This is a genomic window from Tropicimonas sp. S265A, from assembly GCF_049800835.1.
GTDB lineage: Bacteria > Pseudomonadota > Alphaproteobacteria > Rhodobacterales > Rhodobacteraceae > Dinoroseobacter.
Map to the genome: position 1 here is coordinate 675,105 of NZ_JBNAFU010000001.1, position 112,472 is coordinate 787,576.

The window sequence follows — 112,472 nt, forward strand, 5'->3', positions numbered from 1 at the left end:
CCCTGACTGCCCCAACTGAAATACTCTCCACGGACCTTGAACCCGATCACATGCACGGTCAGCCCGGGGGCATCCGCCGCAAGTTCCGCCGCCAGTTGGCAGGGCGCACCCCCGCAGGTTTCCTTGCCATCTGTCACCAGGACAACGGTTCCGGGCTCGGATGGGGCCCCGAGGGCCGCCGCCGCACGCCCGACCGCAGCAGTCAAAGGTGTATCGCCCGATGGGCGCAACGCCTCCACTTCCGCCAGAAGGCGGGGGGCAGCGTTGGCTTGCGGCGCGAAGCGCAGATCGATGTTGTGACACGCTTCTTCCGGGCCGGGTCCGTAGATCACAAGGCCAAGCCTGCGAAACGGAGCAATATCGGGGATCGCGCGACGCAACGCGCGGCGGGCCTCGAATATGCGCGGCTCGTCCAGATCGTTGAAGCCCATTTCCGACATCGAACCGGACCCGTCAAACACGATGATCGCGTCCTCGATGCAGCTTTCGCCGGCGTTGAGCGGGAATGTCAGGCACGTTGCGCAAAGCGCGGCGCAGAGAAACCGGGGATAGGCCATGGTGCAGCCTGACACAGGCGGGGCGCTTCTGTCTATCGTGCAGGCGTCACGGGTCCGGCAACACCCTCCCAAGCGCCGGGACGCAGGTCGTGGATGAGCACCCGGTCAGGGTTGGTGGGAGGCGGCATGATGAGCCCGTCGGACTTGCGGAACCCGAACCGCGCATAATAGGGCGCGTCTCCGATCAGCAGAACGCGATCCCACCCCAGCGCGGCTGCGTGCTGTACCCCCTCTTGGATCAGGAACGCGCCCAGCCCCTCGCCCTGCCGGGTCGGGTGAACGGCAACGGGCCCGAGCAACAGGCACGCCGCATTGCCGACACGGACCGGCCAGAACCGGATCGCGCCACCCAGCACCCCGTCATCATCACGTGCGACCATACAGAGTTCCGCAACCGGATCGTTCCCCTCTCGCAGGCGGTAGGACGACAGCATTTCGCGCCCCGGCGCAAAGCACAGGTCGTAAAGCGCTTCGACCTCCCAAAGGTCGTCGGGCTGCTCTTGCCTCAGATTCACGGCCACTGCTCTCGTGTCTTGCGCGTTTTTCGCTGGCCCAAGCGCCTAACACAGGGCAAATGAGGTGCGCAAACGCGAGGAGGCAAAATGTTCTATCGACCCGAGGATGGCCACGGCCTGCCGCACAACCCGTTCAACGCCATCGTGACCCCGCGCCCCATTGGCTGGATTTCATCGCGCGGGTCAAACGGACAGGACAACCTGGCGCCCTACTCCTTCTTCAACGCGGTGGCTTATGTGCCGCCGCAGGTCATGTTCGCCTCCACCGCCGTGAAGGACGACCGCGGGGACACGAAAGACAGCGTCGCCAACATTCGCGAAACCGGTGTCTTTTGCGTCAACATCGTTTCCTACGCATTGCGGGATGTGATGAACAAAAGCTCCGGCGCCTATCCTGCCGATGTGGACGAATTTGCCGCCGCGGGCATCGAAAAGGCCCCGTGCGAGACGATCGCGTGTTCACGCGTGGCGGAAGCACCCGCCAATCTGGAATGCAAACTGACCCAGATCGTGAAACTTCCGGGGGCGGCTAACTTTGTGGTGTTTGGCGAGGTGACGGGCATCCACATGCGCGACGAGCACCTTGTGGAAGGCCGGTTCGATGTGACCACGTTCGAGCCGCTCTCGCGTCTGGGCTACCGCGACTATGCCAAGGTCGACAACCTGTTCAGCCTAGCGCGGCCAGACGACTGACGACCCCGCTTGACCAAGCGCAAGGCCCTTATCACCCCGGCATGAGATACTTCGCGAAGACGAACATGCACGGAGGAAGATATGACCACGCTGGTTCTTTACTATTCCCTCAGCGGGACCACCCAGAGCGTTGCGCGCAACATCGCGCAAGCCCTGGACACGGATCTGGCCACGATCCGCTGCGCGCGCTACCGGCCCGGCGTTCTCGGCTACGCGCTGGCGGGGTTCGACAGCCTGCGCGGACACCTGCCTGAAATTACGCTCGAACCAGAGGTCTCGCTCGAAGATTACGATCGCGTGGTTCTGGGCAGCCCGATCTGGACGAGCTATCTGGCGACCCCTGTCCGCGCGGCGCTGAGCAACCTGGCGGGTTGGCCGCGGCATGTCGCGCTCTTTGTCACTGCCGGAGGTCAGGGCGAACCCGACAAAGCACTGAATCAGGCCGAAAGCGCGCTCTCTCATCCGCTGGACGCACAATGCAGGCTGACCCAGAGCGATCTGGACAGCGCCTCTGACGGCGGAGTGCTGGACCGCTTTGTCGCCGGTCTAGATCAGGCTGCCACCGCGCAGGGCTGATCAGTGACCACCGCCAAGTATCCCGGTCTTGACCGAGTAGTCGGCGGCAATGGCGTAATCCGGGTCATCGTCGCTGTCGATCATGAGCTGACCCGCCTTTGACAGAAGCTTGTGACAATCACGGCTCAGGTGACGCAATTGCAGGCTCTTTCCCGCGGCGGCGTATTTCGCGGCCACAGCCTCGATCGCGGTCAGGGCGGATTGGTCGACCACACGGCTGTCGGCGAACTCCACGATCACTGCGGCAGGGTCGTCTTCGGGGGTAAAGAGCTCGGTGAACCCGGTGGCGGAGCCGAAGAACAGGGGCCCCTGCACCTGATAGACTTTTGCGCCTTCGGGCGTGGTGTACGTCTTGGCGTAGATGCGGGAGGCGTTGTTCCACGCGTAGGCCAGCGCAGAGACGATCACGCCGACCACAACGGCGATGGCAAGGTCGGTCAGAACGGTGACGACCGTGACGAGAATGATGACCATCGCATCGGTCATCGGTACGCGGCGCAGGATGGTCAGCGATTGCCACGCGAACGTGCCGATCACGACCATGAACATGACACCCACAAGCGCGGCGAGCGGGATCTGCTCGATCAGCGGAGACGCCGCGACAATGAAGATGAGCAGGAAGAGTGCCGCAGCCACCCCCGCAATCCGGGTGCGTCCTCCGGATTTCACATTGATCATGGATTGCCCGATCATCGCGCAGCCGCCCATGCCCCCGAAGAAACCGGTGACGGTGTTGGCCACACCTTGCGCGATGCATTCCTGGCTGGCTCCACCGCGCTTGCCGGTGATCTCGCCGACGAGGTTGAGGGTCAGCAGGCTCTCGATCAGGCCAATCGCCGCCAGGATAAACGCGTAGGGCGCGATGATTTGCAGCGTTTCCATGTTGATGGGCACCATGGGGATATGGATGCTCGGCAATCCCCCCTCGATCGAGGCCATGTCGCCCACGCGCGGCACGTCGATGCCAAAGGCGATCACGAGACCGGCGACGATGCCGATCCCGGCCAATGGTGCAGGGATGATGTTGGTGATCTTCGGCATCCCCCAGATGATCACCATCGTCAGCACCACAAGGGCCAGCATCATCATCAACGGCCATCCAGTCATCCAGACCATGTTGCCCGCCGCATCGGGCACTTTGAATTGCGTCAGCTGCGCGAGGAAGATCACGATCGCCAGCCCGTTCACGAAGCCCAGCATGACCGGATGCGGCACGAGCCGGATGAATTTGCCCAGTTTGAACACGCCTGCGAGAATTTGCAGGATGCCCATCAGCACCACGGTCGCGAACAGGTATTCGACCCCGTGCTCGGCCACGAGAGACACCATCACAACCGCCAGCGCCCCTGTCGCGCCCGAGATCATGCCGGGCCGCCCCCCGATCAGCGCGGTGATCAGACCGACCAGAAATGCTGCATAAAGTCCGACCAGCGGGTGCACGCCGGCGACAAAGGCAAAGGCCACCGCCTCAGGCACAAGGGCCAGCGCGACCGTCAATCCTGACAGAAGTTCAATGCGTACCCTGTTGAAACTCAAGGTTTCTCCGGGCGTTGCGGGACCGGAAAAATCAAGTCGATTGGCATAAGATGCCAGCAAAGCACGGGGCATGGGCAGTCCTGTGGGATGTGGGGACGTTGGGGCAGTCTGGGACTTACAGCATCAAGGCGCTTTGAGCCAGAGCCGAAAGGCAAGTCAGGGTTGCGGCATATTCATACCGCCGCGCGGGGTATTCGCGCCCGGTTGATCCTTGCGCCCTTTACTTCGGGTTCTGCACAGGCTGTTCTGCCGGTGCACACCAGCAGCGGAGAGGCAAGTCATGGACACTTATATCGGCGTGATCGGCGGATCGGGATTGTATGAGATCGACGGGCTGGAAGACGCCGCGTGGACCAGCGTGGACGGCCCGTGGGGTGCGCCGTCCGACCAGATCCTGACCGGCACGCTTGACGGGGTGAAGATGGCTTTCCTTCCACGGCATGGACGGGGGCACGTGCACTCGCCCTCGACGGTGCCCTACCGCGCCAATATCGACGCGCTGAAGCGGCTCGGGGTGACGGATGTGATCTCGGTCAGCGCGTGCGGATCGTTCCGCGAGGAAATGGCGCCAGGCGATTTTGTCATTGTAGATCAATTCATTGACCGGACTTTTGCACGTGAGAAATCGTTCTTCGGCACGGGGCTTGTGGCCCATGTCAGCGTGGCGCACCCGACCTGCCCGCGCCTTGGTGCCGCCTGCCTCGAAGCGGGCACGGATGCAGGCATTACTGTCCATGAATCAGGGACTTACCTTGCGATGGAGGGGCCGCAGTTTTCGTCGCTGGCCGAGTCAAAAATGTATCGTGAAAGCTGGGGGTGCGACGTGATCGGGATGACCAACATGCCCGAAGCCAAACTCGCCCGCGAGGCAGAGCTTTGCTACGCCAGCGTCGCGATGATCACCGATTATGACAGCTGGCACCCGGACCATGGCGAGGTCGATGTCACGGAAATCATCAAGACATTGATGGGCAACTCGGAGAAAGCCAAAGGGCTGATCGCGCGCTTGCCAAAGCTCTTGGGGGACGAGCGCGCGCCCTGCCCGCACGGTTGCGACCGCGCGCTGGAATACGCGCTTCTGACCGCGCCCGAGAAGCGTGACCCGGTCCTGATGGCGAAACTCGACGCGGTGGCCGGGCGCGTGCTCTGAGGTCGGTTTTGTACGTTTTGTAGCACTTCAAAACGGCCCGTTTTACATTTTGCAGCATTTCAAAGGGGCCCCTAAACCCCTGCTGCGGTTGCATAATGGACAGCTCAAATGCTGCGCGCTAGATTTCCCTTAGGGAAAGCGAATAGGTGTCCAGCGATGTGCCAGATCTTCTCTCACCAGGATCCCGACAGGTATGCCTGTACGACCCGGCGTTTGCGGCTGAACGGGCAAAGTACGTCGATCCGGTTGGAGAACAGTTTCTGGGCCATTCTCGACGCGATTGCAGAAGGCGAAGGGGTCAGCACGCCCGCGTTCATCTCGACCCTGCATTCCGAAGTGCTGGAAGCGCGGGGGGAACCTGCGAACTTCACCTCGCTTCTTCGGTGCACCGCGCTTCTCTATATCGAGACCCAGCAGGCCAAGGGCGCGCAGTTCGCCGCCGAGTAAGGGCATTTGCACAAATTTCGGGCAGTAGTAAAACGCTACTACCCGGCGCGTCAGAGACGGGCGCTAGGCTGAACCTCCGACAAAACCAATAACGGGAGGTTGGATTGGCCAAGGCAATCCACAGCATGATCCGCGTTCTGGATGAGGCGCGATCACTTGATTTCTACAAACGTGCCTTTGGGCTCGAAGTGGCCGACAGGTTGGATTTTTCCGATTTCACCCTGATTTATCTGAGCAATTCGGAACAAAGCTTCGAGCTGGAGCTGACAGTGAACAAGGGGCAGTCCGAGCCCTATGACCTCGGCAATGGGTATGGCCACTTCGCGGTATCGGTCGATGATCTCGACGCAGAGCACGCGCGCTTTGAGGCCGAAGGGCTAAGCCCAAGAACACTTGTCGAGTTCGCGCCGGACGGAAAACTCGTCGGGCGCTTTTTCTTCGTGGCCGATCCGGATGGATACCAGATCGAGGTTCTCGAAAGAAGCGGACGTTTTCAATGAGCCGCGCGGGAGGGGAGCCCGCGCACTTTTCATGTTTCGGGAGGAAACACATGATTGAGACACAAGGGCCAAAGGGCCTGACACGGCGGCAGCTTCTGTCGCGGGCAACGGCGGCGGGGGCAAGCTTCGTCGTCGGGGCCGGGTTCGTCGCAGGGAAAGATGCGGCGTGGGCCACCGAGTTGACGGCGCTGAAGCCGGAGACCTTTGCCACGCTGGTGCAGATGGCGCGCGATATCTATCCGCATGACCACGTGGGCGACAAGTTCTACGCGGCCGCCGTCAAAGGCTACGACACCGATGATGATGCGGGCACGATCGAACTGGGCATCAATGATCTGAACGCCGCAGCGCGCAATGCAGGCTATGACAGCTATCTGGCAATGGGCTGGGAGCGGGACCGCGTGGATATCCTGCGCGGGATGGAAAACAGCATGTTCTTTCAGCAGATCCGGGGCGGTCTTGTGACCGGGCTTTATAACCAGAAAGAGGTCTGGCCCCTGTTCGGGTATGAGGGCGAGAGCTTCTCGCAGGGCGGTTACATCGACCGCGGTTTCAACGACGTCGACTGGGTCTGAGGAAGGAGACGGACATGGCAACAACGTTCGATCTGAACGACGACAGCGTCGTTGTGGTCATTGGCACCGGCGCAGGCGGGGGCACATTGGCCAATGAACTGGCCCAGAAGGGTGTAAAGGTCGTCTCGCTTGAGGCAGGCGCGTTCCACGAGCCGCAGGATTTCCTGCAGGATGAGTGGGCCAGCTTTGGTCAGCTCGCGTGGCTCGATGCGCGCACGACGTCTGGCGACTGGCGGGTGAGCCGCGATTTTTCGGGCCTGCCGGCCTGGATCGTGAAGTCCGTGGGCGGGTCCACCGTGCACTGGGCGGGCGCATCCTTGCGGTTTCAGGAGCATGAATGGAAGGCGCGCACGACCTATGGCAACGTGCCGGGCGCGTCCCTGCTGGACTGGCCCATCGATGCCGAGGAGATGGCACCGTGGTACGCAGCGGCCGAGGACAAGATGCATGTGACCCGCACCGGGGATCGGCCCGGGCTGCCCGGCAACAACAACTTCAAGGTGTTCGAGGCGGGCGCGAAGGCGCTTGGCTATCAGGACGTGCACACGGGGCGCATGGCGATCAAGAGCCAGGACGGCCCGGACGGCACGCCGTGCCAGCAGATGGGGTTCTGTTTCCAGGGCTGCAAGGTCGCGGCCAAGTGGTCGCCCAGCTATGACGAGATCCCCAAAGCACTGGACACCGACAATTACGAGCTGCGCACGCAGGCGCATGTTCTGAAGATCGAGCATGACGACACGGGCAAGGTTGCCGGCGTGCTCTATGCCGATGCCGAGGGCAACCAGCACCTGCAGAAAGCGCGGGTTGTGGCGGTGGCGGGCAACTCCATCGAAAGCCCGCGTCTGCTGCTGAACTCGGCCTCGTCGATGTTCCCCGATGGTCTGGCGAACTCCTCGGGTCAGGTCGGGCGCAACTACATGCGGCATATGACGGCTTCCGTCTATGCGGTGTTCGACAAGCCGGTACGCATGTGGCGCGGCACGACCATGGCAGGCATCATCACCGACGAGGCGCGGCATGATCCGTCACGCGGTTTCGTCGGCGGCTACGAGATGGAGACGCTGAGCCTCGGCCTGCCCTTCATGGCGGCCTTCCTCGATCCCGGCGCGTGGGGGCGTGAGTTCACCGCGGCCCTTGATGGCTATGAGAACATGGCCGGGATGTGGCTGGTGGGTGAGGACATGCCGCAGGAAACCAACCGCGTCACGCTCAATACGGACGTGCTGGACCAGTACGGGCTGCCGGCGCCGAACGTGCATTTCGATGATCACCCCAATGACATTGCGATGCGCAATCACGCGTGGCAGCAGGGTCAGGCGGTTTACGAGGCTGTGGGCGCGACCCGTACCTTCCCCACGCCGCCCTACCCCAGCACGCACAACCTCGGCACCAACCGGATGTCCGAGAGCGCGCGCGACGGTGTGGTGAACAAGTGGGGGCAGACCCACGACATCGCGAACCTGTTCATCTCGGACGGCTCGCAATTCACCACCGGGGCGGCTGAGAACCCGACGCTGACTATCGTGGCGCTGGCGATGCGGCAGGCCGACCACATTGCCCGCGAAATGGCGGCGCAGAACATCTGATCCGCGATACGCGAATTGGGGGGCTGCGCGGAGACGCGTGGCCCTTTTCTCGTGAGGTTCGTTGCGCAGAACTAAAGGTCGGCGCTGCAGTCATCCTATTCGTTGGTCAGCTTTGAGAACAGAAGCTGACTTGCAGATTGGCAACTGCATTGTCATTTGTGCTAGAGGATTGGCAACATTAACCAAGTGAACGCACAAGTTATGATGGAGCCCGGAAAGAACATCGCGATCAAGGTTCCATTGCATAAGTGGGATGAGACAGTGGCATTCTATCGCGACCGTGTAGGTCTTGAGGTCGCTAGAGAGCTTTCGAACAGCACTGGGTTTGTATTCGGAAACATGACCTTGTGGATCGACAAGGTTGAGAAGCAAAGCCAGGTCGATGTCTGGCTGGAGCTGTTCTCGGATGATCCAGATGGCGCTCTTGAGGCACTTGGCAGCCCAAAGAGAGACGAACTTGAAGCACTCGACGACGTAAACGGTCATTGGACATCTGACCCTGCAGGCGTGGTTCTGTTGGTTCGGAACGAGTAATTCTGACCAGGTAGGTTTGGGCTCACATCCGACATCCGCTGCGGCAGTGCCTGCAAGAGACTCAGAGACCACGAGCGCGCCTTTTTCTGCCCCGTCGACTGTGCTCGCTTGACCGCCGCTCAGGCATTGCCAAGGATGCGCGCGACCCGAGCCCAAGAAAGAGCACCCATGACCCCTCGCAAGACCGTTCAGGACTACATCCGCACGATCCCCGACTTTCCCCATGAGGGCATCATGTTTCGCGATGTGACCACCTTGTTCCTTGATCCACGCGGGTTTCGGATTGCGATCGACAGTCTGCTCGATCCGTTCGTCGGCGTGCAGATCGACAAGGTCGCCGGGCTGGAGGCGCGGGGGTTCATCCTCGGCGGGGCGGTGGCGCACCAGTTGAGCGTCGGCTTCGTGCCGATCCGCAAGAAGGGCAAGCTGCCGGGCAAGACCATCGAACAGGACTACGCGCTGGAATATGGCGAGGCCACGGTGGAGGTGCATGACGACTGCCTGCAGCCCGGGGAGCGGGTGCTGTTGGTTGACGATCTGCTGGCCACGGGCGGCACGGCACGCGCTGGCATCCAGTTGATCGAACGGCTTGGCGCGCAGGTCATTGGCTGCGCCTTTGTCGTGGATCTGCCGGAGCTTGGCGGGCGCAAATTGCTGGCGGATATGGACATGAACATTCATACCCTGACCGATTTCGCCGGGGCGTGAGGGCGACATGCCCCGGTTTTTTCATAAATCCTAACGATTTGATAACGAGTCCTCCGCTAGGGTGAGTCTTGTCGATGCAGCGATCGACAGGTTTCCCTAAGGTGGACTGACCCGGCAGGCCATGCGCCATGTCGGGTCTTTTTTTCCGAAACGATATCAAATAGATAAACCCGAAAGCGCACGCGCCGGTTCAGGCGATGTCCGGTTCGGGCTGAAGGACAGATACGGGATCTGGCTGCGTCCGGTCCTCCGGAATGTCAAAAAGATGCCGGTCGATGGACCACTGGCTGACACCGGGCAAGGTCGTGACCACGGCGAGTGGGATTGCGAAGCTGAGTGCAAAGAGCATCGGGCCACCAAAGACCAAAGCCCAGGGCGCCAGCGCTGCCAACCACGCGGTAAGGGCAAGGCCCGCGAGCGTCTGGGGCCAGAGCACGCGTGCCGCCTCCGCCCATTCCAGCCGGGCGCGGCTGCGTTGCTGGGCATCCCACCCGACCCGCTTGTTGAACGCGAGGCCAACGAGGAACTGCGTCAGACCGAACGCCACGATGGGCGCCATTACCATCGAAACGGCGATCTCGGAAAGCCCGCTGATCACCACCTGCCTGCGCCCGCCATAGGAGGCCGCCCGGTCGTCATCGGCGAGCACCTGCGCGAGCCCCATGAGTTTGGGCATCAGGTTCAGCGTCATGATCACCGCAAAAAGGCCGATACCGAACCACACCGGCGCGCCGACGAACTGGGCAGGCATCGCCGCAAGGCTGGCCCCGAGCAGTGCAAACAGCATCCAGGCCGGGGCCGCGACATACATCTGGATCGCCAGATAAAGCTGGATCCGGCTGAGCGGCGCGAGGTCGGGCAGGTTCAGCATCCGCAGATACTGCATGTTGCCATTGCACCAGCGCAGTTCCCGACGGATGAAGTCGGCGAGGCTTGGCGGGTTTTCTTCGTGGCTTTCGCTTTCTTCGGCCAGCACGCGCGCCTCGAACCCGGCTCGGCGCATCAAGGCGGCCTCGAGCTGGTCATGGCTCAGGATATGGCCTGACAGCGGACCCTTGCCCGGCAGTTCGGGCAACATGCAATGGGCGTGGAACGGGGCCGTGCGGATCAGGATGTTGTGGCCCCAGTTCGGCCCGCAATCGGCAAGCCACCATGCGGACCCAAGGGTGTAGGACCGCATTCCGTGGCGCATGCCGAACTGGAACGCGCGGGTGAAAAAGGTGCGCGACGGCAAACCGGTCACGAGGCTCTGAAGCATGCCGACCTCGGGCGATGCCTCCATCACGCGCACAAGGCGCAAAACCGTGTCGGCCCCCATGACGCTGTCGGCGTCCAACGGCAGGAAGAAGTCATACTCCGCCCCGCATCGGTCGAGGAATTCCGCGATGTTCCCGGCCTTGTAGCCTGCATTGTCCGTGCGGCGGCGGTAGTGGATGGCCACGCCCGGGGATGTCAGGCGCCACTGGGCAACGCCCGCCTCCTCGCGCAGCGCAACCGCATCCTGATCCGTGTCGCTGAGCAGATGATAGTCGAAATGCGCGGCCCACGGGGTGCGGGACAGCTCCTTTTGCAAGCCGCGCAGACGCGCGATCGAGGCCATCGGGTCTTCGTTGCGCAGCGGCATGACAATGGCGATGCGCGTGGTGATCGGCTCCCGCCCGGTGATGCGGGCCAGTGCGGGGGTCACGGCCATCGCCGCCCCTGCCCCGTGCCGCCGGTCCAGGATGAGCCCGATGACGCTGTTCCACAGCCCGATGGACAGCCACGGCAAGGTCAGCGCATAGGCCGCAAGCATCGCCCACTCGATCCAGATCAGGCCGCCATAGGACAGAAAAGTCGCCATCGCCGCGAACAGGGCGCCGACCGTCAGCAGGTTCAGCCCCAATACCAGGCGCCGCCGCCGCCGGATTGTCTGAGGGCCGGGTTCAGGGGGAATGACAGGTGTCGATGGGTGGTCCACCGCCGCTGGGTCTTGGTCGTTCCGGTCGTCCACGACCACTCCGGTCGGCACCTTCAATACTTCGTTCACCGATCCACTCCGTCAATCGTGCTATGCCCAGACATGGCGGGTCGCCTGCCGAGGTCCATTAACAAATGTGTGTAAAACCAATGGAGAAGCAGGTTCCTGCCGCCATTCGCACATATTTGCCTAAAATTTGGGCAGAGATATAATTTTGTGCCCCCAGTCCCACCGCGCCAGATAACATCGACACCCGACCTCTCCCAGTCCAAAAGTCACGGCTGGCCCGTCACCCGCGGGAAGTCACCCATGGGCCCGCGCAGCACGCGCGGTTTCTTGCCGCTTCTTGTGATGGTGATACGCTTTGCCGCCCGCATTTATTCCCACCCGCGACATTGCGACCCTGCCTTTGTCGTGATTGCCCCGTTGATCTGCGCGGAGGCTTGGTTTAGGCGGTGCAGGAGAGTTCGTATACCACGGTGTACGAAGATGCCTCACTCAGATTCGCCCAAGCTCCCTCACCGCATTCGAGGGGGCGTCGCATGACCACCGGCAGAAGGTACAACACGCATGGCTGACCAATCCAACCCGGACATCATCTACACTATCGTCGACGAAGCCCCTGAACTGGCGAGCGGGTCACTGCTGCCGATCATCCGGTCCTTTGCGGGTGCTGCGGGTGTGAGCGTGGGCACGAAGGACATCTCGCTTGCCGGGCGTATCCTCGCGACCTTCCCCGAATACCTGACCGAGGCGCAGCGGCAATCGGATGATCTGGCCGAACTGGGCGAGCTGGTGAAGACCTCGGGCGCGAACGTGATCAAGCTGCCCAACATCTCGGCTTCGGTGCCGCAGCTGGTGGCGGCGGTCAAGGAATTGCAGGGCCAGGGCTACGCGCTGCCCGACTATCCGGAGGCCCCTGCCACGGACGAGGAAAAAGCCGTGCGCGCCAAGTATGACGGGATCAAGGGATCGGCCGTGAACCCGGTCCTGCGCGAAGGCAACTCGGACCGGCGTGCGGCTGCGGCGGTCAAGAACTTCGCCCAGAAGAACCCGCACCGCATGGGCAAGTGGATGGCTGACAGCAAGACCAAGGTGTCGTCGATGCAGGGCAATGACTTCTATGCCAACGAGGTGTCGGCCACGCTCAGCGCGGCGCAGGCAGGGGCCGCGAAGATCGAGTTTGTCGGCAAGGACGGGACGACCACGGTTCTGAAGGACAGCTGGCCGCTGGACGAAGGCACGGTTGTTGATGCGACCTTCATGTCGGCCAAGGCGCTGTCGGCGTTTCTGGCCGAGCAGATCGACGCGACGAAGGCCGAAGGAACGCTTTTCTCGCTGCACCTGAAGGCGACGATGATGAAGGTCTCGGACCCGATCATCTTCGGCCAAGGGGTCAAGGCCTGGCTCGCACCGGTCTTTGAAAAGCACGGCGATGCGCTGGCCGCGGCAGGGGTGAACCCGAACTCCGGACTGGGCGATGTCCTGGCGCGGATCGCGGAGATGCCGAACGCGGCAGAGATCCAGGCCGAGATCGACGAGCTGACCGCCGCGCGCCCGCCGATGTACATGGTGAATTCCGACAAGGGCATCACCAACCTGCACGTCCCGTCGGACGTGATCATCGATGCCTCCATGCCCGCGCTGATCCGGGCCGGTGGCAAGGGCTGGGGCCCGGATGGCAACGAGGGCGACACGAACTGCGTGATCCCCGATAATTGCTATGCCGGTGTCTATGACGAGGCTGTCGAGTTTTTCAAGGCGAATGGCGCGCTCGACCCGACAACGGCCGGCACGGTGCAGAACCTCGGCCTGATGGCGCAGAAAGCCGAAGAGTACGGCTCGCACCCGACAACCTTCGAGGCCCCCGCCGATGGCACGATCCGGCTGGTGCTCGCCAATGGCGAGACGCTGCATTCCCACGAGGTGGAGGCCGGCGACATCTGGCGTGCCTGCACCGTCAAGAAAGCCCCGATCGAGAACTGGATCCAGTTGGCGCTGGACCGGCAGCGCCTGACCGGTCTGCGCGCGATCTTCTGGCTCGATGCCAACCGGGCGCACGATGCCGAGCTGATCAAGTACGTCCAGCCCGCGCTGGAGGCCGCCGGTGTGGCCGACAAGTTCGAGATCATGGCCCCGCGTGAAGCGACCCGCGCCTCGCTGGAGACGATCACGGCGGGCGACAGCACCATCGCGATCACCGGCAACGTGCTGCGCGATTACCTGACCGACCTGTTCCCGATCCTCGAACTGGGCACCTCCGCAAAGATGCTTTCTATCGTCAAGCTGATGAACGGTGGCGGTCTGTTCGAAACCGGCGCGGGCGGATCCGCGCCCAAGCACGTGGAGCAACTGGTCGAGGAAAACCACCTGCGCTGGGACTCCATGGGGGAATTCTGTGCCCTGGGCGAAAGCCTGAAGTTCCTGGCCGATGCGAAGGGCAATGCAAAGGCAGGCGTTCTGGGCTCTGCCGCCGAAGTCGCAACACAAGGCATTCTCGACTACAATCGGTCGCCTTCGCGTCGCGTCGGCGAACCGGACAACCGCGACAGCCACTATTGGTTCGCGCTTTACTGGGCCAAGGCGCTGGCCGAGCAGACCGACGATGCCGAGCTGGCCGCACATTTCGCACCGATTGCCGAGCAGCTTGAGGTCAAGCAACCCGAGATTCTCGCGGAACTGTCGAGCGCCCAGGGACACCCGGCCGATCTGGGCGGGTACTTTCACCCGGAGCGGTCGAAAGTGGCGCACACCATGCGCCCCAGCGAGACGCTAAACAGTATTATCGGCTAGCGCCTTACTGTTTTCAAAGAAGAACCAATCGCCGCCTTTTCGGGCGGCGATTGCGCGTCACAGGCTTGTGAATGTGGCTGAATCCGGATACGGATCCGGCTAGAATGTGTTTGTAACAAGTGAGATCGTGATGACACCGATTACCCGGGTATTATCCGTTGCTGCGCTGAGCACCGCGTTTGCGGGCAGCGCATTCGCGGCAACCGTCGACGTTGAAAAGCAGTACAAGAGCGCCTTCGGCACGCCGAACTGGAGCGTTGCCACCTCGTTCGTCGCCAACGGCACAACGGTCAAGAATGTCGGCGCGGGCGTGTTCCGCCTGAAAGGCACCTACGACGACGGCAGCATGTCGACCTTCCTCGCGTTCTGCCTGCAACCGCTGGAGACGTTGACACTGCCCAAGACCCACACCATCGCAACCTCGCTGGATGCAGGTGTTCTGAACAACCTTTATGCGCTTGCTTCCAACGCATGGACCCTCGTCAAGGACGCCAAGAGTGCGGCGGCCTTCCAGATGGCCGCTTGGGAACTGACCACGGATGATGGCGATTTCGACATCGATGCGGGCAACTTCAAGATCATCGCCGATACCACGGCGTCCAACAACGCCGAAGCGAAGGCCCAGATGTGGCTGGACAACATCCAGTCCGACTTCTGGAAGGCGGGCGGCGATACGTTCGAGATTTACAGCGCCAAAGGCACGCAGGACCTGTTGACCAACCTCACACCCGTGCCGGTTCCGGCGTCAGGACTGATGCTGCTGGGCGGCCTGGCCTTGGCCGGTGGCGTGGCCCGCCGCAAGACGGCGCGCAAAGACGCCTGAGCCCCAGCCGCCTGATCTGACCACGGGTGGGCGCGACACCCCTGAAAAACAGCAAAAGCCGCCGGAGCACCCGGCGGCTTTTTCATCTGGATCACGCGCTGCAAGACTGCGCCTGTGCTAGCCGGATATGGCAGCGACCGCTTCGACCTCGACCGTGGCGCCAAGGGGTAATTGGGCCACCGCAACGCAGGACCGTGCCGGTTTGTGCTCCCCGAAGAACTCCGCATAGACAACATTCACAGCGGCGAAGTCAGCCATGTCGGTCAGGAACACCACCGTTTTCAGCACGTCGGTTTTTCCGGCCCCTGCCGCTGCAAGCACCTTTTCGAGGTTCGAGAGCGCCTTGCGCGCTTGTGCAGCCGCATCCCCGCCCAGAAACACGCCGCTTTCGTCGAGCGCCAGACAGCCCGAGCAATAGACAACGCCACCGTGACGGCTGGCATGGCTATAGGGTCCGACGGCGGGCGGGGCCTCGGCGGCGGTGATCAGTTCAACGCTCATTTGGGTTCCTTCGATTGACAGCGGGCAGGCCGCACAAGGGCTGGGTCAGGCTGCGCCGGGCAAGGACAGGTCCTGCGCGCAGTGCACAAGGATGTCGGCGATATGCGCGCAATCCTCAAGGCTGAATGTCAGCGGCAGACGCATATCCATCAGGTTTGCCAGAACGCGATCGGTGTGCGGTAAACTCTGGGCAGGCACATAGCGCCACGAATGGTGGGTCGAGGTGAACGCGACCGGCTCCGCCCGGCCGAACCACTTCAGGTCCACCCCAAGCGCCGCGGCTTTGGTCACATATGCCTCCAGCATGTCCGCCGACGCGCCGGGCACCCGGAACTGGATGGAACTGCCCACATACCGCTCGGGTGCGGGACGGTGCGGCACGCGCAGCAGCGGGCACTCTGCAAGCCGGGCTGCAATCAGATCGTAGCGCGCGTTCCAGCGGTCGACATTGGCATCCAGCGTGGAAATTTGCGGCAACAGGATCGCTGCGCGCAGATTGTCCATGCGGGACGACATGTTGGGCATGTCGAACCGCAGCGACGCGAAGGCTTCGGGCCCGGGTGCGGCGCCATGGCGATCGTAGAGCATGTAAGACCCCGACAGCAGGATAGCGCGCGCGATGAAGTCGGGATCATCCGAGGTCAGCAGCCCGCCTTCACCCGAATTTACATGTTTGTAGGTCTGCGCGGAGAAACACCCCGCAAGGCCGAAATTGCCGCTTTTGCGCCCGTTCCAGCTGGCCCCCATCGTGTGTGCGCAATCCTCGATCAGGGTGACGCCGCGGGCGGTCAGCAGATCGCACAACGCCTCCATGTCGCACAGGTGCCCGCGCATGTGCGACAGCAGCAGCGTCCTTGCGCCCGAGGCGCCAATCTTGGCATCGAGATCGGACAGGTCGAGCACGAGGTCCTCGGTGATCTCGACCAGCACGGCCTCTGCCCCGACAGCGGCAATCGCCCCCGGCACGGGGGCCAGCGTGAACGCATTGGTCAGCACCTTGTCGCCCGCCCCCACGCCGTGTGCGCGCAACGCCAGTGCCATCGCCGCCCCGCCGGAGGCGCAGGCAAGGCAGAACCGCGCGCCCTGATAGTCGGCATAGGCTGCCTCCAACGCCGCGACGGGGCTCTGCTGTTCTGCCGCAGCGTTGTAGCGGTGCAGGCGTCCGGATCGCATGACCTCCACCGCGGCATCGATCGCCGCCTCGGGGATGGGTTCCTGAAGGGTGAAGTTTCCTTGAAACGGTTTCATTGCGCCTCGTCAGTTCTCGGCAGAACAGTGACACGGGTTTGAGCGTCTCTCAAACCAAATCTGCATCTGCCGCGAGCGCTGGCGCCGTTGGCCAAGCTCGCAGGTCGAGCGCCCCCGCCCTAAGCAGGTTACGTGTCCGGAGGGGGCTTTACCCGAAACAGCCGGGCCGCCAAGGGCGCACCGGTGATGACCAGCAGGACACGGGTCAGGTGATGAACGATCACATACCCCAGATCCGCCCCGACCACGATGGCCAGAACCGTCATCTCCGCCTGCCCGCCCGGCGCGAAAGCGAGGAAGGCGTTGACCGGGCTCGCCACCCCCATCAGCACGGCAACTTCGGTGAACGCAGCGGCGAGAATGGCCAGGATCAGCACGAACGCCACCCCGGCCAGCACATCGCGCCTCAGCTCATGCAGCGTAACCCCGACATACCCCACACCAATGCCCAGACCGATGAAATACTGCGCTGCAACGATGGCTTCTGCCGGGGGGCGAAAATGGATCAGATCGGTAAGCGACAGGATCGCCGTGACGATCATCGGACCGATGATGGATGCGCCGAACAGCCCGATCTGCTCCCCCCCTTTCCACCCGATCAGGGCCGCTGCGACCATCAATGCGAGCTCATGCAAGGGCAGGTCGGTCGCAGGCTGGCCAATGGGATTGGTCAGGGCCGCCCCGAACCCGAAGGTCAGGATCACAGGCGCCACGGTGATGATGATCAGCACCCGCGTCGCGTGGATCAGCGACAGGGCGCGCGCGTCGGCTCCGGCCTCCTGCCCGAAGATGATCATATCCTGCAAGCCGCCGGGCATGGAGGCGTACCACGCGGTCACCCGGTCAAACCCGCAGACCTTGTGAAAGAACGGCACCCCGATCAGCCCGATGATCACGATATAGACCGGGATCAACGCGACGGAGGCCGCCATTTGCGGCAGCTGCGTGACGACCTGCGGCGTGATCGAGGCGCCGACCGCAACCCCGAGGATCGTGCGAGCCGCGACGGAAATCGTGCCCAGTCCCTTGAGCGGCGCCCCGAGCAGCGCCGCGATGAGGCAAGCGCACATTGGCCCGAACAGGAACGGAAGCGGCAGCCCCATCGCCCAGAACGCGGCCGCCCCGGCGCTGGCCAGCGCAACGGTGATCGCCCGCCGCTGAAGGACGGGCATTTGTGACTTCGAACCTGGCGCCAAATCGGGGCCTCCCTTGCATCCGATTGTATCCGTGCGTATGCAATATGCAAGCAGAACACCGGAGGCGACATGCCGGACGCGCCGCAAGAACGAACCACGAGCCAGGGGCAGGATGCCTACGCGCGGTTGCTCGACGACATCCGGCAGCGCAAGCTGGTCCCGGGGGCACGGATGCTGGAGTCGGAGATCGCCGCGCGCCTCGGGATCTCGCGCACTCCCGTGCGCGAGGCGATCCGCCAGATGGAGGCCGACGGGCTGGTCGTGCATATTCCACGCTCCGGCGCACGCATCCGGACGCTGGAATATTCCGAGGTCAACGAGCTCTATGAGATGCGCGCCGTGCTGGAGGGCACCGCCGCACGGCTGTCGGCACGGGCCGCATCGGAAGTGGAACTGGCCGAACTGGACGCGATCAATACCGAGATGAAAGACGCGCTCGACGATATGGAGCGGCTCTATCGTCTGAACCGGCAATTCCATGACGCTTTGCTGAACGCCGCGCGCAACCGCTATCTGTCAAAGTCGCTGGAGGGGCTGAAAAAGACGTTGCTGATCCTTGGACCATCGACAATGGAAGAAGGCGAGCGCGCCAGCCTGGCGGTGGCGGAGCATGCGGACATGATCGACGCGTTGCGCGCACGGGACGGGGCCGGTGCGGAAGCCGCGATGCGTCGGCACATCGATGCGGCGCACCAGGTGCGGTTGCGCCAGTTGCGGGCGCGACCGTCCTAGCCTGTCAGCTGGCCTGCGCGCGAAACACATCCGCAAAGTCATCGCGCAGCAGGTTCTTCTGGACCTTGCCCATGGTGTTTCTGGGCAAGGCGTCCAGCAGCGCGAAATGCCGGGGCAGCTTGAACCCGGCCAGATCCTGTCGCGCCGCCGCTTCGATGGCGGCCAGATCGGGCGTCGTCCCCGGTTCGGGGACCAGAATCGCAACCACGCTTTCGCCGAAATCGGGATGCGGTGCGCCGATCACGGCAGACTCCAGCACACCGGGCTGGTCATCGAGAAAGATTTCGATCTCCTTGGGGTAGATGTTGTACCCGCCCGAGATGATCAGGTCCTTGCCGCGCCCGACGATGTGCACGTATCCGTCTGCATCGATCCGGGCCATGTCCCCGGTGATGAAAAAACCGTCCTCGCGCAGCTCGGCGGCAGTTTTCTCGGGCATCTGCCAATACCCCTTGAACACGTTGGGCCCGCGCACCTCGAGCACGCCGATCTCCCCCTGCGGGAGCGTTGCGCCGGTTTCGGGGTCGCAAACCTTCGCCTCTACCCCCGGCAGAGGGAACCCGACCGTACCCGCGCGCCGCTCGCCCTCGTACGGGTTGGACGTGTTCATCGACGTTTCGGTCATCCCGTAGCGTTCCAGAATACGGTGGCCTGTTCGTGCCTCGAACCGCTCATGGGTTTCGGCAAGAAGTGGCGCAGAGCCCGAGATGAAGAGACGCATATGGCCGACGAGATCGCGGGTGAACTCCGGCGTATCCAGCAACCGCGTGTAAAAGGTCGGCACCCCCATCATCGCGGTCGCCTCGGGCAGACGCTGAATTACGGTGTCGGTTTCGAATTTCGGCAAGAAGATCAATGCGCCGCCTGCCAGCGCCAATGTGTTCGTCGCCACGAACAGCCCGTGCGCGTGAAACACGGGAAGCGCATGGAGCAGGACGTCGTCAGAGGTGAAGCGCCATGCCTCGACCAGGGCCTGCGCGTTAGACAGCAGGTTCTGCTGGGTCAGCATTGCGCCCTTGGACCGCCCCGTCGTGCCAGACGTGTAGAGCAGTGCCGCCAGATCATCCAGACCGCGGGCAGGCGTGACAAATTCGGTCTCCTGGGCCGCCGCGCGGTCGGCCAGCGTACCGGACCCGTCCGCGCCAAGGGTTTCCAGCGCACAGCCCGCCGAAGCTGCGATGGGCGTCAAGGCTGCGACATCGTCCGGGTCGCAAACGAAGAGCGCAGCCCCGCTATCGGCGATAAAGTAGTCCAGTTCCGCAGGCGTGTAGGCGGTATTCAGCGGCAGAAACACGACGCCCGCGCGCAGACAGGCCACGTACAGCGCAAGGGCTTCCGGCGATTTGGCAACGTGCACGGCAAGCCGGTCGCCCGGCTTCAGGCCCTGCGCAGTCAGCACATTCGCGTAGCGCGCGGCCTCTGCCAGAAACGCGCGGTAACTTTGCGTGCGGCCCTTCGGCAGGCGCAGGAACACGGCGTCATTTTCCGCGTGCTGTCCAAAGAGCGTGTCGCACAGGGGGTTCGCCATGGGGTCGTCCTTTGTCAGCCTGCGCTTTGCGTCAGCACCGGCGTGTCTTCGAGAAGTTGCATGTACCGGGTAAAGCCCGCCTCGATATGGTCGAGTGCGGCCCGGCGCGCCGCCTCGGCATCAGCGAGCCTGACCGCTGCGACGATGGCGTCATGCTCTGCGATGGATTGGGCGATATTGGTGGATACCGACAAACCGCGCCGACGGAACAGGTGCATTTCCTTCACCAGATTGTCGTAGATGGTTTTGGCCTTGGGGTTGCCCGCCCCCTTCAGCAGCATGTCATGGAACGCGATGTTCAGATCGTAATAGGCTGCACGGTCATCCTGTTTGTGGGACGCCTGCATAGCGCTAAGGTTGTCGGACAGTTGCGCAACTAGGTCAGGCTCCTCTCCCTGCCCGACCCGACGCGCCGTGGCCGCGCACGCCATCGCGAAGATCGACCCGCGTAAATCGTACAGGTTGCGCACCTCTTCCAGCGTGGTTTCATGTACAAAGGCGCCCCGGTTCGCGATCAGATCGATCAGCCCGCTGTCGGCCAGGGAGCGGATCGCCTCGCGCACCGTACCGCGGCTGACCCCCATCGCGGTGGCCAGCGACAGCTCATTGAGCTTCTCCCCCGCCTTGAGGTCGCCAGCGACCATCATGCGCTCGATCTCGCCGCGCACCTCTCCGGCCAGCGTTTCACGGCGGCCCCCTATGGGTCTTGCATTCATGCTCATGGTTTCACCGCCAAGCTATCTATTTTTTGTCAACAATCAACATTTATATTGTCATTGTCCGAGTGTTGTCATACATCAGACTGCAACGGTCATTCCAGCGGAGAAGCGAATTGGCACAGTCTGCGGCCCGAGGGGCAAGTGACGTCACCCCACTCAGATCAACGCCTTCCATCCCTGCGGCAAGTGCGGCCCTGAACGGTATCCGCGTGCTTGACCTGACACGGGTCAGGTCTGGCCCGACATGCGTCAGGCAGTTCGCGGATTGGGGGGCGGATGTGATCAAGATCGAGGCACCCGTCGACACCGCCCAGTTCGGCGGGCCGCGCTCTGGCCCCGACTTCCAGAACCTGCATCGCAACAAGCGATCTTTGACACTGGATCTGAAATCGAAGGCCGGGATCGAAGCGTTTCGGAAGCTGGCCGATACCGCCGATGTGGTTGTCGAGAATTTCCGCCCGGATGTGAAAACCCGGTTGGGCATCGACTACGAAACGCTGAGCCAGACCAACCCCGGGCTGGTTTATGCGTCCATCTCCGGCTTCGGGCAGGATGGGCCCTATGCCAAGCGCCCGGGGTTCGACCAGATTGCGCAGGGAATGGGCGGGCTCATGTCGATCACCGGCAAACCCGGCGAAGGGCCGATGCGCGTGGGCATCCCGCTGGCCGATCTGACCGCCGGACTGTTCGCAGCACAAGGCATCCTCATCGCGCTGATGGAGCGGCAACGCTCCGGCAAGGGTCAGTGGATCCAGACCTCACTGCTGCAAGCGCAGGTGTTCATGCTGGATTTTCAGGCGGCACGGTACCTGATGGACGGCGATATTCCGAAGCAGGCCGGCAACAATCACCCGACCTCCATCCCCACAGGCGTGTTCCGCACGGCGGACGGGTACATGAACCTTGCGGTCACCGGAAACAACATCTGGACCCGGTTTGCCGAAACGATGGGCCGGGCGGACTGGTTGGAAGATGACCGGTTCGCGACCGCCCCTGCCCGGTCTGAAAACCGCGATGCGCTCGGCGCGGAGATCGAAGAGATCACGCTGACCAGGACGACCGCGGAGTGGGTGGACCTTTTCAATCAGGCCGGTGTGCCCGCAGGTGAGATCAACAATATCGAGCAGGTTTTCCAGAACCCGCAGGTACAGCATCTGGGCCTTGCCCAACCTGTCACCAGCCAGGAGCGCGGCGACACGCATCTGGTGGGCCAGCCCATCGTGATGAGCCGCACGCCAAGCACCATCGCCGCCCCGCCCCCCACCGCGGGCCAGCACGCCGAAGAGGTGTTGGGCGAATTGGGGTACAGCGCGGCGGAGATCGCCGACATGAAGCGCGATGGCGCAATCTGAGACAGTGGATCAAGAACGATGACAGACAAAATCCTGACCGAACAAGACGGCGAGATTGCCCGTATCATCTTCAACCAGCCTGAAAAGCGGAACGCAGTGTCGCTGGAGATGTGGGAAGCCGTGGAACGCGCTGTGGCCCGGTTCGCCGAAGACCCCGAAGTGCGCATCCTGATCCTGTCCGGTGCGGGCGGCAAAGCGTTTGTCTCGGGTGCAGATATATCAAAGTTCGAAAGCGAACGCGCAACGGCCGAAGGCGTGGCGCATTACAACTCCACCACCAAGCGCGTCTACGATATGATTGAGGCGTTTCCGAAACCCACCATCGCCCAGATCGATGGCTTCTGCGTAGGTGGCGGCGTCGCGCTGTCGCTGTGCTGTGATCTGCGGATTTGCGGCGCAGGATCGAACTTCGCTGTCCCGGCTGCCAAGCTCGGGCTTGGATATGCGTTCCCGGGGATCAAGCGTCTTGTCGATGTGGTCGGCCCTGCTTTTGCCAAGGAGATCTTCTTCACAGCGCGCCGGTTCACCGCCGAAGAGGCACGGATCATGGGGCTGGTGAACCGCGTTGTGCCAAACGATCAGGTGGCGGACACCGCGTTGGAGACCGCCAAGATGATCTCGGCAAACGCGCCGATGACGGTGGCGTCGGTGAAATTCATCGTGGGCCAGACGGTCAAACCGGAAAGCGAGCGTGATCTGGCTGAATGCGACGCACGGGTGAAAGCCTGTTTCGACAGCGCCGACTATATCGAAGGGCGCCGCGCATTCCTTGAAAAACGCAAACCCCAGTTCGTGGGCGCGTAATGGCAGACGGCTCTCCGCGCCGGGTGGATGAAACGGCGGCCCGTGCGCATTTCGACAAGGCACTGGCAGATCATGAGCAGGCGTTCGAGAGCTTCTTTTTGGCCCGGCTTCTGGGATTGGAGTTCGAATACCTGCCCACAGATGCCGATGACGCGCATAAAGAGATGTGCCGTCTGACCTTTCCCGTTACCGAGATGCTCAAAAACCCGCAGGGGTCACTCCATGGCGGGGCGATGGCCTCGGCCATGGATATCTCCATGGGGCATCTGGTGAACAAGGTGGCGGGCCCCGGTGCGACGATTGAGATGAAAATCCAGTACATGCGCCCCGTGATGGACGGGACCGTGACCTGCGAGGGGTCTTTCACCAAGCGCGGGCGGTCCATGTCCTTTATGGAGAGCAAGCTTTACACCCACGACGGCAAGCTGGCGGCCCAAGCGACCGCCACATGGAAAATGCCTGGATAACAATATTCTGCGAGAGGTTTCTCATGTTTGACACCAAGCCGGGCCTGATGGAGGAAATCCGCAACCGCTTCGCCCATGTGGACGAGTGTCCGTTCGCCGGGCCGCGTATTTTCTTTGAGAACGCAGGTGGCGCTCTGACCCTGAAATCGGCAGTGGACACCTCCGCCAAGTTCGCGGCAATCCCCGACAACCAGGGCCGCGATAACGAGGCTGCGCACGCGCTCGTGGCGATCATCGACAAGGCCAAGGCTGACATGCGGGTGCTGTTCAACGCCTCACAGGGCCAGTTCTTTGTGGGCGAAAGCGGCACGGAGCTGCTGTTCCGCCTGATCCGGACGGCGGTGGTCGCAACGCCGGAAGGTCAGGTCCTGTCGAGCAGCCTGGAACACCCTGCCACACGCAGTGCGGCGGCGCATTGGTCCGAGGTCACCGGCAAGCCGCATGTGGTCGTGGCCCATGACGACACCACGGGGTCAGTGGGCCGGGACGCCTATCTGGCCAAAGTCACGCCGGAGACGCGCGTTGTCACGATCCTGCACACCTCCCCGGTGACCGGGATGGCGGTGGATGTAGGGGCGATTGCCAAGGCCGTGCGTGAGATCGCGCCCGAGTGTTACATCATCGTCGATGGCATTCAGCACGCCGCACACGGGCGGCTCGACATCGACAGCTACGGGATCGATGGCTATGTCGTCTCGCCCTACAAGGTGTTCTCGCGCCATGGCTACGGGGTCGCGTGGGTCTCGGACCGGCTGAACGCCCTGCCCCACGAGCATCTGATCGACGCGCCGGGGAACCCTTGGGAGTTCGGCACGCGCGACACAGGCGCTTATGCGACGTTTTCGGACGTAGTGGCGTATTTCGAATGGCTCGGGAGCCAGTTCACCGACAGCAGCGACCGGCGCACCCAGATCGAGGCGGCTGGTAAAGCGATCCACGCCCATGAGCAGCAACTGACAGATGCGATGATCCACGGCACGGGGAACCAGATGGGGCTCGCGGAAATGCCGGGCATCACGATCCTCGGCGGGGTGGATAACCCGCTCCGCGAAGGGCTGGTATCGATCACTGTCGATGGAATGGACGCGCCGGACGTCGTCACGGCGCTACGCGGCCGCGGAATTCGGACGCATACGCGGAAGGCGGACCACTACTCTGGCAACATCCTCGACCCGCTCGGGCTGCCTGCGTGCATCCGCGTGTCCATGTGCCACTACAATACCGAAGCTGAGGTTGCGCAGTTCCTGCAAGCCATTCGTGAGATTGCCGAGAAAGTCGAAGTCGCCGCCTAACCGGTCGCGAGTGCGGTGAGTTTTGCGAGAGTTTCGGGGTCTGGCTGAAACCCTTCTGCACGCGCCGTGCGGAGGGCAGCCAACGCTCGCGCACCGGGAAGCCGTGGTGCGCTTTCAGGATCGACCGCTCGGGCGTTGGCCAGCTTGTCTTGCGCGGTCTGCATACGCGCGGCAAGCGCCGCCTTGCCCAGCAGCCTATCGGCGTCGATCAGTAAGATGGCATAACCCACACCCGGCGCTTTTTCGGGCGTCCGGTGGGTGTCTGGGATGTCATCCATAAACCGCGCGCCTGACAGGAGACCGGAGAAGAGATCGAGGCTGAGTGCGAGGCGCGCGCCCTTCTCCCCTCCGATCGGGGCGATCAGGCCCTTCAGACCGGCAACGGGGTCAGTTGTGGGCGTGCCGTCCGGCCCCATGGCCCAGCCTTCGGGGATGTCGTGACCAGCCTCAGCCGCCGCCCGTATGCGCGAGCGGGACACGACCGTCATCGCCATATCGAGGATCAGTGGACCACCTCCACCTCCCGGCAGCCCGATCCCAAGGGGCATATTGCCGACCATTGCCGTGCGCGCTCCCGCAGGCGCGATCATGGGCGCGGTGTTGCACGTGAAAACGCAGGCAAAGCCCTGCCCTGCCGCATCCAGCAGGTACGGGGCCAACGCGCCAACATGGGTCCCACGGCGCACGAAGACCGCCGCCACCCCTGCCGCGCGCGCAGCGATTACGCCGGCTTGCAAGGCCCGCGTCGCCGTCAGCGGCCCGAGTGCGTCTTGCCCATCAACGCGCACCAAGGCGGGTGCCAGAGCCTCCACCTGCGGGACGGCTTTAGCGTCGATCCCGCCAGCGGCGATCCGTGTCGTGTAATCGACCACGCGGCTCAAGCCATGGGTGGCAATCCCCATCATCTCGGCCGTCACGAGGGGGGCCGCGGCCTCCCACGCAGCGGTTTCAGGCACCCCAAAACGCATGAAGGCTCGGGAACACAGCCCCCGCGCCTTCGCCTCAGACAGGCGAGATTTCTCGCCGATCTGTCGCGCTGTGCTCAACTGCCGGCCCGCTCAGCCTCTCCGGCGCTGGCGGATTTCCCGAGGCGCTGGATCAGCGGCACAATCGCCAGAAGAACGACCGTAACTGCAATGATCCAGAGCGATGCGGGACGCTCGACAAAGATCATGAAGGACCCGCGCGAGATCGTCAGGGTCTGGCGCAACGCCTCCTCGGCCAGCGGGCCGAGGACAAGTGCCAGCACGAGGGCCGCGGGAGAGAACCCGTAAAGCCGCATGAAGAACCCGACAATCCCGGCAGCAAACATCAGGTACGTCTCCACGAATGAAGCATTCACGCTAAAGCACCCGAGCGTACAGATGACAACGACCGTGGGTGCGAGGATGCGGTAGGGGATCTTGATGATCTTGACGAAGAGCGGGATGGCAAAGATCGAGATGGCGAGCAGCGCCATGTTGCCAAGGTACATCGACGCGATCAGGCCCCAGGCCAGTTCCGGGTTCTGCTGCATGAAGAGCGGCCCCGGGCGCAGCCCCCATAGAAGGAACGCCGCCAGCAACACGGCGGTGGAGGCCGAGCCGGGAATGCCAAGGGTCAGGAGCGGGATCATGGCCCCGGACGATGCCGCGTTGTTTGCAGTCTCTGGCGCGACGAGGCCTGCCATCTCCCCCTTGCCGAAGTTTTCTGGCTTCTTGGAGACAGAGCGTTCCAGCGAATAGGCCATAAGCGAGGCAATCGTGGCCCCCGCACCCGGGATGACGCCCACGAAGAACCCGAGGATCGACCCGCGCACCATGGTCATGCGGGTGGAGATCCAGTCACGCGCCTCAGGCCAGAAGCGGGCCTCCTTGTCATATTGGACAATCGCGCCGGTGCCGGTTTTGTGCAGGCCCTTGTAAAAGGCGTAGTAAAGCTCGCCGAGACCGAAAAGGCCAATAGCAATCGGGATGAAGTAGATGCCGCCGATAAGTTCCGCCGAGCCGAACGTGTAGCGGCCCTGCCCCGTCTCGAGGTCAACGCCGACGGTGCCGAGGGCGAAGCCAATCAGCGCCGAGATCAAGCCGAGTTTCCAGTTGGCCCCGATCATCACGATCAGGGTCAGCATGCCCATGGTTGCAAGCAGGAAATACTCCGGCGGACCAAAACTGCGCGAAACCTGGCTGAACATCGGCGCAAGGATGGTGATCAGGATGACGCCAACCGTGCCGCCGACAAAGGACGCGGCTGCCTGCATCACCAGCGCTGGCCCGGCGCGGCCTTTCTTGGCCAGAGGAAATCCATCAAATGTGGAGGCGACCGTGGCGCTTTCGCCAGGTGTATTGAGCAAGATCGAGGTGATCGTGCCCCCGTACATCGCGCCGTAATAGATCGCGGCAAGCATCATCACCGCGCCGATCGGGTCCATGCCGAACGTGATCGGCAACAGGATGGCCAACCCGGCCGATGGGCCAAACCCGGGGATCACGCCGACGATCATGCCCACCATCGCTCCGAACAACAGGAAAACGATGTTGATCGGCGTGATCGCCACGGACAGCCCCATGGCCAGATCGGCGAAAATTTCCATGTACGACGTCTCCGGGTGGGGGCGCGGAGCCCGCGAAAATCAGATCGGCAGTTGGATCATGCTCGGCGGCATGTTGGCGTTCAGTACGCGATCAAAGAGCGCGTAGACGCCGGTTGGGATCAAAAAGGCCAGCAAGAGGTTCTGTCGCATACGGCCCTTGTTCAACACGGTTAGCGCCAAGAGCAGGAAAGCGACGGTAGCGATGTAGCCACCAAACACCTTGAGGAACACCGCGTAGATCAGCGCCATACCGACCATCGTAAGCGCATCGCGCCAGTATCCAATGGTATCCTCGACCGTACCACGGGCGCGCAGTTCATCTAGGATAGCCCAGATCGACAGCACGATGATGCCGACCCCGATCAGACGCGGGAAGAAGCCCGGCCCAAGACGTCCGGTGCGGGTCATGAACCCCAAATCGGCAAAGGCGATGTAGCTGTAGAACACACCAGCCGCCATGACGGCGACGAGGAACGGGATACGCATACGGGACCTCCGGACCGGGTCTGACCACGAGCTGAGGTCAGACCCGAAAGCAATGCGCGTTACTCGATCGCGCCGACAGACCGCAGAACTTCGCCAAAACCGTTCTTGGTGTTGGCAAGGAACGTACGGAAGTCTTCGCCGTAGATCACGTTCTCGGTCAGCTGGTTTTTCTCGATATAGGCATCCCACTCAGGGGTCTCGACGACCTGCTGCATGGTTTCGATCCACCACTGCTGGGCTTCGGCAGGTGCGTCGGGCGCAAGGATCAGACCGCGCGGCATGGACACGCCGATGTCGTAGCCAAGGTCCCCCATCGTTGGCACACCTTCGAGCGCAGACGGGGTGGCGACGCCGGAGTACACCAGCGCACGCAGATCGCCGCTGTCGACAAGGCCGATGATCTCACCGGGGTTGCCAACCATGGCATCAACAGAGTTGGACAAGAGCGCCGTTGTCTGGTCTGCCATAGAGTTGAAGGACACGTACTCGAACTCAAAGCCGGCCTTTTCCGCAAAAAGCGTCGGCACGATGAAGTCGACATTTACGGTACCCGTGCCTGCGATCGTGATCGGACCCGCCTTGGCCTTGGCGATCAAGTCCTGAATGGTCTGCACGTCGGACCCACCATTGACCACGAGCGCCAGATCATCCGTTGCCAGAAGGGCAACAGGCGTGAAATCCTCGGGCTGCCACGGGGTGTCTGCCTGCAGCGGCGTGGTCACGAAGCTGCCGGACGTGGTGGAGATGTCGTAGGCGCTGCCGGATTTCGAATAAAGGTAGCCCCACCCGACTGCTCCGGACCCGCCAGCGCGATTTTCCGCAGAGATATCCTCGGGGTAGAGGTCATACTTGTTGAGGATATCGATGATCGTGCGCGCCATGATATCGTTGCCGCCTCCGGGGCCGAACGCGATAGTCCAATCCAGATCCTCTGCGGGGTAGTCATCTGCGAGGGCTTGCGTCGCCCCAAAGGCCAGCGTCATGCTGGCAGCCACGACTCCGGCACGCAGCCATGGTGTCTTGGGTGTGATGGTTGTCATGTCTTCCTCCCTATTGTGAAGTCTTGCACGGCCCGCAGGTCTTTGCCTGATCGCGCCTCGGATGGCCTTCAACTTCGTGCCCGTTACCTAGAGCGTTTCAAGCCAGCGTCTCTTTCCGTTTCGATGGTGCGTGTCCCCCTCACGCCGCGCCGCATCCGGATCACGGGCCGCGATGGCCGCTAGGATCCGGTGGTGTTCCGCGTTCGACACCTCAAGCGCCTTGCGGCCCCGCAAGACGTGCCAGCGGATCAGTCGCACCTCCTTGCCCAATGAGAGGTACAGATCTCGCGTCCGCGTGGCTCCTGATGCCTCCGCGATCAGATCATGAAAATCGAGGTTGCGCGCAAAGTAGCTGTCTTCGTCTGCATCTGCTATCGCCGCATCCATTTCAGCGACCAGCCGGGTCAGGTCTGAGATGGCTTCGGGGTGAGGGTCGCGGGCTGCCTGTGCGCACAGCTCACCTGCCAGCAAAGCGCGCAGGTCGTAAAGCTCGCAAGCTTCCCGGGTCGAGAGTTCGCGCACGAAGCTTCCACGGTTTGCAATTGTTCTGACCAGACCGTCGCGTTCAAGCGCGCGGGCTGCCTCCCGGATTGGGCCGCGACTGACGCCCATGCGCGCGGCAAGCGCGTTCTCGTTCAACCGCGCGCCGCCCTTGATTTCCCCCCACAGGATCATCCGCTCCAATTCCTCCCGCACCTGAACGGTCAGCGTTCGTTGCCGCCGCTTCGCCCAGGCCTGTCGCACTTCTTCCCGGATTTCCATGGATGCCATGTCGTCCCGAAAAATGTAGATTGTCAACAGTTGTCTGTTGAATGATAACTTAAATCAGGCGAAAAGCGGGCGGAAACATTGAAACTCAGGCAAGGCGGCGCGACGCGAAATTGCCCGGCCATGCCAAAAAACACCCCAAAAGGGAAAAGGCCTGACATGACAGACACACCGCTTGCAGGAAAAACAGCCTTCGTTTCAGGCTCGGGGCGCAACATCGGGCGCGCCGTCGCGGTCCAGCTTGCGGGTCTGGGGTGCAATGTCATCGTCAACGGCTCGTCAGATAGTGAGGCCGCCGAGGAAACCGCGCAACTGGTGACAGATGCCGGAGTATCAGCACTGGTCGCGATGGGGGATGTCGGCTCACCCGACGATATCTCACGAATTTCCAGAATTGCGCTGGACGCCTTTGGACGCGTCGACATCGTCGTCAACAATGCTGCCCGCAGGCCCCACAAACCATTTCTTGAGACCACGGACGCAGATTGGAAAACTGTCCTCGCCCCTGCCCTGATGGGAAGCGTCTATGCAAGCCGGGCGTTCTTGCCGGGCATGGTAGAGGCGGGATGGGGACGCGTGATTTCCTTTGCGGGTATGAAGGCCATCAAGGGCTATTTCGAAGGCGCGCCGATTTCCGCAGCCAAACATGGCGTCTGGGGTCTCACGAAGGCGCTGTCGCGCGAATTCGGGCCCATGGGAATTACGGCAAACGCAGTTTCACCCGGCCAAATCCGCAGCGATACTGTCACGCAAGACGATCCCGAGCGGGTCGCGAGCATTCCGGCGGGCTTCATGGGCCGCCCTGACGACGTGGCGGCCGTGGTCGCGTTTCTGGCGAGCCCTGCCGCACGGTTCGTCAACGGACAGATGATCGCCGTCAACGGGGGCGAGACGACGTAAGCCCGCACCGGTTGCCAAACGCTCCCGAAGACCGCAGCATTGCCCTTGGCGGAGGGCGACGGCATGAGCATCAATCCGAACTATCTCGGACGAAACCTGCGGCGCGCGGAATGCGTGCTGACCACGGCTTCTGGCGACCTCTTCTGTTCCGGGTTTGACCGGGGTGTCACGCACATCTGCCCGGATGGGCGGCAGTTCCACCTTGCGGATCCGACGATGCGCGAGGGTGTTCCGACGCTCGCCAACGGGATCGCGCTGCTGCCGGATGGCAGGTTTCTGGTCGCAAACATCGCCGATGGCGGCGGCCTGATGGTCCTTGATCCGTCCGGCCTGCGCCTGTTTCACGACTGCGCATTGAACGGCACCTCACCACCGGTGAACTTTGTCCTGCATGACCACCTTGGCAAAACCTGGATCACCGTTTCATCCACGTTCTCGCCGCGCAGCCTTGCGTATAACACGCATACCGCCAACGGCTATGTCGCCGTGATTGAGAACGGCAGGATGCGCGTTGTTGCCGAAGGCCTTGCCTATACCAACGAGGTGCGGGCGGATTACGAGGCAGGCTGGCTCTACATTGCGGAAACGATGGGGCAGCGGATTTCGCGGATCAGGTTGGACGAACGGGGTCTGCACGGCGCGCCACAGGTATTTGCGCAGATGCCGCGCGGCGCATTCGTCGACGGCATCGAGATCGACAGCGAAGGACACGTTCTGGCAGCCTGTATCGTGTCGAGCGAGATCATTCGTATCGACCCTGAAGGCGGGCAGACCGTCATCGCGTCAGAACGCATCGCGGACTGGGTGGACAGTGTCGAGGCGGCTTTTGCCGCTGGCGAAATGGGGCGGGCGCAACTTGATCACTCTCCGACGAAGACCCTGCGAAATCTTTCAAGTATCGCGTTCCGTGGCGCCGATTTGACCGAAATTGTCTGCGGCAATCTGCTGGACGACAAACTGCCCGTTCTGCCGCTGCCGGTGGCGGGACGCGCACCTCCGCATTGGCGGGTTGATGTGCCGATCTGGGGCACGCCGTTCTGACAAAACCCCGCCGCACTGCGCGCTACGCTCCGCACGCTGCCTTAAGGCTCCGCACATTTTTCTCCGGCATTTAATGGACCATGCGACATTTCGCCCCATTTTGTGTCGTGAGGAGAGTGAAGGAGTGAACATGACCCTGATGAAAACTATTCTGTTCTCGTTGCAAAACATGTCTCGGTACAGCCTGAATTACGCGGGCGCAGAGCTTTGTGGTGGCGACACGCGCCGGGCCCGTTCAGACGCATATCGTCACCTCAAGAACATGAGTGCCGTCGCCGTCCAGGCGCAGGTGTTTCAGATGTCAGCGCGCATGCGCGATGGCATCACCGAGCAAGTACAAGATCGACCCTGAGCCCGCCGAGCTTCGGCGCATCGTCTAGGCGCAGCGTCCCCCCGTGACTGCGCGCGATATCGGCCGCAATGGCCAAGCCAAGTCCGACCCCGCCTCCTGCATTCTGGTTGCGTGACCTGTCAAGCCGCGCAAACGGTTTGAGCGCCTGGTCGCGCTGATCCTCCGGAATACCGGGGCCGTCATCTTCGACGCGCAGCCGAACGGCACCTTCGAACGCCGCGACAGACACCTCGGCCTTCGTGCCGTAGCGCAGGGCATTCCCGATCAGGTTGTCCAGCGTCCGTTCAATTGCCAGGGGCCTGAGCTGCATTTGCACGGGCGCACCCCGTCTCGGACGCAACGTCACGTCCCCTCCTCCGCGTTTCGCCTTTTCAACCGCGACCTCCGCAAGTTCGTAGGGATCGATCAATTCTGTTTCCTCGGTCGCATCCGATCGGGCAAAATCGAGGAACGTGTTCAAAAGCCGCTCCATCTCGCGCACGTCCTTGGTAAGCGCGTCGACCTCCGGAGACGGATCCAGCATCGACAGTTCCAGTTGCATGCGCGTTAGCGGTGTCCTCAGATCGTGGCTGACACCGGACAACATCAGGGTGCGCTGCTCGATCTGGCGCTCGATCCGGGCGCGCATGGCCAGAAACGCGTGCCCCGCGGCCCGCACTTCGACCGCGCCGCGGGGCCTGAATTCTTCAACCCGGCCCTTGCCGAAAGCCTCCGCGACCGTCGCAAGCTTCGCAATCGGGCGCAGCTGGTTGCGCAGGAAAATGTACGCCACCAAGGTCATCAGGGCGCCGACAAAGATCATCAGAACCAGCAATTGGTGCGGGTTCGATGCCGACATCCGCTCGCGCGGGACGGTCACGACCAGGGGACCGGCAGCACTTTCCAGGGTGAAGATCACCGCGTTTTCGTCTGACATCAGATCGATTTGCCCGACCCCGTTCAGTTGCGTGCGCAGGGTCGGGATCACCGTTCGGCCGGAGATGTCGTAGTAGAACCGCGCTTCCCCCGAGCCGAGGGCCTCTGCGGGTTCAAGCGCAATACGCAGCGCCCGGCCTTGCGCATAGGCCATCGCAAGGCCCGCGTCCGGACCCGTGGCCTCCTCGATCGTGGACAGCAGAAAGGCCACCTCCTGCGCGACCCCGGATGTCATCTGGTTCGTGACATCCTCGAAATGGCGCTGCAGAAACATGATCGACACGGCAAGTTGCACCGTCACAATGGGAACGATCAGGATCAGCGCGGCGCGGGCATAAAGCCTGCGTGGCATGTAGCGTTTCATGACAGCGAACATGGACGGCAACTTAGACCGTCGACGACAAGGACGAAAGACATGAGCAACGCTATACCGCCCCGTCCGGCCCGGATTACGCGGCTTGCGCCCGGCGTGCGTCGGGTCCTTGCCGACAATTCCTCGCCCATGACGTTCTGGGGCACCAACAGTTATATCATCGGCGAAGGGGACGTTGCCGTCATCGACCCCGGCCCCGCGGACCCGCACCATCTCAGCCAGATCAAGGCAGCCCTGTCCCCCGGTGAGCGCATCAGCCACATCCTGGTCACGCACGCCCATCTCGATCACAGCCCCGGCGCAACGATGCTGGCGCAGTCCTGCGATGCTGCGATCTATGCCTTTGGGGATGCACGCAGCGGACGCAGCGCTCGCATGGCAGATCTCGCGCAGAACGGGCACCTCGCCGGCGGCGAAGGCGTGGATGACAGGTTTTCTCCGGATGAGGTACTCACCGATGGCGCAACAGTTGCGCACGGCGACTGGGCCTTGCGCGCCCTCTGGACGCCGGGGCATTTCGGCAATCACCTGTGCTTTGCCTGGGAGGACGCGGGTTACCTGTTCTCGGGCGATCTCGTGATGGGCTGGGCAAGCTCGCTGGTGTCCCCTCCTGACGGAGATCTCGGGGCGTTCATGCGCTCCCTCGACCTCTTGTCCGGGCGGGATGAAGACCGGGTGTATTTTCCGGGGCATGGCGACGCGATAGAGAGCCCGCACACGCGCGTAACCGAGTTGCGCACGCACAGACAAATGCGAGACGCCCAGATTCTTGCGGCATTGCAGAACGCCCAGGGCAGTGCAAGGACGCTTGCGGAACGCATTTATACGGACACTCCGGCCGCCCTGCTACCCGCAGCGACCCGAAACGTCCTTGCGCATCTCGTTGAAATGGAAGCAAATTCTCTCGCCACCTGCGAAGGTCCGATCAGCGCCGACGCGGTGTTTCACATAGTTTGACAGACAGCGGCATATTTTCGGGCAGCACCACTGGACACACCCGTAAGGAGTTGCTATTTCGCGCCTCAGTTCCGGCGTAGCTCAGCGGTAGAGCAGTTGACTGTTAATCAATTGGTCGTAGGTTCGATCCCTACCGCCGGAGCCAATTTTTCCATTTATAAACAACTCCGTAGAGCGCGCGTCGCTGCGAAAGAAAATTGTGGATAACTCAGATGTTCACGATATGTCCGCGAATTTCTGCCCTTTTGGCACATGTAGAGGCACATAAGAGGCACATGAAAAACCCGCTCTACCATTCCAACAGGATGGAAACCCTGAACGCCTGATTCCCGGTCCCGAAGCACGCCAACCGGCGGCTTCGTCCTTGGATCAAGAGTCCCCTTGAAAATCGAACAGGTTGATTGGGAGAGAACTTACACATAGCCTTTGATAGAACGAAAAATGAACATTGAGGCCGAGCTTGTCTTTCGAAATCGAACTCACAAGGGAAGAAAAGGCGCTCCTGTCAGGGATTGAGCTTGATCAGCCAAAAATCGATCACGGGGCATACCTGAGGCAGGGTCCGCTAATCTTGCAACTTTTGCATTCGCTGAGGCAAAGGAACGCTATACCTTCGGTCAGGCTGCTCTACTGGACTGACCCTGACTACAACACAGGACGTCTGCGTACATCCAATTTGGGCCTGTTCGAAAGGAACGGCTGTGAAGGCGAACAAGTCTACACACACCCGAATTTCCTAGATTACCTTCGATACTTCCTTTTCGGGGCGAACCTACCCGACCCTGCCGTATGTGAATTCAAAGAGGTTGTTGGCGACCCCAAGTGGGTCACATCCGGAGACATACCGGAAATCACGAAGGGCACTCGTTCTATAGTGCGCAAATACGGCTTGCGTGGCGAAGACGAAGAGTTCTACCGGTTGGCGCTTGATATTGGGCTTAGTCAGACATTCGCTAAGGCCGTACGGGACGCAGCCAAGCAGGTAAGATAACTCAAAACGAAATCGGCTGCCTCTTTACATGCAGCGATTTTCACCATTTGTTCTTGAAACGATGTGACCCGATGCTTACCTATATATTGAGGTTCAGCGAAGCAAAGGGGGCATATATGCCGGGCAAGAACTACAGGAGCGCCAAGACAGGCAAGTTTGTCACGAAGAAGTACGCAAAATCGCATCCTGCGACTACCGTGGGAGAGAGGCGCGGCGGCGGCAAGACTGGAAGTGCGCGGAGCGCAAAAAGCGGGAAGTTCGTTACAGGTCGGTTTGCGCGCTTGCACCCGAGTACCACCGTCAAGGAAGACTGACTTAGGGGCGTGTGATGACCTTGGACGGCGATAGCTTAGTAGGTTACCTACGCGCGGAGTATGCTGCATCTGGCAAATGGCGAGTGGCATCGTTCTTCGTAGGTTTGATTGTGGCGCTTCCAGCCGTGGCTTCGGTTGTTACGAATGACGCCCAAACCCTGTACTTCCTTGCGGTCGCAAACTTGGTACTGTTGGCCATTTGGACATGGATAAACGTAAAATACGGTCAGAAGCAGAACGCTGCCCACTCCGCGAGGCGAGCCGCCCTGATCGTGAATGGCCTAGGTGAAGAGCTTTCGGCTGGCGAAAAACGAAGGCTGATGGAAAAATTTACTGTCGGCGTCGAAGCAGCAGAAAATGCAAAGAAGTCGGACTACTATGCATCTGCCTCCGAGCCGGGGCCGTTGAAGCTTCTTGAATGCCTTGAAGAATCTGCTTTTTACAGTTCAAAACTCCACCGCGTCAGCGCCAATGCATGGATTGGGATCGTTGTTGCGTATGCTGTGGCCTTCGCCATCGTCGCAGTTTTTCTGATACCGAGCGCAACCAATGACGTCTTGATGATGGCCGTGCGCATATTCTTCGCTGCGACTGTCTTCATACTTTCTGCCGACGTGCTCGGATCGTTGTTAGCACATTGGAGGTGCTCTGCCGAAACAAGCGCCGTGTTGAGCCGAATCGAGATAGCAAAGCAAGGAGAGGTAAACTCAGCAGATGCGCTTCTAATAATGGAAGACTACACGAGCGCAATTCAGAGCGCGCCAGAAATTGTTCCATTCGTTTATCGAACCCAAGAGGCGAGCCTAAACTCGCTGTGGGCGGGCTACCTCAAGGGCTAATTTGCAAGAAGGCATTTAGGTGAAGAACCTCCGGATATTCAAAGAGTTCTTGGACGACACGGTTAACCTTAACCAGAGCCGATTTCAAAGTCTTGAAAGCACGTCAAGTGCTCTCCATCGATTTGTCAGAGATTCCGACTGGGAGCCCGGAGGCTTGGAGTGGTATCCTCAAGGTTCATTTGCTCACAAAACGATAATTAGGCCGTTGCCCAAGAAGGAATTCGACGCGGACATCTTAGCGATTGTTGACCCCGTCGAAAACTGGTCTGCAAGTGATTATGTCAATAAGCTTTACAGCGTGTTCCGAGAAAGCTCGACTTACAGCGACAAGGCCCATCGATATACCTACTGCGTTACTTTGGACTACGCCGAAGATAAGCGAGTGGATATAGCGCCATGCATTAGAAACCGTTGGGGTTTCGACCTCTTGGAAGTATGCAACAGAGACGATGATAACTTCGAGGAAAGCCAACCAAAGCTCTTTACTGATTGGCTCAACGCCGCGAACACCCTCACTGGTAACAATAGCTTTCGCAAAGTCACGCGACTTGTGAAGTACCTACGAGACATCAAGACGACCTTCACTTGTTCATCGGTCTGTCTCACAACCTTGTTGGCTCATCAGGTTTATCAATCAGACCAAGGGAGTGCGAATTTCGCTGATACGCCCAGTGCGCTTAGGACCATATTTGAAAGGTTGGATACTTGGCTACAAATCCGGCCAGTGAAGCCGCAAGTCACAAGCCCTTTCAGCAACGAAGACTTCTCGGTTTGCTGGACAGATGATCAGTATTCGAATTTTCGAGATAAGGTACACCAATATCGGGGTTGGATCGATGATGCGTTCATCGAGGCGGATAAAAATAAAAGCATCGCCAAATGGCGACGCGTCTTCGGCAGCGAATTTGGCAAGAACGAAGAGGCTCAACAGGCGAAATCCGTAACAGCAAGGGCCGTAGATCACCTTCGAGAAAATGTCAGAGTTACTCCTACAACGGCGCTTGGTTTCGTCGGCGACTTCGTCGATTTGGTAAAGCAATATGGTCGCAGGGCAATTCCCGCTACAATTTCTGATCTTCCGTACCTTGAACAACCCACTTGGCCAGCGGTTGGGAACCATCATTTTTCGGTTCAAGTTACGTCAACGCTTCATCGTACGCGTGGAAGCGCCGTAGTTCGGTCTGTTGCAAGCGGCGACATAGTACCCAAAAAGATGGAACTCCAATTTGAGGTCAGGCTCTTGACAGGCATGCCCTTGAATGGTCGAGACTTCAAAGTCAATTGGAGGGTGACGAATACCGGTGAAGAGGCCCTACAAGATGGCGGTCTGCGCGGTTCATTTGTTGACTCTGCCGCCGATGGAAAGCGTTGGGAAAGCCTAAAATATCGGGGTGTTCACTTTGTAGAAGCGTTTGTAATTCGAAAACGCGACGGGTTACAGGTAAGTCGTAGTGAACCGTTCTACGTCGTAATCGAGTAGATAGGACTTACTGAACGATCCATCCGACAATTGAGTCAGCGTAGACGAATTCCACGGCCTCGCGGTCTGCGCTCAAATTGTAGTTCACTGAGGCGGCGTGGAAGTTGTCCCCGGCAGTCACGAAATCGACGGTGATGTTGTTGGTCGCAGCGTTGGCGCGGCTGTCGGATACGCCAAAGCGGTCACCGGGTGCAGGGCTGGAAGGTGGTGTTACTGTCACCGGTCCGGCGGTGGTATCGACCAAGTTCAGGACATTGGGTGTTGCGGTGAAGTTGGTGGCTTGTTCGCCTGAGGGCGTTAGCCCTTGCGTGACCCACGACGTCGTGCCTGCACCGTTGGTGCTCAAGACTTGGCCCTTCTGGCCGTCTGCGTCCGGGAGGGTCCACACGACGTCTGTGGCGACGGTGTCAGGGGCTTTCAGACCTACGTAGTTCGATCCGTTGGACGAGAGTTCTTGAAAGCGCAGTTCGGTCGTCTCGCCTGCGGCGCTTGCGCCGTTCTGGATCGTTACAGACCGGACGTCGCCACCTTGGTCGTTCAAAGACATGACCGGCACGTCATTCACAGAAGCGATCATTGCGTGAACCGTGTTGGGCAACAGCCAACGCGTTTGCGACCCCGTGGTGTCCTCATAGAGGACCAGCACCCCGGCTGCGTTGTTGGCGATGACGCCATACTGTTCACCAGTCGCGGTGTCGTTGATCAGGTTCGCGGACGCGATAGCTCCGCCGAAATCGACGGCCCCGTTGATGGCGCGAACGGTTCCGAGTTCGGCAAAGACGCCCGCGCCGGGCAACCCGAACCCGCCGAGGTTTGTGTCGGATACGCCCATGAGGAAGCCTCCGCCGACGGTGACGATAGAGGATTCCGTGTCGGTCAGAGTGGAGACGTCCGTTCCGTTCGCCGTGAGGCGGATCGTGTCATCGTCTGTGCCGCGTTCGACTTCAACGGACGTGTCACCGTCCGCGTCGTTCAGAGCATCGCCCGACGATCCGCCCTCTACGGCGGTCTCAAGGGCCTGTAGAGCGCCTTTGACAGTTTGGTTGTTGGGTATGGTGGAACCGGGGAAGGTCCCCATGTGGGTGACGCCTACGGCGTTACCAAGGAAGGTGGAAATGTCTGGCAAGATTGGACCCTCTTACGTTGTGAAGGTGACGACGTTGCCGGGGTCGCCATCAAAGAAGACTTCGTCAGCGGGATTGCCGTCGAAGAAAACGGGGGTCGGGATGGACGGAGTGTCGGGGTCGAGACCGAATAGGTTCACATGCGCCAAGAAGACCCCGTCATTAGGGATGATGGGCGGAAAGACCTTGGCGGGCGTGCGTACCGCATCGAAGACAGGGGAACGGGAGTAAGCCATCAGCCGAATGTTCCTGAGTTGAACATGCGACTGTTGAAGCCGTTGAACGGGCGTGGTGGTGCTGGCGTTGGCGGCGGAGGTGGGGTTTCGTAGTCAACGCCGAAGACGTTCACATGCGCCAAGAACACACCATCGTTCGGGACGACGGGCGAGAAGACCTTGGCGGGGGTGCGCACGGTCTGGAACACCGGTGAACGCGTGTAGGCCATGGATCAATTGAAGCGGTGGAATTCGCTGGAAAGCTCACCGACTGCGACTTGCACATCGGTGTTGGGTCCTGCGCCGGTCACACGCACAAATGCGGTGCAGCGGGGCAACCACAAAATGTCGCTGTCCGGTGTCGTGTAGCTGATGCCAATTGGCACCTCTTCGGCGAGGCCGTAGTTTACGAAGAACTCGACGGTCGCTCCGTCAAAATCTCCGGACATTCCGAGTAGATACTGCCCTTTGGGCAGTTGGTTCGAAAATGGGCTATCACCGTTGCCGGTGACGGATGCGACGGCTGTGGATGCCATTTGATCTTCCTCTTTGACGTATCGATTTAACCTCTTTGCATCAGGAATGTCGGGGCGTTGGGAACCGGGAGGGTGGTGACGGCCAAGAGGGAAAACCGCCACCATGCCCATTCCCGAAAGTGTCCGGCGCTTGGAGGAAATCGGACACGAGAAGCATACCACAAAACGGTATGGCAACCTAATCGCAACGGGTCATTTTGAAGGACGGCAAAAGCAATTTCGCTTGACCTAACATTTCAGAATTGGCGGCTAAGGCTTCGGGAACTCCCCAGCTAAGTTTTGGCACGTTGGCTAAGTCAAATTCCGAAACGGCTAAGTTGGATTTTCAGGCAGGCTTGGGCTTGGAAATTCGAACTTCTGAACCGATCACAGCTACTGCGCGCCTTGGTGGGGGCACCGGGTATTCCCCATTGGAGCCCCCATGACACAAGATGTAGGTACCATCGTCACAGATCATTGCGCGCTGACGCGCGCTTCTCATTCCAATCGCATTAGCGCGTTGCGCACTCCGGACGCGTACCACGCCCTTCCACCCCCCGGTGTCTGGACGTTCGCAGCGTTCAGTGCATCAGCGATGGCCTGATAGCTCTTGCCCGCTTCACGTAGGGGTACGGCGATATCTGCGATCCTGTGGGCCTTAATATCTGCGATGGTGCGAGCGGCTTGGTTGCGCTTGTTGGTCTTGTCTCTCAGACCACCAAGTGCCTGCCCACGCGTACGTGCTGCCTGTAGTGCGGCCTTCGTTCTGAGACTGATGAACTCGCGCTCCTGTTCTGCGAGGCTGGCGTGTATATGTAGCTGGAATCGATCAGCGAATGGCATTGACGCGACTTTGAAGGTGACGTGCTTGTCGTCCATCAGTGCAGCGATGTGAGCAACCTTCCGGCTCAGTCTGTCGAGCTTGGACACGAGCAAGGTGGCCCCTGTCTTCCGACACATTTCCAAGGCCTCTGACAGGCCCGGACGGCGTTGTGGATCGTCGTACTTTCCGGATTCTGTGTCTTGAAACTCGCCGATGACTTCGCCGTCTGCGTAGTTGTCTAGGAACAAATCAATGTCCCGGCGCTGAGCGTCGAGACCAAGGCCTGATTGCTTCTGTTGTCGCGTCGAGACGCGGAAATACAGAACGAATGGCCCCTTGATCTTGGCTAAATCGGTCATCCCGCGTCCCTCCTACAAGATATCAACGTTCGGTGTGCCCAGTATATCGAATTCGAGGCATGATTCGCAGGGAAATCAACGGTCTACAGAGAAACAGTGTGGTTCCGCTTCGCGAGTTGGGGGAGTTGGTATGCTCGCGTTAGCGAGCCTCAACCTACCATATCTTGTAGTCGTCTGTTCTGGCTCCTGACGTGAGCGACGGCGCGAGTTGTCCCACACTTGAGGCGAATTGGGTGGTCTGGCGTAAGCGATTGCCCTGAAACGGCGTGATTTGCGTAGGCAAATTTTCGGATAGGAAAAATTCTTCTTGACGGTTTCGTTTCGCGCGGCAGCCGTGAGGCGATTTAGCCCGTGTTGTGCTGCTCGCGTGCGGCGTGCCGATTGGTGCCGATTTGGTGCCGATTTGGGGAAATATCGGCACGGGAAAAAACGATTGCGAACCAATGGGTTACGAGAGAAAATCATAAATCGGTGCCGATTGTGCCGATTTTTGGCGGTTTCAGCACCCCTCCGGAAAAACTTTTCTTTTGATGACAGGCGGCGTTGCGTTGAGGGGATTCTCGCAAAAAAAAAATTCTACGCGTGAAGATTAGAAAAAAATCGGCACAATCGGCACAGAGGTACCAAACGGGGTCTACGCGCTTGTTTTACAACGAAAAAAATCCGTGCCGATTTGGGAAAAATCGGCACCAAATCGGCACCAATCGGCACGCGACCGCATCACCGCGCTGACGCGCGCACTCTATTACTTCAAAAACACCTTGTAAGCCTTGGTTCTTTCGTCGCGCTCGAAAGACATGTTCATCAAAGTTCCCCCGATCACGACCTCATAGACGCGTGTGGCAGCGGCCTTGAAGCGCCGCCCCGCCTTGTTTGTGTTTTCGTAGACAGGCGTTCCATTTTCCACGCTGTAACCCCAGCCATCCAAAGCGGGCACGTCCTCCATCGCGTGTAGTATGTCGAAGAGGCCGAACTTGCCTGCCTGCTTATCATCGTCAGACTTCGTGCTCACGTAGACAAAGGCGTCTTCGCCATCCAATACGCGCTTTGAAACGGCATCAGCAACAGCCTGCATCGCACGCCCAAGATCGTCATCGTCGCCGTCAGAAAGGCCAGTAAGCTGGTGCTGATTGCCCAATAGTCCGGGCACGCCACACGCGTCCAGAATACCACCCATGACGCCTGCCCAGTTTTCGAAGCTTGCAAGGTCATAGTCGCCGTATTTCATCTTCTTTTCGACGACCCAAAATTGGATCATCGTCAGGCAGGCGTGCACAAGCGCGGCTCGGTTCTCTTCGGTCCAAGCGCGGATGTTTTTGTGCCGCCAGCCCTGTTCCGGTTTGAACTTCGCAGGCTCGGCAACCTTGCGATCAAGGTCAATCAGTACGCACCGACGCAGGAGTTCGTCACTCATGGTCAGCGTGTTTCCTGCGAACGTGAACACTGACCGGACAGGAGTTTTGACCATCTGCGATTTGCCCAAGACACGTGCCTGATATCCGGACTTCGGGGGCGTCATCGCTGCCGCCAACTCAGCGCTGTCGATCTCATGGTTGATATTCTCAAAGAAGATGATCGTCGGATCGTTCAAAAGAAGCGAACTGACCGTCTTTGCCATTTCATTGGGTTCTTTGGGCATCGGCGTCGCTTCGACCTCTTCACCGGTCGAAATTATCGACGAAACAGCGACAAGGTACGAAGCGCCAGTTCCCGGAACGGGCTTGTTCGTCACATGGCCGGGAACATTGCCATCAATCATTGGTCGGCACATTGGCGACAGGGTCTGCGATAGCAATGTCGCGACGGCTGGGACACCGTCACCAGAAAAGGCCCGTTCCATGATTTCATCACGGCTCAATCCGCCAAGCGGGAAGTCAGCAAAGGCCTCTTCGACAACGTAACGAGCGGCCCCATGGGCTTCCTCATAGGTCGGATGCGCGCTAACGCGCGGTAGCTCCAAGTCACAGTCCAAGTAAATCTGAGAACCTTCGTGGTAGCCGTTCTCCGTCACCAACTCGCCATCCTTTGTGAAGAACGGGGTTTGCACCACTCCGTTCAGGGGCAACAGAACACCTGAAAGGTCGGACTCATAGGTGTCACTGACCAAATCCTTCGGCGGGAAGACTTCGCGGGTGACCTTTGCGCCTATAGGGCCTTCTGTGGACGTGAAGCTACAAATCTTGCGTAGCTCATGCCGCATGGCGTTTTCGCTCAAAGACTTCAAACGTCCGCCACGCACAACAGCGGGTGTTTCCATGTATTCGAACAGAGTAGGTTCGGATGCGTTCGTCGCCGCGATGCGCGCACGGGTGTATTCGGCTTGGACAGTCGCATCCGCCTTTATGTCCATCGATTCAGCGGCTTCGGACGGTGTTGCGCGCTGACGCGCGTCCGCTGCCATCTCCGTCCGAACTTCTTTCACCAAACGGTTCAGGCCGCTTTTCCCAAGTGGGTGCTTCACCACGTCTGCGATCCGCACGACTTCCCGCGCAACCGCGCTCTGATCACCAATCTTGATCAAGGCTTTGAAGTGAGCTTTCAGGTCATCGTCGTTGCTTTCGGTGGTGATATCCGCACCCGCCTGAGCCGCTTCATCCGCGAGAGCTTCTTTTTCATCCGGCGTCAGCCGGAAGAACTTTTCCTCTTCCTGATCGTCTGCAAAGTCGAGCATGTAGGACGGGTCTTCCAAGAGCGCCGGGTCCAAATCACCGGACTCGATCCAAGCTCCCAGATAATCCACCAGATGCCGCCCTTGGCATGAACCGTGAAGGCATTTCACAACCGCGAATTCAGTCTCCGAGTCTTCCGCATTCATAGCGAAAGTTGCCGTGTCATCAGCGCTGTCTGTGTGCCCGTCTGCATAGGGACAAACGACGTGGAACTTGCCCCCGCTGTTGTTCGCCGCGACAGACGTCGCCAAGTCGCAGTGTTCTGTGATGGTCGCCAGTTCCCAACGCTTCGCATATCTGTCGTAAAGCGCACTCACATCCACCGTGACGCCGTCAGGCGTTTCGACCACCACATCGGGGCGGCGATTACGACCCTCTGTGCTCTTCTTTGGTTTCTTCGCCGTAGGGATATCGTCGTAGTCAATCGGCGGCGCACGGTGGATTGCTACGTGGTGCTTAGTGCCTTCCCGATGACGGGCCGCGTAGAAGAAGCGAGAGACGTCCAAGGTCGCGGGGTCGGTTGGCACGCCAACCATTTCGGCAAGACCCATCACCTTCTGACTGTGCACTTCGTGTGCCTCTGCCAAGGTGTTCCCAAGGTCCGCAATCGTCACTGTCGATCTCAGAAGGAAGATCAGACGATACTTGTCGATTGGAAGGTGACGCACGCGAATGAACAAGCCCTCCGCGCTGTGGTGGCGCATCTCTTCGACTTCGATGGACTCGATGATGTGGGGCGCGAGGTTCTTCTTGTCTTTTGCGTAGTTCTTGATTTGTTCCAGCGTCGGTTCGCCGTCACAGTGTGCGTGTTTGACCACTGCGTCGTAGTTGAATTCAGACTCGGTCGTGAGATGGTTGAAGCTCGTGTGCGAGGCGAAGGCAAAGTCAATTTCCCGCGCACGGCTGACAGCCTCTTCGTACGTCAGATGACCGGTGTCACAGTCGAGCCCAATCGCGTCAATTGTGGTGACCGCTTTTGCCCTGCGATGGCCTTGGCAAGCGCCAAGAACATAGCCAGAACCGCCCTTGTGGTCGTCTTCAACATGCCGGGACAAACCCCATTCGGCGCGCACAACTTTTCCGCCGGGGCGGCGCTTCGCGGTGTTTCCTTCAATGGCTTTGAAGACGGGCATGGACTTGGGTGCCCAAGCGTCGTCGCGGGTGTCGTTTCGCTTGTCTTTGCTCTTTACGTTGCCGTACGTGAACGCGGCCTCGCGGTGCATCAGCGCGCGCCATTCCTCACAAGGTGTGCCGCTCAGTTCGCCACTGTTCCACTGGGTCGCGTCGGGGTCAAAAGCCGCGTGCAGGTCTTCGGCAAGCTGGCGTTCGTATTCGGCGTGCCAATCAAACGGATCGTCGGCACCGTCCTCTTCGGCCTGCCAGATCGAAAGAAGTTCCAGCGCTTTTGGAGACGGCATGACGTCCGGGGAGTGCACGCGATCTGTCGCGATCAGTTTGGCGACCGAGTCCTCGGGTGTCAGGTGGAATGAGGATTCATCAACCTCACGGTAGTCAGAGTCCGCCTTTGCGTCTTCTACTTCGGTACTCAATTTTCACCCTCTTTGGCCCAGTAAGGCCGATCCTCTTTTGATGATGTCCAAGCGCGCCCGATACGTGATCTGTTCGCACGGCAGGCATCTCATTTTCGGGAAGCTACATAGCCCACCCGAAAGCATGAGTCAAGTTTAGTGCGTTGTAAACGTTGAGAAAAATGTTAGGTCGAGCGAAATTTCTCTTTCAGAAACCCGCGAAGTCGTAGCCCTTCCAATGGCATATCTGCGCCCCCCGCGCGGCATTGGCGGAGTCACCTCGTGTGAAGGTGGCGATGGAAGCTCGCCCGTTGTCGATCAACCAGAGATGCCAGATTGGCACGTCGCGTTTTGGTATCGTCCCCGCGCGGGCCTGCGCCTCCAAGAACGCCTTCAAATTCGCCGCGAAGTTCGGGGCTTCGCGGTCAAAGATCAGGGTTTCGCCGGTCGCTTCTGATCGAAGAATGTTGCCGTCTTCGATGACGCGGGCCGTGTTGGCGACGATGACCTTTTCAAAGGTGAAGATTTGGCCTGTGGACTGTTCCTTACTCATCGTCTTTCCAGTCTTCGAATGTGAGAAGCACGGGGTGTCCGACGCCATCGTCTCGCCACTGGTCACCATCGATCCACGCGCCGCAGAGTTTGCAGGCCAGTAATGCGAGGCCGTAGCTTCCGATGTGCTGTGCGAGCGCGTGGACGTCGTAGATCGCAGGTTCGCCGCCGTCGCAGATCGTATCGCGGTAGGCCAACAGTCGATCAGAGAGGCTGAAAACCTCTCCAAGTGAATGCGACGCGCCGTGGACGAATGACAGGGCCTCGCAGAGGCCGTGCTTAGCCGCTGTTTCGCTGTCGCGCGGGTGTTCGTTCTTTGGGAGTTCAAAGGCCTCGTGGAGCGCCATGAAGCGTACCGCCTCTTGGTGGCGGGTCGTGGGAATGGGAAGCATGTGTCCGTCTCATTGATTGATCCTTCGTCGGGTAAAGGAAGGTGATGGCCAGAAGGCCGGGCGGTCGGGACCTCAGTCAGATGCGCGGCTGACGCCGCCACATCTCTCACAAGGGCCGTGTTCGATCAGGCTATTCAGCCGGGCCGCAATCTCCAAACCGCGTGGGTCTTTGGTCGGCAAGGGTGGTTCAGTTTCAGCTATGGCAATCGTGTCGGTGTTCCGCGCCAATTTGACCAACCCGGCTGAAAGGCTGTCGCATGTCTCTCCGATGCTGCGAACGACGCCTGCCACCTCGGGACCCCGCGCTTCTTGCAAGCGGGCCTCAAGCTCGTTCAATCGCCTCAAATCAGCTTCAATGACTTGGCGCAGGGCCGCGATGAAATGGCTCATGTCGCACACTTGCAGAGACGCAAGCGCGCCAAGACCGCATCCAAATCCAAGTCGTGCTTGGTCTCTGCTTCGGGCAGGAACCGGTGCAAGCGTTCGGCTCTGCCAGTGTGCACCACCGTCGCCCGGCGAAGTTTCGCGGCCAACTCAGAAAGGCCAAGGGTCTCCGCCAACTCGCCAATCGCGAGGAAGCGGCTTGTGACACGCTCCATCAATTCGCTGACGCTGTCGGCGTCAATTGCAATGTCCGCCAGTACCGCAGCGCGTTCCGCTTGAAGGAAAGCGACACGGTCTTTGACGTCCTGTCGGTTTGCGTTCCGGCTGGCGGTCACCCCGCGACCGGGCGTGGCTTCTGGTTTCACTGGGTTCGGATCAGACAGGCACCACGCTTCAATGGCACTGCGGCGTTCCGGCGACGCCAAAAGCTGCGCGTAGCGTTCCAAACGCGCACGAAGCGGTTTCGATCCGGCTTGATCCGTCACGCTTCGACACCCAGTTTTACGTCCCGCCAAGACCGGCGCGCGCGGGAACGAAGGTAGGTTTCCTGTGCCTCTGAGAAATTCGTAATCGCGCGTTGGAACAACTCCACTACTGCGTCGATTTCCCAACCTTTTTCGGTCGCGCCGTCGCAGGCGTCATTCGGAATTCGGTCCGCCGGGATGTGGGCTACGCCGCAGCACTTCAAAAACTTTGCAACGTCGCCGCGATAGACGCCCAATGTCGCTGCCATGGCATCCAATGAAACGTACAAGCTCATGACGTTTGGCCCCCGTTCTGTTTGCGGAAATGTGCGATCTTCGCCGCCGGAGACATGAAGCGTTCGTCGCGCTGAATCTCTTCATTCAGGATTTCGTGCTTCTTGCGATACGCCGCGATGCGCCGCCCCGGATCGCGGATGGCCGCGATCTGGGCATCGTTAAGCTTGGCGTCGATTTCCGCGCGACCCGTGAGCCCGTTTTCACGCGCGAAGACCAATTTCTCGCGTGGTGTTCCGCCGATCTCTTCCGCTGCGTCCGGGTCACCGGCTTCAAGGCGCTCAACAAGGCGCTGAACGGCTTTCCATTCGACGACGGCAGGTACCTTTTCGAGGTCGCCAATCACCTCATCAAAGTCGAGGTCGTGGTTGCCGTAAACACAGGTCCGGAAAGATACGCTGCCAATGACGTCGTCATCGGACAAATGAACGCCAAGCGACAGGGCGCGCGACTTCACCTCTTCCAACAAGGCCTCGTGGCGCTTGGTCAGATGCGCAGACGACCCGACCATCTTTGTGAACTGGTCCTGCATCTCAGAGCACCGTCACCCAAGCCACGCCATCAGCGCTGACGCGCACAAAGTGCAGCACATCATTCGGTCCAACGTTGTAGATTTCGACCCGGTCGGCAGGCACGCGGGCGTCCGACGTGGTCGCAGGCCGGTTCCACGCGACGTGGAAATCAACGTCAGACACAACGCGAACGCGGATTGGGTTTTCGTCTGTCTGTGCACCGGTCACGGGCCGAACGAATTGTGTGTCAGTTGCAAGGATGGGAACAGTAGTGGAGTCGCCGTAGCGAACAGCGGGATTTGCCATCAGGTCACCTATGTTGAGGGAAGATGTTTGTGGGCAAAGATTGCCCCCAATCAGCCTGAACAGTAGCAGAAACGAATCGAAAGATCAAGGGAACCCCTTCAAAACGGGTCATCTGTCAAGAGTAAATTTCAGAGCGGGGTGCGCCTTAATTTTGTCAGGTGTCGGAGCTAACCTGCGACCAATTGATTCGACGGTGACGACTTGGCAAAGATAGAACCCCTACCCCCCGCAACAAATGGCGAACCGCGTTGGCGCGTAAAGTGGATCGTCGGCTATCACGACAACGGCAAGCCAAAATACAAGTCCCGATCTACGCGGTCTCACCGTGAGGCAGTACAGCTACGCGCGGAAAAGGAACTGGCAGAAGCCCCCAAGCGCCACAACTTCAAGCCACGCTACAAGCAAAGCCCGATGCTGGAAGCAGTAGCGGAAGCCTATCTGGACACTCTCGAAAATCCGCCCATTGGTGAAGACAAACCAGCGCTCTCAACGCGAAAGCAGGCGCATTCGATAATTGCCAACCACGTCGTGATCCCAGAACTGAAACGTGAACGCCTCAAGGATATCGGCCCGGAAGCATTCCGGAAAATCTACCAAAGATGCGAAGCGCTTGGCGTTGGCGCATCCACGCGCAACCATGCGCTTCGGCTGTTGAAGTGCATTCTGAACTTTGGTGTCGTGTCCGGATACATTCCTTTCGCCCCGGACAACCCGATCAAGAACAAGACCACGAAGAAAGAACGCCGCCTCGCAAAGGAAGCGAGCGAGAACAAGTTCTACACACCGAACGAAATCTTCACCATGCTGGCGGCTGCCGATGCTCTGGCAAAGGATGAAAACAAACAAGTCCGCCGGACATGGGCGCGCTATCGTCCGATGGTCTACTTTTTGACCTACACGGGCGCACGCCTCTCGGAGGCACGCGCATTCCGTCGTCAGGATTACCGCCCGACTGAGGGTCGCGTGTACATCATTGAAAGCGCGCCAGAGGGCGACGACGACGATACGTCCACCAAGACGGCAAGCGGACGCCGATGGGTGCCGTTGAACCCCGAATTGGCAGACGTCTTGGAGCCATGGCTTGAAGCTCACGACCGCGAGTTGGTATTCGGAACCAAGACTGACAACTACATTAGCCGGACGACTCTCTATCCGCGACTGTTAGAACCTCTCAAGGACAAGGCCGACGCCTTGGCTGAAGAAGGCAGTCATCCGCGATATGTACACGTCTCGCGAGACCGTACCTTCCATGGGTTCCGCCATCACTTCGCAGCATGGCTGATCAAAGAGGGCGCGAACCTCAAACAGCTTTCGTCCTACATGGGTCACGCCAAAGTGTCGTTCACAATCGAAGTCTACGGCCACCTTTTCGAAGACGACGGACATGAACTTGCGACCAGAATGACGATGCGAAGAAGTGCCTAAACAGCGCTGCAACCGCGCGAAAACGGTGATTGTCAAGGAAAGTAGAGGCACATAAGAGGCACATGAAATCCAGTCAATTTCAGAAATTGTCTGATGCCGATCAGTATCTTAGATGCATGTGACATAACTGCCTGTTAATCAATTGGTCGTAGGTTCGATCCCTACCGCCGGAGCCAAAAATCCCACAACGGCATTAAGATAATCGCGTACCGCGTGTGGGAGTGTGCATGCGCCGCGTTGCAACGCTGTGATGAATTCCCCGGTCGCATCGACGCTGCTTGATGTGCTTGGAACTCCGTCAGTCGCGATCATCCTTCCTTGAACGGACCTCGGATCCGCGACCGGCTTACAGCCTGCCCCTCAGCCGGGTTGCCAGATGGCGCACACGGCGCCGCACCCGGCATGCGCCAACGGGCCTTGTCAGAAGAAGTTCTGTTCCTTTGCCAAGACAGCCGCCTGGGTTCTGTTCGCGACGCTGAGCTTGGACAGCACGTTCTTGACATGGAGCTTCACGGTGACTTCCTGGATGCCAAGCTTCCTTGCAATTTCCTTGTTCGACAATCCGACGCAAAGCTGTTCCAGGGTCTGCCTTTCACGGTGAGACAGCGTGCCGAACACGCCTGTCTGTTCAGCGGCGATGTCCGCCGCACCGAAGTCGAAGGGGAAAAACCGCTCGCCGGAAAGTACGAACCTGATCGCGTTGACGAGCGACACGGCGGTCACGGATTTCGGGATGAACCCGTGCGCGCCGTTCTCCATCGCCGCACTGGCGATCTGTCGGGTCGCAACGCCGGACATCAACACCAGCTTGGTTGCCGGATAGGCCTCTCTGGCGCGCGCCAGCCCGTTCAGCCCGTCCATTCCGGGCATGTTGTAATCCAGGATAAGCAGGTCAAACGCGTCCAGCCCCCGCATGAGGTCGAGCGCAGTGTCCAGATCTGCCGCTGTTTTCACTTTGAAATCATCAACAGTTTCGAGGTAGGCGGCGATGGTGTCGCGCACCAGATCATGGTCGTCGGCAATAAGAATGTTTGGCATGGTGGCAGCTTTCCCGATCTGCGCGCACATACAACCGGAAATTCGGGCCAAAGAGAGGCGAAACTATACCTTCGTATAGGTTCCTATGCGAATGCTCTGCTGATCGCGCGGTTCGGGCACGTTAGACTGCCGTTGTCGGATCAGGAGGACCACACATGGCACGAATTCATCACCTGCGCGCCTTGGCCTGCGCAGTGGCCTTGCTGGTTGGCGCGCAGACCGCCGCTCAGGCTCAGTCCCCGCTCGACTTGCAGGTCACAACGACCGAGACCGGATCCGACACGCTCGCCCTCAGCCTCGCAGATCTGGATGCGATGGACCAGGTGACATTCACGACCACGACCATCTGGACCGATGGCGCGGTGACCTTTTCGGGTGTGCCCCTGAAGGCGGTGCTCGACCGGGCGGGCGCACAAGGCACGCAGGTCGAGATGATTGCCCTGAACGATTACAAGGTGGTGATGCCACTTGCACAGATCGACGACACGGCGCCCATCATCGCCACCCGCATGGACGGTGCGCCGATGTCGGTCCGAGACAAGGGACCCTACTGGGTTGTCTTCCCCTATGACAGGGACCCGATCTATCAGACCGAAACGATTTATTCATTCAGTATCTGGCAACTCAACCAGTTGAAGGTCGTGGATTGACAGCACTGACATGCGTAGTCTCGGCCAAAGCTGGAGGTTGCGCGTGAGGACCGGTTTGAACCGTTACCGACTGTCGGTGCTGGCAGGTCTTTGCCTGCTCATCCTTCTGTTGGCAATCATGGCGACGAACCTGTTGGTGCAACTGCGGGATCTGTCGCGGTCGGCAGAAGACAACATGCAGTGGAGCATCTCGCAGATCGATACCGAGTTTGCCAATCTCGATGCTCTCCTGACCGATCAGCGCGCAAGCGGGCGCTACACCGACGAAGACATACAGCTGCGCGTGGACATCGCGCTGAGCAGGTTGAACATCATCAACTCCGGGCGGGCGGCAGAGATCTTTGCCGAAAGCGCGCAAGCAGCGGACCTGATTGCCCCGCTCAAGACCTTCGCCGATGGCGCGGTCGCCTTGTCTGATGCACCCGGTCCTTTGTCAGGCGCTGCGTTGGAACAGATGCATGACCTCGTCCGCGCTGCACGTCCGCATGTGCGCGAGATTGCCCTGTTGGGTGTAAGCCTGGGCGCGGCGCAATCCGAAGCGCGGCGTGCGGAGTTTGCAAGCCAGTTGGCGCGGACAGGCGGAATCGCGATTGCGCTCTTGATCCTTATGGCGATCCTGATGCTGTTTCTCGACCGGCTCTTGCAGCGCGCGGCCCGTCGCGATGCCGAGTTGTCGGCGTCGTCTCGGCAACTCAGCGCCACCGTGGCCGCATCGCTGGACGCCATTGTCACCGCGGATGATGCAGGCCGGATCGTCGAATTCAATGCCTCCGCCGAACAGGTCTTTGGATGGACACGGGACGAAATTGTCGGTCAGACGATGGAAGAGACGTTCATCCCTCACCGCATGCGGGACGCACACCACAGCGGAATGAGGCGATACTTGGAGACCGGCAAGCCTCGTGTTGCCGATGCCGGCCGGGTCGAACTTGCCGCGCTGCGCAAAAGCGGAGAAGAATTTCCGGTCGAGTTGAACATCACGACCACGCGGGACGGCGATGCCACGCTTTTCATTGCCTATATCCGCGACATCAGTGCCCGCAAGATCAACGAGCAGAAGCTGATCAACGCCCGCGACAGGGCCGAACGGACCGACAGGGCCAAATCGCGATTCCTGGCGGTTATGAGCCACGAGATGCGAACACCGCTGAACGGCGTGCTGGGCGTTCTGGACCTGCTCAAGACCACCGCCCTCGACGACCAGCAGGCGCGCTATACCCGGATCGCGACAGCGTCGAGCGAGGTTCTGTTGCAGCATGTGAACGAGGCCCTCGACATCACGCGGATCGAGACGGGCGAGTTTCAACTGAACCCGCAGGACTTCGGTCTGACAGATCTGATGCAGGGCCTTGTCGACGTGTTCGACCCCCTCGCGCGGGAGAAGAACCTGACCATCCGGCTGGATATCGAACCGGCGATGCGCGGACCTTACTACGGCGATGCCGGGCGCATTCGGCAGGTGTTGACCAATCTGATCGGCAATGCGGTCAAGTTCACCGAGTACGGCGGCATTACCCTGCGCGTGACAGGGATCCACGGGCCGGAAACCTCGTCGCTGCGTTTCGAAGTGGAAGACACCGGCATCGGCATTCCCGCTGATCAGCACGAGCAGGTGTTCGAGGATTTCTTCGCGCTGGCCGCTGGCGCCGGACGCCAGGCCAGAGGTGACGGGCTGGGTCTGTCCATCTCACGACGGATCGCCCGGGCCATGGACGGAGACGTGTCGGTCAAAAGCGCCGAAGGTCGCGGGTCGGTATTTATCCTGACCTTGCCATTGCGGCGCAGGGAGGATGGAGAGACCAAGGGTGCGGAACCTGCCGATGCGCCTGTCGAGGCCTTCAGACCGTGCCGCATTCTGATTGTCGAGGACAACAGCATCAACCGCAGCGTTCTGAGCGACATGCTCAAGGCCATGGGCCACACTGTCCGGGAAGCCGTGCACGGTGCCGATAGCCTCGCCAAGGCCGCGACAGAGCCGTTTGACGTCATCTTCATGGATATCAGCATGCCCGTCATGGACGGGATCGAAGCAACCCGCCGTCTGCGCCGGATGAAAGGGCCGAACGCAGATACGCATATCGTCGGGTTGACGGCGCACGGGCGCGAGGAATACCGGGACAGCGCCATGGCCTCTGGCATGAACCGCTTCCACACCAAGCCCATTCGCCTGAACGCGTTGCGCACCATCATTGCCGAGGTGACATCGGGTCCGGTGTCCAAGCCGGACAGGGCCCATTTTCCAGAAGCCCTCGTAGAAATGATGACCGTGCTTGACCCGGACAAGGTCCGCGACATTGCCGACGCGTTCTTGGCAGAGCTTGCGGCATTCACTGGGGATTTGCGCACAATCCGCGACATGCAGGCTTTGGCCGACGCCGCGCACAAGGCGAAGGGGGCAGCCTCCATGCTCGGGCAGGAAGAGCTGCAAACCGCCCTTGCGACCGTGGAACAACAGGCCCGCGCAGGCACACTAAGGGACCCGGTCAGTTGGGCAGATGCCCTCGATGCCAAAGCCACGTCCGCAAGAGCTGAAATCAACACGGCCCTCGGGCAGGCCGCAGACGGACAAAAGGGACGCGCATACTATCCAATGGTATAGCCTGCCCATTCCAATGCGCCAGATCCTATCCGATCGCACCGGGCCGCGATGGCCGAGGGGCCGTTAAAGCTTTGTTCATCTTGAAAAGGGCCGCGTGGAGGGGCCCACCAGAAGGAACAAAGACATGACCCAAGAAAAGAACATCATTGTTGTCGGTGGCGACGGTTTCTGCGGCTGGCCCACGGCGCTGTACCTGTCGCGGCAAGGGCACAACGTAACCATCGTCGACAACCTGTCGCGTCGGGAGATCGATGCCAAGCTCGGCGCAGACAGCCTCACGCCCATCGCCTCTGTCGATGACCGTCTGGCGGCATGGCACGCGCATACCGGGCGCACCATCGCATTCAAAAACATCGACGTGGCCCGCGATTTCGAAGCCATCTCGGGGCTTCTGGGAACGTTTAAGCCCGACACAATCATCCATTTCGGCGAACAGCGCGCGGCCCCCTACTCGATGAAGGGGATCGGTGAGAAGCGCTACACCGTGGATAACAACATTTCGGGCACCCACAATCTTTTGGCTGCCGTGGTCGAACTGGGCCTTGATCCGCATTTCGTCCATCTCGGCACCATGGGTGTCTATGGCTACGACGATGACGGGCTGGAGATTCCCGAAGGCTATCTGCCCGTCTACGTGCCGGGCGACGACAAGCAGATCATGAAGCGCGACATCCTGTATCCGACAAACCCGGGCAGCGTGTATCACATGACGAAGTCGATGGACCAACTGCTGTTCCAGTTCTACGCAAAGAATGACCAGCTGCGCATTACCGACCTCCACCAGGGCATTGTCTGGGGCACCCAGACAGAGGAAACACGTCTGAACGAACGCCTGATCAATCGCTTCGATTACGATGGCGACTACGGCACCGTGCTCAATCGTTTCCTGATGCAGGCCGTCGTGGGACACCCGCTCACCGTGCATGGCACCGGTGGACAGACCCGCGCCTTCATTCACATTCAGGACACGGTCAAATGCCTCGCGCTTGCGGTCGAGAACCCGCCCGCCAAAGGCGCGAAAGTCGCGATCCTGAACCAGATGACGGAAACGCATACCGTGCGTGAGCTGGCTCAACTGGTTGCGGAAGTGTCCGGCGCGACCGTGGCCAATGTGGACAACCCACGCAACGAAGCCGCCGAAAACGACCTGCGGGTGTCGAACAGGACGTTCCTGTCGCTGGGGCTGAAACCAATCACACTCGCCGAGGGGCTGATCGAGGAAACACAACAGATTGCCGCGAAATACGCAGACCGTTGTATCCGCAGCATGATCCCCTGTGTTTCCACCTGGACGGACAAGCAACGCCCCGGCGTCATCACACCAAAGGGCCGCAGGGCGGCCTGACCCGACCAAAGCCACCCGCGTCGGACCCGCTTGGAGGTAGGTCCGGCGCGACAGGCTTTTCCGCATCAGAACACGGTGAACAGTATGCGCATGATTGGCATTGGGCTCATGGGATTTCTTTTGGCAGGCGTGGCCCTCCTGCTGTCCAACCTCAACATTCTGGAACAGGGCAAGGCATATGTCCGCACGTTGGCGAGCGGGCCACACATGGTGTTCGAACACCGGCTGCCCGCCCGCTCGGACGATGCAGATCGCGCGATCATCCTGCGCACCAATCCCGATCAGCCTGTCATTCTATCCGGTTTGCCCGCTTATCAGAGGGTCGCGTTTACCTTTCCGGTGGATGCACGCCCGACGTCTGGATACCTCCAAATCGATGCAACGTTTCAGGTGCTCGACGGGGTGGAAGGGGTGCTGCGCATCTCGATCCACAATACCCGCCGGGGCGAAATGCTGCTGCGTTCAGGCGAAGCGGGCCGTTCCCTGCAAATTCCCCTTTCACCGACGGATTTTGTAGGGAACAGGCTGGTCGTCTCTTTCTCGCTGCAAGGCACCGGTCCCAAGGCCCGGTGCGGACCGCAGGACGGTGTCGAAACCGTCGTGGAGATCGAGACGACCAGTGCTGTTCACGTGACCCTCGACCGTCCACTGCAAAGCCCGCGTGACCGGGTGCACATATGGGGCAACGTCGTTCGCGTTGCCTGGCCGCACTGGTTGCAACGTGACGAACAGCTCCGCCGACTGGTCCTGGCAACACAGGCCGTGCACCGAGGTCTGAACGCGGAATTCGTCCCCAACACTCCCGAAAGCGCGTTGAGCACGGATGCGCTGCGCAAGGTGCTCGCCACCACTCCGGCGCCGCCCCCCGCAAAGTTTGACGGAGCCGTGGCGCAAGCAGGTGCGAATGCGGGTGTGCGCCGGTTTCACCGGCAAGCAATCTGGCGCATGCGCTACGACATGGAGGCCGGAACCCTTGTTCTGCCGAACCGCTTGGAACTGGACATGCAGTTCGGGCGCCTGCTGGGGCATCAGAACTGGGCGCTGACCGTTTCGCTGAACTCCCGTCTGGTGTTTCAGGCCCATATCCCGGGCGCACAGACCGAATACGAGGCCGTGATCGCCCTGCCCGCCCACATGCAGGCGAAGGCCAACACACTGGAGGTCGTCGCCACGACGACCGCGCCCCGGTCCGGCATCTGCGACGAGGGGCCGGAACTGGTGGCAGAGGTCCTGCCCACGTCGCGCCTTGTTGCGGGGACGACGCACCTGTCGGAGCCCTTGGCGCAGGTCCATGCGGTCCTGCGCGATGTGGGCCCGGTGAACGTTGCCTTGGGCGGTGCGCTGTCGAGCCTAGAGGCACGGCTTGCGCTTGACATGCTGAGGGATGTGGTCCCGAACGCTGCCGCGCTCAAACCGGCTGGCCAGAAAGCCCATGTCACGCTTCTTGCCCCGGGGCAGTCCGCGACGGCCATGCCCGCCGGAACTCCGGTCTTCGTTGTCAGCCATGACGGCGTAACCGGCGAACTGGCGGTAGTCGAGACCACGGCAGACCTCGCACCGCCACCCACGGGCCTCACCCTGTGGGTCACGCCAACCCCCATCGCCCTGCCGGAGGCAAAGGGATGACCGAGGCAGCGGACAAACGTGAGCAGATCAATTACATCTCCGTTGACAGCGCGCCCAAGCGCTTTGCCGGGGCCGTTTCAACCTGGCAGGCCCCGAAGATGCTGCTCGTCTTTACCCTGCTGGCGGCTGGGCAACTGTGGCTGGTCAACACCGATACGGTATCGCAGGTGTTCCCGAACCGGGACTACGTGTTCTCCGCCCATACCGGGCGGCATGCCATCGCGATCCGCATCTTTCTGATCTCGTTTTTCATCGCCTTCGCCGCTTTCAGTTCCGGCGGCATGCGAGAACGGACGCTCTTCGCACTCGACATGGTCCTGGCCTTCATCGCGGGCTGCGCGGCGTTCGATCTGGCCAACGCGTGGGCGCAACACGGGCTCGGCTTCTCCTTTTCCCTCCATTTCAGTGCGATCGCGTCCGGTTTGTTCGGCTTTGCCGTCTATTCTTTCAAACTTCTGGAACGCGGGTTCATGCCAGCGCGCATCCGGATCGAACATGTCGCCGTTAGCCAAGTGCGCGCCATCGTGCGCCTTGGCACGACCATCGCCATTGCCGCCTTCATTGCTGTCTGGGTCGGCGGGATGGACCTGCGCGTTGTCGAGGTCATGCGCAGCTGGACCCTGTTGGGAGGCATCGGACCCGGTGTTTTCCTGTTCCTGCCGGTGCTCTTTGCACAGCTGTACATGCTGGCGATCTATGACGTGATGACGGCCAGGACACCGAAATTCACGCCACCGGTCTCGATAATCGTGCCGGCGCATAACGAAAGCTACATCATCCGCGATACGATCACCGCGATGGACGTGGCGGCGCGGCATTATGGCGGCGACGTGCATATCCTGATCATGAACAACAACTCCACCGACGACACCGAACAGGTCGCGCGGGAAACGCTTGCGGCGTGCACGTCGGCCAAAGGGCGTGTGATCAACGTTCCCAAACCCGGCAAGTCCAACGCGCTGAACGCCGGACTGGATGCGTGCGACACCGAATTCCTGGTGCGGGTCGATGCCGACACGCTTCTGGGGCCAGACAATCTGAGCCGTGCGATGCCCTATTTCACCGACCCCGCAGTCGGTGTGGTCGGCGGGGTGCCGGTTCCACCCGGTGGGGCGCTTTTCGACCGGGCGCGGCTGCTCGAAGTGCTGGTGAAGCATGGATTCTACTCCGTCGCTATGGGGGCCGTGAACGGGGTTGTGGGCATTCCGGGCATGTTCGTTGTCTACCGTACACATCACCCCAGATACCTCGGAGGCTTCGTGGAAGGGATGAACGGCGAAGACACCGACATCTCGCTGCGCATCGGCGAGTTGGGCTACCACTCGGTCGTCGACCCCAAGATCCGTTACATCTCCGAAGTGCCATCTTCCTACAGCCACATGCGCGAGCAACGGATGCGCTGGTTCCGGTCGATCTATCATATCTCGTCGCGCTGCCGCGATCTGATCTACGGACGAAACCTGACACTTCGGGGCAAGGTCATCCTGCCCTACATGCTGATCAACTCGGCGCGGCGGGCGATGCTGGTGCCGCTGATCATCTTTGGCGGGCTCGAATGGGGTCTGGCGTTCAACGAACACACTCCGATTGTCTGGCAATCGATCGTGGCCGTCACGACGGGAGCCCCCGCCATCATGGCGGTTCTTGCTTCCCTTCTGAACGGGGTGCCCAAAGGCGTATTGGCCCTGCCCGAGTACCTGATCTTTCGAATGCTACGGGCGTATTTCACCCTCGAGTCGATGCTGAGTATTCTGATCGATGTCCGGGCTGAGACGCTTGATCGCGTGATCCGCCTCGATCTGGTCCCGGACAAGCCGGTGCGTGTGGCCTGAGAGCGCAAACCCCGACAAATTTCACGATGGAGACACGGCATGAAGATACGATCTTTGCACGGCACATGTCTGTTGCATTCCAAGACCTCCAAGAGGCGTGCGTGACATGAGCCATCTCCTCCTGGCAGCCGCGCTTGTCCTGGGCATCGCAGGTCCGGGTTTTGCGCAGAACCATCGTGCGGAGTTCCAGCACATCCGCATGCAGGAACAAACCGACCCCCGCGGCGCGTTTGACGCGATGCAAGCCTTGGCCCGGGCCGGGTACCCCGCCGCGCTTGCGCGGGTCGGGTACTACTTTCGCCACGGGATCGGGACCAACGCAAACCTGGAGCAGGCCCGGACATGGTACACGCGCTCCGTGGCCGCCGGGCATCCATGGTCGGCAGCAGCCCTTGCGCGGGTTGAGATGGCACTCGACCGGGGTGACAGGGCCTTCCGCCTGCTGCAAACCGCCGTGCGCCAGAACCGACCCGGCGCGGAACGGCTTCTGGCGACTGCTCATGTCGATCGCAAGCTGGGTGCGGCGTCTGACCCGGCGACCGGGCAACTCATGCTGGAACGCCTTGCCGCGAGCGGAGATATCCGTGCCGCTTACGATCTGGCCGCGCGCAGCAACTGGGGCCGATTGAACGGGCCGGTCCCGGACACCGCTCTGGCGCAGGTCGTTCGGGCGGGTCTTGAAGGCGATGCGCGTTTTGCCGAGGTTGCGCTGGTCTATCTGTCTCGTCACGGTGACAAGAGCGCGGCAACCCTTGCCACGCGCGCCCGCCTCGCCAATATCCCCGGAATGCGGCCAACCGTGAGATCAGTGGAACGCATTCGACTGGCCGCGGAGGCGGAACCTGCAAAGTTCTGGACACGGGTGGAGGAAATCATGGCCGAAACGGAGGTGGACGGTTACGCGCGCGCCGCGCGCACGGCCTTCTGGATCAACAAGAACGCGTGGGTACGCGTGCTGCAAAAGGATCTGCGCCGCCTTGGCTACTATGATGGCACAGTCAACGGCCTGATGACGGCCCGGACGATCAGAGCTCAGAACCGCTTTTGCCGAGATACCGGCATAGGAGACATCTGTTCCGCCGGGCCGTTGCGCGGACCGACCGTCCGCGCCGTGGCCGAGGCCATCGCACAAAGAGGTCGGTCCCGGTAAGCGCTGGACAACAAGTGCTTCCTTCTTTGAACGTCGATGTTCAAGGCCCCTTCTCGCTTGTCCAGATTTGGACGACAGGGCACAGCTTTGTGTGTCATGGTGGAGAGGTATCCTTGCGGGTTCGGGGCCGCGCGGCAGGATGGAGGTGGACAAGCCAGCCATGACGCCGTTCCAGCCCCGCGGGGGTAGCGAGTTGGGTCACGCAGCTTTTCAACCTTCTGGAGCTCCCATGAAGTCTTTTTATATTCCTGTTATAGCAGGATTTTTTCTGTCTCCAGCCGCAATCGCACAGGATATCCCGCCGGATGCGACAGACCGGGTGCTGGCCGGACAACCGCATTCCCCTTACGCGAATCGCTCGTTTCCAACGCGGATATTTTTCGGGGATACGCATGTCCACACCGCGCTCTCTGCAGACGCCGGAGGCGGTGGAACCGTGCTCCTCCCGCGTGACAGTTACCGTCTGGCGCGCGGCGAACAGATCACATCCAATACCGGCCAATCTGTGCAACTCTCGCGTTCGCTCGATTTCTACATGATCACTGACCACTCGGATGGAATGGGCGCAATCACGGATATTCTCTCGGGGGCACCGAATATTCTCGCCGACGAACAGGGGCGACAGTTTCACGAAGCCTTCGCCCAAGGCGGGCAAGAGGCGCGCTTGGCCGCGCAGGAACTCACCAAGCAGTTTGCGCAGGGCACAATCTCGCCGGTGCTGAATTACCAACCCGGCAACCCCGCCTACAAACGGGTCTGGGACGACATCGTCGCCGCTGCCGAAGAGTTCAACGATCCGGGTGTGTTTACGACCTTCATCGCGTTTGAATGGACGTCGCTGGTGACCGGCAACAACCTGCACCGCAATGTCATCTTCCGCGACGGGCCGGAACGGGCAAGCCAGGTCGTACCCTACACGACCACACCGCCTTTCGGCTCGCCGAACCCGCGTGACCTGTGGGCATGGATGGAAAACTATGAGGCCATCACGGGTGGCGATGTTACGGCCATTCCCCATAACGGAAACCTGTCCAACGGTATGATGTTCCCGCTGGTGGATGACTTCGCCGACGGCGCGCCACTCGACGCCGCCTATGCCGAGGCGCGACAGAAATGGGAACGGCTTTACGAATGGACGCAAGTCAAGGGAGATGGGGAAGCGCACCCGCTTTTGTCGCCGGAGGACGAGTTCGCCGATTTCGAAACGTGGGACTACGGCAATCTCGACGCGACCGTTCGCAAGACGCCCGAGATGCTGCCGGGGGAATACGCGCGCTCCGGCCTCTTGCGCGGGCTTCAACTGGGTGCCGAACTGGGCGTGAACCCCTACAAGTTCGGCGCGGACGGGGCCACGGACACGCATACGGGCATGACAACCGTTCAGGAGGACAACTTCTTTGGCAAATTTGCAGCCTACGAACCCAACCCCGAACGCGCGAGCCACGTCGGGCGCACTTTTCCGGATGGCGAGGTCGCTTTCGGGTCCTCGATCTATTCAGCAGCCGGGTTGACGGCCGTCTGGGCCACCGGGAACACGCGAGGCGCTATTTTCGACGCGATGGAGCGGCGCGAAACCTATGCCACCACCGGACCGCGCATGACCGTGCGCTTCTTTGGCGGAGACTACGCCTCCGACGCGGTCAATCGTCGTGATCTTGCAAGGGTTGGGTATTCCGGCGGCGTGCCGATGGGCGGAGATCTATCGGCACCGGCAGACGGCGAAGCACCGGATTTTCTCGTCTACGCGTTACGAGATGCAATGGGGGCCAACCTTGATCGCATCCAAATCGTCAAGGGATGGATCGATTCACAAACCGGAACCGCGCAGGAGCGCATTTACAACGTGGCATGGGGAGGGGACCGAACACTGGACGCAACCGGCAAACTGCCGCCCGTCGGCAACACGGTCAATCTCTCGATTCCGCTCTGGACGAACACCATCGGTGCACCGGAACTCGGCGCCGTTTGGTCGGACCCTGACTTCGACCCGGCCGAGCCAGCATTCTACTACGCCCGCGTCGTCGAGATCCCAACCCCGCGATGGACGGCCTATGATGCGGTAAAGTTCGATGTGGAGATGGACGCAGATGTCGACATGATCACGACGGATCGCGCCTACACCTCACCGATCTGGTACACACCGGAGTAAGAAATCAGATGAGCGCGCAAAACCCGAAAAAAGGACGTCAAGACGTGATGCAAGCAACACAGACGTCCTCTCACAATGACAGAAGACCCAGTTCAGGCGAACCAACGGGCCTGTTGGCAATGCTCTTTGTGCTGGTGCTTTCTTGCGCTTCGGTCCCGGCACAGGCCCAAAACGAAGATTTCTCAGAACGCGAAGCAGCGGTGGCAGAAAACCCGCTTAAGAACGCGTATTTCGGCGAAACCCATGTGCACACGTCGTTCTCTCTCGATGCGTTTATCGGCGGAGCGCGGTTGACCCCGTTTGACGCGTACCGATTTGCCAAGGGCGAGCTTGTGTCGATCAACAATGTGCAGCGCCGGATCGGACGCCCCCTCGATTTTGCTGCGGTTTCCGACCATGCAGAGTTTCTGGGCGAAATGCTGTCGGCCCAGGTTCCGGATGCACCCGGCCACTATCAGCAAGCGCTCAGCGATCTGCGCGGCCTGTCGGATATCGACCAGCAACGGGAGTGGTTCGTCAAATACGTCATCAGCAACATGCGATCCGGCGCTCCGGAACATCCTCCGTTTTTCGCAGGCCCCGAGACGACGAGGACAGCATGGAAGGACTTCATCGTGGGGGCGGCGGAAGCGCATTACGACCCCGGTGTTTTCACCACTTTCATCGCTTTCGAATGGACCTCCGCCCCGAATGCCGGGAACATGCACCGCAACGTCATCTTTCGCGACGCCGTTGTGCCGGACATGCCGATCAGCGCGCTGGACACCATCGACGAAGAAGAACTTTGGGCCTGGATGGCCGAACAGGACGCGGCAGGGTCCACATTGCTTGCGATCCCGCACAATTCGAATGGCAGCAAGGGTCTGATGTTCGAACCGGTCGACAATTCGGGAAACCCGCTGACCCGCACGTATGCCGATACCCGCGCGAAATGGGAGCCGCTGATCGAGATGATGCAGATCAAGGGCAATTCCGAGGTGGTGGCGTCGCTTTGGCCCGCTGACGAGTTTGCAGACTTCGAGAATGCGGAAAGCCTCGCCACCTACAGTGACCGGGTTTACCAGCCGCAGAACTTTGTGCGGTGGGCCGTCACGAAGGGGCTCGATTACGAGGCGGAACTGGGCGCGAATCCCTGGAAGCTTGGGTTTGTCGGCGGCACGGATAATCACAACGGCGCCCCCAGCGATGTGGACGAGGCGACTTATAATGGCAGCCACGGTCCCGCGGACAGCACTGTCGAACAGCGACGCGGCGGTGAAATCGACGGGTGGGTGAGAGGCCCAGAGGCCAACCCCGGATCGCTGACCGGGGTCTGGGCACCCAGGAACACCCGCGGCGCAATCTTCGATGCGATGCGGGCACGGGAAACCTTCGTGACCTCGGGGCCGCGGATCAAACCACGCTTTTTCGCGGGCCCGGCGCTCGCGCTGCTTGAGGATCCCGTTCAGGTCGTGATGGACGGGTATGCGAACGGCGTGCCAATGGGCGGAACGCTTTCTGCGCTGGATGCTGCGCCACGGTTCACCGTGCACGCCATGAAAGATCCCCAGGGCGCCAATCTCGACCGGATCCAGATCATCAAGGGATGGGTCGATGCGGACGGAAACCCGCAGGAGCGGATCGTGGATGTGGCTTGGTCGGGTAACCGTGAGCGGGACGCCAATGGCAGGCTCACGCCTGTCGGGACAACGGTAGATACGCAATCAGCGACCTATACCAACGACATCGGTGCCGTCGAGCTGCTTGGGCACTGGACGGATGACGAGTTCGAGCCGACCCGGCACGCGGTCTACTATGCACGCGTGATCGAGATCCCCACACCGCGCTGGACGACCTATGATGCTGTCCGAAACGGCCTGCCGTTGCTCGACGACGTCGCTGCGACCATCCAGGAACGCGCGTGGACATCGCCCATCTGGTACACGCCAGGCCCATGAAGGCGGGACGCCATTGCGCCGATCCAGTTGCAGGCTTTGTTAGAACAGGCCCGTCATGTCGCGCGGGCAGCAGCTGCGCGCACATCTCGGAGCAGAGCGCGCGGTAGGGCAAACGATATCAGCTTTCCGGAGACGTCACCGCCCGCTGATAGAGGTGCCACGTGGTATGACCAAGGATCGGCAGTGTGAAAATCAGACCCAGAAACGCGGGAACCAGAGACAAGATCATGGTGACCGAGATTATCGCAGCCCAGGCAAGCATGACGACCGGGTTTTCGCGCACGACACGGACCGAGGTGAGCATGGCCGAGACAAAGTCGATCTCCCGATCGAGGAGCAAGGGCATGGCGACGACGGTGACTGTAAACAGGACAGCCGACAAGAGCGCACCGACGCATGTCCCGATGGCCAGGAACAGCCAGCCTTCCGACGTGAACAGAACCGTCTGGAAAAACCCTTCGAGGTCCGAGAAGGACGAGTCCTGCAACACGATCACCAGCACGGTGCGGAACTGATAAAACCAGACCCAGAAAACGAACAGGGTGACGAAGGCCATCCAGCCCATCTCGCGCTTGCGCTGATTGGCCATGACGGTAAGGATTTCGGACCAGCCAAAGCTTTCGTTTCGTTGCAACCGGCGGGACATCTCGTAAAGACCCGCTGCGGCAAACGGCGCAACCAGCGGGAAGCCGATCACCGCAGGGATAATCATCCAGATCTTGCCGAGCCACACCAGGGTCCACACCAGCAGGATACCGAAAACCGCGTAGAACAGCCCGAAGAAGCCGCTCATGAACGGGCGCGCCAGAAAGTCGGAGAACCCGGCTTTCAGCGACGCGGTTATATCCTCGGTCGTTACCTTGTTGACCGTCGGAAGAGCCGGATGTTCAGAGCTTGCGGTTTCGGATGTCATCACACACTTCCCCCAAAGCATGGCTGTGCGGGTCCGGTCGGCGAAATGCACCTGAGCTCCACACGTGCCCGCAAGTGTGTCTCAGGTCAAAGGCAAGAGCAAGAGGTCAGCCAGACACATAGGCGCGCCTGCGCGTCGCTTGAGGCCGTGCGACGCCGGCGGTCTTGTCGGTTGCAAAAATTGAAGCCGGCACTTCGGCGTTCAGCCGGACAGCACCGCGAGCCGCTCAAGAAACCGGGCTGACAGGCTATGGCAGCGCCATGATCTTGAACATGGCGTTCAACCTTGGGGGCAATTCCCGCAAGGTAAAGTGCTGGTTCACGAGCTGAGAGATGTCGCCGCTCCGGTACAACTCCGCCAGAACCCCGTTGACCGCACGTTGCAGGCGCGGCTCGTTCAGTGGAAGGGCCAGAGCATACGGTTCGTAGGACAGGTAGCGATCCGCAATATCAAACGTGCCTTCAAGGCCGTTCTTCGGGTCCTCCAGAATACGCTGGAGGATCAGGCGATCGCCAAGCAGCACGTCGATCTCTCCGGCCTCCAACGCGATCAATGCCTCGGGGTAGTCGGCGAAATCGCGGCGGGCGTTTCCTTCGATATATTTGCGTTCCTCCGCATCGCGCAAACCTTCCGACGCGGTCGTCCCCGCGACAGCGCCGATCTTCCCGGCGTCCAGGTCGTCGAAGTTGGGCGGCCCATTGCGATTGAACAAGTAAGAGCCGCCGGCGATGAAGGTCAGAAGACTGAAGTCGACCTTTTCTGTGATCGGGCGATCAAGTGTGACGGTCGTCGCTTCGCACAGGAGGGTCGCCTGCCCCTGACGCAGGACTTCGAACCGGTCCTGCGCCGAAACCGGCAGGTAGCGGATCGCAACATCGCGCCCGGCATCACGGGCGATGGCGTCAACCACCCTGCGGCACAGGTCCACGGAATAGCCATCGAAAGCGCCGGGCGTCGTTTCAAGCTCGGCAGAAAACGGTGCGGCGTCGGCCCGCACAGCCATCACCAACTCGCCACTGTCCAGAACACGCCCCAGGGCATCGTCCAGCGGTTCTGCGTTGGGCGCTAGGCCGGTCACCGTGGGCTCTGCTACAGCAGGGGGGGCTAGCAATGTCACCGCAAGCACAAGCAAGGCGCCAACCCGCGCCAGTGATCCAACGCGGTGCCGTAGCCCTTCGACAGAGCGCGCCCCGCTCAACGGTCCATCACCCATACTCAGAAATCCTCCACCGTGCGCGCCGCCGTCACGTCACTCACAAAGACCGCCGCCATCAACGTCTGGACATAGTGATCCAGACGCCTTGCATCCGCAATGTCCGTGTCATCATCCCGCAACAGGAAACCCTGATGAACGTTCGGGATGAGCCTGAGCGCCTTGCGCAGCGCGTTGCGCCACAAAAGGTACTCGTTGTGGTCCTTGATTTCCCAGAAAACGCCTTCTTCCAGAAACGTGCGCAGGTCGCTTTGCGAGGGTTCCCCGTAAAGCTCGTCGATGTTGGGTATGCCGCTGACCTGCGTTTCGTTCTTGTACGCATCCCGCAGCTCTTTGCTTGGCAGGCGAAAAATACCGTCGATCGCGCCGGGGTGGCCCACCCGGATTTCTGTCAGTTTCTGATATTCGACCTTTGTTTCGGGATCGACGTAGCAGACCCCCTCCATCGTGACATCGGTGATGGTGATCTGACTGGAAACCTCAGCGCTTTCCTGCTCCAGCTCCGGCTCAACGATCAGGATGGCAGTCCGGTTGAACAGGGTGTTGAGCCCGTTCTCTTCGGTCAGCTTTCGCAGGTCTTCCATCCCGAATTCGACCTTGGCAGACACGCCGAGTTCGACCCCTGCCCCAATAGAGCCCTCTATCTTCTTGAGCGTGCTTTCCTCCAGCTTCGCATCGCAGGTCTTACGCCGGACACCACCCAAGGCCTGAACAACGTCCTGCGAAGGCTGGCCCTTGAGCACCGCAAGCGACAGAACGCTGGCGCGCGGGAAGACAAGCGTTTGAAAGCGCACCTCACGCTCGCGCAACAGGTTCAGCGTTTCCATGGCTTCGCGCGCCCCTTCGAGGGTCACGATCCGCACCCGGCGCGGAGCAAGTTCCCAAGTCTCAGGCGGCAGCAGATCTTCGGCGGGACGCGCGGCATCCCCACTGGTTCTTGCACACAGACTGAAGCTGATGGCCCGATAGGCGACCGTCTCGCCGGGGCGATTTCCGTTTTCATAGAGTTGCGCCTGATCCAGCACCTTGCAGAAGGAGCGGCGCGACCTGTGCTCCGAGAACTCTTCGAACGCGGCCCCTCGTTGATAGGTGCGTTCGAGTTTGTCCTTCGACAGCCAAATTTCCAGCCATTTGCGACGCCGTTCCAGATCATGCTGCGCAACGTTGAGGTGCAGGTAGCCGCCATTCCCCTCCATACGCGGTTGATTGGGTCTTTGCGCCCGGAACGGGTCGCAGCGATTTTCCGGATCTGCGCGGGTGACGCTCCCACCGATGCACAAGGCCATGTTTCCGAAGTCGTCATGTACGATGAATGCGTCGTCCGGCCCGATGACGGTCAGATCATCAGCAAGGAAGATCAGGCTCAGGCCGTTCTCCGTCTCACCAAGAACATGTTTTTCGTCGTTGTACGTGAACTGCGATACGGCCCGCAGGACAAGTCCGACCGGATGGTAGACCAGCTTCACGAGGTCGTCTTTGTTGCCCGACCGATCGCATCGGACGAAAAGGGCATTTCCGGCCCGAACCGTCATCCGGTATTCCTCGGTTTCTTCGACACTCTCGAAGACAGGATCGTCGTCCTCTTCTTCCTTGAAGAGCCGCCCCCAAAGGGACTCCGCCATCGAGCTACCTGCGGCATCGGTCGGGTCCTGCCCCCGATTGGTGGCCGCATTGAAAAGGTCGGTGCAGGTGGGCAGACGGTCCTGCTCGGCAGCAGCAGGCAGCGGCGCCAAGAGCCCAATCGCCACAATCACACCCGCTGAGAAGGCCCAGCGCAGTGTCTGGCAAAGTTTGAACGTTTCGAAGGTCATCGATCTTCTCCCATTCCGGTCCGCAGGCAGGTCCCGCCTCATTCGAACACCACCTCGGGTACAGGCCGGGTCCAGGGTTCCAGTTGCGCATGGTAGTCCGCGACACTCTCAAGAAGCAGCGCGGCAACCTGCATGGCGAGCCGTTCGCGTGTCTGTGCGTTCATCCTGTCGGGGAAGGCGTGAAACTGCAGTGTGTAGTCGGTCAGCAGCGCGTGCCAGAACCGAACCTCCGCCGCGGTCTTCAGATCAAAACCATACCCCGCAAAAAGGCTTACGGTCTGCACATGTTCCGCCGAATACGTGTAGTGCGTTCCGATATCCTCGCCATAGGCCTCACCGACGCGCCGTGCCTCGAACGAAAATGTCATATCCAGCGTGGGGTGATGGACCTGCGTGCGCAACGCCACGACAGGGCGGCGCTCGCGATCACAGGCGACATCCATTTCAAGGTGGCGTACCGCGCGCTGCCCGCCCGGGGTCCAAGCCACAATCGGGGTCAAGTGTTGCATGCTTGACGCGCCGCGGCCCGCGGCGACCATCGAGGCGGTTTCGTCCTCGACCGCCTCCGCGGTCGGCGGGCTCGCATCAGTCTGCTGCGCTGCAATGGTCGCCGCCGCCGCCATGGTCGCCTGCGTCGGCATCCCCTCTTGCAAACGCGCAAGTGACCGGGTTCGGGTTTCGACCCTTGGAGCTGGCGCGCCGAGAAAAGGGTCGAGCACCGCCAAAAGCTCGGGATCCGCTGACGGTCGCTGTGCGCATCTTCCGTCATACGCCAGCAGCGCCGTGCCCAACTTCCGCAAGGGTTCGGTTTCGGGCCTGATCGAGCCAAGAAGTGCGCGCGAAAAGTCGCGACTCGCCACATGCGGGTCTGATTTTGCCCGCTCTTCCGCTTCCACACGTGCCACCAACCGCCGCGCGGATCGAACTGCCATCGCGCGGGTGCCATGCATCGGCGCGGCATCCGGCAAGTGCAGACGGACCGCACTGCCGTCAAGGATCGCTGCGTAGCGATCGGTTGCCGGCTCCAGGCAAATCTGGCTGCTGTCCGCAGTTCCGGAGCCATCGCGTGCGACGGACAGGCAAAGCGACGACGCCCCCTCCTCCACGCGCCGCAGAATGGTGTCGTCCGAAAACCCGCGCAACCCTCCCAAGTCAGAGGTGACCTGCCGTGTTGACGGACACTCCGGGCCGATGCACAGCGCTTGCGCCTGCAAGTCGGCAGCCTGCAGGAATACGCCTTCGCCCACTGGCTTCAGCCGGTCCGCAGGCAATGCAATCACTGTTCCCGAACCTGTGAGAACGATGGAGAAATTCTGACCATCCTCGCGCGTCCACCACAGCGGCCAGACCCGCGTGCCCTCCGGTTGAAAGCTGGCCAACGACAAGCCGTTGCCACAATCCATGCGATACGCGAGAGAGTCCCGCACGACCATGTGGGCGGGCCCGATCTGTGCCTCGGCAACATCGCGGATCAATCCCGCGCACCCGTTGGCGAACACCGGTGATGCGAAACACAACTTTGCAGCCACGGCCACGAAAAAGAGTTTGAACAAGCCCAATTCCACCTCCAGAACCAAGGGCCAAAATGCTTTGAATAAAAAAATACCATTTAAAATCAGAGCTCAGTGTGCAGGACTGAACCTTATTTGGCAATATTTTTAGAACCTGCCCATCGGTCACAAAATCGTTTGCACGCGCACGCTGACCATTTGGTGCAAACCTTGCGCTGAGCGGATTGCTCAGTTCAGGATCATATCAGCCGGTAGAAGTCTGGCCCGCAAGCCGCACCACACGGTATGCGCGCAACAGCATGCGGCCCGGCCGTCCCGTTTGACAATCGTCTATGGGACAGCAAGGCGAGACAGTCGCTCGGGCACCATTTCCGCAAGCGCCTCGCCAACAAGGCGCGCTGCGCGGGACAGAGGACGGCGGGCATCCACCGCGATGCTGATGGTCTGAGGCTGCAAGCCCTTGTCGGTGAGGGGAACAAACCAGAGCGTGCCGTCCTCCAGTTCACGCAGCACGTCGAGTTGCGACGTAATCGCGACATACGCCCCGCCAATCAAGGTCTGCTTGAGGAACTGAAGCGAATTGGTCACCAGAGCCGGTTCAGCGGGCTCGAACAACCAGCCGTGTCGTTTGTCCAGGTATTCACGTACTGGAAGCGCCCGGCTTTGCGCCGCAAGCGGGTGGCGGGCAACCTTGTTCAGCGTGATAGTCTGCCGTCCCCATAGCGGATGACCAGTGCCGACCACGCATCCGAACGGAAGCGGCGCCGTCCAGAGCACGTGACGTTTGCGGTCAGCCGGCAGGTTGAAGGCAAGCGCCAGATCTATGCTGCCGAGTTCCAGTTCGTGGGCTGCATCTTTCGGCGTCGTGATATCAATCGCGAACTTGATCCGAGGATACCGGAGCGAAAAGGCATTGACGAAATCCGGCAGTATCGAATTTGCGAGACTGTCCATTGCCCCCAGTCTGACCGTGCCAAACTGTTCTCCGCGCATGGCGCGCAGCTCTTCCTCCAGCCGTTCTGAGTCCACCCGCCAACGCCGCGCCAGAAGCACCACCGCTTCGCCTGCAGACGTAAGCCGCATTCCTCGCGAATGGCGCTCAAAAAGTGGTGTCTGGCACGACTCTTCAAGTGCAATGATCTGTCGATCAATCGCGGATGCAGCAATCCCCAGAGCTCTTGATGCCGCCTGTATAGACCCCAGACGGGAGACCGCTTCGAGGTAGATCAAGGTCCTGGGCAAGATGTTCAGCGCCATATCACTCCCATTGGTGTTGCCTTTTTGCGAACGCAGCATGAGTTTTTTTGAAATTGTTGGCAATAGCCATGCAGCGCTGCGCTCTGCGCATTGTCCGGGGGACCATATGCCAGAGCCTGCACCGCTTGCCTTTTCCATCGCCGCGCTCAACAAGGCGACCGCCAGTCAGGCCGCGGCGATGATTGACCGGATCGTCGAGCGGTCGGCTTGGCTTGCGCACCGCGCCGCCGCTGCAAGGCCCTTCGGCGGCGGAGATGACCTGGCTGCCTGGCTCGAGGCAGAAATCCACAGCCTCTCGCGCGACAAGGCAGTTGAGTTCCTCTGCGCCCATCCCGAACTGTCCCCACCGGACCCGGCAACGATCACGGCGGCCTCCCGACGCGAACAGCAACGGCTACGCCTGCTGGACCCGGATCCGGACCTTGCCGACAGGCTGTCGGACCTGAACAGGCGATACGTCCGGCGGCACGGATACCCGTTCGTCATTGCGCTGCACGCGCACAAGGACATCGAGGACGTGCTTACGCAGTTCGAACAACGGCTGGGCACCGACCACGATGAAGAACTGACGCGGTCGCTCAAAGAAGTTGTATCGGTCATGCGCGCGCGCCTGGCGCGGCTCATCGACCTCTCGACGGATGCGCGCGACCCGGCCGCGCCCCTGACCGAGCGAGGTGGCGTACAATGAGAGCTTTCCTGAGACGGCTCCATAGGAACGAGGAGTCTGCGCGCCCCCCCAATGCCTATCTCGGCGCGCTCGGAGGTGTCAGCCTTTTCTGTCTGAGCATCGTGTTCATCGTCGGCGGATATGATTTGGGCGTGGGATCGCCCCGACGGCTGGGAACCGGCGCGTTTCCGGTGATCACCGGCTTCATTCTGGCTGTGCTGTCCCTGGCGGTCATCGCCGCTGACCTGCGTGATACTTCGGATGCAGAGCGTCCTGACTGGATCTCGTTCGTGGCCATCGGGACAGCCCTCGCCGTTTTTGCGCTGACCGTGGGGCGGATCGGACTGGTCCCGGGAGTGTTCCTGACCACCATCACCGCAAGCCTTCCCGACCCGGCGTTGCCGTTTCTTGGCAAGCTGGTGCTGGCCACACTCGTGGCCCTGAGTTGCTGGGCCCTCTTCATCGGCCTGATCGGCCTGCCCTTTGACGCATTCGGAGGGTTCTGATGGACATCCTCGCCGGGTTCGGAAACGGGTTGCTTGTCGCATTGGAGCCATCGAACCTGCTTTATTGCTTCATCGGTGTTTTCCTCGGCACCTTCATCGGCGTTCTGCCCGGCATCGGGTCTATGGCGGCGATATCGATGATCCTGCCGCTGACGTTCTACCTTGAGCCGACCTCCGCGCTGGTGATGATCGCGGGCGTTTACTATGGAGCGGAGTACGGCGGATCGATCGCGTCGATCCTGATGAACATCCCCGGTACGCCCTCGTCGTCGATCACCTGTATCGATGGCTACCCGATGGCACGTGACGGGCGTGCGGGCATCGCCCTTTTCGCCAGCGCCATCGCCTCTTTCGGCGGCGGCATCATCGGCATGATCGTCATGGCGATACTGGCCCCGGGGCTTGCCGAACTCGCCCTGAACTTCGGACCGACCGAGTACTTCGCCGTAATCCTTTTGGGGTTGGTTGCCGCCTCGGCCGTATCGAACGGCAATCCGATCAAGGGCATCACGATGGTCGTCGCCGGTCTCATGCTGGGAACCGTGGGGGTCGATATAACGACGGGCGCGGAACGCTTCACAATGGGCATCCCCGAAATGCGGGACGGTGTGCACCTGGTGATTGTGGCAATGGGTTTGTTCGGGGTTGGGGAACTGATCCTGTCGATCCGGGCAAACGCCACCGGCGCCTTCCAGAACAAGATCGATTACGCTCGGTTCTATCCGTCGCGCGCGCAATGGAAGGCGATGTTTGCCCCGATTCTCAGGGGCGCGGGCATCGGAAGCTTCTTCGGCGCGCTGCCCGGCACCGGTCAGACCGTCGCGTCCGCCGTCGCATATGCGGTTGAAAAAAAGGTCTCCCCGAACCGCGCTACCTTTGGAACCGGCGCGATAGAAGGCGTCGCCGTCCCCGAGGCGGCCAACAACTCGGCCACGCAGACCGCCTTCATCCCCACCCTGACGCTCGGTGTACCCGGCAGCGCGTCCATGGCGCTCGTGATCGGGGCGCTGATGATGTACGGAATCGTGCCGGGCCCGCGCTTGCTGGTGGAGCATTCGGACCTTTTCTGGGGGCTGGTGGCCAGCTTCCTGATCGGTAACATCCTGCTGCTCATCCTCAACATCCCGTTGATCGGGCTGTGGGTCCGGCTGCTGAAAATTCCCTACAAGTACATGTATCCCACGATCATCGTGTTGATCTGCGTCGGGGTCTATTCGCTCAACAACAACGTCTTCGACGTATGGCTGACGCTTGTTTTCGGCTGGGCGGGTTACCTGATGCGGCTGTTTCGGTTCGAACCTGCACCGTTTCTGATCGGCTTCGTCCTCGGCCCGATGATGGAAGAACAACTCCGGCGCGCCATGCTTCTGTCGCGCGGCGACCCGACCGTTTTCATAACCCGTCCGATCAGCGGGGTGCTGATCCTGATTACAGTCCTGCTGCTTGCCTACGCCACCTATGCCGCGCTGCGAACCCGGCGCGCCAACCGGACGGCAGCAACTCCATCCGAAGACTAACACCTCCGACCTTCAACAAGGGATATCCCAAACAATGAAACACATCTTCACCGTTGGCACTGCTGCCCTTCTCCTTGCTGCTCCGGTCCACGCTGGTGCGGGAAAATGGACCGATGAACCGGTGCGCATCGTCGTCACCTTTCCGCCCGGCGGCACAAGCGACCTGATCGCGCGCGTTCTGGCGCAGTATTTCGAAAGCGAGTACGGGCAAAAGGCCGTTGTAGACAACCGGCCCGGCGCGGGGGGAACGGTTGCCGCCGACTACGTGGCCCAGCAGGCGCCAGATGGCACGACCCTGATCCTTGGCAACAACGCCCCCTTCACGATCGCACCCACGCAATTCGATGACCTGCCCTATGACCCAATGGGCGACTTTACCCACATCGCGTATCTGGGCGCGTCGACACCCGCCCTGTTCGTCCAGCCCGCCTCCGGGATCACATCGCTGGAGGCCTATATCGACAAGGCGAAAGGGGACGGCATCACCTATGGATCCTCCGGGGTTGGATCGATCACCCACATCCTTGGGAAAGCGGTCGACATCGAGCTGGGCATCGAGCAGATTCACGTGCCGTATCAGGGCAGCGCGCCCGCCATTCAGGATTTCCGGGCCGGTGTTCTTGAGGCCTACTACGACATGGTTGCGCTTAATCGCGACCTGATCACCGAGGGCGAAACCCAGCCAATCGCCCTCGCAGCGCCCGAACGCTCCGATGTCTTCCCCGAGATCCCGACCTTTCGGGAACTTGGCCATGACATCGTGATCGAAAACTGGACCGGGCTGTCGGGACCGGCAGGCATGGACCCCGCGATGGTTGCGACCATCAACGACACGGTCGCGGAAATCATGCAACTGGAGGCCGTTGTCGCGCAGCTTGCACAGTTCGGCATCGCGCACACCCCAATGGAAAGCGACGCGTTCACCACGTTTGTCGGGGGCACGATTTCGACATGGGAGCCGCTGATCAAGGCGGCGAAGGTCAACGGCTGATGGACACCGGGCGGTGGGCTATCCGGTGCCTGCCGCCACCCCAAGGAGCGGCAACTTGAAGATTGCAACCATTTTTGTCGGCGCCGTTGAGGACCACGGCTTCAATCACTGTGCGCTTGACGGTGTCAGGCGGATGCAGACGCTGGATGGTGCGGAGATCGAGATCGTCAGCGGACTGCCCTACCAAACGGATGCGATGGTGGCCGCGCTCGACATGGCTGCGGCCCGGTCCGATGGGGTGGTTTTCATTGGTGGACAGGGCAACAGGGTCATGCCGCAGGCTGCAGCGGCTTTCGCCGAGTGCGCATTTGCCGTCGTCCAGGGGAATGTTACCGGCCCGAACCTCGCCAGCTATGACGTTCTGCAAGAGCAATCCGCGTTTCTGGCCGGGGTGCTCGCCGCACGCGCGACCCGTACGGGCATCGTTGGGCACCTGTCCGGGCACCGCGTCGTGCCGGGATTGAAAGGACGTGCCGCATTTGCCGCCGGCGTCGCCCATGCCGACCCGGACGTGCGTCTGATCACTGGCTTTTGCGGCACGCAGGATGACAGCGGCGTCACGGAGCTGTGGTCCCGCGCCATCGCGGATCAGGGGGCAGACATTCTGTTCACGATGCTGAACGCCGCGCGCGAAGGCGCAATCTCCGCCTGCCGCGCGACCGGCATGCGCCAGATCGGAAACGCGCGAGACTGGTGTGCACATGACCCCGAAATCTTCATTGGCTCTGCTGTCGCCCGCATTGACCTTGGCGTAGAGCGTGCGGTAGGCGACATGCGCGCGGGACCGAGCCCGGCCGACGTATTCACCCTTGGCCTTGCGGAAGACGCGGTCGATCTGACCTTCGCGCCGGATGTCGATGCATCGGTCAGGCAGGATATACAGGCTCTTGCCACTGACATTGCCGCCGGAAAGCTGTGTATTGAGACGACCTACGGTGGCCCGGAATTCGAGTTGGGCTCATGACCAGCAAACCGCACGGAGCCGGGGGCATCTCCATTCACGCGGTCGATGTCGCGCGGGGCGTTCCGGCCGCGGGACTTGGCATTGTCTTACGCCGGATAGACCCCGATGACGGTATCATCGCGCAAGGCCACTGTGCGGAGAATGGTCATTTCGTGCATTCCGTGTCAGACGGGTTTGGCGTGACCTCAGGTGTTTACGAAGTAACGTTCAAGGTGGCCGCGTTCTATCAAGCCTCCGACCTGCCGCTCCCCGACCCGCCATTCCTTACCGAACCGGTCTTCCGGTTCGGTATCGACCGCGTGTCGGAACACTTCCACCTGCCTTTCAAGTTCACGCCTTGGGGATTCTCTCTGTTTCGGGGCGGCGCTTAGTGGGGGGCTGGTTCGACAACAGCAGTTCTGTGGTCGCGATGGCTCCTGAACCGCCCCCGCCGTCCTGATCGGCTGGCACGGCGCGGATCTCACCCGCGGTACGTTACGCGGTTCTTGCGGCCGTTTGACCCGAGCGCCTCGGCCCTAGCCCCAACGGATCTCTTCGGCGGTCCGCATAGCGTGCACAGCCGTGCGCCGAGCACGTGTTTGCGCATCGCCCAGAAGGGTAACTTCAGGTCGCAGAAGCGACCGCGCTTGCGCGTCCACAGGGCACCATCCCGTCACGTCGGTGAGCCCGGATACCCGCGCAATCCTTCCCGCACCTTGCTGCGGTACGAAGTTGACCACATCGGCGCGCAGCTGCCCGGCATCGGTCGTGATCGCTCCGGTCGATGCATCCACGGCAAGGACACGGCCACCACGGCCTTCGACATGCCAATCGACCGCACGTCCGGCAGTGTTTCTGAGAACGGCATGTTTCAGGGCTGTATGACAGCCGCCGTCCAGAACCGTCAGCCGCGCACCGAACCGGGCCAGCCAGACCGCTCGGTCAAAGGCGACATCCGGGTGGCTGACCTCTCCCGGAAGACGCAACACCACGTGACCGTCGCGAGCCATTCGGGCCAGTTGCGCGCTCAACCTGTGCGCCTCGCGCGCATGTCCCCATGCGGCAGGCCACAAATGTCTGGCGCGGGCATCAAGACCGGTGATGTCTTCGGCGACGGCTTCCCCGCCCGGGGCAAGACAGATCCTGTCAAACGCGAGGGTCCGACCCGAAAGCAGGTCCAGCCTTTTCGCACGCCAGTCGATCCCGGTCGCCTCGTCCAGCAGGACGGAAACACCCGCACCTTTCAAGTCATCAAGCTGTATGTTCGTATCCACGCGGCGCAACTGCCCCGCTCGCGGCATGGCAGGATTGAGCCGTGTGGGATCGCGTTCGATCAGCACAACACTCACATCCGGGCGTGAGCGCGCCATCGACAGCGCGGCTGCCGCACCGGCAGGACCCGCGCCAAGGACGAGCGCTTGCGAGGTTCTGGGGGTCAGGATGAGCGCAGCGGCACTGGCCGAGGCCCCCAACAGGAAGTTTCGACGCGCGTACATCATGTTCGTTTCTCCAGAAGCTCCGCATCCGGGTGGATCGGGCGGTAGATCTCGACCCGATCCCCGTCTTTCACGGGTTTGTCCAGTTTTGCGATCGTGCCGAAAATGCCGACCTTGTTCGCACCGACGTCGATCTCGGGGAAATCGTTCAGGAGGCCTGAGGCCTCGATCACGTCCATGACCGTTGCGCCATCCGGAATTTCGATGTTCTTCCAGACCTGTGCGTTCGGGCGCGCGTAGGCGATACCGACATTCATGACACCTCTCCCTGCTTTTCGGACGGGCTCAGTACGCCGGCGGCCGTGAATGCACGGGGGCGTGCGCCGGTTTCGGTTGGCTGCTGGTCGTCGCGCATATGCTGGTCAATCCGGGCCTTGGCAGCCAACAGAAAGCCCAGCACGATGAAACCGCCGGGCGGCAGGATCAAAAGCAGGAAACCGGGGTAGTTCGGAAAGACCGTCATTTCCAGGAAAGCGAAGCGCGGGCCAAGCAGGATATCTGCATCCGCAAAAAGCGTCCCGGCCCCCAAAATTTCGCGGATCCCCCCAAGGAGCACCAGCGCAATGGTAAATCCAGCGCCCATCATCAACCCGTCAAAGGCAGCCGGGATCGGCCCCTGACGCGAGGCAAATGCCTCGGCCCGGCCAAGAATGGCGCAGTTGGTGACGATCAGCGGAATGAAAAGCCCCAGCACCTTGTGCAACTCGTGCGCCCATGCGTTGAGGGCCAGGTCCACGATGGTGACAAGGGTCGCAATGATCAGCACAAACGCGGGAATGCGGATTTCGGGCGTGATCAACGGGCGGGCGAGCGAAACGGCCGCCCCCGAGGCAACCATTACGCCGGTGGAGGCCAGCCCCATACCCAGCCCGTTGGTGGCGGTGCCGGTGACAGCCAACAGCGGACAAAGGGCAAGGAACTGCCCGAAAACGACGTTGTTGTCCCATATGCCGTCCCGCGCGATTTTTCGGTAGCTGGTCATGTGCGACCCTCCGGAGAGAAAGCGTTCAGGATGTCGGTGCGGTTGCGTTCGAACAGGTGAAGCCCGCGCTCAACGGCCTGCACGACCGCGCGCGGCGTGATGCTCGCACCCGAGAACTGGTCGAACACACCACCGTCCTTCTTCACCCCCCAGCCCTCCGGCGCCGGATTGCGGAGCGAAGTTCCGGCGAAACTGTCAATCCAGTCGCTCTTGCGTCGCTCGATCTTGTCCCCGAGGCCGGGCGTTTCGGCGTGTGACAGCACGCGTGCGCCAAGAACGGTGCCGTCTGCGGACACGCCGATCAAGACGTTGATCCCGCCCGCATATCCAAACGACGTCACCTCCACCGCAATGGCGCTCACCTCTTCTTCAAGCGTTGCCACGTGGAAAACGACAAGCCCTTCATGGAGGTCGTCGACCTCCAGCACCGTGGCCGAGACGTCATTGTCGTGCAGTGCCTCCGGGATGACCTGCCGCAGAGATGCCATGCGGTCTTCGGACAGGCGCAGGGCTATGGTTGCCGCCGTCATGGAGTGACTGGCTGACAAAATGACGGCTGCGGAGAGCGCAAAGAGGCCAAGCAACAGCCCATGGCGGAGCGGCGACGTTTCAAACCACAGTCTCGCGCCGGAGAGGGTCATGGCCGGTCCTCCAGCGGAAGCGGATCGCCCGCGCGTGTGCGCCCGAAGACACGCGGACGCGTGTACTTGTCGATCAACGGTACGCAGGCATTCATCAGCAGCACCGCAAAAGCAACGCCTTCTGGGAATGCACCCCAAGTCCGAATAACGAAGATCAGCGCACCAATCCCCATGCCGTAAAGCGTTTTGCCAAGCGCCGTCATGGGCGCGGTCACATAGTCCGTCGCGATAAAGAACGCGCAAAAGACGACCGATCCGGTGGCGATGTGAAAGAGCGGCGGCGGGTAATGGGCAGGATCCAAGACATGCGCGATTGCCGACAGGACCGCGACAGTGCCCATGACAGCCAAAGGTACCGACACCGTGATGATCCGCAACAGGATCAGCCCAAGCCCCCCCAGACCAAGAAGAACAGCGCTGGTTTCACCAAGGCTGCCTGACACGCGCCCGAAAAACTGTGTGCGCAACACCTCCGCGCTCAAAACGCTTGGGTCCATCCCGTTTTCGGAATGCAGTATGCTTTGCACCTCGCTCAGGATGGTGGCGCCACTGATCGCATCCGGCGGGATGTACCCTCCGAAGGTGATGTCGAGTGCCTCGACAAAACCCGGTGTCTCGCTCACCCCGACGGGGGCTACCCAGGTGGTCATCTGCACCGGCAAGGCCACAAGCAGAACCGCACGTGCAACCATTGCCGGGTTGAACAGGTTCTGACCCAGACCGCCAAAAACATGCTTGCCCAGAATGATGGCAATTGCCGCACCCAAGGCCCCGACCCACCACGGTGCCCAGGGCGGCAGCGTCATGGCCACGAGCCATCCGGTCAGGAACGCTGACCCATCGGTCGCAAAATGCAGAACCGCCCTGCCGGTCAGATAGAGGCACAGAGCCTCGACCAGAACCGCCGTGACGACCGTGACGGCGAACAGGAACAAGGCGGGCCAGCCAAACAGAACGATGCCGAAGGCCGTCGCGGGGAAAAGACACGTCATCACCGCGATCATCGTGCGCGAGACCGTGAACATCGAATGGGTGTAGGGGGCGGCTCTGACGGTGTGATGGGTCATTGGTCTGCCGCCTCCGCTGGCTGTGCGGCTGCGTCCTCGGCGGCTTTCGCCTCGGCTTCCTTGCGTTTTTTCTCTGCCATCATCGCTTTGCGCTTGGCCATTGCGGCGCGTTTGGCCTCGGCAATCGCTTCTTCCCGCGCTGTGCGTGCCGCGGCGAGGCGCTTTGTTTCCTCCCGCTGGTGCGCCTGGCTTTGCTTTTCGGCAAGCTTGCCTTTTGCGAAACTGAACCCTTGCACAAGGGGGATGTTCGAGGGGCAGGCAAAGGTGCAGCACCCACAGGAAATACAGTCGAGCAATCCGATCTCCGAGGCCCCTTCGAGGTCGTCGGACTGGATGCGCGCGTTCATCTCGAACGGTGCCAGACCGCTCGGGCACGCCCGTACACAGGACCCGCAGCGGATGCAGGGCTTGGCCTCGGCACGGCGCAGTTCGGATTTGGTCAGGGCCAGAACACCGCTGGTGCTCTTGATCACCGGAACGCGCAGAGACCGGATCGGCTGGCCCATCATCGGGCCGCCCAGAAGCAGCTGTTCTTCGGCCCCGGTCAGCCCTCCGCAGTGGTCGAGCACTTCGTTCAAGGGCGTGCCGATCAACACACGCAGGTTCGCCGGCGCCTTCACACCCCGGCCCGAGATGGTCACGATCCGCGACAGCGACGGCTCGCCGTACCGCATGGCCAGGTGGACGGCATGGGCCGTGGCGGCGTTATGGACGATCACGCCCAGCTCTGCCGACAAGGCGCGCGCGGGTGTCTCGCGCCCGGTGATCGCCTTGACCAGATGATTGCCAGACCCCATCGGGTACTGGGTCGGCAACACCTGCACCTCAATCTGGAAACCCAATCGGTGCGTAAACTGTGAAATCGCCGAAATCGCTTCGGGCTTGTTCGCCTCGATCCCGACCACGATCCGCGAAACACCCAGCGCCTTGGCCATGATCGCAGCGCCATCGGCAACCTCTTCGGCGTGCTCGCGGATCAGGCGGTCGTCGCAGGTCAGATAGGGTTCGCATTCCGCGCAATTGATGATCAGCAGGTCCAGGTCGTACTTCTTTCCGAGGTTCAGCTTGACGGCAGCCGGAAATCCGGCACCGCCCATGCCGACTATCCCCGCATCCGCCGCCCGACGCGCGATGTCTTCGGGGGTGGCATCCTCGGGATGCAGGGCGGGCAAACGCGGGCCCCACCGATCCTCTCCATCCGGGCGGATGGTTATTGTCGGCACCGGAAGTCCCGACGGATGCGGCGCGGTGAAATGACCAACGGCAAGCACCCGTCCAGACGTCGGGGCATGCACATTGGCGGAAATGGGTCCGCGCGCCTTGGCAACCAACTGGCCCTTGAGAACATCATCGCCGCGGTTCACCAGAGGTTCGGCCTGCGCGCCGATATGCTGGCGCAAGGGCAACCGGATCAGGCTTGGCAGCGGCATGGTCTGCACAGGCGCATCCGCGGTCAGGAACTTGCGTCCTTGCGGATGCACCCCGCCCTTCAGGGCAAACAGACCGCGCGGTTTCAGCAGATGGGCCAGGGAAATGCTCATGTCGCGCGCCTCATCAACTCGGACGCATGACTGAGGTCGGGCTTTTCCCAGTACCAGTTTGCCAGGCTGCGCGGCTTCTCGCGCAGCAGGATCGCTTCGGTCGGACAAACCGCGACGCAGGCATCGCAGCCGATACAGGCGTCTGTCACGACAGTGTGGATCTGCTTGGCCGCTCCGACGATCGCGTCCGTGGGACAGCGCTTGAAACACTTGGTGCAGCCGGTGCAGTGATCCTCGAAGATAAAGGCCACAAGCGGCGCGGTATCTTCCATCCCCGACAACGCTCCTGTCGGGACCTCGCCCGCGCCGACGACTTCGGCAAGTTCGATGGCAAGGTCGCGCCCCCCCGGCGGACACAAGGTGACAGGCGCACTGCCCTCGGCCAAAGCCTCTGCCGCGCCACGACATCCGGGAAAACTGCATTGCCCACAGTTGGTTCCCGGCAGCATTTGTTCGATCTCGTCCACGATTGGGGGCGTTTCGACGTAAAATCGCTTGGCCGCCACGCCAAGCAGCGCACCAAGCCCCACACCGAGGGCAGACATGGACAAAGCAGCGGTCAGCATCTGATCAAGTGCTCCGGTTCAGTTGGGGACCAGACCGGCAAAGCCCATGAACCCCATGGACAAGAGACCGGCGACGATGAAAGCGATGGGTGCGCCCGCAAACGCGGACGGCACGGCGAGTTGCGCCATCTGCTCGCGCAGACCCGCAAAGATGACGAGGACAACCGAAAACCCGAGCGCAGAGCCAAACCCGTACAGAACGCTCTGCGCAAAGTTGTGGCCCTCCTGAATGTTCAGAAGCGCAACGCCGAGCACGGCGCAGTTGGTGGTAATGAGCGGAAGGAAGATTCCGAGCGCCCGGTACAGCTGTGGTGAGATCTTCCGCATCACGGTTTCGGTGAATTGCACGATTGCGGCGATCACCAGAATGAAGCTCAGGATACGCAGGAATTCGAGGCCGAAAGGCGCGAGGATAAACCACTCCACCGCCCAGCCGGACGCCGCTGCAAGTGTCAGCACGAAGGTGGTGGCAAGACCCATACCAACGGCAGCGTCCACTTTGCGCGACACGCCCATGAACGGGCAAAGGCCGAGAAACTTCACCAGTACCACGTTGTTGACCAAGGCGGTCCCCAACAGGATGGCAAAGAAATCTTGCATGTCAGACCCTTTCCGAAAGTGCCGCAGGAAGCGGCTCTCGGGAGGGTTCAGCAAGCATCGTGCCAAGCCCGAACGGGTCTTCTGCCCCAACGCCTTGCCCCTGGTCGGGCGGCGGCTTCGCGCAGGGACCCCGGTCAATGTTACGAAACCTACAATTTGTCCGTCACACGGCGCGCCTGCCCTTCGAAGCCTGCGAGTTACTCGAATTCGCAGCTTGGCACGCTCCTTGCTGGATCATGCCAAGAAGTGAGCCTGAGACGGAGAGCCGCCGCGTGCCTGACGCCAATGACATCCCGGGTGCTGCCCCCTTGGCCCCATGCATCGACGGCACGGGGCCCGTGTCGGTCACGGACAGGATCACGTGGATCGGCGCACTTGACCCAACGCTGCGCAGCTTTGACATCATCCTCAAGACCGCCAACGGGACGAGCTATAACTCCTACGTCGTGCGCGGATCGAAGGGCGTTGCCGTTATCGACACGGTGAAGGAACCGTTCATCGCCGACTTTCTGGAAAAACTCGAACAGGTCGCGCGCTACGAAGAGATCACGACACTCGTGCTCAACCACCTGGAGCCGGACCATACCGGCGCGGTCACCGCGCTGCTTGAGCGGGCACCGCATCTGCGTATTCACGTCTCGACGCGTGGACTTCTGGTGTTGCGGGCCCTCTTGAAGGACGATTTCGACAGGTTCGATGTGCAAGCGGTCAGCTGCGGTGAAACCGTGTCGCTTGGCGATCGTTCGCTGCGGTTCCTGACCACGCCCTATGTGCACTGGCCCGACACCCAATGCACCTATGTCGAAGAGGAACAGGTGCTGTTCACCTGCGATTTCCTCGGTTGCCACTATTGCGACGGGCGGCTGTTCAACGATGCCGTCGGCGACTTCCGGTTTTCGTTCGAGTACTATTTCGACCACATCATGCGGCCGTTTCGCCCCTACGTGATCGAAGCGCTCGACAAGATCGAACCGCTTGGGGCGCGGATCATCGCGCCCGGTCACGGACCGGTCCTGCGCTCCCACCCGGAGGCGTATATCCAACACTACCGCCGCCTTGTGACGCCTCGGCTCGCCAGCGAAACGGGCGCGGAAAAGACCTTGCTCATCTTTTATGTCAGCGCATACGGCGCGACCGAACAGATGGCGCAGGCGATCTGCGCAGGCGCATCCGATGTGGCAGATGTGCGCGTATCCATGTTCGACCTGCAAGGCGGGGAAGTCCTGCCATTCGTCAACCTGATCGAAGAAGCGGACGGCATCGCGATCGGCACCCCCACGATCAATGGCGACGCGGTCCGCACTGTGTGGGACCTGCTGTCCAGCCTTGTGGACATCGACACCAAGGGAAAGGTCGGCGCGGCGTTCGGATCGTTCGGCTGGTCCGGCGAGGCCGTCTCGATGGTGGAGAACCGCTTGCAGGGTCTGAAGATGCGTGTCCCGGAGCCGGGGCTGCGGATCAAGTTGCACCCGCGCGCCGACGAACAGAACGCCTGTCGCGACTTTGGCAAGCAACTGGCGCTGCATCTGACCGGGCGCACCACCCCGCGCGAGATCGACATGTCGGAGCTCTTTGCCAAATGAGCCCTAGGAAAAGGAGACACCCATGCCTGTTGGAAAACTGACATTCGAAGACGTGGCGATGACCGTCAATGTGCCCGAAGGCACCCGCATCATCGAGATTTCGGAGAAGATCGGCGCCGGCATCACCTATGGCTGCCGCGCCGGCGAATGCGGCACGTGTCTGACCCATGTGGTCGACGGGGCCGAGAACCTGTCTGACCCCTCAGCGCTCGAATTGCGCGTTCTGAAGGAAAACCTTGCCGGTCGCCAGGATCGCCTGGCCTGCCAATGCCAAATTCTGGGCGGCGCCGTCACCGTACGCCCGGGGTGAACAAGACCCCCATCGCCGGTCTGCTGCCGGTGCACCCTCAACCAGAAAGGACCTGACCATGGCCATGTTTATCGTTCCCGACCTCTGTACCGCTTGCGGTGATTGCGAACCCGTTTGCCCGACCGGCGCCATCGTACCCAAGAAAGGACTGTTCTTCATCAATGCCGCCGTCTGCACCGAATGCGAACCGGATCATGACATGCCGCAATGCCTCGAAGTCTGCATGGAGGTCGATTGCATCATTCCCGCGGAGGCATGATGGACCGCGCTGCACACCCCCCTGAACACCCGCGCCGCATGAAGCAACGCGGGCGGGTCGTGCATGCCGCCAACGGCCGGGTGCAGGTCGAGGTAGATCCGGCCCCCGGATGCGGGGCCTGCGCCGCGCGGGCCGGATGCGGCACCAGCGCCCTTGCCGAGATACTCAAGAGCCGTCCGACACCTTTGACGTTTCGGTGCGACGCCCCGTTGCAATCCGGGCAGGACATTGACGTGTCGCTGCCAGCTGCGGATTTCATCAAGGCTGCGTGCCTTGCCTTTCTTCTGCCGGCGACGGTGTTGGTTGGCGCAATCTGGATTACCTCCATGCTGGCGCTGCCCGTGGTGGCGTCATCCGCTTTCGCGGGTGCGGCCTTTGGCCTGTCATTCCTGCCGCTGTGGCTGGCAGAGCGACGCGGCCTCTTGTGGGCGCGCATCAAACTGGACGCGCCGGAATGACGGACAGGCGCTTGCCACTCCTTTCGGTGGTCGTTGCAGTTGTGGTGCTGATGGCTCTGGTCGGCGTCGCACGGTCGCACCGGGCAACGCCGGAATGGCGTGAAACGGTTTTCGTGTTCGGCACCTTGCTGGAAATCGTGATCCGCGATGCGGACCGCGACCGGGCACAGCGTGCAACAGCGGCCACCGGGCAGATGTTGCAAACCCTGCACAACGACTGGCACGCTTGGCAGCCGGGCGCTCTTGAAACCGTGAACGACCGGCTGGCGCTGGGGCAAACCACAGTTGTCAGCCCGGACCTTGCAAGCGTCCTTTCCCACGCGAAGCAGTTGTCGTGCGAAAGCGGCGGCCTGTTCGAGCCCGGTATCGGGCAGCTTATCGCGCTATGGGGCTTCCATGATGATGCCAACACGCAAGCGGCACCGCCTGATGCAAAGAAGATAGATGCCCTGCGCGAGGCCGCCCCGAGCATAGCCGACCTCCAGATCAGAAGTGCCTCTGTATCCTCTCAAAACCCGGCGCTGCAACTTGATCTTGGCGGCTTTGGCAAAGGGGCTGCGCTGGACATGGCCGAGAAGACGCTGGCAGCACACGGTATCGAAAATGCCGTACTGAACGCCGGGGGGGATGTGAATGTCATCGGCACGCACGGCGAACGCAACTGGACGGTCGCCATTCGCGATCCGTTCGTCTGGGGGGCCGTGGCGTCGATCGCGCTCGATCCCGGAGAGGTGCTCTACACCTCCGGCAACTACGAACGGTACTTTGAAACCGCGCCGACCCGGTTCGCCCATATCATCGATCCGCGAACCGGGTACCCGGTCCAGAACATCGTTTCCGCATCCGTATTGCACACTAATGGCGCCCGGGCCGATGCGGCGGCCACAGCCTTGAGCGTGGCCGGTCAGGCGGCTTGGGCGCAGGTCGCGGCTGACATGCAGGTTGCCAGCGCACTGTTAATCACGGGTGACGGAACGCTGCTTGTCACGCCAGACATGGCGATGCGGCTGAATTTCGAGACCCCGGACCTTGCAGAGCAGATGAAGGTCATCCAACTGCCCGCGCGCCGCGATATGCGCCACTGCCGCCCGACACCGGACAAAACAGTGTCCGATTTCGGACACTAGGCCGCGCGTGGTTTTGGCATGGACGTTGCTGCGCAGATGCTGCTGCCCCCCGCGCGGCACGCTGAAATCCTCAACACAAGGGACCGACCATGGCTAACATCACTTTCCAATCTCCGACCATGCATCGCGACAAGACGGTCTACGCAGTGGCTGGCAACACCAAGACCATTCTGGCGCTGGCCGACGAGCATCAAATCCCAATCCCTTTCGAATGCGGTGACGGTAACTGCGGCTCCTGCCTGATCGAGGTCAAGTCTCTCGAGGACAAGCCGAAGATGGGCATGTCGCTGACCGAAAAGGAAAAAGCGCGTCTGAAGGAGCTTCAGAAGATCACACCGGAAGAGATCGAAAACGCGGAAGTCAACGATCTGCCGCCCCGGTATCGCCTGGCCTGCCAGTTCATTGCCCGCGACGAAGACGTGATCATTCGTTTCCCCGGAACGCCGGGCGGGTCTTTCTGACCCCTGTTGTTCTCCACGACCGAAAGGACATTGCCTCATGAAAACCAACACCCCCTTGCCCGATGTCACGTTTCAGACACGTGTGCGCGATGACAGCATCGATGGACCAAATCCGTTCCGCTGGCAGGACATGACCACCAAGGATTACTTTGCCGGCAAACGCGTTGTCCTGTTTTCATTGCCTGGTGCGTTCACACCAACCTGTTCGACCTATCAACTGCCCGGGTTCGAGAAGAACGCCGCGACATTCGCCGAGAACGGGATTGACGAGATCTACTGCCTCTCCGTCAACGACAGTTTCGTCATGAACCAGTGGGCGAAAGCGCAGGGAATAGAAAACGTGAAGGTCATCCCGGATGGCTCCGGCGAGTTCACGCGCAAGATGGGTATGCTTGTGCGCAAGGACAACCTCGGCTTTGGCCTGCGGTCCTGGCGCTATGCGGCGATCGTCAATGACGGGGTGATCGAAGCGTGGTTCGAAGAACCGGGCCTGATGGACAACTGCCCGGATGATCCCTACAGGGTCTCTAGCCCCGAGACCATTCTGGCGTACCTGACGCAGGCCGTTGCCGCTGAGTGACCAGGTTTCATTATCGAGTGCCGCGCCCCGCCCCACCGGCGGGGCGTTTTTCGTTTTGGGGCGGCGATCCGCGAACGTGACTGCATGGTGGATCGCAGCGCGGCCGCACACCACGCGGACAAGACGGGGCCTGGCAAAAGGCATGCATCAAACAGACCTGCAAAACAGACGGACAAACTCCTGCGCTACATTCTGTCGGCTTTTGTCACCAAAGCCCCAAAAGCCAATATCACCATAACCATTTGTTTTAAAATGATATTTGAGAATTTTCCTTGGAAGCACCGCTTGGCACGCTTGCTGCTGGATACTTCCCGAGCGCGGTCGCGCACCGTCTCAACTTTGAGCGAACAAAGAGACATAGAGGAATTATCAAATGAGCGAACTTCGTCAGATCGCGTTTTACGGCAAGGGGGGGATCGGCAAATCGACGACGTCCCAGAACACTCTCGCCGCTCTCGTCGAGTTGCAGCAGAAGATCCTGATCGTCGGCTGTGACCCCAAGGCAGACTCCACACGTCTGATCCTGAACTCCAAGGCGCAGGATACCGTGCTGCACATGGCAGCCGAAATGGGCTCCGTGGAGGATCTTGAGCTCGAAGACGTGCTCAAGATCGGGTACTCGGACATCAAGTGCGTCGAGTCCGGTGGCCCCGAGCCGGGCGTCGGCTGTGCCGGCCGTGGCGTTATCACCGCTATCAACTTCCTGGAAGAAAACGGCGCCTACGAAGACGTGGACTACGTGTCCTACGATGTTCTGGGCGACGTGGTCTGCGGCGGCTTTGCGATGCCAATCCGCGAAAACAAGGCCCAGGAAATCTACATCGTGATGTCTGGCGAGATGATGGCGCTCTATGCCGCCAACAACATCTCCAAGGGTATTCTGAAATACGCCAACTCCGGCGGCGTGCGTCTTGGTGGCCTGATCTGTAACGAGCGCCAGACCGACAAAGAGTTGGAACTGGCCGAAGCGATGGCCGCGAAACTCGGCTCCAAGCTGATCCACTTCGTGCCGCGCGACAACATCGTGCAACACGCGGAACTGCGTCGCCAGACGGTGCTGCAATATGCACCCGAAAGCCAGCAGGCCGAGGAATACCGTCAGTTGGCGCGCAAGATCCACGAGAACTCCGGCAAGGGCGTGATCCCGACCCCGGTCACGATGGACGAGCTGGAAGAGATGCTGATGGAGTTTGGCATCATGCAATCCGAGGAAGAGCGCGAAGCATTGATCGCAGCCTCCGACGCGGAATTGGCGAGCTAAGCCCGGAACCCGGAGGCCGGACAAACATCCGGCCTCTGCATACCAAACCCCAGATCAGTGAGAAGGAGCCAAAAGGATGGCCAAAGATCACACAGGGCCGGAAGACTATGAGGCGATGATCGAGGAAGTCCTCGACGCCTACCCGGCCAAAGCAAAGAAACGGCGCGCCAAGCACCTGACCGTTGCAGCCCCCACCGAAGAAGAAGCCGATCCCACGACAGGTATCGCTTCGAAGTGTGACACGCAGAAGTCCAACGTAAAGTCGGTCCCTGGTGTCATGACGATCCGCGGCTGTGCATATGCAGGGTCCAAAGGTGTGGTCTGGGGACCGATCAAGGACATGGTCCACGTCTCCCACGGGCCGGTCGGCTGCGGTCAGTATTCCTGGTCCCAGCGTCGGAACTACTACATCGGGAAAACCGGCGTGGACAGCTTCGTCACCATGCAGTTCACCACCGATTTCCAGGAAAAGGACATCGTCTTCGGCGGCGACAAGAAGTTGTCGAAAACCATTGACGAGATTGAGGAACTTTTCCCGCTCAACAATGGAACAACGATCCAGTCCGAATGCCCGATTGGTCTGATCGGGGACGACATCGAAGCTGTCGCCCGCGAAAAGAACAAGGAATACGACAAGACCATGGTGCCTGTCCGCTGCGAAGGCTTCCGCGGCGTGTCGCAATCGCTGGGTCACCACATCGCGAACGATGCGGTCCGGGACTGGGTCTTCGAAAAAGGCGAAGGCGCTGGCAAGGACTACGAGCCGGGCCCCTACGATGTGAACGTCATCGGTGACTACAACATCGGCGGAGACGCCTGGGCCTCCCGTATTCTTCTCGAGGAAATGGGGCTCAACGTGGTCGGCAACTGGTCCGGTGACGCAACGCTCGCCGAGATTGAACGCGCGCCCAAGGCCCGTCTGAACCTGATCCACTGCTACCGGTCGATGAACTACATCTGCCGCTACATGGAAGAGAAGTACGACATCGGCTGGATGGAATACAACTTCTTCGGCCCGACCCAGATCGCGGCGTCCTTGCGCGCCATCGCCAAGAACTTCGACGAGACCATCCAGGAGAATGCCGAAAAGGTCATCGCCAAGTACCAGCCACTGGTCGACGACGTGATCGCCAAGTTCAAGCCGCGGCTCGAGGGCAAATCGGTGATGCTCTACGTCGGTGGCCTGCGCCCCCGTCACGTGGTCACGGCTTATGACGACCTCGGCATGGTCATCGCAGGCACGGGCTACGAGTTCGGGCATGGCGACGATTACAAGCGCACCGGTCACTACGTGAAAGAAGGCACGCTGATCTATGATGACGTCACTGGCTACGAGCTGGAGAAGTTCATCGAGAAGGTGCGCCCGGATCTCGTGGGTTCCGGCATCAAGGAGAAGTACCCGGTGCAGAAGATGGGCATCCCGTTCCGTCAGATGCACAGCTGGGACTACTCGGGCCCCTATCACGGCTATGACGGCTTTGCCATCTTCGCCCGCGACATGGACCTGGCGATCAACAACCCCGTCTGGGGCATGTACGACGCCCCCTGGAATACCGACGCTGCGCCCATAGCCGCAGAGTAACCGAACACCAGATGGGCGTGCGCGCCCATCCCCCTTCATTCCTCAACCCGGTGCGTCTCGGAATGCGGACGGCCAAGAGAAGGATCAGACCCATGCCCCAATCGGCAGACAAAGTGCTCGACCATGCACCGCTCTTTCAGCAACCTGAATACAAGGAGATGCTGGAGAACAAGAAGGTCAAATTCGAATGCGGCCATCCCGACGATCTGGTTGCTGAAATCGGCGACTGGACGAAATCCTGGGAATACCGCGAAAAGAACCTCGCGCGCGAAGCGCTGACCGTGAACCCGGCGAAAGCCTGTCAGCCTCTGGGGGCCGTGTTCGCCGCCGCAGGCTACGAGAAGACCATGAGCTTCGTACACGGCTCGCAAGGCTGCGTGGCTTACTACCGCTCGCACCTGAGCCGCCACTTCAAGGAACCGGCCTCCTGCGTGTCCTCTTCCATGACCGAAGATGCGGCCGTTTTCGGCGGACTGGTGAACATGGTGGACGGCCTCGCCAATACCAAGGCGCTCTATGATCCGAAGATGATCGCGGTCTCGACCACCTGCATGGCCGAGGTCATCGGCGATGACCTGAACTCGTTCATCATCCAGTCGAAGGAAAAAGGCTCCGTACCCGAAGACTTCGACGTACCGTTTGCCCACACACCGGCTTTTGTCGGTAGCCATGTCGACGGCTACGACAACATGACAAAGGGCATCCTGAAAAACTTCTGGGACAAGGTGGAAGACCCGGTCAAGACCGAGAAGATCAACATCATCCCGGGCTTTGACGGGTTTGCCGTCGCCAACAACCGCGAAATCAAGCGGATGCTGGACGAAATGGGTGTGGAGTACACCTTCCTCAGCGACGTGTCCGACGTCTACGACACGCCGTCGGATGGTGAGTTCCGCATGTACGATGGCGGCACCCCGCTCGAAGCCGTCGAGGACGCGGTCAACGCGAAAGCCACCGTCTCGATGCAGGAATACTGCACACCGAAGACGCTGGAATACGCCGCTTCCAAGGGCCAGGACACCGCAAGCCTGCACTACCCGATGGGTGTTCAGGCCACGGATGAGTTCCTGATGAAGATGTCTGAGCTTTCCGGCAAGGAAATCCCCGAAAGCCTCCGCCTTGAGCGTGGTCGCCTCGTGGACGCAATCGCGGACAGCCAGGCACATCTGCATGGCAAGACCTATGCCATCTATGGCGACCCTGACTTCGTCTACGCGATGGCCAAGTTCGTCATGGAGTTGGGTGGCGAGCCGATCCACTGCCTGGCCACCAATGGCGGCAAGGACTGGGAAGCACAGATGAAAGAGCTTCTGGCCACGTCGCCCTTCGGCGCCAAGGCACAGGTCTGGCCCAAGAAGGACCTGTGGCACATGCGCTCGCTTCTGAACACGGAACCTGTGGATATGCTGATCGGCAACAGCTACGGCAAGTACCTGGAGCGCGACACGGGCACGCCGCTGATCCGCCTCATGTTCCCGATCTTCGACCGTCACCACCACCACCGCTTCCCGACCTGGGGCTACCAGGGCGCGCTGACGGTTCTGGTCAAGCTGCTGGATACGGTGTTCGACAAGCTGGACGACGATACGATCGTCCCCGGTGAGACGGATTACTCCTTCGACCTGACGCGTTAAACCAGCTGCGGGGGGCGCGTGCCTTTCTGCTCCCTGCGACCCAACCGGCAGCGTTCCCTCGCGTTGCCGGTTTTCTTTGTGCGGCATCTGAAAACCTGCGCAGCTGACCGCTTGACCCCGGCGTGACAACGCCCGGCAGCGCAGCTACCGTCGGCTGCGACAAACCTGGTGTCGACCAATGCCGACCACGAAATGCAAACTTGCCTCAGACAAGGCCCGCAAAGGCGCAACGCGGCCTGCTATCCTGCTAATCGCTGGATTTGGCGACAATGCGAGCATGTTCGAGGGACTTTCGGGTACGCATCTTGCCAGAACGCATCGTTTGTTTCCAACTGACCTTCCCGGTTTCGGGGCGCCACCGCTGAAGTCTCGGACAACGCTCGAGGCCCTTGCCGACGTCGTTGCTGAGAAGGCGACGGAAGTTGGCGCCGAGATTATCGTGGCTCATTCGGTCGCATCGATCATTGCCTCGCTGGCGGCGCAACGTTCCGACTGCCCGGTCAGGGTAATTCTTTCCTTGGAAGGAAATATCACGGCAGAGGACGCATACTTCTCTGGGACCGCGGCAAATTATGACGACCCGGCAAGATTTCGGATCGAGTTTCTAAAACGCCTCGATCAAATGGCGAAAGATGATCCTATCATCGCGCGCTATCACCAGTCCGTTTCAGAGGCAGACCAGCGTGCGCTTTGGCAGCTTGGCACAGATGCGCGTCGCTTCTCATCTCGGCACGTGCCGGGTGACGTCCTGAAATCGTCGTGTAACGTGGTCTACCTCTACAATCCGGAGAACTGCCCAGAGACCACTCTTGCGTGGTTGGACGTCAATCCAATCGAGCGGATCGTTCTTGAAAACGCCACTCACTGGGCGAGCGTTGACCAGCCCGAACTGCTTGCTGACAAGCTTGCCGAGGCGTTGGACCGAGTCTGAAACCCGACTTTCCCACGCGAACAACGATTGACCGTTCCGTCTACATTCCACCCGCGCATATGGGGGAGTTGCAAACTGCCTTTGTAGGCATTCCGACAAATCTCCAACCTCGGCGGTCACAGGAGCCGCCAAAACACGGCCCCACACTTGGCACGTTCCTTGCTGAATTCATGACATCAGCCGGAGGACCGCGCATGCCCGACTCAGTTCGAGACAAGATCCAGGACGTGTTCAACGAGCCCGCATGTGGCACGAATATCTCGAAATCGGAGCAACAGCGCAAAAAAGGCTGCGCCAAGCCGCTGACACCCGGAGCGGCTGCGGGCGGGTGCGCATTCGATGGCGCCAAGATCGCGCTCCAACCCATTGTCGATGTGGCCCACCTCGTCCACGCGCCCCTCGCGTGTGAAGGCAACGGTTGGGACAATCGCGGCGCAGCCTCCTCCGGCTCCGAACTCTACCGCGTCGGGCTCACAACGGACATGAGCGAGCTTGATATCGTCATGGGGTTCGGTGAGAAAAAGCTCTTCCGGGCGATCAAGGAAACCATCGAGGCCCACGACCCGCCCGCTGTCTTCGTCTATGCCACCTGTGTGCCCGCGCTGATTGGCGACGACATCGGCGCAGTCTGCAAGGCGGCGACCGAGAAGTTCGGAACCCCTTGCATCCCGATCGACGCGCCGGGTTATGTCGGGTCCAAGAACCTCGGCAACAAGCTGGCGGGAGAGGCGATGCTGGATCACGTGATCGGCACGCAGGAACCCGCCGCCACCACGCCCTACGACATCAACATTGTCGGTGACTACAACCTGTCAGGTGAGTTGTGGCAAGTGAAACCCCTGCTCGACAAGCTGGGCATCCGCATCCTCGGGTCGCTGGCGGCCGATGCGCGCTACAGCCAGGTTGCCATGATGCACCGCGCCAAAGTGACGATGATGGTCTGCTCAAAGGCGCTCATCAACGTCGCACGCAAGCTGGAGGACCGCTACGGCATCCCGTTCTTCGAAGGGTCGTTCTACGGCATCTCCGACACGTCCGACAGCCTGCGCACCATGTGCCGCATTCTAGTGGAGCAAGGTGCGGATGCAGACCTGCTGGACCGGTGCGAGGCGCTGATCGCAGAAGAAGAAGCGCAGATCTGGGCAGAGCTCGACCCGTTCCGCCCGCGCGTCGAAGGGCGGCGGGTGCTGCTCTACACCGGCGGGCACAAGTCCTGGTCCGTGGTCGCCGCCCTTCAGGAACTTGGAATGGAGGTCATCGGCACCTCGGTGCGCAAGGCCACCGACGAGGACAAGGACCGCGTGATCGACGTCATGGGGGATGACAAGCACATGTTCGACAACATGGCGCCCAAGGACATGTACAAGCTTCTGAAAGACGCAGGTGCTGATCTTCTGATGTCGGGCGGGCGCAGCCAGTTCGTGGCGCTCAAGGCCAAGATGCCATGGGTCGATGTGAACCAGGAGAAACACGAACCCTATGCCGGCTACATGGGCATGGTCGATCTGATCAGCGCGATTGACCGCGCCGTGAACAATCCGATGTGGGCGGACCTGCGCGACCCTGCACCGTGGGACGAGCCCTTTGTCGGACCGAATGTCATGCCGCCACTTTCAGGCGAGTGCCCCGTCACCGGCGTTCCGGCAGGGCATGCACGGCCCGTGACCCTGCCCTCCCCGATGCCGCCGCGCGATGGCGCAATTACCGCATCCGCAGACCTGTCGGGCTTTGTCTCGTCATCCACCGATTTCGAGGATTGCTGACATGGCAACACTGGTTCACCCGAAACGTGCTCTGTCCACAATGCCATTGAAAAGTTCGGCGCCGCTGGGGGCCGCGCTTGCCTATCTGGGGATCGAGAAAGCCGTTCCGTTGTTTCACGGCTCCCAGGGCTGCACTGCCTTCGCGATGGTGCATCTGGTGCGCCACTTCAAGGAAGCAGTGCCACTGCAAACAACGGCCATGAACGAGGTCTCGACGATCCTTGGCGGAGCGGACCAGATCGAAGAGGCGATTGAAAACCTGCGCAAGAAAGCAGATCCGAAGTTCATCGGGATTGCCTCGACTGCGCTGACCGAAACGCGGGGCGAGGACGTGCCGGGCGAGTTGAAGGAAATCCTGAACCGCCGCACGGATTTTGCGGGCACCAGGGTGGTCTATGCCTCCACCCCGGACTTCGATGGTGCGCTTCAGGACGGTTGGGCGAAGGCGGTTGAGGCGATCATCGACGCGCTTCTGCCGCACCAGCACGAACGTGACACCGACCTGCGCCAGGTCAACCTTCTGACCGGCAGCCACCTGACCCCCGCCGATGTTGAGGAACTCTCCCGGCTGGTGCGGTTTTTCGGGCTGACGCCGGTCATCCTGCCGGATATCTCCACCTCTCTCGACGGCCATGTAAGTGACGATTGGTCGGGCGCGTCCCTCGGGGGCACACCGGTTGAAGACATCGCAAGGATCGGGCGCAGCGCCTACACGCTGGCCATCGGCAACCAGATGGAGCGGGCCGCGCGCTTGATCGAGGATCGCGCGCTTGTGCCGTATCGGGTATTTCCAACCGTCACCGGGCTCAAGCCCACGGACGCTTTTGTACGCACTCTCATGGCGCTGTCGGGCGTTCAGGACCCACCGCTGGCGATCAAACGCGACCGCGCCCGCCTGATGGATGCCGCGCTCGATGCGCACTTCCATATCGGTGACGTGAAGGTCGCGATCGGGGCCGACCCCGACCTGATGTTCAGCCTGAGCCACGCGTTGACCTCGCTGGGGGCAAAGATCGTGACCGCCGTGACAACATCCCAGCACAGTTCCGTCTTCGACCATATGCCGTGCGACGAAGTCATTCTGGGGGATCTTGGCGATCTGGAACGCAGCGCCCGCGCAAATGCAGCCGACATCGTGCTGACGCATTCGCATGGCCGGCACGTCTCGGCCGCGCTGGACAAACCGCTGATGCGCGTCGGCTTCCCGATCTTCGACCGTATCGGCGCGCAGGATGTCTGCCGTGTCGGTTATCGCGGCAGCCGGGCGTTCTACTACGAGATCGCCAACATCATGCAGGCGCAACATCATCGCGCGCAGCCTCAAGATTTCGGCGCCGCCCCCATTCCAGAGGAGTTCGAACATGTCCCGCACGCTACGCGTCATTGATGACAAGAGACCCAGACCCAAGGAGAAACCGCTTCGGGTGGCAATTGCCACCAATGACATGGAGCATCTCAACGCCCATTTCGGATCGGCCAAGAAGTTCGCGGTCTATGATGTCTGGACGGCAGGATATCAGTTCATCGCGGCGCACGAATTCGACAACGTGACCCAGCAGAAGGGCAAGCATGACGATGTCGATGACAAGATCACACCCAAGGTCGAGGCTCTGAACGACTGCGCGCTGCTATTCGCACTTGCCGTGGGCGGGCCATCGGCTGCCAAGCTCGTGCGCGCGGGTGTGCACCCGATCAAGCGCAAGGATCCCGAGGTGATCGACGATGTGCTGGCACAGGTGCAGACCATGCTGCAAGGCACCCCCCCGCCGTTTCTGAGGAAAATCCTCGGCACCTACGAAAAACCCGATTTCATGGACGACTATGACCTTGAGGAGACCGTCTGATGACACCCGATACCCTGAACACCCCACGCGGCGGTGAGATGGTCGAAAGCGATTTTCTCAAGCAACTGGCCGCCGTCATTCGTGCCGAGGACAGCTATGGACAATGGGACGGCAAGACAGATGCCGACATCATGGCCGAGTTCATCGTCACCAAGGAAGAACGCCGCGAGATTCCCATCATCGGCGACCCGGATCCGGACGTGATGTGGCGTGTGAGCAAGTTCTACGATGCCATTGGATTGATGATCGAAAAACGCACCGGCTGCATGGCCAGCCAGATGCAGAAAATGTCCCATGAAGGCTTTGGCCGTGTGGTTCTGATCGCAGGTAAGCTGGTTGTGGTGTCAAAACACCTGCGCGACATCCATCGGTTCGGCTTCGAAAGCTGGGAAAAGCTGGCCGAAGGCGGCGAAAAGCTCATCGCTTCGGCAGCCGAAACCATTGATGCACACCCGGCTGCGGCCCGCGGCTGAGCCAAGAAAGGACGAGTCGATGACGCTCGAAGAGTTGGAAAAGAAGGTCAAGAAACTGTCGATGCGTGCCACCGACGCCAAGATGAACCTGCATGACCTGGCCGAAGAACTGCCCGTGGACTACGAGAAGATCCCGGAAACCGCAGAAGCCACGTTCAACGTTTACAAGGAGCTCACAGCCGCGCGCAAAGAGCTCAAGGCGGCCAAGAAAGCCGCCGCCGAGGTTTAGCCATGCCAACGGTTGCCTATACACGCGGCGGTGCGGAATACGTTCCCGAATTCCTTATGGCCATCGACCCGGAAAAATGCATCGGCTGTGGTCGCTGCTTCAAGGTCTGCGGTCGTGACGTGATGACGCTTTTCGGCCTGACCGAAGATGGTGATCTCGTTCAACCGGGAACCGAAGACTACGACGACGTGGAAGACGAGATCGTTAAATCCGTCATGAACATGGTCGCACCCGACAAATGCATCGGTTGCGGCGCGTGTGCCCGCGTCTGCCCGTCGGATTGCCAAACCCATGCAGCCCTGGATTGAAGCCGGATTTGACGCCCGCCAGGGCATCTGCCCGGACATGCGCACGATCTCTGATTTCTGCTGCATCCTCGATCATGCTTTGGCCGAACGGGATGCGGGCCGTGGGCCTCTGACGGAACGGCTGGGCCTCTCCGGGATGCAAATTGCGCAGTTGCGGGATCGGTGGGCGCCCCACGCGCGGTTGCCGGACCTTGATCTGCCGGCCCCCGAAGCGCCCGAAGATCAACGCGCCATCGGAACCCTGATCGCCTTGCGCAGTGGCCTGCCCTCTTCTGAGGCGCGCTGGCTTACCCCGATCCTTGCCCGGCGCGCGATGGAGCCCCGCCACCTCTGGGAAGACCTGGGATTGCCATCGCGCCTTGCGCTGTCCGACCTGATTTCCCGCATCCTTCCAGGCCTCGCAAAAGCAAACGCACGCAACATGCGCTGGAAAAAGTTCTTCTACCGCCAGATCTGCGCGGACACAGCCTTTTCGCTTTGCCTGTCGCCGAGCTGCGAAGCCTGCGACGAACGGTCAGACTGCTTTGCCTCCGATTGACCCGGACACCCTACTGGCCGGTGCCGATGCGGCCATCTCGCGGTCCGAGCAAACCGCCGATACGATCGCGCGCGCGACCAGGCATGCCCCCCTTGATATCGATATCCGGCTCGCCGCCTACCGGTTCTACTTTTACACCCATGATTTCAGGAGAGCGGCGGAAGAGGCGCGTGTCATCCTCGCGCACACGGCGCGGCAACTGAATATCCCGCAGGACTGGGCGCTGGTCAGCGCACAGGATGCGCCGTTCACAGAACATCGCTTCCAGCCCGGTCTGTACCTGCAGGCGCTGATCGGCTGGGGGTACTGCCTGGCGCGCATGGGCGATCTCGATGGCGCGACCGCAGTCTGGTCCAAAGCCGCAAAGCTGGATCCGACAGACCGGTTTGGCGGTGCTTGGCTGCTCGACAGGATCAAGGCGCACGAGGACGAAGACGCGTAAGGGACGCGCCCCGCCCCGCGCCGATACTCAGCGTGCCGATCCGACACAAACGAATGTCGCGAACGTGCCAATGTCGTGTCACTCCGCGGGCTCAAGACCTTAAGGCTTTGTAAAAATTACCTTTCACAACTTGGCACGTTCTTTGCTGAAGCAATGGAAAGGCCAACAAATGCCCCGCACCATAGCCAAGGAGTGACCCCATGATCGAGATTACCGAACCCGCCCGCAGCGCTATCAAGGCGGCCATCGACGGCGCGGGGCAACCTGTGGCGGGCTTGCGCGTCATGGTGCAGGGCGGCGGCTGCGCCGGGATGAAATACGGGATGGCGCTCGAACTCGAACAGCAGTCCGACGACGCGGTCATCGACGCGGGTGAGGTCAGGGTTCTTGTCGATCCCGAAAGCCAGGCGGTCCTGTCAGGGACGACAATCGATTTCGTCTCAGGCCTCGAAGGCTCCGGATTTGTTTTCAACAACCCCAACGCCTCCAGCTCCTGCGGCTGCGGCAAATCCTTCTGCTAAACGGAGACGCGGTCCATGTGGGATTACAGCGACAAGGTCAAAGAACACTTCTTCAACCCCAAGAATGCCGGCGCATTGGCGGATGCCAACGCCGTGGGCGAGGTCGGCAGCCTGTCCTGCGGGGATGCTCTGAAGCTGATGCTGAAGGTCAATCCCGACACCGATATCATCGAAGACGCGAAGTTCCAGACCTTCGGGTGTGGCTCGGCCATCGCGTCCTCGTCCGCGCTGACAGAACTGATCATCGGGAAAACGATCACCGACGCTCGCAAGCTGACCAACCAGGACATTGCGGATTTCCTCGAAGGTCTTCCGCCGGAGAAAATGCATTGCTCTGTCATGGGGCAGGAGGCGCTGCAAGCCGCCGTCGCGGCCTACACCGGTGAAGAGCTGGACGAGGACGACCACGAAGAAGGCGCGCTGATCTGCAAATGCTTCGGCGTCGATGCCGGCATGATCGAACGCGCGATCCGCACGAACAAGCTTACCACGCTTGAGATGGTCACCTTCTACACCAAGGCGGGCGGCGGCTGTAACTCGTGCCGCGAACCGCTCGAAGAACTTTTGGCCGACACCAATGCGGCCATGGTGGCCGAAGGCGAGATCAAGGCAGACGAAGCCTACATCTTCGGCGCGGCCCCGGTTTCGCAAAAGCCGAAACCACAGGGGTTCATCATCCCTGACCAGCCCCCGGTGCCACAGCAGCCCGCGCAGCCTTCCGCGCCGGTTCAGATCGACATGCCGGTGATGGCATCGCCTGCGCCGGCGCCTGCAACGGCGCCTGCTGCCGAAGCCGCGCCCGCCTCCACAGGCATGAGCATGGCCAAGGAGGCCATCGTTGCCGCCCGCATCATCGAAAAGTTGCGCCCGGTCTTCCGCCGCGACGGCGGGGATGTGGAACTGGTCGACATGGAAGGTTCCATGGTGCTGGTCCATCTCACCGGCGCGTGCTCGGGCTGCCAACTCGCAAGCCAGACGCTGGGTGGCATTCAACAGAAACTCTCCGAGGCACTTGGCCGGTCCATCCGCGTCATGCCCGTGGCCAAAGTCTGAGGATCAGGACGATGAAAGATCTGACACAGGACCCCGTCTATCTCGACAACAACGCCACGACGCGCGTCTTCCCCGAAGTGGTTGAGGCGATGCTGCCTTACTTTTCGGACCAATTCGGCAATGCCTCGTCCATCCATGCCTTCGGGTCCGAGGTTGGCGGCGCGCTGCGCAAGGCGCGCAAGGCCGTGCAAGCCCTGATCGGGGCGGAATTCGACCACGAGGTCATATTCACCTCCGGTGGATCGGAGTCCAACAACACGGCCATACGATCTGCACTGGCTGTGCAACCCGGCCGGACCGAAGTCATCACATCAACGGTAGAACACCCCGCTATCCTGTCGCTCTGTGACTGGCTGGAAAAGCACGAAGGCATAACGGTTCACCGCATCCCGGTCGATAAACAGGGGCGGCTGGACATCGAGGCATACCGTGAAGCCCTGTCGGAAAAGGTCGCTGTCGTCAGTTTCATGTGGGCCAACAACGAGACCGGTACCGTGTTTCCGGTGGATGGGCTAGCCGAGTTGGCCCACGAGGTCGGTGCACTGTTTCACACCGACGCCGTGCAGGCCGTTGGCAAACTGCCGATCGATCTCAAATCGACCGAAATCGACATGCTTTCCTTGTCCTCGCACAAGTTCCATGGCCCCAAGGGGCTTGGCGCGCTCTATTTGCGCAAGGGCACCCGCTTCCGCCCGCTGATGCGCGGCGGTCACCAGGAACGCGGACGCAGGGCAGGCACGGAGAACGCGCCCGCCATCGTTGGCCTGGGCCGCGCTGCGGAGATGGCGCTTGAAACGCTCCAGGAGGACGCCAAGCGCATGGCTGGCCTGCGGGACCGGCTCGAAAAAGGTCTGGTCCAGCAAATCGGGCACTGCTTTGTCACCGGCGACCCGCTTGACCGGTTGCCCAACACGGCGACCGTTGCTTTCGAGTTCATCGAAGGCGAAGCGATCCTGCTGAAACTCAACCAGGCGGGCATTGCTGCGTCGTCCGGGTCGGCCTGCACCTCCGGGTCGCTGGAACCCAGCCACGTTCTGCGCGCCATGGACATACCGTTCACTGCGGCCCATGGCGCGATCCGCTTCTCGCTGTCGCGCGAGACGACAGATGCCGATGTGGACCGCGTGCTTGAGGTGATGCCTGAAATCATCTCCGGCCTGCGCGACATGTCTCCGTTCTGGAGCGAGGACGGCGCGCAGCCGGACGGCTTCAATCCGGAATACGCGTAAGGCTGCTCTGATCATGGCTCCTGCCCCGCCCTCCTCAGCACCTTCACCGCGCCGCGTGTTCCTGTGCGACACGACCTTGCGCGACGGCGAACAGACGGCGGGCGTGGCGTTTTCACTTGATGAAAAGCGTGCCATCGCTCGGGCGCTGGACAGCGCGGGCGTGGCCGAGATAGAAGCCGGTATCGCCGCCATGGGCGATGAAGAAGTCGCCGAAATCCGGGTCATTGTATCCGAGATCCGGAACGCGGTGCCGGTCGTCTGGTGCCGCTTGCGCGAACATGACCTCGACATGGCGGCGCGATGCGAGGTCACGCGCGTGCATTTCGCAGTGCCGACCTCCGAGGCGCAACTGGCCGGAAAGCTTCGCGCGGATCGGCTATGGGCCCTGTCGGAAACCGACCGACTGGTGCGCCTTGCCACCCAGCGTGGGTATCAGGTGTCGGTGGGCGCCGAAGACGCGAGCCGGACAGACATCGATTTTCTGGTTGATCTGGCCAATACGGCAGCGCGCGCAGGCGCGATCCGCTATCGCATCGCAGACACGCTGGGTATCCTGCACCCGATGGCGACGTATGGGTTGGTCAGCAACCTTGTCGAACGCGTCGCTTTGCCCATCGAAATCCACGCGCACAATGACTTCGGCATGGCCACGGCCAACACGATCATGGCAGCCACAGCCGGGGCGGATTACCTGTCGGTTACCGTAAATGGCCTTGGTGAACGGGCCGGCAACGCGGCCTTGGAAGAGGTCGCCGCCGCGATGGAAGCGGGCGGCATGGCGACGGGCATCCACCTGCCATCGCTTGCCGATTTGTCAAAAACGGTCGCGCGCGCGTCCGGTCGCGCCTTGCCCGAAGCCAAACCGATTACCGGTGACATGGTCTTTGCCCATGAGGCGGGCATTCACGTGGACGCGATCCTGAAACAGGCCGACACCTACGAAGACCCGCGTTGCGCGCCCGAAAGGTTCGGTCGCGAGCGGCGCATCGTCATCGGCAAGCATTCCGGAACAGCCGGTTTGCGCGCAGCGCTGCGCGCCGCCAACCTGCCCGATGACGAGGCCACCGTGACCGGCCTGAAACCGCTGCTGCGCGACCACGCGATCCGCACGAAACGCCCCGCCACCCCGGAAGATCTGAGCACCTTGCTGCGGCAGTTGCCACCGACCTTCGGACCCGGGGGGCTCTAGAATGGCCAGTTTCACCACCCTGTTGCGCAGCGACTTCTCGGCCATCCGCGAGCGGGACCCGGCAGCAAGGGGGGCGGTCGAAACAATGCTCACCTATCCCGGTCTGCACGCAATGCTCGCCCATCGCATCGCACATGCACTCTGGTGCATTAACTGGCGCAGCGCTGCGCGACTGCTTTCTTACCTCGCGCGTATGGTCACGGCGATCGACATTCACCCCGGCGCGCGCATCGGTCCGGGCTTTTTCATCGATCACGGCGCGGGTGTCGTTATCGGCGAAACCGCTGTCGTGGGCCGGGATGTCACGCTCTATCACGGCGTCACCCTCGGAGGCGTGTCCTGGAACGCGGGAAAACGCCATCCGACCCTCGAAGACCGCGTCATGGTTGGCGCGGGCGCCAAGATACTCGGCCCTATCACGGTCGGCGCGGACGCCCGTATCGGCGCCAACTCGGTTGTCGTGGAAACGGTCCCGCCGGAGACCACGGTCGTCGGCATTCCGGCCCGCATCGTGCAGACCGGAACCGCGCGTTCGAACGATCCCTACCGTGTCGACCTGAACCATCACCTCATGCCCGACCCGGTGGGTCGCACGCTCCTGCGCCTTGCTGATCGCATCGCGTTTCTCGAAGCGCGGCTTGCCGCACGGGACCAAACGGCAGAGGCGCAATGCCCGCCGAGCCCCCCCGCCATTTTCTCAAACCCAGCCCCAAAAGACCTGCAAGGAGACCACCATGCCTAAGGATTTCGAAGAAGCCGGCGTTCTGGACCATATCAACAAGTTGTCCTCCGCTGAGGACATCTTCACCTACCTCTTGTTGCCCTATGAAGCGGAGGTTGTGAACATCTCTCGGCTGCACATCATGAAGCGTTTCGGTGGCTATCTGCGCGATGCGCGCTTTGTCGGCATGGACGAGGAGGAAGTGTTTCTGGAAAGCCGCCAACTGCTCAAACGCGCTTACACCGACTTCGTCGCCAGTACGCCGATTGCGGAAAAGGTCTTCAAGGTTCATCGCGACGAGGACGAAAAACGCCGGAACCGCTTTGTCGGGATCGACACGCTGAAACTGGCCGCCGAGTGACCCGTTTCGCGCGATATCTGACGGGGGCCGTCGCAAGCTGGCTGTCGATGCTGTCATTGGCATTGGCAGACCCGGTTGTTCTTGCTGCGGCCTCCACCAATCGCGCGCTTGATGCAGCCCTGGCTGCGAGCGGGATCAAGGCTGTGACAAGCTACGGCGCGTCAGGCGTGCTCGCCCGCCAGATCGAGCAAGGGGCGCCTGCCGACCTCTTTGTTTCCGCAAATCCGAAATGGATGACGTATCTTGTGGATGCCGGACTGATCGACGCCGAAGCCGTACGCGTGCTGATGTCCAACAGCCTTGTTCTGATCGCCCCCGAAGGTGATACAGGCTGGGCGGGTCTGTCGTTGGATGCCCGCCTTGACGACGAATTCTTCGCCATGGCCGATCCCGCGACCGCCCCCGTCGGCGCCTACGGGCGCGCGGCGCTTGAAGCGCAAGACCTCTGGTCATCGATCGCGCCACATCACGTGCCCACCCGCAACACGCTTGCAACGGTCGCGGCTGTATCCAAGGGCGAAGCGGCGCTTGGCCTCGTGTATGCCAGCGATGCGACCGGTCAGGCCGTTCAGGTGATCCGGGACATTCCAACGGATAGTCACCCCCCGATCCGCTACCTTATCGCACCGGTCGCGCAGGGCTCCGACGCCACCGCCGCAACAGCGCTGCTTGCGTTTCTCGACAGCGACGCGGGTCGGGCCATCCTGTCACGCAATGGATTTCTGGTGGAGACGGGCCCATGACCCTCGGTCTGTCAGAAATGGAACAGGCGGCGCTCGCCCTGTCCATGAGCGCCTCGGCGCAGGCCGTTCTCTGGTCCCTGCCCCTTGCCATCGGGCTTGGCTTGCTTCTCGGGACGAAACGCTTCCCCGGACACGCGGTCCTCAATGCGGTGGTGCACCTGCCGCTTGTCCTGCCACCGGTCGTGCTTGGCTACCTTCTCCTGGTGCTGCTTGGCCGCAATGGTCCGATCGGCGGTCCGCTCTATGAGCTTTTCGGCTGGCGCATCGCGTTCAGCGAAACCGCAGTCATCATCGCGTGTGCGATTGTCGGCTTCCCGTTGATGGTGCGCGCGATCCGCCAGTCCGCCGAGGCGATCGACCCGCGCTACGCGCAAGCGGCGCGCAGCCTGGGCGCTTCCGAAGCCCGTATTTTTGCCTCCGTCACCATTCCGCTTCTGGCCCCCGGTCTGCTGACCGGAACAACACTCGCATTCGCCCGTGCCGTCGGCGAGTTCGGCGCAACCATCACACTGGCAGGCAACATGCCGGGGCGGACGCAAACCCTGCCGCTGGCGCTGTTCACCGTAACCCAAAGCCCGGGCGAGGACATAGCGGCGCTGCGCCTGTGCCTGATCTCGCTTGCCTTGGCGGGAACCGCCTTGTTGGCCTCCGAAGCGCTTGGCCGGCGGCTCTCCCCCCGGGAGGGGCTCGCGGCATGATCACGATTGATCTTCATCACACCCGGGGCCGGTTCTGCCTTGATATCGCTCTCAGCCTGCCCACGCAGGGCATCACGGGCCTGATCGGGCGGTCCGGGTCGGGAAAGTCCACGCTGTTTTCGTGCCTTGCCGGGCATGTCCGCCCGGATGCCGGGCGCATCACGATCAACGGTGACACCCTGTTTGATCACGGCCGCAACATCGACGTGGCCCCGGCGGCACGGGGCATTGGTGTTGTCTTTCAGCAGGGTCTGTTGTTTCCGCACATGTCTGTTGGTCGCAACATCGCATTCGGGGCGCGCCAGCGCGGCAACGCATTCTGGCGCGAGGTGATCGAAACCCTTGATCTTGGTGCGCTCCTCAACGCGCGCCCGGCGCGGCTCTCGGGGGGAGAACGCCAGCGCGCAGCGATTGCGCGCGCGTTGATGGCGGAACCGTCGCTGCTGCTGCTAGACGAGCCGGTCAGCGCGCTGGATGCCGACCTCAAGGCGCGTACGCTGGACCTGATCGCCCGTGTTCAAGACCGCACCCAGATCCCGATGATCTTCATCAGCCACGCCCCCGAGGAAGTGCGCCGCCTGTGCGACCGCGTGGTGATACTCAGCAACGGACGCGCGACGCAGGTTCGCGAAGCCAGCGCGCAGATGCCGTACCCGGCCCCTGCCGCCATGGCGTCAGGCACCGAGCCAGACCTGATCCGGAGGCTTATGTGATCCTATGCTCCTGCACCCGGCTCTCCACCTCGACCCTGCGGCTGGCCATACAGGCCAACTGCGCCAGCCAACCCTATACGGTGGTCACACCCGGCCGCGCATTTCGCATGACAAACCGGCGCATGGAGTGTGGGCGATGCGCCGCGCTGGTCAGCGAAATGGTCTCAAAAGAACTCGCCTGCCTTCAGGCACACCCAGCCCCTCCCCCTGAACAGCGGCCCACCACGGAAAGGACCGACCCATGAAAGGCAACGAAAAAGTCATCGAGTACCTGAACAAGGCGCTGCGGCATGAGCTGACTGCGGTCAGCCAGTATTGGCTGCACTACCGCCTTCAGGAAGACTGGGGCTTTGCAAAGATGGCCAAGAAAAGCCGCGAGGAAAGCATCGAAGAGATGGAACACGCCGACAAACTGATCGAGCGCATCATCTTCCTTGAGGGGCATCCAAACCTCCAGGTGCTCGACCCGCTGCGCATCGGTGAAACGCTCAAGGAAACTATGGAATGCGACCTTGAGGCCGAATACTCCGCGCGGGCCTTGTACAAGGAGGCGCGCGATGTCTGCCGCGTAGCCGGGGACTACGTGACAATGGAGCTTTTCGAGAACCTTATGGGGGATGAAGAAAGCCATATCGACTTCCTCGAAACGCAACTGCAGCTGCAAGACACCATTGGCGAGGCGAATTTCGGCCAGCTGAACGCGGTCTCCGCCGACGAAGTCGAAGGTTAGGAAAACCGGAGCGGCTGTGAGATGATCCCTCTCACGGCAGCCGCTTCACACCTGCCTGCACACTGAAGCAGGCCGACACATTGCGAAAGGGAAGACGCACAAACCCCGTCACGGGGTAACGCGACAAAGAGATAGGTCCAACCGCCATGGAAATGGTTCAGACATTCACCCAGACCCAAACCCAGACCCAGCAGATGAGCGGGCAAATGCTCAACTCGCTGGCCATTCTGGGTATGTCATCGGAGGATCTGGCAGAGTATCTGGCCGAAAAGGCGCAATCCAACCCCTACGTGTCCTATGCTGCGGCCCCCGCGATTGCCGCCCGCAGCAACGAGGATTTTGACGCCGTCGCCCTGCTGTCATCGGATCGACCCAGCCTGATGTCTCATGTTGTCAGCCAGATCGAACTGCATTTCGACGACCCGAGGGAACGCTTGGTTGCCTTGCGTTTTGCAGAGGCATTGGAACCCACGGGCTGGCTGGGTCAATCTGCAGAAACCATAGCACTGCTCGCCTCGGTTCCGTTATCGCTGGCTGAACGGGTACTGTCAGTCCTGCAGGGCTTCGAACCCGCAGGGCTGTTTGCCCGGTCGCTCAAGGAATGCCTGCTTCTTCAGGCGCGCGATGCGGACATTCTGACGTGGGATCTCGAAACCCTGATAGAGAACATCCATCTCGTCGGCGAACGCCGCATGGGCGAACTTGCCGACCTGTGCGACTGTGAACTCTCCGAACTGTCCGACTTGCTGGCGATGGTGCGCGGCCTGAACCCGAAACCCGGCCTTGCGTTTGACCACGTCCCGACGCCTGTGTTTCCGCCCGACCTGATCGTGCGGCGCGGGGAGGATGGTTGGGAGGTCGAACTCAACCGCGCGACATTGCACAAGATCACCGTGCGCCAGGATCGGTTCGAAGATGGACAGGTCGACAAAGAAGCCCGCAAGGAGCGGCGCCGCGCGCTGGCCGAGGCGCGCGCGCTGGCCCTTGCCTTGAACCGCCGCGGCGACACGCTTCTGCGGGCCGCATCGGTCCTCGTGGCGCGCCAATCCGGATTTCTTGAAAAAGGCCCCGAACACCTGGCGCCCCTGACGCTGGAAGATGTGGCGGAAGAACTGGGTTTGCATGCCTCGACGATCAGCCGCGCACTGTCAGGTCGCATGATCCAGACCCCGACCCATGCGCTTCCCCTGCGGGCTTTCTTCTCTCGTGCGGTGGGGCCTGCGGAGAACGGGCAAGCCGTGTCGCGCGACAAGGCGATGGGTTTTGTCGAGACCGCGCTACGCAACGAAAATCCGACCGCACCATTGAGCGACGGAGATATCGTCGACCTTGCGAAAGGGTCAGGCCTGAAAATCGCGCGACGGACAGTGGCCAAGTACAGGATGTCGCTTGGCGTCGCGTCCTCCTACGAACGGCGCAAAAACGCTTTGAGTGCTTGATTCTCAAGCATTCTGCGAATTTGGCGCATTGTGACTCACGACTGCACAATTACTGGCAGACCACGCTGGAAAATCCATCATTTGCCATGCCTCCGACGGCACGCGTCGGCGGAACCCTGCGGCAAAAGAGCCTTTCTGCACCTGCAAAAAGCACCCGGACAGGCGCAGTGTTATGAAACCGTTGGGGATTCGAGGTTTGGCCTGCCAAGCCTCGCCGCGAGATCATTTGGAGTAATCGCCTCCAACGCCAATAAGGAGTACGTCAATCAATGACTGCCTTAGACCCGAACCTTGACACCCTCGCGCACAACTCCCTGGCCTTCGATCAGAGCACCGGGCGAAAACAGGCAATGGATCGCCTTGCTTTGGACGCAATCTACGAAGTGGCCAAGACTTTCGCCAGCGCCGCCGACCCGATTGAAGTTGTACCCGACATTCTGAATGTGCTGTCGTCGTTCCTCGACCTGCGGCACGGCGTTCTTGCGCTCCTGTCGGAGCCGAGCGACCATGCCACGCCCGGCATATCCAACCCCTTCAGGATCGCCGCGACCGCGTTCGCCCGCGATGAAACGGACGACCCGAACGAAGTCCTGTCCGAGCGTGTGGCAAAGGTGGTCTTCCGGTCCGGCGTCCCGCTCATCTCGTTCGATCTGGCGGATGAATTCGGCCAGGATGCGGTACCCCGGCGGTTGCGCGGCGAAGATCAGACGCTGATCGCGGTACCACTGCGAGATCCGGAAAAAACCCATTTCGTCATTGGCCTTCTGGCAGCCTACCGGGGTCATGACTCGACGCAGCCTGCATTGCCCGAAGTCGATGTGCGCGTCCTTACGATGGTGGCCTCACTTCTGGAGCAGGCCCTGCGGTTTCGGCGCCGCATCGCGCTGGACCGGGCGCGCGCGCAAGCCGATACCCGTCGCCTTGTGCAAGCCCTCAAAGGTCAGGCTGAGCGGATCAGCACGCCGGTCAGCCTCGATGGCATTATCGGCGACAGCCCGGCTATTTCCGGTGTGATCGAACAGGTCAAGCGCGTTGCCAATAAACGTACCCCGGTTCTGCTGCGCGGCGAAAGCGGGACAGGCAAGGAACTTTTTGCCCGCGCGGTGCACAGTCAATCGAACCGGTCAAAGGGACCTTTTGTGCGCGTCAACTGCGCGGCCCTCTCGGAGACATTGCTCGAATCCGAGCTTTTCGGTCATGAGAAAGGCGCTTTCACCGGGGCCACCAACCTCAAGAAAGGCCGGTTCGAACTGGCGGATGGCGGGACGCTTTTCCTCGATGAAATCGGCGAGATCAGCCCGACCTTCCAGACCAAGCTGCTGCGCATTCTTCAGGAGGGCGAGTTCGAACGCGTTGGCGGCACACGCACGATGAAGGCGGATGTGCGCGTCGTTGCCGCAACGAACCGCGACCTCGAGGATGCGGTAGCCCAGGGTGATTTTCGCGCCGATCTTTACTTCCGTATCTGCGTCGTACCGATCGTCCTGCCCCCCTTGCGCGACCGGGCCGGGGATATCCGACCGCTGGCACAACTGTTCCTTGACCAGTTCAACAAGTCCAACGGAACGAATGTGCGCTTTGCGCCCGATGCCTTTGATACTATTTGCAAATGCAAGTTTCCCGGCAATGTCCGGGAGCTTGAGAATTGCGTCAACCGCGCGGCATCCCTGTCGGATGGCGAGATCGTGCTGGACAATGAACTGGCCTGTCGCCGCAACGCGTGCCTCTCGGCGGACCTTGCGCGCTTGCAAAACGGCGCATCCCCGATCGGCGGTCTGGCTGTCGGCAGTGTGGTGACACCGTCCGTCGCTCCGGTCGATACCTCGCCCGAGCCTGCGGTTCCGCACCCTCCGCAAGCGTTTGAACGGGGCGAGGTCAATCGCCGCAAGACAGCCAATACCGCGAGGGACGAGCTGGTCGCTGCCATGGAAGAGGCCGGTTGGGTCAAGGCCAAGGCGGCTCGGCTCCTCGGGATGACCCCACGGCAGATCAGTTACGCGTTGCAGAAACACGGCGTCGAAGTCCGAAAAATATAAACAGCCAATGACGCGCAGAATGAACGGCCCGCCAGAACGCGGGCCGTTTTTCGGTTTGGCCATTGTTGGAATACCGACAATCAGACGACATTCCCCGCCGCAGACTTGGCACGCTTCTTGCTGAATACCCCGAGAACCTCTCAATCCATCCGGAAGGAAGTGCCGCCAATGTCCAATGTCATCTCCCTCGACGGTCTGTCTGTTGGCTCGAAAGACACGCTCACCAAAGCCATGGAATCCGACGGTTGTTCGTCCTCGGCCTGCGGATCTTCCGACGCCCCCGAAGACATGGACCCGGCCACCTGGGAGAAGGTCAAAGACCACCCCTGCTACTCCGAAGAAGCGCACCACTATTTCGCCCGTATGCACGTCGCCGTTGCGCCCGCCTGCAATATCCAGTGCAACTACTGCAATCGCAAATACGACTGCGCGAACGAAAGCCGGCCGGGCGTGGTGTCAGAACGTCTGACCCCGGACCAGGCCGCGCGCAAGGTCATCGCGGTCGCAAACGAAATCCCGCAATTGTCCGTTCTTGGCATCGCAGGTCCGGGAGACAGCGCCTATGACTGGCGCAAGACAAAGGCCACGTTCGAGAAGGTGCACGAGCAGCTGCCTGATATCAAACTGTGCCTGTCGACCAATGGCCTCGCCCTGCCCGACCATGTCGACGACCTGCTCGACATGAATATCGATCACGTGACCCTGACCATCAACATGATCGACCCAGAGATCGGCACGAAAATCTACCCGTGGATCTTCTATCAGCACAAACGCCGGACCGGATTGGAAGCCAGCCAGATCCTGCATGAGCGCCAGATGGAAAGCCTCGACCTGCTGCACGAACGCGGGATCCTCGTGAAGGTCAATTCCGTGATGATCCCCGGGATCAACGACAAGCACCTGCTTGAGGTGAACAAGGAGGTCAAGAAGCGCGGCGCCTTCCTGCACAACATCATGCCGCTGATCTCGGCACCGGAACATGGCACGGTCTTTGGACTGGAAGGACAACGCGGTCCGACGGCTGCGGAACTGAAAGAGCTTCAAGACGCCTGCGCAGGCGGGGCGAACCTGATGAAACACTGCCGCCAGTGCCGCGCAGACGCGGTCGGTCTTCTGGGTGAGGACCGCGGGCAGGAATTCACGATGGATCTGGTCCCGGAAGAAGTCACGGTGGATCCGACAAAGCGCGACACCTACCGCGAATGGGTCGCCAAGGAACGCGAAGACCGCCGGGCTGCCGCAGCCGACGCCCAGGCCGAAACCGAAACCGCCGTGGCCGAAGACGCAGAAGCCATGCTGGTCGCCGTGGCCACCAAGGGCGGCGGGCGTATCAACCAGCACTTTGGCCATGCGACGGAATTCCAAGTGTTCGAGGTTGATGCCGAAGGCGTGCGTTTCGTGACCCACCGGCGCTGCGACAACTACTGTGTCGGTGGCTACGGCGAGGACGACAAGTTGGATCTCGTCATCAAGACGCTGGAGGGCATCAGCACGATCCTGTGCGCCAAAATCGGCGACTGCCCGCGCGAAGCGCTGGAAGAGGCCGGGATCGAGGCCATCCAAGAGTATGCCTACGACTACATCGAAACCGCAGTGTCCGCCGTATACCGCACCAAGCGCGGTCTGCCGGCCGCCGAAATCGCCTGATCCCCCCGCAGAAAGGAACCGCCCATGGCCCTTACCATTGTCCAATCCAACTGCACGGTTTGCGGCGCTTGTGAATTCGAATGCCCCAACGCCGCCATCAGCTTCACTGGCGAAACCTACGTCATCGACCCGGAGCTCTGTACCGAATGTGTCGGCACTTTCGACGATCCGCAATGCGCGCAGGTTTGCCCGGTGCCTGAAACCTGCATTCCGGCCTGACCACGTGCCGGATGGACCCGATCCCGTCGATTGGCTGGGTGAACCGCTCGATTGCGGCACCTGCGCCTTTCGTGCGCGGATCGCCTCGGGTCAATGCAACCAGGGCTGGGCATGCGCCCATGATCGCTATGCCAAACGGATCGAGAGGTTCTTCGTTCTCAATCCCGATCTTGCGGATGATTGCCTCGCGATGCCCTACTTCGAGACCCGCATGAACGCCGCGCGCGTGGCGTCCGTCTTTCGCCTGAACCGGCTCTTGACGGACGAGGATGCGGGCGTGCGCGCGATGGCGGTCCTGCGGCTGCCGCGCCAGAACGCCGAACGCAAGATCAAGGATCCCGACCGTCGCGTTCGCATTGCCGTCGCCCATCGTCTGCCGCTTGATCAATTACTCCCGATGATGTCGGACGAAGACAGCTATGTCCGCTCCATCGTCGCGCGGCGGGCCGAGGCTGGCATGCTGCCCGTGATGATCCCCGATGACGATCCCGAAATTCGGCGCATCGTGGCGCGCCGGATCGGGCGGGCGTGGCTCGACCGCTTCCGCAACGATCCCGATCCGCTGGTCCGGCGCCAGGCGGCAGAGCGCAGGCCGGGTTTGTTTGTAGACGACCCCGATATGCGCGTCCGCCACACTGCCGCCGAAAGCGGAGATGAGTCTGCGGCGACCGCGCTGCTGCAAGACCCCGAAGACATCATCCGCGAAACCGCCGCCGAACGGCTGGCTCAACTCAGAACGGAGGCTTGAGGCCCATGTCCACAGACGACAGAGAAATCGAAGTGTACCGAGACCCGATCTACGCCCCCGGAGACAAGGTCATCTCGAAAAAGAACATCAAGAACGACGGCACGATGGCGGGCAAGGAAATCGGCGAGACCGTCGTCAAGAAAGGCGATGTCGGCTATGTGCGCGACATAGGTGTCTTTCTCCAGCAATTCTACATCTATGCGGTCGATTTCGTGGACCGCCAAAGCATTGTCGGCATGCGCGAACGCGAACTAGTCGCTTCGGAGCAACGCGGTTTTGATTGCGATGCCGGTCGGCCGCTGCAATCCCACATTGTCACCCGCCAGCCACTGGAGACGACATCATGAAAGTCATGATCCGCAACACCCCGAAAGGCATGGAAGCCTACGTGCCCAAGAAAGACCTCGAAGAAATGATCGTGGACCAGGAAAAGCCCGATCTCTGGGGCGGCTGGGCCAAGCTGTCGAACGGGTGGGTTTTTGCGATGCCCGCCTTCGACACCCCCCCGAAACTGCCCATCACCATTGACGCGCGGCGCCTTGCGACCGCGGACGAGGATTGAACAATGTCCGAACTCGACACACTTGAGCGCGCCCTGGATGAGGTCGCAGCAGGCAAACGCATCGCGTATCTCGGACCGGGTGTCTCCGCCCTTTCGGGAAGCCAGTTCCCGGCCACACCCGAAGCGCTCTGTGCGCTGATCGAAGAGCA

General features: G+C 61.0%; 116 protein-coding genes and 1 tRNA gene (2 of these 117 cut by a window edge). 75 read left to right on the forward strand and 42 right to left on the reverse strand.

Features of this window, described 5'->3' with window-relative positions; genetic code table 11:
* Positions 1 to 557, reverse strand: partial view of a vWA domain-containing protein gene (locus tag ACP15N_RS03320; protein WP_425090790.1) — the 5' portion only. Its footprint begins 169 nt before the window's first position; only the first 557 of its 726 coding nucleotides appear in the window; the start codon lies at positions 555 to 557; its stop codon lies off the left edge, out of view.
* 32 nt (positions 558 to 589) lie between these two features.
* On the reverse strand, positions 590 to 1,072 hold the full coding sequence (locus ACP15N_RS03325) for a GNAT family N-acetyltransferase (RefSeq protein ID WP_425090791.1): 483 nt from the start codon (positions 1,070 to 1,072) through the stop codon (positions 590 to 592).
* A gap of 87 nt (positions 1,073 to 1,159) precedes the next feature.
* Here ACP15N_RS03325 and ACP15N_RS03330 point away from each other — a divergent pair, with 87 nt between their 5' ends.
* Together ACP15N_RS03330 and ACP15N_RS03335 are read left to right on the forward strand one after the other, a co-directional pair.
* Positions 1,160 to 1,765: a flavin reductase family protein gene (locus ACP15N_RS03330; protein ID WP_425090792.1), complete on the forward strand. Its 606-nt coding sequence runs from the start codon at positions 1,160 to 1,162 to the stop codon at positions 1,763 to 1,765.
* 81 nt (positions 1,766 to 1,846) lie between these two features.
* Positions 1,847 to 2,341 carry a flavodoxin family protein gene (locus ACP15N_RS03335; protein ID WP_425090793.1) on the forward strand — a complete coding sequence of 165 codons (495 nt, stop codon included), beginning with the start codon at positions 1,847 to 1,849 and terminating at the stop codon, positions 2,339 to 2,341.
* Here the strand turns inward: ACP15N_RS03335 and ACP15N_RS03340 are convergent, their stop codons facing one another.
* The gene (locus ACP15N_RS03340; RefSeq protein WP_425090794.1) at positions 2,342 to 3,949 is read right to left on the reverse strand and encodes a SulP family inorganic anion transporter; all 1,608 of its coding nucleotides are present in this window, start codon (positions 3,947 to 3,949) and stop codon (positions 2,342 to 2,344) included.
* A 208-nt stretch (positions 3,950 to 4,157) separates the two neighbouring features.
* Between ACP15N_RS03340 and ACP15N_RS03345 the strand changes: the two genes are divergently transcribed.
* The 7 genes from ACP15N_RS03345 (at position 4,158) to ACP15N_RS03375 (ending at position 9,377) form a co-directional block, all read left to right on the forward strand.
* On the forward strand, positions 4,158 to 5,027 hold the full coding sequence (locus ACP15N_RS03345; RefSeq protein WP_425090795.1) for an S-methyl-5'-thioadenosine phosphorylase: 870 nt from the start codon (positions 4,158 to 4,160) through the stop codon (positions 5,025 to 5,027).
* A 156-nt stretch (positions 5,028 to 5,183) separates the two neighbouring features.
* Positions 5,184 to 5,474: a ribbon-helix-helix domain-containing protein gene (locus tag ACP15N_RS03350; RefSeq protein WP_425090796.1), complete on the forward strand. Its 291-nt coding sequence runs from the start codon at positions 5,184 to 5,186 to the stop codon at positions 5,472 to 5,474.
* A gap of 104 nt (positions 5,475 to 5,578) precedes the next feature.
* Positions 5,579 to 5,974 carry a VOC family protein gene (locus tag ACP15N_RS03355; protein WP_425090797.1) on the forward strand — a complete coding sequence of 132 codons (396 nt, stop codon included), beginning with the start codon at positions 5,579 to 5,581 and terminating at the stop codon, positions 5,972 to 5,974.
* 50 nt (positions 5,975 to 6,024) lie between these two features.
* On the forward strand, positions 6,025 to 6,549 hold the full coding sequence (locus tag ACP15N_RS03360) for a Twin-arginine translocation pathway signal (protein ID WP_425090798.1): 525 nt from the start codon (positions 6,025 to 6,027) through the stop codon (positions 6,547 to 6,549).
* 14 nt (positions 6,550 to 6,563) lie between these two features.
* A complete protein-coding gene (locus ACP15N_RS03365; protein ID WP_425090799.1) occupies positions 6,564 to 8,135 on the forward strand; it encodes a GMC family oxidoreductase in 1,572 nt (523 codons plus the stop codon).
* 186 nt (positions 8,136 to 8,321) lie between these two features.
* Positions 8,322 to 8,669 (forward strand): hypothetical protein, encoded by a 348-nt coding sequence (locus tag ACP15N_RS03370; RefSeq protein WP_425090800.1) that lies wholly within the window; start codon positions 8,322 to 8,324, stop codon positions 8,667 to 8,669.
* Between the two features lie 168 nt (positions 8,670 to 8,837).
* Positions 8,838 to 9,377 carry an adenine phosphoribosyltransferase gene (locus tag ACP15N_RS03375; RefSeq protein ID WP_425090801.1) on the forward strand — a complete coding sequence of 180 codons (540 nt, stop codon included), beginning with the start codon at positions 8,838 to 8,840 and terminating at the stop codon, positions 9,375 to 9,377.
* A 190-nt stretch (positions 9,378 to 9,567) separates the two neighbouring features.
* On the opposite strand, the gene mdoH is transcribed toward ACP15N_RS03375, so the two are convergent.
* Positions 9,568 to 11,406 carry a glucans biosynthesis glucosyltransferase MdoH gene (mdoH, locus tag ACP15N_RS03380; protein ID WP_425090802.1) on the reverse strand — a complete coding sequence of 613 codons (1,839 nt, stop codon included), beginning with the start codon at positions 11,404 to 11,406 and terminating at the stop codon, positions 9,568 to 9,570.
* A gap of 501 nt (positions 11,407 to 11,907) precedes the next feature.
* Between mdoH and ACP15N_RS03385 the strand changes: the two genes are divergently transcribed.
* Both ACP15N_RS03385 and ACP15N_RS03390 read left to right on the forward strand, forming a co-directional pair.
* Entirely contained in the window at positions 11,908 to 14,130 is a 2,223-nt protein-coding gene (locus ACP15N_RS03385) for an NADP-dependent isocitrate dehydrogenase (RefSeq protein WP_425090803.1), read from the forward strand.
* Between the two features lie 130 nt (positions 14,131 to 14,260).
* Positions 14,261 to 14,953, forward strand: a complete 693-nt coding sequence (locus tag ACP15N_RS03390; protein WP_425090804.1) for a hypothetical protein — start codon at positions 14,261 to 14,263, stop codon at positions 14,951 to 14,953.
* A 117-nt stretch (positions 14,954 to 15,070) separates the two neighbouring features.
* On the opposite strand, the gene ACP15N_RS03395 is transcribed toward ACP15N_RS03390, so the two are convergent.
* The 3 genes from ACP15N_RS03395 to ACP15N_RS03405 form a co-directional block, all read right to left on the reverse strand.
* A complete protein-coding gene (locus ACP15N_RS03395) occupies positions 15,071 to 15,454 on the reverse strand; it encodes a RidA family protein (protein WP_425090805.1) in 384 nt (127 codons plus the stop codon).
* Positions 15,455 to 15,499: 45 nt separating this feature from the next.
* Positions 15,500 to 16,702, reverse strand: coding sequence for a DegT/DnrJ/EryC1/StrS family aminotransferase (locus ACP15N_RS03400; RefSeq protein WP_425090806.1), 1,203 nt, complete (start codon positions 16,700 to 16,702; stop codon positions 15,500 to 15,502).
* Between the two features lie 128 nt (positions 16,703 to 16,830).
* On the reverse strand, positions 16,831 to 17,874 hold the full coding sequence (locus ACP15N_RS03405; protein ID WP_425090807.1) for an AbrB family transcriptional regulator: 1,044 nt from the start codon (positions 17,872 to 17,874) through the stop codon (positions 16,831 to 16,833).
* 93 nt (positions 17,875 to 17,967) lie between these two features.
* Between ACP15N_RS03405 and ACP15N_RS03410 the strand changes: the two genes are divergently transcribed.
* Complete coding sequence (locus ACP15N_RS03410; RefSeq protein WP_425090808.1) at positions 17,968 to 18,630, forward strand: GntR family transcriptional regulator; 663 nt, start codon at positions 17,968 to 17,970, stop codon at positions 18,628 to 18,630.
* Positions 18,631 to 18,634: 4 nt separating this feature from the next.
* Here the strand turns inward: ACP15N_RS03410 and ACP15N_RS03415 are convergent, their stop codons facing one another.
* Positions 18,635 to 20,158: a malonate--CoA ligase gene (locus ACP15N_RS03415; protein ID WP_425090809.1), complete on the reverse strand. Its 1,524-nt coding sequence runs from the start codon at positions 20,156 to 20,158 to the stop codon at positions 18,635 to 18,637.
* A 14-nt stretch (positions 20,159 to 20,172) separates the two neighbouring features.
* Positions 20,173 to 20,880 carry a GntR family transcriptional regulator gene (locus tag ACP15N_RS03420; protein WP_425090810.1) on the reverse strand — a complete coding sequence of 236 codons (708 nt, stop codon included), beginning with the start codon at positions 20,878 to 20,880 and terminating at the stop codon, positions 20,173 to 20,175.
* A 110-nt stretch (positions 20,881 to 20,990) separates the two neighbouring features.
* Here ACP15N_RS03420 and ACP15N_RS03425 point away from each other — a divergent pair, with 110 nt between their 5' ends.
* The 4 genes from ACP15N_RS03425 to ACP15N_RS03440 are packed head-to-tail and all read left to right on the forward strand — an operon-like array spanning position 20,991 to position 24,792.
* Positions 20,991 to 22,229 carry a CaiB/BaiF CoA transferase family protein gene (locus tag ACP15N_RS03425; RefSeq protein ID WP_425090811.1) on the forward strand — a complete coding sequence of 413 codons (1,239 nt, stop codon included), beginning with the start codon at positions 20,991 to 20,993 and terminating at the stop codon, positions 22,227 to 22,229.
* 18 nt (positions 22,230 to 22,247) lie between these two features.
* Complete coding sequence (locus ACP15N_RS03430) at positions 22,248 to 23,033, forward strand: enoyl-CoA hydratase (protein ID WP_425090812.1); 786 nt, start codon at positions 22,248 to 22,250, stop codon at positions 23,031 to 23,033.
* Complete coding sequence (locus ACP15N_RS03435; RefSeq protein ID WP_425090813.1) at positions 23,033 to 23,500, forward strand: PaaI family thioesterase; 468 nt, start codon at positions 23,033 to 23,035, stop codon at positions 23,498 to 23,500. The genes ACP15N_RS03430 and ACP15N_RS03435 overlap by 1 nt, the downstream gene beginning before the upstream one ends.
* Positions 23,501 to 23,523: 23 nt before the next feature.
* Positions 23,524 to 24,792, forward strand: coding sequence for an aminotransferase class V-fold PLP-dependent enzyme (locus ACP15N_RS03440; RefSeq protein ID WP_425090814.1), 1,269 nt, complete (start codon positions 23,524 to 23,526; stop codon positions 24,790 to 24,792).
* Here ACP15N_RS03440 and ACP15N_RS03445 read toward each other — a convergent pair.
* The 5 genes from ACP15N_RS03445 to ACP15N_RS03465 form a co-directional block, all read right to left on the reverse strand.
* Positions 24,789 to 25,838 (reverse strand): Ldh family oxidoreductase, encoded by a 1,050-nt coding sequence (locus ACP15N_RS03445; RefSeq protein ID WP_425090815.1) that lies wholly within the window; start codon positions 25,836 to 25,838, stop codon positions 24,789 to 24,791. The two genes, ACP15N_RS03440 and ACP15N_RS03445, sit on opposite strands and share 4 nt — an antisense overlap.
* Positions 25,835 to 27,364 carry a tripartite tricarboxylate transporter permease gene (locus tag ACP15N_RS03450; protein WP_425090816.1) on the reverse strand — a complete coding sequence of 510 codons (1,530 nt, stop codon included), beginning with the start codon at positions 27,362 to 27,364 and terminating at the stop codon, positions 25,835 to 25,837. Before ACP15N_RS03450 ends, ACP15N_RS03445 begins: the two co-directional genes overlap by 4 nt.
* A gap of 39 nt (positions 27,365 to 27,403) precedes the next feature.
* Positions 27,404 to 27,850 (reverse strand): tripartite tricarboxylate transporter TctB family protein, encoded by a 447-nt coding sequence (locus ACP15N_RS03455; RefSeq protein ID WP_425090817.1) that lies wholly within the window; start codon positions 27,848 to 27,850, stop codon positions 27,404 to 27,406.
* A 59-nt stretch (positions 27,851 to 27,909) separates the two neighbouring features.
* Positions 27,910 to 28,890, reverse strand: coding sequence for a Bug family tripartite tricarboxylate transporter substrate binding protein (locus ACP15N_RS03460; protein ID WP_425090818.1), 981 nt, complete (start codon positions 28,888 to 28,890; stop codon positions 27,910 to 27,912).
* 87 nt (positions 28,891 to 28,977) lie between these two features.
* Positions 28,978 to 29,688, reverse strand: a complete 711-nt coding sequence (locus tag ACP15N_RS03465) for an FCD domain-containing protein (RefSeq protein ID WP_425090819.1) — start codon at positions 29,686 to 29,688, stop codon at positions 28,978 to 28,980.
* Between the two features lie 129 nt (positions 29,689 to 29,817).
* Between ACP15N_RS03465 and ACP15N_RS03470 the strand changes: the two genes are divergently transcribed.
* From ACP15N_RS03470 to ACP15N_RS03480, 3 genes are all read left to right on the forward strand, one after another.
* On the forward strand, positions 29,818 to 30,558 hold the full coding sequence (locus tag ACP15N_RS03470) for an SDR family NAD(P)-dependent oxidoreductase (protein WP_425090820.1): 741 nt from the start codon (positions 29,818 to 29,820) through the stop codon (positions 30,556 to 30,558).
* 63 nt (positions 30,559 to 30,621) lie between these two features.
* Positions 30,622 to 31,599, forward strand: coding sequence for an SMP-30/gluconolactonase/LRE family protein (locus ACP15N_RS03475; RefSeq protein ID WP_425090821.1), 978 nt, complete (start codon positions 30,622 to 30,624; stop codon positions 31,597 to 31,599).
* Positions 31,600 to 31,729: 130 nt separating this feature from the next.
* Positions 31,730 to 31,951 carry a hypothetical protein gene (locus tag ACP15N_RS03480; RefSeq protein WP_425090822.1) on the forward strand — a complete coding sequence of 74 codons (222 nt, stop codon included), beginning with the start codon at positions 31,730 to 31,732 and terminating at the stop codon, positions 31,949 to 31,951.
* Here the strand turns inward: ACP15N_RS03480 and ACP15N_RS03485 are convergent.
* On the reverse strand, positions 31,923 to 33,242 hold the full coding sequence (locus ACP15N_RS03485) for an ATP-binding protein (protein ID WP_425090823.1): 1,320 nt from the start codon (positions 33,240 to 33,242) through the stop codon (positions 31,923 to 31,925). The genes ACP15N_RS03480 and ACP15N_RS03485 overlap by 29 nt on opposite strands.
* A 39-nt stretch (positions 33,243 to 33,281) precedes the next feature.
* Between ACP15N_RS03485 and ACP15N_RS03490 the strand changes: the two genes are divergently transcribed.
* The 4 genes from ACP15N_RS03490 (at position 33,282) to ACP15N_RS03505 (ending at position 37,820) form a co-directional block, all read left to right on the forward strand.
* Positions 33,282 to 34,196 (forward strand): MBL fold metallo-hydrolase, encoded by a 915-nt coding sequence (locus tag ACP15N_RS03490; protein ID WP_425090824.1) that lies wholly within the window; start codon positions 33,282 to 33,284, stop codon positions 34,194 to 34,196.
* A gap of 70 nt (positions 34,197 to 34,266) precedes the next feature.
* Positions 34,267 to 34,341: transfer RNA gene (locus ACP15N_RS03495), tRNA-Asn, on the forward strand.
* A 1,174-nt stretch (positions 34,342 to 35,515) separates the two neighbouring features.
* Positions 35,516 to 36,340: a hypothetical protein gene (locus ACP15N_RS03500; protein WP_425090825.1), complete on the forward strand. Its 825-nt coding sequence runs from the start codon at positions 35,516 to 35,518 to the stop codon at positions 36,338 to 36,340.
* A 19-nt stretch (positions 36,341 to 36,359) separates the two neighbouring features.
* Complete coding sequence (locus tag ACP15N_RS03505) at positions 36,360 to 37,820, forward strand: SMODS domain-containing nucleotidyltransferase (protein WP_425090826.1); 1,461 nt, start codon at positions 36,360 to 36,362, stop codon at positions 37,818 to 37,820.
* 7 nt (positions 37,821 to 37,827) lie between these two features.
* Here the strand turns inward: ACP15N_RS03505 and ACP15N_RS03510 are convergent, their stop codons facing one another.
* From ACP15N_RS03510 to ACP15N_RS03570, 13 genes are all read right to left on the reverse strand, one after another.
* Positions 37,828 to 38,946: a hypothetical protein gene (locus tag ACP15N_RS03510; protein ID WP_425090827.1), complete on the reverse strand. Its 1,119-nt coding sequence runs from the start codon at positions 38,944 to 38,946 to the stop codon at positions 37,828 to 37,830.
* Between the two features lie 12 nt (positions 38,947 to 38,958).
* Positions 38,959 to 39,180, reverse strand: a complete 222-nt coding sequence (locus tag ACP15N_RS03515) for a hypothetical protein (RefSeq protein ID WP_425090828.1) — start codon at positions 39,178 to 39,180, stop codon at positions 38,959 to 38,961.
* Entirely contained in the window at positions 39,180 to 39,389 is a 210-nt protein-coding gene (locus ACP15N_RS03520) for a hypothetical protein (protein ID WP_425090829.1), read from the reverse strand. The genes ACP15N_RS03515 and ACP15N_RS03520 overlap by 1 nt, the downstream gene beginning before the upstream one ends.
* 3 nt (positions 39,390 to 39,392) lie before the next feature.
* Positions 39,393 to 39,695 (reverse strand): hypothetical protein, encoded by a 303-nt coding sequence (locus ACP15N_RS03525; protein WP_425090830.1) that lies wholly within the window; start codon positions 39,693 to 39,695, stop codon positions 39,393 to 39,395.
* 477 nt (positions 39,696 to 40,172) lie between these two features.
* On the reverse strand, positions 40,173 to 40,856 hold the full coding sequence (locus tag ACP15N_RS03530; protein WP_425090831.1) for a recombinase family protein: 684 nt from the start codon (positions 40,854 to 40,856) through the stop codon (positions 40,173 to 40,175).
* A gap of 745 nt (positions 40,857 to 41,601) precedes the next feature.
* On the reverse strand, positions 41,602 to 45,075 hold the full coding sequence (locus tag ACP15N_RS03535) for a hypothetical protein (RefSeq protein WP_425090832.1): 3,474 nt from the start codon (positions 45,073 to 45,075) through the stop codon (positions 41,602 to 41,604).
* Between the two features lie 187 nt (positions 45,076 to 45,262).
* Positions 45,263 to 45,607, reverse strand: coding sequence for a hypothetical protein (locus ACP15N_RS03540; RefSeq protein WP_425090833.1), 345 nt, complete (start codon positions 45,605 to 45,607; stop codon positions 45,263 to 45,265).
* Complete coding sequence (locus ACP15N_RS03545; RefSeq protein ID WP_425090834.1) at positions 45,600 to 45,998, reverse strand: hypothetical protein; 399 nt, start codon at positions 45,996 to 45,998, stop codon at positions 45,600 to 45,602. The genes ACP15N_RS03540 and ACP15N_RS03545 overlap by 8 nt, the downstream gene beginning before the upstream one ends.
* A 72-nt stretch (positions 45,999 to 46,070) precedes the next feature.
* Positions 46,071 to 46,388, reverse strand: a complete 318-nt coding sequence (locus ACP15N_RS03550) for a hypothetical protein (RefSeq protein WP_425090835.1) — start codon at positions 46,386 to 46,388, stop codon at positions 46,071 to 46,073.
* Entirely contained in the window at positions 46,385 to 46,867 is a 483-nt protein-coding gene (locus ACP15N_RS03555) for a hypothetical protein (protein ID WP_425090836.1), read from the reverse strand. Before ACP15N_RS03555 ends, ACP15N_RS03550 begins: the two co-directional genes overlap by 4 nt.
* Positions 46,864 to 47,142, reverse strand: a complete 279-nt coding sequence (locus tag ACP15N_RS03560) for a hypothetical protein (RefSeq protein WP_425090837.1) — start codon at positions 47,140 to 47,142, stop codon at positions 46,864 to 46,866. The genes ACP15N_RS03555 and ACP15N_RS03560 overlap by 4 nt, the downstream gene beginning before the upstream one ends.
* Complete coding sequence (locus ACP15N_RS03565) at positions 47,139 to 47,672, reverse strand: hypothetical protein (RefSeq protein WP_425090838.1); 534 nt, start codon at positions 47,670 to 47,672, stop codon at positions 47,139 to 47,141. Before ACP15N_RS03565 ends, ACP15N_RS03560 begins: the two co-directional genes overlap by 4 nt.
* Position 47,673: 1 nt before the next feature.
* Positions 47,674 to 47,880, reverse strand: a complete 207-nt coding sequence (locus ACP15N_RS03570; RefSeq protein WP_425090839.1) for a hypothetical protein — start codon at positions 47,878 to 47,880, stop codon at positions 47,674 to 47,676.
* 279 nt (positions 47,881 to 48,159) lie between these two features.
* Between ACP15N_RS03570 and ACP15N_RS03575 the strand changes: the two genes are divergently transcribed.
* Positions 48,160 to 49,383 carry a tyrosine-type recombinase/integrase gene (locus tag ACP15N_RS03575; RefSeq protein ID WP_425090840.1) on the forward strand — a complete coding sequence of 408 codons (1,224 nt, stop codon included), beginning with the start codon at positions 48,160 to 48,162 and terminating at the stop codon, positions 49,381 to 49,383.
* Between the two features lie 420 nt (positions 49,384 to 49,803).
* Here the strand turns inward: ACP15N_RS03575 and ACP15N_RS03580 are convergent, their stop codons facing one another.
* A complete protein-coding gene (locus ACP15N_RS03580; RefSeq protein WP_425090841.1) occupies positions 49,804 to 50,421 on the reverse strand; it encodes a response regulator in 618 nt (205 codons plus the stop codon).
* A gap of 155 nt (positions 50,422 to 50,576) precedes the next feature.
* Between ACP15N_RS03580 and ACP15N_RS03585 the strand changes: the two genes are divergently transcribed.
* From ACP15N_RS03585 to ACP15N_RS03620, 8 genes are all read left to right on the forward strand, one after another.
* A complete protein-coding gene (locus ACP15N_RS03585) occupies positions 50,577 to 51,071 on the forward strand; it encodes a molybdopterin-dependent oxidoreductase (protein ID WP_425090842.1) in 495 nt (164 codons plus the stop codon).
* A gap of 10 nt (positions 51,072 to 51,081) precedes the next feature.
* Complete coding sequence (locus tag ACP15N_RS03590) at positions 51,082 to 53,670, forward strand: ATP-binding protein (RefSeq protein ID WP_425090843.1); 2,589 nt, start codon at positions 51,082 to 51,084, stop codon at positions 53,668 to 53,670.
* Between the two features lie 124 nt (positions 53,671 to 53,794).
* Positions 53,795 to 55,015 (forward strand): NAD-dependent epimerase/dehydratase family protein, encoded by a 1,221-nt coding sequence (locus ACP15N_RS03595; protein WP_425090844.1) that lies wholly within the window; start codon positions 53,795 to 53,797, stop codon positions 55,013 to 55,015.
* Between the two features lie 84 nt (positions 55,016 to 55,099).
* Positions 55,100 to 56,641, forward strand: coding sequence for a hypothetical protein (locus tag ACP15N_RS03600; protein ID WP_425090845.1), 1,542 nt, complete (start codon positions 55,100 to 55,102; stop codon positions 56,639 to 56,641).
* A complete protein-coding gene (locus tag ACP15N_RS03605) occupies positions 56,638 to 58,473 on the forward strand; it encodes a glycosyltransferase (protein ID WP_425090846.1) in 1,836 nt (611 codons plus the stop codon). The genes ACP15N_RS03600 and ACP15N_RS03605 overlap by 4 nt, the downstream gene beginning before the upstream one ends.
* A 106-nt stretch (positions 58,474 to 58,579) precedes the next feature.
* Complete coding sequence (locus ACP15N_RS03610; protein ID WP_425090847.1) at positions 58,580 to 59,623, forward strand: hypothetical protein; 1,044 nt, start codon at positions 58,580 to 58,582, stop codon at positions 59,621 to 59,623.
* 229 nt (positions 59,624 to 59,852) lie between these two features.
* A complete protein-coding gene (locus ACP15N_RS03615; protein ID WP_425090848.1) occupies positions 59,853 to 61,772 on the forward strand; it encodes a DUF3604 domain-containing protein in 1,920 nt (639 codons plus the stop codon).
* 47 nt (positions 61,773 to 61,819) lie between these two features.
* A complete protein-coding gene (locus ACP15N_RS03620) occupies positions 61,820 to 63,709 on the forward strand; it encodes a DUF3604 domain-containing protein (RefSeq protein WP_425090849.1) in 1,890 nt (629 codons plus the stop codon).
* A gap of 118 nt (positions 63,710 to 63,827) precedes the next feature.
* Here ACP15N_RS03620 and ACP15N_RS03625 read toward each other — a convergent pair whose 3' ends face one another.
* The 5 genes from ACP15N_RS03625 to ACP15N_RS03645 all read right to left on the reverse strand — a co-directional run bounded on the left by ACP15N_RS03625 (position 63,828) and on the right by ACP15N_RS03645 (position 70,453).
* Positions 63,828 to 64,622, reverse strand: coding sequence for a DUF2189 domain-containing protein (locus ACP15N_RS03625; RefSeq protein WP_425090850.1), 795 nt, complete (start codon positions 64,620 to 64,622; stop codon positions 63,828 to 63,830).
* A gap of 247 nt (positions 64,623 to 64,869) precedes the next feature.
* A complete protein-coding gene (locus ACP15N_RS03630; RefSeq protein ID WP_425090851.1) occupies positions 64,870 to 65,835 on the reverse strand; it encodes a transporter substrate-binding domain-containing protein in 966 nt (321 codons plus the stop codon).
* A gap of 2 nt (positions 65,836 to 65,837) precedes the next feature.
* Positions 65,838 to 67,646, reverse strand: coding sequence for a hypothetical protein (locus ACP15N_RS03635; protein WP_425090852.1), 1,809 nt, complete (start codon positions 67,644 to 67,646; stop codon positions 65,838 to 65,840).
* Positions 67,647 to 67,684: 38 nt separating this feature from the next.
* On the reverse strand, positions 67,685 to 69,199 hold the full coding sequence (locus tag ACP15N_RS03640; protein WP_425090853.1) for a hypothetical protein: 1,515 nt from the start codon (positions 69,197 to 69,199) through the stop codon (positions 67,685 to 67,687).
* 288 nt (positions 69,200 to 69,487) lie between these two features.
* Positions 69,488 to 70,453, reverse strand: a complete 966-nt coding sequence (locus tag ACP15N_RS03645) for a LysR family transcriptional regulator (RefSeq protein ID WP_425090854.1) — start codon at positions 70,451 to 70,453, stop codon at positions 69,488 to 69,490.
* Positions 70,454 to 70,520: 67 nt separating this feature from the next.
* Here ACP15N_RS03645 and ACP15N_RS03650 point away from each other — a divergent pair, with 67 nt between their 5' ends.
* From ACP15N_RS03650 to ACP15N_RS03675, 6 genes are read left to right on the forward strand one after another with little or no spacing between them, the layout of a single operon-like run.
* Positions 70,521 to 71,102: a 2-oxo-4-hydroxy-4-carboxy-5-ureidoimidazoline decarboxylase gene (locus ACP15N_RS03650; protein WP_425090855.1), complete on the forward strand. Its 582-nt coding sequence runs from the start codon at positions 70,521 to 70,523 to the stop codon at positions 71,100 to 71,102.
* On the forward strand, positions 71,099 to 71,587 hold the full coding sequence (locus ACP15N_RS03655; RefSeq protein ID WP_425090856.1) for a tripartite tricarboxylate transporter TctB family protein: 489 nt from the start codon (positions 71,099 to 71,101) through the stop codon (positions 71,585 to 71,587). Before ACP15N_RS03650 ends, ACP15N_RS03655 begins: the two co-directional genes overlap by 4 nt.
* The gene (locus ACP15N_RS03660) at positions 71,587 to 73,104 is read left to right on the forward strand and encodes a tripartite tricarboxylate transporter permease (protein WP_425090857.1); all 1,518 of its coding nucleotides are present in this window, start codon (positions 71,587 to 71,589) and stop codon (positions 73,102 to 73,104) included. The genes ACP15N_RS03655 and ACP15N_RS03660 overlap by 1 nt, the downstream gene beginning before the upstream one ends.
* Before the next feature lie 34 nt (positions 73,105 to 73,138).
* Entirely contained in the window at positions 73,139 to 74,095 is a 957-nt protein-coding gene (locus ACP15N_RS03665) for a Bug family tripartite tricarboxylate transporter substrate binding protein (protein WP_425090858.1), read from the forward strand.
* A gap of 55 nt (positions 74,096 to 74,150) precedes the next feature.
* Positions 74,151 to 75,059 carry a BMP family ABC transporter substrate-binding protein gene (locus ACP15N_RS03670; protein ID WP_425090859.1) on the forward strand — a complete coding sequence of 303 codons (909 nt, stop codon included), beginning with the start codon at positions 74,151 to 74,153 and terminating at the stop codon, positions 75,057 to 75,059.
* Positions 75,056 to 75,430: a hydroxyisourate hydrolase gene (locus ACP15N_RS03675; protein ID WP_425090860.1), complete on the forward strand. Its 375-nt coding sequence runs from the start codon at positions 75,056 to 75,058 to the stop codon at positions 75,428 to 75,430. Before ACP15N_RS03670 ends, ACP15N_RS03675 begins: the two co-directional genes overlap by 4 nt.
* A 144-nt stretch (positions 75,431 to 75,574) precedes the next feature.
* Here the strand turns inward: ACP15N_RS03675 and ACP15N_RS03680 are convergent, their stop codons facing one another.
* Genes ACP15N_RS03680 through rsxA form a run of 8 tightly spaced genes read right to left on the reverse strand, consistent with a single transcriptional unit; the run spans position 75,575 to position 81,931 of the window.
* A complete protein-coding gene (locus tag ACP15N_RS03680) occupies positions 75,575 to 76,537 on the reverse strand; it encodes an FAD-dependent oxidoreductase (RefSeq protein ID WP_425090861.1) in 963 nt (320 codons plus the stop codon).
* Positions 76,534 to 76,791, reverse strand: a complete 258-nt coding sequence (locus tag ACP15N_RS03685) for an RnfH family protein (protein WP_425090862.1) — start codon at positions 76,789 to 76,791, stop codon at positions 76,534 to 76,536. The genes ACP15N_RS03680 and ACP15N_RS03685 overlap by 4 nt, the downstream gene beginning before the upstream one ends.
* Positions 76,788 to 77,516 (reverse strand): electron transport complex subunit E, encoded by a 729-nt coding sequence (locus ACP15N_RS03690; protein WP_425090863.1) that lies wholly within the window; start codon positions 77,514 to 77,516, stop codon positions 76,788 to 76,790. Before ACP15N_RS03690 ends, ACP15N_RS03685 begins: the two co-directional genes overlap by 4 nt.
* Entirely contained in the window at positions 77,513 to 78,157 is a 645-nt protein-coding gene (rsxG, locus tag ACP15N_RS03695) for an electron transport complex subunit RsxG (RefSeq protein ID WP_425090864.1), read from the reverse strand. Before rsxG ends, ACP15N_RS03690 begins: the two co-directional genes overlap by 4 nt.
* Positions 78,154 to 79,224: an RnfABCDGE type electron transport complex subunit D gene (locus ACP15N_RS03700; RefSeq protein ID WP_425090865.1), complete on the reverse strand. Its 1,071-nt coding sequence runs from the start codon at positions 79,222 to 79,224 to the stop codon at positions 78,154 to 78,156. Before ACP15N_RS03700 ends, rsxG begins: the two co-directional genes overlap by 4 nt.
* Positions 79,221 to 80,765 carry an electron transport complex subunit RsxC gene (gene rsxC / locus ACP15N_RS03705; protein ID WP_425090866.1) on the reverse strand — a complete coding sequence of 515 codons (1,545 nt, stop codon included), beginning with the start codon at positions 80,763 to 80,765 and terminating at the stop codon, positions 79,221 to 79,223. Before rsxC ends, ACP15N_RS03700 begins: the two co-directional genes overlap by 4 nt.
* Positions 80,762 to 81,331 (reverse strand): RnfABCDGE type electron transport complex subunit B, encoded by a 570-nt coding sequence (locus ACP15N_RS03710; RefSeq protein ID WP_425090867.1) that lies wholly within the window; start codon positions 81,329 to 81,331, stop codon positions 80,762 to 80,764. Before ACP15N_RS03710 ends, rsxC begins: the two co-directional genes overlap by 4 nt.
* A gap of 18 nt (positions 81,332 to 81,349) precedes the next feature.
* Positions 81,350 to 81,931, reverse strand: a complete 582-nt coding sequence (gene rsxA, locus ACP15N_RS03715) for an electron transport complex subunit RsxA (protein ID WP_425090868.1) — start codon at positions 81,929 to 81,931, stop codon at positions 81,350 to 81,352.
* Positions 81,932 to 82,203: 272 nt separating this feature from the next.
* On the opposite strand from rsxA, the gene ACP15N_RS03720 reads away from it, so the two are divergent.
* The 37 genes from ACP15N_RS03720 to ACP15N_RS03900 form a co-directional block, all read left to right on the forward strand.
* Positions 82,204 to 83,514: an FprA family A-type flavoprotein gene (locus ACP15N_RS03720; RefSeq protein ID WP_425090869.1), complete on the forward strand. Its 1,311-nt coding sequence runs from the start codon at positions 82,204 to 82,206 to the stop codon at positions 83,512 to 83,514.
* A 22-nt stretch (positions 83,515 to 83,536) separates the two neighbouring features.
* On the forward strand, positions 83,537 to 83,824 hold the full coding sequence (locus ACP15N_RS03725; RefSeq protein WP_425090870.1) for a 2Fe-2S iron-sulfur cluster-binding protein: 288 nt from the start codon (positions 83,537 to 83,539) through the stop codon (positions 83,822 to 83,824).
* A gap of 58 nt (positions 83,825 to 83,882) precedes the next feature.
* Positions 83,883 to 84,083: a 4Fe-4S binding protein gene (locus tag ACP15N_RS03730; protein ID WP_425090871.1), complete on the forward strand. Its 201-nt coding sequence runs from the start codon at positions 83,883 to 83,885 to the stop codon at positions 84,081 to 84,083.
* Positions 84,083 to 84,541 (forward strand): SoxR reducing system RseC family protein, encoded by a 459-nt coding sequence (locus ACP15N_RS03735; RefSeq protein WP_425090872.1) that lies wholly within the window; start codon positions 84,083 to 84,085, stop codon positions 84,539 to 84,541. The genes ACP15N_RS03730 and ACP15N_RS03735 overlap by 1 nt, the downstream gene beginning before the upstream one ends.
* Positions 84,538 to 85,668: an FAD:protein FMN transferase gene (locus tag ACP15N_RS03740; protein ID WP_425090873.1), complete on the forward strand. Its 1,131-nt coding sequence runs from the start codon at positions 84,538 to 84,540 to the stop codon at positions 85,666 to 85,668. The genes ACP15N_RS03735 and ACP15N_RS03740 overlap by 4 nt, the downstream gene beginning before the upstream one ends.
* A gap of 89 nt (positions 85,669 to 85,757) precedes the next feature.
* A complete protein-coding gene (locus ACP15N_RS03745) occupies positions 85,758 to 86,129 on the forward strand; it encodes a 2Fe-2S iron-sulfur cluster-binding protein (protein WP_425090874.1) in 372 nt (123 codons plus the stop codon).
* A 37-nt stretch (positions 86,130 to 86,166) separates the two neighbouring features.
* Entirely contained in the window at positions 86,167 to 86,709 is a 543-nt protein-coding gene (locus tag ACP15N_RS03750; RefSeq protein ID WP_425090875.1) for a peroxiredoxin, read from the forward strand.
* A 373-nt stretch (positions 86,710 to 87,082) separates the two neighbouring features.
* Entirely contained in the window at positions 87,083 to 87,970 is an 888-nt protein-coding gene (gene nifH, locus ACP15N_RS03755) for a nitrogenase iron protein (RefSeq protein WP_425090876.1), read from the forward strand.
* A gap of 76 nt (positions 87,971 to 88,046) precedes the next feature.
* Positions 88,047 to 89,552 (forward strand): nitrogenase molybdenum-iron protein alpha chain, encoded by a 1,506-nt coding sequence (nifD, locus tag ACP15N_RS03760; RefSeq protein ID WP_425090877.1) that lies wholly within the window; start codon positions 88,047 to 88,049, stop codon positions 89,550 to 89,552.
* A gap of 92 nt (positions 89,553 to 89,644) precedes the next feature.
* Entirely contained in the window at positions 89,645 to 91,186 is a 1,542-nt protein-coding gene (gene nifK / locus ACP15N_RS03765) for a nitrogenase molybdenum-iron protein subunit beta (RefSeq protein WP_425090878.1), read from the forward strand.
* Positions 91,187 to 91,364: 178 nt separating this feature from the next.
* The gene (locus ACP15N_RS03770) at positions 91,365 to 92,117 is read left to right on the forward strand and encodes an alpha/beta fold hydrolase (protein ID WP_425090879.1); all 753 of its coding nucleotides are present in this window, start codon (positions 91,365 to 91,367) and stop codon (positions 92,115 to 92,117) included.
* Positions 92,118 to 92,311: 194 nt separating this feature from the next.
* Positions 92,312 to 93,880 carry a nitrogenase iron-molybdenum cofactor biosynthesis protein NifE gene (gene nifE / locus ACP15N_RS03775; RefSeq protein ID WP_425090880.1) on the forward strand — a complete coding sequence of 523 codons (1,569 nt, stop codon included), beginning with the start codon at positions 92,312 to 92,314 and terminating at the stop codon, positions 93,878 to 93,880.
* Between the two features lies 1 nt (position 93,881).
* On the forward strand, positions 93,882 to 95,267 hold the full coding sequence (gene nifN / locus ACP15N_RS03780; protein ID WP_425090881.1) for a nitrogenase iron-molybdenum cofactor biosynthesis protein NifN: 1,386 nt from the start codon (positions 93,882 to 93,884) through the stop codon (positions 95,265 to 95,267).
* Positions 95,242 to 95,724 (forward strand): nitrogen fixation protein NifX, encoded by a 483-nt coding sequence (gene nifX, locus ACP15N_RS03785; RefSeq protein ID WP_425090882.1) that lies wholly within the window; start codon positions 95,242 to 95,244, stop codon positions 95,722 to 95,724. The genes nifN and nifX overlap by 26 nt, the downstream gene beginning before the upstream one ends.
* Positions 95,724 to 96,197 (forward strand): NifX-associated nitrogen fixation protein, encoded by a 474-nt coding sequence (locus tag ACP15N_RS03790; RefSeq protein ID WP_425090883.1) that lies wholly within the window; start codon positions 95,724 to 95,726, stop codon positions 96,195 to 96,197. Before nifX ends, ACP15N_RS03790 begins: the two co-directional genes overlap by 1 nt.
* A 19-nt stretch (positions 96,198 to 96,216) precedes the next feature.
* Positions 96,217 to 96,426, forward strand: coding sequence for a CCE_0567 family metalloprotein (locus ACP15N_RS03795; RefSeq protein WP_425090884.1), 210 nt, complete (start codon positions 96,217 to 96,219; stop codon positions 96,424 to 96,426).
* Between the two features lie 2 nt (positions 96,427 to 96,428).
* Positions 96,429 to 96,734, forward strand: coding sequence for a ferredoxin III, nif-specific (fdxB, locus tag ACP15N_RS03800; protein WP_425090885.1), 306 nt, complete (start codon positions 96,429 to 96,431; stop codon positions 96,732 to 96,734).
* Positions 96,718 to 97,272, forward strand: a complete 555-nt coding sequence (locus tag ACP15N_RS03805; protein WP_425090886.1) for a nitrogen fixation protein NifQ — start codon at positions 96,718 to 96,720, stop codon at positions 97,270 to 97,272. The genes fdxB and ACP15N_RS03805 overlap by 17 nt, the downstream gene beginning before the upstream one ends.
* Entirely contained in the window at positions 97,259 to 97,714 is a 456-nt protein-coding gene (locus ACP15N_RS03810) for a hypothetical protein (protein WP_425090887.1), read from the forward strand. Before ACP15N_RS03805 ends, ACP15N_RS03810 begins: the two co-directional genes overlap by 14 nt.
* A gap of 200 nt (positions 97,715 to 97,914) precedes the next feature.
* Positions 97,915 to 98,235 (forward strand): HesB/IscA family protein, encoded by a 321-nt coding sequence (locus ACP15N_RS03815; protein ID WP_425090888.1) that lies wholly within the window; start codon positions 97,915 to 97,917, stop codon positions 98,233 to 98,235.
* Between the two features lie 15 nt (positions 98,236 to 98,250).
* Complete coding sequence (nifU, locus tag ACP15N_RS03820; protein ID WP_425090889.1) at positions 98,251 to 99,288, forward strand: Fe-S cluster assembly protein NifU; 1,038 nt, start codon at positions 98,251 to 98,253, stop codon at positions 99,286 to 99,288.
* An 11-nt stretch (positions 99,289 to 99,299) separates the two neighbouring features.
* Positions 99,300 to 100,517, forward strand: coding sequence for a cysteine desulfurase NifS (gene nifS, locus ACP15N_RS03825; RefSeq protein WP_425090890.1), 1,218 nt, complete (start codon positions 99,300 to 99,302; stop codon positions 100,515 to 100,517).
* 13 nt (positions 100,518 to 100,530) lie between these two features.
* A complete protein-coding gene (gene nifV / locus ACP15N_RS03830; protein WP_425090891.1) occupies positions 100,531 to 101,706 on the forward strand; it encodes a homocitrate synthase in 1,176 nt (391 codons plus the stop codon).
* Between the two features lies 1 nt (position 101,707).
* Complete coding sequence (cysE, locus tag ACP15N_RS03835; RefSeq protein WP_425090892.1) at positions 101,708 to 102,448, forward strand: serine O-acetyltransferase; 741 nt, start codon at positions 101,708 to 101,710, stop codon at positions 102,446 to 102,448.
* Positions 102,441 to 102,788 carry a nitrogenase stabilizing/protective protein NifW gene (gene nifW, locus ACP15N_RS03840; RefSeq protein WP_425090893.1) on the forward strand — a complete coding sequence of 116 codons (348 nt, stop codon included), beginning with the start codon at positions 102,441 to 102,443 and terminating at the stop codon, positions 102,786 to 102,788. The genes cysE and nifW overlap by 8 nt, the downstream gene beginning before the upstream one ends.
* Positions 102,785 to 103,531, forward strand: a complete 747-nt coding sequence (gene modA, locus ACP15N_RS03845) for a molybdate ABC transporter substrate-binding protein (protein ID WP_425090894.1) — start codon at positions 102,785 to 102,787, stop codon at positions 103,529 to 103,531. The genes nifW and modA overlap by 4 nt, the downstream gene beginning before the upstream one ends.
* Positions 103,528 to 104,229, forward strand: coding sequence for a molybdate ABC transporter permease subunit (gene modB, locus ACP15N_RS03850; protein ID WP_425090895.1), 702 nt, complete (start codon positions 103,528 to 103,530; stop codon positions 104,227 to 104,229). Before modA ends, modB begins: the two co-directional genes overlap by 4 nt.
* A complete protein-coding gene (locus ACP15N_RS03855; RefSeq protein ID WP_425090896.1) occupies positions 104,226 to 104,942 on the forward strand; it encodes an ATP-binding cassette domain-containing protein in 717 nt (238 codons plus the stop codon). Before modB ends, ACP15N_RS03855 begins: the two co-directional genes overlap by 4 nt.
* Positions 104,943 to 105,183: 241 nt before the next feature.
* Positions 105,184 to 105,672, forward strand: a complete 489-nt coding sequence (gene bfr, locus ACP15N_RS03860) for a bacterioferritin (RefSeq protein ID WP_425090897.1) — start codon at positions 105,184 to 105,186, stop codon at positions 105,670 to 105,672.
* 146 nt (positions 105,673 to 105,818) lie between these two features.
* Positions 105,819 to 107,111 (forward strand): RNA polymerase factor sigma-54, encoded by a 1,293-nt coding sequence (rpoN, locus tag ACP15N_RS03865; RefSeq protein WP_425090898.1) that lies wholly within the window; start codon positions 105,819 to 105,821, stop codon positions 107,109 to 107,111.
* Positions 107,112 to 107,380: 269 nt separating this feature from the next.
* Positions 107,381 to 109,147, forward strand: coding sequence for a nif-specific transcriptional activator NifA (gene nifA / locus ACP15N_RS03870; RefSeq protein ID WP_425090899.1), 1,767 nt, complete (start codon positions 107,381 to 107,383; stop codon positions 109,145 to 109,147).
* A gap of 168 nt (positions 109,148 to 109,315) precedes the next feature.
* Positions 109,316 to 110,794 (forward strand): nitrogenase cofactor biosynthesis protein NifB, encoded by a 1,479-nt coding sequence (gene nifB, locus ACP15N_RS03875; protein WP_425090900.1) that lies wholly within the window; start codon positions 109,316 to 109,318, stop codon positions 110,792 to 110,794.
* 24 nt (positions 110,795 to 110,818) lie between these two features.
* Positions 110,819 to 111,013, forward strand: a complete 195-nt coding sequence (locus tag ACP15N_RS03880) for a 4Fe-4S binding protein (protein WP_425090901.1) — start codon at positions 110,819 to 110,821, stop codon at positions 111,011 to 111,013.
* A 4-nt stretch (positions 111,014 to 111,017) separates the two neighbouring features.
* Positions 111,018 to 111,761, forward strand: coding sequence for a 4Fe4S-binding leucine-rich repeat protein (locus ACP15N_RS03885; RefSeq protein ID WP_425090902.1), 744 nt, complete (start codon positions 111,018 to 111,020; stop codon positions 111,759 to 111,761).
* Between the two features lie 5 nt (positions 111,762 to 111,766).
* Entirely contained in the window at positions 111,767 to 112,108 is a 342-nt protein-coding gene (locus tag ACP15N_RS03890) for a nitrogen fixation protein NifZ (RefSeq protein WP_425090903.1), read from the forward strand.
* A complete protein-coding gene (nifT, locus tag ACP15N_RS03895; protein WP_425090904.1) occupies positions 112,105 to 112,323 on the forward strand; it encodes a putative nitrogen fixation protein NifT in 219 nt (72 codons plus the stop codon). Before ACP15N_RS03890 ends, nifT begins: the two co-directional genes overlap by 4 nt.
* Before the next feature lie 3 nt (positions 112,324 to 112,326).
* Positions 112,327 to 112,472, forward strand: the start of a protein-coding gene (locus ACP15N_RS03900; protein ID WP_425090905.1) for an SIR2 family NAD-dependent protein deacylase. 682 nt of this gene lie beyond the right edge of the window; only the first 146 of its 828 coding nucleotides appear in the window; the start codon lies at positions 112,327 to 112,329; its stop codon lies off the right edge, out of view.

What these genes read in the sequence shown, in the direction of transcription:
- nifH (WP_425090876.1), top strand. Translation starts at nt 87,083, where the DNA reads ATGAGCGAACTTCGTCAGATCGCGTTTTACGGCAAGGGGGGGATCGGC.
- nifN (WP_425090881.1), top strand. Translation starts at nt 93,882, where the DNA reads ATGGCAACACTGGTTCACCCGAAACGTGCTCTGTCCACAATGCCATTG.
- ACP15N_RS03375 (WP_425090801.1), top strand. Translation starts at nt 8,838, where the DNA reads ATGACCCCTCGCAAGACCGTTCAGGACTACATCCGCACGATCCCCGAC.
- nifT (WP_425090904.1), top strand. Translation starts at nt 112,105, where the DNA reads ATGAAAGTCATGATCCGCAACACCCCGAAAGGCATGGAAGCCTACGTG.
- ACP15N_RS03655 (WP_425090856.1), top strand. Translation starts at nt 71,099, where the DNA reads ATGAGAGCTTTCCTGAGACGGCTCCATAGGAACGAGGAGTCTGCGCGC.
- ACP15N_RS03585 (WP_425090842.1), top strand. Translation starts at nt 50,577, where the DNA reads ATGGCACGAATTCATCACCTGCGCGCCTTGGCCTGCGCAGTGGCCTTG.
- ACP15N_RS03390 (WP_425090804.1), top strand. Translation starts at nt 14,261, where the DNA reads ATGACACCGATTACCCGGGTATTATCCGTTGCTGCGCTGAGCACCGCG.
- ACP15N_RS03855 (WP_425090896.1), top strand. Translation starts at nt 104,226, where the DNA reads ATGATCACGATTGATCTTCATCACACCCGGGGCCGGTTCTGCCTTGAT.
- ACP15N_RS03660 (WP_425090857.1), top strand. Translation starts at nt 71,587, where the DNA reads ATGGACATCCTCGCCGGGTTCGGAAACGGGTTGCTTGTCGCATTGGAG.
- ACP15N_RS03525 (WP_425090830.1), bottom strand. Translation starts at nt 39,695, where the DNA reads ATGGCATCCACAGCCGTCGCATCCGTCACCGGCAACGGTGATAGCCCA.
- nifK (WP_425090878.1), top strand. Translation starts at nt 89,645, where the DNA reads ATGCCCCAATCGGCAGACAAAGTGCTCGACCATGCACCGCTCTTTCAG.
- ACP15N_RS03580 (WP_425090841.1), bottom strand. Translation starts at nt 50,421, where the DNA reads ATGCCAAACATTCTTATTGCCGACGACCATGATCTGGTGCGCGACACC.
- ACP15N_RS03595 (WP_425090844.1), top strand. Translation starts at nt 53,795, where the DNA reads ATGACCCAAGAAAAGAACATCATTGTTGTCGGTGGCGACGGTTTCTGC.
- nifE (WP_425090880.1), top strand. Translation starts at nt 92,312, where the DNA reads ATGCCCGACTCAGTTCGAGACAAGATCCAGGACGTGTTCAACGAGCCC.
- ACP15N_RS03475 (WP_425090821.1), top strand. Translation starts at nt 30,622, where the DNA reads ATGAGCATCAATCCGAACTATCTCGGACGAAACCTGCGGCGCGCGGAA.
- ACP15N_RS03360 (WP_425090798.1), top strand. Translation starts at nt 6,025, where the DNA reads ATGATTGAGACACAAGGGCCAAAGGGCCTGACACGGCGGCAGCTTCTG.
- nifV (WP_425090891.1), top strand. Translation starts at nt 100,531, where the DNA reads ATGGCTCCTGCCCCGCCCTCCTCAGCACCTTCACCGCGCCGCGTGTTC.
- ACP15N_RS03430 (WP_425090812.1), top strand. Translation starts at nt 22,248, where the DNA reads ATGACAGACAAAATCCTGACCGAACAAGACGGCGAGATTGCCCGTATC.
- ACP15N_RS03410 (WP_425090808.1), top strand. Translation starts at nt 17,968, where the DNA reads ATGCCGGACGCGCCGCAAGAACGAACCACGAGCCAGGGGCAGGATGCC.
- ACP15N_RS03770 (WP_425090879.1), top strand. Translation starts at nt 91,365, where the DNA reads ATGCCGACCACGAAATGCAAACTTGCCTCAGACAAGGCCCGCAAAGGC.
- ACP15N_RS03500 (WP_425090825.1), top strand. Translation starts at nt 35,516, where the DNA reads ATGACCTTGGACGGCGATAGCTTAGTAGGTTACCTACGCGCGGAGTAT.
- ACP15N_RS03680 (WP_425090861.1), bottom strand. Translation starts at nt 76,537, where the DNA reads ATGATGTACGCGCGTCGAAACTTCCTGTTGGGGGCCTCGGCCAGTGCC.
- ACP15N_RS03630 (WP_425090851.1), bottom strand. Translation starts at nt 65,835, where the DNA reads ATGGGTGATGGACCGTTGAGCGGGGCGCGCTCTGTCGAAGGGCTACGG.
- ACP15N_RS03690 (WP_425090863.1), bottom strand. Translation starts at nt 77,516, where the DNA reads ATGACCAGCTACCGAAAAATCGCGCGGGACGGCATATGGGACAACAAC.
- ACP15N_RS03460 (WP_425090818.1), bottom strand. Translation starts at nt 28,890, where the DNA reads ATGACAACCATCACACCCAAGACACCATGGCTGCGTGCCGGAGTCGTG.
- ACP15N_RS03490 (WP_425090824.1), top strand. Translation starts at nt 33,282, where the DNA reads ATGAGCAACGCTATACCGCCCCGTCCGGCCCGGATTACGCGGCTTGCG.
- ACP15N_RS03350 (WP_425090796.1), top strand. Translation starts at nt 5,184, where the DNA reads ATGTGCCAGATCTTCTCTCACCAGGATCCCGACAGGTATGCCTGTACG.
- ACP15N_RS03435 (WP_425090813.1), top strand. Translation starts at nt 23,033, where the DNA reads ATGGCAGACGGCTCTCCGCGCCGGGTGGATGAAACGGCGGCCCGTGCG.
- rpoN (WP_425090898.1), top strand. Translation starts at nt 105,819, where the DNA reads ATGGAAATGGTTCAGACATTCACCCAGACCCAAACCCAGACCCAGCAG.
- ACP15N_RS03605 (WP_425090846.1), top strand. Translation starts at nt 56,638, where the DNA reads ATGACCGAGGCAGCGGACAAACGTGAGCAGATCAATTACATCTCCGTT.
- ACP15N_RS03890 (WP_425090903.1), top strand. Translation starts at nt 111,767, where the DNA reads ATGTCCACAGACGACAGAGAAATCGAAGTGTACCGAGACCCGATCTAC.
- ACP15N_RS03560 (WP_425090837.1), bottom strand. Translation starts at nt 47,142, where the DNA reads ATGAGCTTGTACGTTTCATTGGATGCCATGGCAGCGACATTGGGCGTC.
- nifS (WP_425090890.1), top strand. Translation starts at nt 99,300, where the DNA reads ATGAAAGATCTGACACAGGACCCCGTCTATCTCGACAACAACGCCACG.
- bfr (WP_425090897.1), top strand. Translation starts at nt 105,184, where the DNA reads ATGAAAGGCAACGAAAAAGTCATCGAGTACCTGAACAAGGCGCTGCGG.
- nifA (WP_425090899.1), top strand. Translation starts at nt 107,381, where the DNA reads ATGACTGCCTTAGACCCGAACCTTGACACCCTCGCGCACAACTCCCTG.
- modB (WP_425090895.1), top strand. Translation starts at nt 103,528, where the DNA reads ATGACCCTCGGTCTGTCAGAAATGGAACAGGCGGCGCTCGCCCTGTCC.
- ACP15N_RS03645 (WP_425090854.1), bottom strand. Translation starts at nt 70,453, where the DNA reads ATGCTGCGTTCGCAAAAAGGCAACACCAATGGGAGTGATATGGCGCTG.
- ACP15N_RS03545 (WP_425090834.1), bottom strand. Translation starts at nt 45,998, where the DNA reads ATGCTTCCCATTCCCACGACCCGCCACCAAGAGGCGGTACGCTTCATG.
- ACP15N_RS03700 (WP_425090865.1), bottom strand. Translation starts at nt 79,224, where the DNA reads ATGACCCATCACACCGTCAGAGCCGCCCCCTACACCCATTCGATGTTC.
- ACP15N_RS03620 (WP_425090849.1), top strand. Translation starts at nt 61,820, where the DNA reads ATGCAAGCAACACAGACGTCCTCTCACAATGACAGAAGACCCAGTTCA.
- ACP15N_RS03335 (WP_425090793.1), top strand. Translation starts at nt 1,847, where the DNA reads ATGACCACGCTGGTTCTTTACTATTCCCTCAGCGGGACCACCCAGAGC.
- rsxG (WP_425090864.1), bottom strand. Translation starts at nt 78,157, where the DNA reads ATGACCCTCTCCGGCGCGAGACTGTGGTTTGAAACGTCGCCGCTCCGC.
- ACP15N_RS03815 (WP_425090888.1), top strand. Translation starts at nt 97,915, where the DNA reads ATGATCGAGATTACCGAACCCGCCCGCAGCGCTATCAAGGCGGCCATC.
- ACP15N_RS03550 (WP_425090835.1), bottom strand. Translation starts at nt 46,388, where the DNA reads ATGAGCCATTTCATCGCGGCCCTGCGCCAAGTCATTGAAGCTGATTTG.
- ACP15N_RS03740 (WP_425090873.1), top strand. Translation starts at nt 84,538, where the DNA reads ATGACGGACAGGCGCTTGCCACTCCTTTCGGTGGTCGTTGCAGTTGTG.
- ACP15N_RS03415 (WP_425090809.1), bottom strand. Translation starts at nt 20,158, where the DNA reads ATGGCGAACCCCCTGTGCGACACGCTCTTTGGACAGCACGCGGAAAAT.
- ACP15N_RS03735 (WP_425090872.1), top strand. Translation starts at nt 84,083, where the DNA reads ATGGACCGCGCTGCACACCCCCCTGAACACCCGCGCCGCATGAAGCAA.
- ACP15N_RS03565 (WP_425090838.1), bottom strand. Translation starts at nt 47,672, where the DNA reads ATGCAGGACCAGTTCACAAAGATGGTCGGGTCGTCTGCGCATCTGACC.
- ACP15N_RS03480 (WP_425090822.1), top strand. Translation starts at nt 31,730, where the DNA reads ATGACCCTGATGAAAACTATTCTGTTCTCGTTGCAAAACATGTCTCGG.
- ACP15N_RS03485 (WP_425090823.1), bottom strand. Translation starts at nt 33,242, where the DNA reads ATGTTCGCTGTCATGAAACGCTACATGCCACGCAGGCTTTATGCCCGC.
- ACP15N_RS03805 (WP_425090886.1), top strand. Translation starts at nt 96,718, where the DNA reads ATGCAGCCCTGGATTGAAGCCGGATTTGACGCCCGCCAGGGCATCTGC.
- ACP15N_RS03470 (WP_425090820.1), top strand. Translation starts at nt 29,818, where the DNA reads ATGACAGACACACCGCTTGCAGGAAAAACAGCCTTCGTTTCAGGCTCG.
- nifD (WP_425090877.1), top strand. Translation starts at nt 88,047, where the DNA reads ATGGCCAAAGATCACACAGGGCCGGAAGACTATGAGGCGATGATCGAG.
- ACP15N_RS03345 (WP_425090795.1), top strand. Translation starts at nt 4,158, where the DNA reads ATGGACACTTATATCGGCGTGATCGGCGGATCGGGATTGTATGAGATC.
- ACP15N_RS03880 (WP_425090901.1), top strand. Translation starts at nt 110,819, where the DNA reads ATGGCCCTTACCATTGTCCAATCCAACTGCACGGTTTGCGGCGCTTGT.
- cysE (WP_425090892.1), top strand. Translation starts at nt 101,708, where the DNA reads ATGGCCAGTTTCACCACCCTGTTGCGCAGCGACTTCTCGGCCATCCGC.
- ACP15N_RS03330 (WP_425090792.1), top strand. Translation starts at nt 1,160, where the DNA reads ATGTTCTATCGACCCGAGGATGGCCACGGCCTGCCGCACAACCCGTTC.
- nifB (WP_425090900.1), top strand. Translation starts at nt 109,316, where the DNA reads ATGTCCAATGTCATCTCCCTCGACGGTCTGTCTGTTGGCTCGAAAGAC.
- ACP15N_RS03710 (WP_425090867.1), bottom strand. Translation starts at nt 81,331, where the DNA reads ATGCTGACCGCTGCTTTGTCCATGTCTGCCCTCGGTGTGGGGCTTGGT.
- ACP15N_RS03385 (WP_425090803.1), top strand. Translation starts at nt 11,908, where the DNA reads ATGGCTGACCAATCCAACCCGGACATCATCTACACTATCGTCGACGAA.
- nifX (WP_425090882.1), top strand. Translation starts at nt 95,242, where the DNA reads ATGTCCCGCACGCTACGCGTCATTGATGACAAGAGACCCAGACCCAAG.
- ACP15N_RS03395 (WP_425090805.1), bottom strand. Translation starts at nt 15,454, where the DNA reads ATGAGCGTTGAACTGATCACCGCCGCCGAGGCCCCGCCCGCCGTCGGA.
- ACP15N_RS03455 (WP_425090817.1), bottom strand. Translation starts at nt 27,850, where the DNA reads ATGCGTATCCCGTTCCTCGTCGCCGTCATGGCGGCTGGTGTGTTCTAC.
- ACP15N_RS03730 (WP_425090871.1), top strand. Translation starts at nt 83,883, where the DNA reads ATGGCCATGTTTATCGTTCCCGACCTCTGTACCGCTTGCGGTGATTGC.
- ACP15N_RS03515 (WP_425090828.1), bottom strand. Translation starts at nt 39,180, where the DNA reads ATGGCTTACTCCCGTTCCCCTGTCTTCGATGCGGTACGCACGCCCGCC.
- rsxC (WP_425090866.1), bottom strand. Translation starts at nt 80,765, where the DNA reads ATGAGCATTTCCCTGGCCCATCTGCTGAAACCGCGCGGTCTGTTTGCC.
- ACP15N_RS03675 (WP_425090860.1), top strand. Translation starts at nt 75,056, where the DNA reads ATGACCAGCAAACCGCACGGAGCCGGGGGCATCTCCATTCACGCGGTC.
- ACP15N_RS03625 (WP_425090850.1), bottom strand. Translation starts at nt 64,622, where the DNA reads ATGACATCCGAAACCGCAAGCTCTGAACATCCGGCTCTTCCGACGGTC.
- ACP15N_RS03540 (WP_425090833.1), bottom strand. Translation starts at nt 45,607, where the DNA reads ATGAGTAAGGAACAGTCCACAGGCCAAATCTTCACCTTTGAAAAGGTC.
- ACP15N_RS03600 (WP_425090845.1), top strand. Translation starts at nt 55,100, where the DNA reads ATGCGCATGATTGGCATTGGGCTCATGGGATTTCTTTTGGCAGGCGTG.
- ACP15N_RS03795 (WP_425090884.1), top strand. Translation starts at nt 96,217, where the DNA reads ATGACGCTCGAAGAGTTGGAAAAGAAGGTCAAGAAACTGTCGATGCGT.
- ACP15N_RS03665 (WP_425090858.1), top strand. Translation starts at nt 73,139, where the DNA reads ATGAAACACATCTTCACCGTTGGCACTGCTGCCCTTCTCCTTGCTGCT.
- rsxA (WP_425090868.1), bottom strand. Translation starts at nt 81,931, where the DNA reads ATGCAAGATTTCTTTGCCATCCTGTTGGGGACCGCCTTGGTCAACAAC.
- ACP15N_RS03745 (WP_425090874.1), top strand. Translation starts at nt 85,758, where the DNA reads ATGGCTAACATCACTTTCCAATCTCCGACCATGCATCGCGACAAGACG.
- ACP15N_RS03590 (WP_425090843.1), top strand. Translation starts at nt 51,082, where the DNA reads ATGCGTAGTCTCGGCCAAAGCTGGAGGTTGCGCGTGAGGACCGGTTTG.
- ACP15N_RS03450 (WP_425090816.1), bottom strand. Translation starts at nt 27,364, where the DNA reads ATGGAAATTTTCGCCGATCTGGCCATGGGGCTGTCCGTGGCGATCACG.
- ACP15N_RS03420 (WP_425090810.1), bottom strand. Translation starts at nt 20,880, where the DNA reads ATGAGCATGAATGCAAGACCCATAGGGGGCCGCCGTGAAACGCTGGCC.
- ACP15N_RS03750 (WP_425090875.1), top strand. Translation starts at nt 86,167, where the DNA reads ATGAAAACCAACACCCCCTTGCCCGATGTCACGTTTCAGACACGTGTG.
- nifW (WP_425090893.1), top strand. Translation starts at nt 102,441, where the DNA reads ATGCCTAAGGATTTCGAAGAAGCCGGCGTTCTGGACCATATCAACAAG.
- ACP15N_RS03405 (WP_425090807.1), bottom strand. Translation starts at nt 17,874, where the DNA reads ATGCCCGTCCTTCAGCGGCGGGCGATCACCGTTGCGCTGGCCAGCGCC.
- ACP15N_RS03365 (WP_425090799.1), top strand. Translation starts at nt 6,564, where the DNA reads ATGGCAACAACGTTCGATCTGAACGACGACAGCGTCGTTGTGGTCATT.
- nifU (WP_425090889.1), top strand. Translation starts at nt 98,251, where the DNA reads ATGTGGGATTACAGCGACAAGGTCAAAGAACACTTCTTCAACCCCAAG.
- ACP15N_RS03400 (WP_425090806.1), bottom strand. Translation starts at nt 16,702, where the DNA reads ATGAAACCGTTTCAAGGAAACTTCACCCTTCAGGAACCCATCCCCGAG.
- ACP15N_RS03340 (WP_425090794.1), bottom strand. Translation starts at nt 3,949, where the DNA reads ATGCCCCGTGCTTTGCTGGCATCTTATGCCAATCGACTTGATTTTTCC.
- ACP15N_RS03685 (WP_425090862.1), bottom strand. Translation starts at nt 76,791, where the DNA reads ATGAATGTCGGTATCGCCTACGCGCGCCCGAACGCACAGGTCTGGAAG.
- ACP15N_RS03530 (WP_425090831.1), bottom strand. Translation starts at nt 40,856, where the DNA reads ATGACCGATTTAGCCAAGATCAAGGGGCCATTCGTTCTGTATTTCCGC.
- ACP15N_RS03725 (WP_425090870.1), top strand. Translation starts at nt 83,537, where the DNA reads ATGCCTGTTGGAAAACTGACATTCGAAGACGTGGCGATGACCGTCAAT.
- ACP15N_RS03520 (WP_425090829.1), bottom strand. Translation starts at nt 39,389, where the DNA reads ATGGCCTACACGCGTTCACCGGTGTTCCAGACCGTGCGCACCCCCGCC.
- fdxB (WP_425090885.1), top strand. Translation starts at nt 96,429, where the DNA reads ATGCCAACGGTTGCCTATACACGCGGCGGTGCGGAATACGTTCCCGAA.
- ACP15N_RS03650 (WP_425090855.1), top strand. Translation starts at nt 70,521, where the DNA reads ATGCCAGAGCCTGCACCGCTTGCCTTTTCCATCGCCGCGCTCAACAAG.
- ACP15N_RS03440 (WP_425090814.1), top strand. Translation starts at nt 23,524, where the DNA reads ATGTTTGACACCAAGCCGGGCCTGATGGAGGAAATCCGCAACCGCTTC.
- ACP15N_RS03635 (WP_425090852.1), bottom strand. Translation starts at nt 67,646, where the DNA reads ATGACCTTCGAAACGTTCAAACTTTGCCAGACACTGCGCTGGGCCTTC.
- ACP15N_RS03790 (WP_425090883.1), top strand. Translation starts at nt 95,724, where the DNA reads ATGACACCCGATACCCTGAACACCCCACGCGGCGGTGAGATGGTCGAA.
- ACP15N_RS03610 (WP_425090847.1), top strand. Translation starts at nt 58,580, where the DNA reads ATGAGCCATCTCCTCCTGGCAGCCGCGCTTGTCCTGGGCATCGCAGGT.
- ACP15N_RS03615 (WP_425090848.1), top strand. Translation starts at nt 59,853, where the DNA reads ATGAAGTCTTTTTATATTCCTGTTATAGCAGGATTTTTTCTGTCTCCA.